Origin of the sequence: Muribaculum gordoncarteri (assembly GCF_004803695.1) — a bacterium.
Lineage (GTDB): Bacteria > Bacteroidota > Bacteroidia > Bacteroidales > Muribaculaceae > Muribaculum > Muribaculum gordoncarteri.
In genome coordinates, this window is record NZ_CP039393.1 from 173,015 (window position 1) to 288,357 (window position 115,343).

Annotated in this window: 100 protein-coding genes and 2 pseudogenes (1 of these 102 cut by a window edge); 48 read left to right on the forward strand and 54 right to left on the reverse strand. The window is 50.6% G+C overall.

Features of this window, described 5'->3' with window-relative positions:
• Together E7746_RS00775 and E7746_RS00780 are read left to right on the forward strand one after the other, a co-directional pair.
• Positions 1–1,028 carry the 3' portion of a sodium:solute symporter gene (locus E7746_RS00775; RefSeq protein ID WP_136409524.1) on the forward strand. Its footprint begins 463 nt before the window's first position, so the window shows 1,028 of its 1,491 coding nt (coding positions 464–1,491); its start codon lies beyond the left edge, outside the window; the stop codon is at positions 1,026–1,028.
• Between the two features lie 48 nt (positions 1,029–1,076).
• Entirely contained in the window at positions 1,077–1,967 is an 891-nt protein-coding gene (locus E7746_RS00780) for a helix-turn-helix transcriptional regulator (protein ID WP_136409525.1), read from the forward strand.
• A gap of 4 nt (positions 1,968–1,971) precedes the next feature.
• Here the strand turns inward: E7746_RS00780 and polA are convergent, their stop codons facing one another.
• Complete coding sequence (polA, locus tag E7746_RS00785; RefSeq protein WP_136409526.1) at positions 1,972–4,749, reverse strand: DNA polymerase I; 2,778 nt, start codon at positions 4,747–4,749, stop codon at positions 1,972–1,974.
• Between the two features lie 97 nt (positions 4,750–4,846).
• Here polA and E7746_RS00790 point away from each other — a divergent pair, with 97 nt between their 5' ends.
• Positions 4,847–5,821 (forward strand): polyprenyl synthetase family protein, encoded by a 975-nt coding sequence (locus E7746_RS00790; protein WP_136409527.1) that lies wholly within the window; start codon positions 4,847–4,849, stop codon positions 5,819–5,821.
• Positions 5,822–5,900: 79 nt separating this feature from the next.
• On the opposite strand, the gene E7746_RS00795 is transcribed toward E7746_RS00790, so the two are convergent.
• The 6 genes from E7746_RS00795 to E7746_RS00820 form a co-directional block, all read right to left on the reverse strand.
• Positions 5,901–6,233 (reverse strand): hypothetical protein, encoded by a 333-nt coding sequence (locus E7746_RS00795; RefSeq protein WP_136409528.1) that lies wholly within the window; start codon positions 6,231–6,233, stop codon positions 5,901–5,903.
• A gap of 73 nt (positions 6,234–6,306) precedes the next feature.
• Positions 6,307–7,059 (reverse strand): HesA/MoeB/ThiF family protein, encoded by a 753-nt coding sequence (locus E7746_RS00800; protein ID WP_136409529.1) that lies wholly within the window; start codon positions 7,057–7,059, stop codon positions 6,307–6,309.
• A gap of 100 nt (positions 7,060–7,159) precedes the next feature.
• On the reverse strand, positions 7,160–8,530 hold the full coding sequence (locus tag E7746_RS00805) for a portal protein (RefSeq protein ID WP_136409530.1): 1,371 nt from the start codon (positions 8,528–8,530) through the stop codon (positions 7,160–7,162).
• Between the two features lie 18 nt (positions 8,531–8,548).
• Positions 8,549–9,079: a hypothetical protein gene (locus E7746_RS00810; RefSeq protein WP_136409531.1), complete on the reverse strand. Its 531-nt coding sequence runs from the start codon at positions 9,077–9,079 to the stop codon at positions 8,549–8,551.
• A gap of 14 nt (positions 9,080–9,093) precedes the next feature.
• Positions 9,094–10,314, reverse strand: a complete 1,221-nt coding sequence (locus E7746_RS00815) for an SU10 major capsid protein (RefSeq protein WP_136409532.1) — start codon at positions 10,312–10,314, stop codon at positions 9,094–9,096.
• A gap of 8 nt (positions 10,315–10,322) precedes the next feature.
• Complete coding sequence (locus E7746_RS00820; protein WP_136409533.1) at positions 10,323–10,739, reverse strand: hypothetical protein; 417 nt, start codon at positions 10,737–10,739, stop codon at positions 10,323–10,325.
• Between the two features lie 142 nt (positions 10,740–10,881).
• Here E7746_RS00820 and E7746_RS00825 point away from each other — a divergent pair, with 142 nt between their 5' ends.
• The 6 genes from E7746_RS00825 to E7746_RS00850 all read left to right on the forward strand — a co-directional run bounded on the left by E7746_RS00825 (position 10,882) and on the right by E7746_RS00850 (position 17,822).
• On the forward strand, positions 10,882–12,078 hold the full coding sequence (locus E7746_RS00825) for a glycosyltransferase (RefSeq protein WP_136409534.1): 1,197 nt from the start codon (positions 10,882–10,884) through the stop codon (positions 12,076–12,078).
• On the forward strand, positions 12,075–13,157 hold the full coding sequence (locus E7746_RS00830) for a glycosyltransferase family 4 protein (RefSeq protein ID WP_136409535.1): 1,083 nt from the start codon (positions 12,075–12,077) through the stop codon (positions 13,155–13,157). Before E7746_RS00825 ends, E7746_RS00830 begins: the two co-directional genes overlap by 4 nt.
• A gap of 110 nt (positions 13,158–13,267) precedes the next feature.
• Positions 13,268–13,645 (forward strand): hypothetical protein, encoded by a 378-nt coding sequence (locus E7746_RS00835; protein ID WP_136409536.1) that lies wholly within the window; start codon positions 13,268–13,270, stop codon positions 13,643–13,645.
• A gap of 33 nt (positions 13,646–13,678) precedes the next feature.
• On the forward strand, positions 13,679–14,140 hold the full coding sequence (locus tag E7746_RS00840; protein ID WP_136409537.1) for a hypothetical protein: 462 nt from the start codon (positions 13,679–13,681) through the stop codon (positions 14,138–14,140).
• Between the two features lie 5 nt (positions 14,141–14,145).
• Entirely contained in the window at positions 14,146–14,499 is a 354-nt protein-coding gene (locus E7746_RS00845; RefSeq protein ID WP_136409538.1) for a translation initiation factor, read from the forward strand.
• Positions 14,500–14,516: 17 nt separating this feature from the next.
• Positions 14,517–17,822 carry a UvrD-helicase domain-containing protein gene (locus tag E7746_RS00850; RefSeq protein WP_136409539.1) on the forward strand — a complete coding sequence of 1,102 codons (3,306 nt, stop codon included), beginning with the start codon at positions 14,517–14,519 and terminating at the stop codon, positions 17,820–17,822.
• On the opposite strand, the gene E7746_RS00855 is transcribed toward E7746_RS00850, so the two are convergent.
• The 13 genes and pseudogenes from E7746_RS00855 to E7746_RS00915 all read right to left on the reverse strand — a co-directional run bounded on the left by E7746_RS00855 (position 17,796) and on the right by E7746_RS00915 (position 33,334).
• The gene (locus E7746_RS00855; RefSeq protein ID WP_136409540.1) at positions 17,796–19,028 is read right to left on the reverse strand and encodes a sensor histidine kinase; all 1,233 of its coding nucleotides are present in this window, start codon (positions 19,026–19,028) and stop codon (positions 17,796–17,798) included. The genes E7746_RS00850 and E7746_RS00855 overlap by 27 nt on opposite strands.
• 30 nt (positions 19,029–19,058) lie before the next feature.
• A complete protein-coding gene (locus E7746_RS00860) occupies positions 19,059–19,901 on the reverse strand; it encodes an HAD-IIB family hydrolase (RefSeq protein ID WP_136409541.1) in 843 nt (280 codons plus the stop codon).
• A 1-nt stretch (position 19,902) separates the two neighbouring features.
• Entirely contained in the window at positions 19,903–20,376 is a 474-nt protein-coding gene (locus E7746_RS00865) for an acyl-CoA thioesterase (protein WP_135946486.1), read from the reverse strand.
• An 85-nt stretch (positions 20,377–20,461) separates the two neighbouring features.
• The gene (locus E7746_RS00870; RefSeq protein WP_238337277.1) at positions 20,462–23,395 is read right to left on the reverse strand and encodes a glycoside hydrolase family 3 C-terminal domain-containing protein; all 2,934 of its coding nucleotides are present in this window, start codon (positions 23,393–23,395) and stop codon (positions 20,462–20,464) included.
• An 80-nt stretch (positions 23,396–23,475) separates the two neighbouring features.
• Positions 23,476–23,871, reverse strand: coding sequence for a DUF488 domain-containing protein (locus E7746_RS00875; RefSeq protein WP_136409542.1), 396 nt, complete (start codon positions 23,869–23,871; stop codon positions 23,476–23,478).
• A gap of 158 nt (positions 23,872–24,029) precedes the next feature.
• Entirely contained in the window at positions 24,030–24,842 is an 813-nt protein-coding gene (locus E7746_RS00880) for a hypothetical protein (protein ID WP_136409543.1), read from the reverse strand.
• A gap of 13 nt (positions 24,843–24,855) precedes the next feature.
• Positions 24,856–26,376, reverse strand: a complete 1,521-nt coding sequence (locus tag E7746_RS00885) for a WG repeat-containing protein (protein WP_136409544.1) — start codon at positions 26,374–26,376, stop codon at positions 24,856–24,858.
• Positions 26,373–28,037: an FHA domain-containing protein gene (locus tag E7746_RS00890; protein WP_136409545.1), complete on the reverse strand. Its 1,665-nt coding sequence runs from the start codon at positions 28,035–28,037 to the stop codon at positions 26,373–26,375. The genes E7746_RS00885 and E7746_RS00890 overlap by 4 nt, the downstream gene beginning before the upstream one ends.
• Positions 28,038–28,076: 39 nt before the next feature.
• Positions 28,077–28,754, reverse strand: coding sequence for an FHA domain-containing protein (locus tag E7746_RS00895; protein WP_136409546.1), 678 nt, complete (start codon positions 28,752–28,754; stop codon positions 28,077–28,079).
• A 15-nt stretch (positions 28,755–28,769) separates the two neighbouring features.
• Positions 28,770–30,137, reverse strand: a complete 1,368-nt coding sequence (locus E7746_RS00900; protein WP_136409547.1) for a PP2C family protein-serine/threonine phosphatase — start codon at positions 30,135–30,137, stop codon at positions 28,770–28,772.
• A gap of 36 nt (positions 30,138–30,173) precedes the next feature.
• Entirely contained in the window at positions 30,174–31,055 is an 882-nt protein-coding gene (locus E7746_RS00905; RefSeq protein ID WP_136409548.1) for a serine/threonine-protein kinase, read from the reverse strand.
• A 15-nt stretch (positions 31,056–31,070) separates the two neighbouring features.
• Positions 31,071–32,642 (reverse strand): annotated as a pseudogene (locus E7746_RS00910) (protein kinase domain-containing protein).
• A gap of 98 nt (positions 32,643–32,740) precedes the next feature.
• Complete coding sequence (locus tag E7746_RS00915) at positions 32,741–33,334, reverse strand: FHA domain-containing protein (protein WP_123395419.1); 594 nt, start codon at positions 33,332–33,334, stop codon at positions 32,741–32,743.
• 350 nt (positions 33,335–33,684) lie between these two features.
• Between E7746_RS00915 and crcB the strand changes: the two genes are divergently transcribed.
• On the forward strand, positions 33,685–34,056 hold the full coding sequence (crcB, locus tag E7746_RS00920; RefSeq protein ID WP_135946491.1) for a fluoride efflux transporter CrcB: 372 nt from the start codon (positions 33,685–33,687) through the stop codon (positions 34,054–34,056).
• Between the two features lie 65 nt (positions 34,057–34,121).
• On the opposite strand, the gene E7746_RS00925 is transcribed toward crcB, so the two are convergent.
• Positions 34,122–34,451 carry a hypothetical protein gene (locus tag E7746_RS00925; protein WP_136409550.1) on the reverse strand — a complete coding sequence of 110 codons (330 nt, stop codon included), beginning with the start codon at positions 34,449–34,451 and terminating at the stop codon, positions 34,122–34,124.
• Positions 34,452–34,666: 215 nt separating this feature from the next.
• Between E7746_RS00925 and E7746_RS00930 the strand changes: the two genes are divergently transcribed.
• From E7746_RS00930 to E7746_RS00980, 13 genes are all read left to right on the forward strand, one after another.
• Complete coding sequence (locus E7746_RS00930) at positions 34,667–35,725, forward strand: glycoside hydrolase family 43 protein (protein ID WP_123395192.1); 1,059 nt, start codon at positions 34,667–34,669, stop codon at positions 35,723–35,725.
• A 300-nt stretch (positions 35,726–36,025) separates the two neighbouring features.
• Positions 36,026–36,199, forward strand: a complete 174-nt coding sequence (locus tag E7746_RS15050) for a hypothetical protein (RefSeq protein ID WP_168184269.1) — start codon at positions 36,026–36,028, stop codon at positions 36,197–36,199.
• Positions 36,168–36,968, forward strand: coding sequence for a threonine/serine exporter family protein (locus tag E7746_RS00935; RefSeq protein ID WP_238337278.1), 801 nt, complete (start codon positions 36,168–36,170; stop codon positions 36,966–36,968). Before E7746_RS15050 ends, E7746_RS00935 begins: the two co-directional genes overlap by 32 nt.
• Positions 36,969–36,972: 4 nt before the next feature.
• Positions 36,973–37,455 (forward strand): threonine/serine exporter family protein, encoded by a 483-nt coding sequence (locus E7746_RS00940; RefSeq protein ID WP_123395194.1) that lies wholly within the window; start codon positions 36,973–36,975, stop codon positions 37,453–37,455.
• Between the two features lie 29 nt (positions 37,456–37,484).
• A complete protein-coding gene (locus E7746_RS00945) occupies positions 37,485–38,393 on the forward strand; it encodes a LysR family transcriptional regulator (RefSeq protein WP_136409551.1) in 909 nt (302 codons plus the stop codon).
• A 202-nt stretch (positions 38,394–38,595) separates the two neighbouring features.
• Positions 38,596–39,615, forward strand: a complete 1,020-nt coding sequence (locus E7746_RS00950) for a porin (protein WP_136409552.1) — start codon at positions 38,596–38,598, stop codon at positions 39,613–39,615.
• A gap of 64 nt (positions 39,616–39,679) precedes the next feature.
• On the forward strand, positions 39,680–40,363 hold the full coding sequence (locus E7746_RS00955; RefSeq protein WP_123395197.1) for a 5'-methylthioadenosine/adenosylhomocysteine nucleosidase: 684 nt from the start codon (positions 39,680–39,682) through the stop codon (positions 40,361–40,363).
• Between the two features lie 15 nt (positions 40,364–40,378).
• The gene (locus E7746_RS00960; RefSeq protein WP_136409553.1) at positions 40,379–40,861 is read left to right on the forward strand and encodes an S-ribosylhomocysteine lyase; all 483 of its coding nucleotides are present in this window, start codon (positions 40,379–40,381) and stop codon (positions 40,859–40,861) included.
• A gap of 16 nt (positions 40,862–40,877) precedes the next feature.
• Positions 40,878–41,534 (forward strand): AlbA family DNA-binding domain-containing protein, encoded by a 657-nt coding sequence (locus E7746_RS00965; protein ID WP_123395199.1) that lies wholly within the window; start codon positions 40,878–40,880, stop codon positions 41,532–41,534.
• A 324-nt stretch (positions 41,535–41,858) separates the two neighbouring features.
• Positions 41,859–42,152, forward strand: a complete 294-nt coding sequence (locus tag E7746_RS00970; protein ID WP_238337279.1) for a thioredoxin family protein — start codon at positions 41,859–41,861, stop codon at positions 42,150–42,152.
• Between the two features lie 11 nt (positions 42,153–42,163).
• Positions 42,164–43,204, forward strand: coding sequence for a vitamin K epoxide reductase family protein (locus E7746_RS00975; protein WP_136409554.1), 1,041 nt, complete (start codon positions 42,164–42,166; stop codon positions 43,202–43,204).
• A complete protein-coding gene (locus tag E7746_RS15055; RefSeq protein WP_168184270.1) occupies positions 43,182–43,343 on the forward strand; it encodes a hypothetical protein in 162 nt (53 codons plus the stop codon). The genes E7746_RS00975 and E7746_RS15055 overlap by 23 nt, the downstream gene beginning before the upstream one ends.
• Positions 43,344–43,402: 59 nt before the next feature.
• Positions 43,403–44,428, forward strand: coding sequence for a threonine aldolase family protein (locus tag E7746_RS00980; protein ID WP_136409555.1), 1,026 nt, complete (start codon positions 43,403–43,405; stop codon positions 44,426–44,428).
• 87 nt (positions 44,429–44,515) lie between these two features.
• On the opposite strand, the gene E7746_RS00985 is transcribed toward E7746_RS00980, so the two are convergent.
• Positions 44,516–47,734 carry a S41 family peptidase gene (locus tag E7746_RS00985; RefSeq protein WP_136409556.1) on the reverse strand — a complete coding sequence of 1,073 codons (3,219 nt, stop codon included), beginning with the start codon at positions 47,732–47,734 and terminating at the stop codon, positions 44,516–44,518.
• Positions 47,735–47,900: 166 nt separating this feature from the next.
• Between E7746_RS00985 and E7746_RS00990 the strand changes: the two genes are divergently transcribed.
• Entirely contained in the window at positions 47,901–48,788 is an 888-nt protein-coding gene (locus E7746_RS00990) for a PfkB family carbohydrate kinase (protein WP_136409557.1), read from the forward strand.
• Here E7746_RS00990 and E7746_RS00995 read toward each other — a convergent pair.
• Complete coding sequence (locus E7746_RS00995) at positions 48,766–49,986, reverse strand: sugar MFS transporter (RefSeq protein ID WP_123395205.1); 1,221 nt, start codon at positions 49,984–49,986, stop codon at positions 48,766–48,768. The two genes, E7746_RS00990 and E7746_RS00995, sit on opposite strands and share 23 nt — an antisense overlap.
• A 123-nt stretch (positions 49,987–50,109) precedes the next feature.
• Between E7746_RS00995 and E7746_RS01000 the strand changes: the two genes are divergently transcribed.
• Positions 50,110–51,033, forward strand: a complete 924-nt coding sequence (locus tag E7746_RS01000) for a DMT family transporter (RefSeq protein WP_123395206.1) — start codon at positions 50,110–50,112, stop codon at positions 51,031–51,033.
• Positions 51,034–51,102: 69 nt separating this feature from the next.
• Here E7746_RS01000 and E7746_RS01005 read toward each other — a convergent pair whose 3' ends face one another.
• From E7746_RS01005 to E7746_RS01040, 8 genes are all read right to left on the reverse strand, one after another.
• Complete coding sequence (locus E7746_RS01005) at positions 51,103–52,779, reverse strand: fimbrillin family protein (RefSeq protein WP_238337280.1); 1,677 nt, start codon at positions 52,777–52,779, stop codon at positions 51,103–51,105.
• Between the two features lie 76 nt (positions 52,780–52,855).
• On the reverse strand, positions 52,856–53,974 hold the full coding sequence (locus tag E7746_RS01010) for a fimbrillin family protein (protein WP_168184271.1): 1,119 nt from the start codon (positions 53,972–53,974) through the stop codon (positions 52,856–52,858).
• Positions 53,975–54,012: 38 nt separating this feature from the next.
• The gene (locus tag E7746_RS01015) at positions 54,013–55,020 is read right to left on the reverse strand and encodes a DUF5119 domain-containing protein (protein WP_136409560.1); all 1,008 of its coding nucleotides are present in this window, start codon (positions 55,018–55,020) and stop codon (positions 54,013–54,015) included.
• Between the two features lie 471 nt (positions 55,021–55,491).
• A complete protein-coding gene (locus E7746_RS01020; RefSeq protein ID WP_136409561.1) occupies positions 55,492–56,427 on the reverse strand; it encodes an RluA family pseudouridine synthase in 936 nt (311 codons plus the stop codon).
• A gap of 21 nt (positions 56,428–56,448) precedes the next feature.
• Positions 56,449–58,779 (reverse strand): type I DNA topoisomerase, encoded by a 2,331-nt coding sequence (topA, locus tag E7746_RS01025; RefSeq protein ID WP_136409562.1) that lies wholly within the window; start codon positions 58,777–58,779, stop codon positions 56,449–56,451.
• A gap of 163 nt (positions 58,780–58,942) precedes the next feature.
• Positions 58,943–60,727, reverse strand: a complete 1,785-nt coding sequence (locus tag E7746_RS01030; protein ID WP_136409563.1) for a DNA polymerase III subunit gamma/tau — start codon at positions 60,725–60,727, stop codon at positions 58,943–58,945.
• Positions 60,728–60,856: 129 nt separating this feature from the next.
• Positions 60,857–61,888, reverse strand: a complete 1,032-nt coding sequence (locus E7746_RS01035) for a fimbrillin family protein (protein ID WP_136409564.1) — start codon at positions 61,886–61,888, stop codon at positions 60,857–60,859.
• Positions 61,889–61,923: 35 nt separating this feature from the next.
• On the reverse strand, positions 61,924–62,841 hold the full coding sequence (locus tag E7746_RS01040) for a DUF5119 domain-containing protein (protein WP_168184272.1): 918 nt from the start codon (positions 62,839–62,841) through the stop codon (positions 61,924–61,926).
• Between the two features lie 257 nt (positions 62,842–63,098).
• Here E7746_RS01040 and E7746_RS01045 point away from each other — a divergent pair, with 257 nt between their 5' ends.
• Positions 63,099–63,575: a GNAT family N-acetyltransferase gene (locus tag E7746_RS01045; protein WP_123395215.1), complete on the forward strand. Its 477-nt coding sequence runs from the start codon at positions 63,099–63,101 to the stop codon at positions 63,573–63,575.
• 87 nt (positions 63,576–63,662) lie between these two features.
• Here the strand turns inward: E7746_RS01045 and E7746_RS01050 are convergent.
• The 7 genes and pseudogenes from E7746_RS01050 to E7746_RS01080 form a co-directional block, all read right to left on the reverse strand.
• A pseudogene (locus tag E7746_RS01050) lies at positions 63,663–65,632 on the reverse strand (glycoside hydrolase family 97 catalytic domain-containing protein).
• A 381-nt stretch (positions 65,633–66,013) separates the two neighbouring features.
• Entirely contained in the window at positions 66,014–67,330 is a 1,317-nt protein-coding gene (locus E7746_RS01055; RefSeq protein ID WP_136409566.1) for an MATE family efflux transporter, read from the reverse strand.
• A gap of 15 nt (positions 67,331–67,345) precedes the next feature.
• Positions 67,346–69,352, reverse strand: a complete 2,007-nt coding sequence (locus E7746_RS01060) for an OPT family oligopeptide transporter (RefSeq protein ID WP_136409567.1) — start codon at positions 69,350–69,352, stop codon at positions 67,346–67,348.
• Between the two features lie 134 nt (positions 69,353–69,486).
• The gene (locus E7746_RS01065; protein WP_136409568.1) at positions 69,487–70,185 is read right to left on the reverse strand and encodes an LrgB family protein; all 699 of its coding nucleotides are present in this window, start codon (positions 70,183–70,185) and stop codon (positions 69,487–69,489) included.
• Positions 70,169–70,531 (reverse strand): CidA/LrgA family protein, encoded by a 363-nt coding sequence (locus E7746_RS01070; protein ID WP_136409569.1) that lies wholly within the window; start codon positions 70,529–70,531, stop codon positions 70,169–70,171. The genes E7746_RS01065 and E7746_RS01070 overlap by 17 nt, the downstream gene beginning before the upstream one ends.
• 1,231 nt (positions 70,532–71,762) lie before the next feature.
• Positions 71,763–73,082, reverse strand: a complete 1,320-nt coding sequence (locus tag E7746_RS01075) for a transposase (RefSeq protein ID WP_136409415.1) — start codon at positions 73,080–73,082, stop codon at positions 71,763–71,765.
• Between the two features lie 337 nt (positions 73,083–73,419).
• The gene (locus E7746_RS01080; protein WP_136409570.1) at positions 73,420–73,692 is read right to left on the reverse strand and encodes a helix-turn-helix domain-containing protein; all 273 of its coding nucleotides are present in this window, start codon (positions 73,690–73,692) and stop codon (positions 73,420–73,422) included.
• Between the two features lie 183 nt (positions 73,693–73,875).
• Between E7746_RS01080 and E7746_RS01085 the strand changes: the two genes are divergently transcribed.
• The 12 genes from E7746_RS01085 to mobV all read left to right on the forward strand — a co-directional run bounded on the left by E7746_RS01085 (position 73,876) and on the right by mobV (position 89,020).
• A complete protein-coding gene (locus tag E7746_RS01085) occupies positions 73,876–77,073 on the forward strand; it encodes a hypothetical protein (protein ID WP_136409571.1) in 3,198 nt (1,065 codons plus the stop codon).
• An 85-nt stretch (positions 77,074–77,158) separates the two neighbouring features.
• Positions 77,159–77,692, forward strand: a complete 534-nt coding sequence (locus tag E7746_RS01090) for a hypothetical protein (protein ID WP_136409572.1) — start codon at positions 77,159–77,161, stop codon at positions 77,690–77,692.
• A gap of 440 nt (positions 77,693–78,132) precedes the next feature.
• Positions 78,133–78,813: a DUF3575 domain-containing protein gene (locus tag E7746_RS01095; RefSeq protein ID WP_136409573.1), complete on the forward strand. Its 681-nt coding sequence runs from the start codon at positions 78,133–78,135 to the stop codon at positions 78,811–78,813.
• A gap of 21 nt (positions 78,814–78,834) precedes the next feature.
• The gene (locus E7746_RS15190) at positions 78,835–79,038 is read left to right on the forward strand and encodes a hypothetical protein (protein WP_238337281.1); all 204 of its coding nucleotides are present in this window, start codon (positions 78,835–78,837) and stop codon (positions 79,036–79,038) included.
• A 3-nt stretch (positions 79,039–79,041) separates the two neighbouring features.
• Entirely contained in the window at positions 79,042–79,863 is an 822-nt protein-coding gene (locus tag E7746_RS01100) for a DUF5119 domain-containing protein (protein WP_262709699.1), read from the forward strand.
• 60 nt (positions 79,864–79,923) lie between these two features.
• Positions 79,924–80,997, forward strand: coding sequence for a fimbrillin family protein (locus tag E7746_RS01105; RefSeq protein WP_136409574.1), 1,074 nt, complete (start codon positions 79,924–79,926; stop codon positions 80,995–80,997).
• A 201-nt stretch (positions 80,998–81,198) separates the two neighbouring features.
• Positions 81,199–82,242: a fimbrillin family protein gene (locus tag E7746_RS01110; protein WP_136409575.1), complete on the forward strand. Its 1,044-nt coding sequence runs from the start codon at positions 81,199–81,201 to the stop codon at positions 82,240–82,242.
• Between the two features lie 16 nt (positions 82,243–82,258).
• Positions 82,259–83,446, forward strand: coding sequence for a fimbrillin family protein (locus tag E7746_RS01115; RefSeq protein ID WP_136409576.1), 1,188 nt, complete (start codon positions 82,259–82,261; stop codon positions 83,444–83,446).
• A 9-nt stretch (positions 83,447–83,455) separates the two neighbouring features.
• A complete protein-coding gene (locus E7746_RS01120; protein WP_136409577.1) occupies positions 83,456–85,246 on the forward strand; it encodes a fimbrial protein in 1,791 nt (596 codons plus the stop codon).
• 255 nt (positions 85,247–85,501) lie between these two features.
• Positions 85,502–86,734: a site-specific integrase gene (locus E7746_RS01125; RefSeq protein WP_057098033.1), complete on the forward strand. Its 1,233-nt coding sequence runs from the start codon at positions 85,502–85,504 to the stop codon at positions 86,732–86,734.
• 17 nt (positions 86,735–86,751) lie between these two features.
• Entirely contained in the window at positions 86,752–87,144 is a 393-nt protein-coding gene (locus E7746_RS01130) for a hypothetical protein (protein WP_057098034.1), read from the forward strand.
• Between the two features lie 520 nt (positions 87,145–87,664).
• Positions 87,665–89,020: a MobV family relaxase gene (gene mobV / locus E7746_RS01140; RefSeq protein WP_061412985.1), complete on the forward strand. Its 1,356-nt coding sequence runs from the start codon at positions 87,665–87,667 to the stop codon at positions 89,018–89,020.
• A 70-nt stretch (positions 89,021–89,090) separates the two neighbouring features.
• On the opposite strand, the gene E7746_RS01145 is transcribed toward mobV, so the two are convergent.
• The 5 genes from E7746_RS01145 to E7746_RS01170 all read right to left on the reverse strand — a co-directional run bounded on the left by E7746_RS01145 (position 89,091) and on the right by E7746_RS01170 (position 93,690).
• Positions 89,091–90,014, reverse strand: coding sequence for a tyrosine-type recombinase/integrase (locus E7746_RS01145; protein ID WP_016272402.1), 924 nt, complete (start codon positions 90,012–90,014; stop codon positions 89,091–89,093).
• A gap of 46 nt (positions 90,015–90,060) precedes the next feature.
• Positions 90,061–91,233, reverse strand: coding sequence for an HNH endonuclease family protein (locus tag E7746_RS01150; protein WP_057098036.1), 1,173 nt, complete (start codon positions 91,231–91,233; stop codon positions 90,061–90,063).
• A gap of 22 nt (positions 91,234–91,255) precedes the next feature.
• Positions 91,256–92,107, reverse strand: a complete 852-nt coding sequence (locus tag E7746_RS01155; RefSeq protein ID WP_005834447.1) for a BRO-N domain-containing protein — start codon at positions 92,105–92,107, stop codon at positions 91,256–91,258.
• A gap of 244 nt (positions 92,108–92,351) precedes the next feature.
• On the reverse strand, positions 92,352–93,485 hold the full coding sequence (locus tag E7746_RS01165) for an adenine-specific methyltransferase EcoRI family protein (RefSeq protein ID WP_005834451.1): 1,134 nt from the start codon (positions 93,483–93,485) through the stop codon (positions 92,352–92,354).
• Between the two features lie 4 nt (positions 93,486–93,489).
• Positions 93,490–93,690: a helix-turn-helix domain-containing protein gene (locus E7746_RS01170; protein ID WP_005834452.1), complete on the reverse strand. Its 201-nt coding sequence runs from the start codon at positions 93,688–93,690 to the stop codon at positions 93,490–93,492.
• Positions 93,691–94,053: 363 nt separating this feature from the next.
• Between E7746_RS01170 and E7746_RS01180 the strand changes: the two genes are divergently transcribed.
• The 8 genes from E7746_RS01180 (at position 94,054) to E7746_RS01215 (ending at position 101,273) form a co-directional block, all read left to right on the forward strand.
• Positions 94,054–94,818, forward strand: coding sequence for a hypothetical protein (locus E7746_RS01180; RefSeq protein ID WP_168184273.1), 765 nt, complete (start codon positions 94,054–94,056; stop codon positions 94,816–94,818).
• A gap of 175 nt (positions 94,819–94,993) precedes the next feature.
• Positions 94,994–95,359, forward strand: coding sequence for a dihydroneopterin aldolase (gene folB, locus E7746_RS01185; protein WP_136409579.1), 366 nt, complete (start codon positions 94,994–94,996; stop codon positions 95,357–95,359).
• Positions 95,352–96,200: an SDR family NAD(P)-dependent oxidoreductase gene (locus E7746_RS01190; protein ID WP_136409580.1), complete on the forward strand. Its 849-nt coding sequence runs from the start codon at positions 95,352–95,354 to the stop codon at positions 96,198–96,200. Before folB ends, E7746_RS01190 begins: the two co-directional genes overlap by 8 nt.
• An 80-nt stretch (positions 96,201–96,280) precedes the next feature.
• The gene (locus tag E7746_RS01195; RefSeq protein WP_238337283.1) at positions 96,281–97,405 is read left to right on the forward strand and encodes an OmpA family protein; all 1,125 of its coding nucleotides are present in this window, start codon (positions 96,281–96,283) and stop codon (positions 97,403–97,405) included.
• A 202-nt stretch (positions 97,406–97,607) separates the two neighbouring features.
• Positions 97,608–97,844, forward strand: a complete 237-nt coding sequence (locus E7746_RS01200) for a DUF4492 domain-containing protein (protein WP_136409581.1) — start codon at positions 97,608–97,610, stop codon at positions 97,842–97,844.
• Positions 97,845–97,892: 48 nt separating this feature from the next.
• The gene (locus tag E7746_RS01205; RefSeq protein WP_136409582.1) at positions 97,893–99,464 is read left to right on the forward strand and encodes a cytochrome ubiquinol oxidase subunit I; all 1,572 of its coding nucleotides are present in this window, start codon (positions 97,893–97,895) and stop codon (positions 99,462–99,464) included.
• A gap of 5 nt (positions 99,465–99,469) precedes the next feature.
• Positions 99,470–100,609, forward strand: a complete 1,140-nt coding sequence (locus E7746_RS01210; protein ID WP_136409583.1) for a cytochrome d ubiquinol oxidase subunit II — start codon at positions 99,470–99,472, stop codon at positions 100,607–100,609.
• Positions 100,610–100,667: 58 nt separating this feature from the next.
• The gene (locus tag E7746_RS01215) at positions 100,668–101,273 is read left to right on the forward strand and encodes an IMPACT family protein (protein ID WP_123395235.1); all 606 of its coding nucleotides are present in this window, start codon (positions 100,668–100,670) and stop codon (positions 101,271–101,273) included.
• A gap of 7 nt (positions 101,274–101,280) precedes the next feature.
• Here the strand turns inward: E7746_RS01215 and queA are convergent, their stop codons facing one another.
• The 6 genes from queA to E7746_RS01245 all read right to left on the reverse strand — a co-directional run bounded on the left by queA (position 101,281) and on the right by E7746_RS01245 (position 106,836).
• Complete coding sequence (gene queA / locus E7746_RS01220; protein ID WP_136409584.1) at positions 101,281–102,330, reverse strand: tRNA preQ1(34) S-adenosylmethionine ribosyltransferase-isomerase QueA; 1,050 nt, start codon at positions 102,328–102,330, stop codon at positions 101,281–101,283.
• 45 nt (positions 102,331–102,375) lie between these two features.
• Complete coding sequence (gene truB / locus E7746_RS01225; RefSeq protein ID WP_136409585.1) at positions 102,376–103,098, reverse strand: tRNA pseudouridine(55) synthase TruB; 723 nt, start codon at positions 103,096–103,098, stop codon at positions 102,376–102,378.
• 4 nt (positions 103,099–103,102) lie between these two features.
• Entirely contained in the window at positions 103,103–103,933 is an 831-nt protein-coding gene (locus E7746_RS01230; protein WP_136409586.1) for an undecaprenyl-diphosphate phosphatase, read from the reverse strand.
• A gap of 39 nt (positions 103,934–103,972) precedes the next feature.
• Positions 103,973–104,293 carry a DUF3098 domain-containing protein gene (locus E7746_RS01235; RefSeq protein ID WP_136409587.1) on the reverse strand — a complete coding sequence of 107 codons (321 nt, stop codon included), beginning with the start codon at positions 104,291–104,293 and terminating at the stop codon, positions 103,973–103,975.
• A gap of 28 nt (positions 104,294–104,321) precedes the next feature.
• Positions 104,322–105,194, reverse strand: a complete 873-nt coding sequence (locus tag E7746_RS01240; protein ID WP_136409588.1) for a cell division protein FtsX — start codon at positions 105,192–105,194, stop codon at positions 104,322–104,324.
• A 148-nt stretch (positions 105,195–105,342) separates the two neighbouring features.
• Positions 105,343–106,836 (reverse strand): succinate CoA transferase, encoded by a 1,494-nt coding sequence (locus E7746_RS01245; protein WP_136409589.1) that lies wholly within the window; start codon positions 106,834–106,836, stop codon positions 105,343–105,345.
• A 187-nt stretch (positions 106,837–107,023) separates the two neighbouring features.
• Between E7746_RS01245 and miaB the strand changes: the two genes are divergently transcribed.
• The gene (gene miaB / locus E7746_RS01250; RefSeq protein ID WP_238337284.1) at positions 107,024–108,397 is read left to right on the forward strand and encodes a tRNA (N6-isopentenyl adenosine(37)-C2)-methylthiotransferase MiaB; all 1,374 of its coding nucleotides are present in this window, start codon (positions 107,024–107,026) and stop codon (positions 108,395–108,397) included.
• A gap of 19 nt (positions 108,398–108,416) precedes the next feature.
• Here the strand turns inward: miaB and E7746_RS01255 are convergent, their stop codons facing one another.
• Both E7746_RS01255 and E7746_RS01260 read right to left on the reverse strand, forming a co-directional pair.
• On the reverse strand, positions 108,417–109,103 hold the full coding sequence (locus E7746_RS01255; protein WP_123395242.1) for a Crp/Fnr family transcriptional regulator: 687 nt from the start codon (positions 109,101–109,103) through the stop codon (positions 108,417–108,419).
• A gap of 57 nt (positions 109,104–109,160) precedes the next feature.
• Entirely contained in the window at positions 109,161–110,075 is a 915-nt protein-coding gene (locus tag E7746_RS01260) for a transporter (protein ID WP_238337285.1), read from the reverse strand.
• A 624-nt stretch (positions 110,076–110,699) separates the two neighbouring features.
• Between E7746_RS01260 and E7746_RS01265 the strand changes: the two genes are divergently transcribed.
• On the forward strand, positions 110,700–112,283 hold the full coding sequence (locus E7746_RS01265) for a DUF6377 domain-containing protein (RefSeq protein WP_136409591.1): 1,584 nt from the start codon (positions 110,700–110,702) through the stop codon (positions 112,281–112,283).
• Between the two features lie 751 nt (positions 112,284–113,034).
• Here E7746_RS01265 and E7746_RS01270 read toward each other — a convergent pair.
• Genes E7746_RS01270 through E7746_RS01280 form a run of 3 tightly spaced genes read right to left on the reverse strand, consistent with a single transcriptional unit; the run spans position 113,035 to position 115,319 of the window.
• Positions 113,035–113,886 carry a hypothetical protein gene (locus E7746_RS01270; RefSeq protein ID WP_136409592.1) on the reverse strand — a complete coding sequence of 284 codons (852 nt, stop codon included), beginning with the start codon at positions 113,884–113,886 and terminating at the stop codon, positions 113,035–113,037.
• Entirely contained in the window at positions 113,876–114,733 is an 858-nt protein-coding gene (locus tag E7746_RS01275) for an NAD-dependent epimerase/dehydratase family protein (RefSeq protein ID WP_136409593.1), read from the reverse strand. Before E7746_RS01275 ends, E7746_RS01270 begins: the two co-directional genes overlap by 11 nt.
• Positions 114,717–115,319, reverse strand: coding sequence for a glycosyltransferase family 4 protein (locus E7746_RS01280; RefSeq protein WP_136409594.1), 603 nt, complete (start codon positions 115,317–115,319; stop codon positions 114,717–114,719). Before E7746_RS01280 ends, E7746_RS01275 begins: the two co-directional genes overlap by 17 nt.
• Positions 115,320–115,343 lie beyond the last annotated feature (24 nt).

The window sequence follows — 115,343 nt, forward strand, 5'->3', positions numbered from 1 at the left end:
TGGTCAATGTCGCCGTAACCATAGCCATTGTGTGGCTCTACACTTTCCGCGGAGGTGTCAAGACCCTGATATGGACCGATACCCTCAAGAGTTTCTGCCTTATAATGTCGGTGGTGCTGTGTATATGGTTCATAGCGCAGAACCTCGACCTGTCGTGGGCCGGTGTCGTCGATTCGATTGGTCGGCACGGCTCGTCACGCATCTTCTACTTCGACGATCCGTCACGCGGCGTCTACTTCTGGAAGCAGTTTCTTGCCGGAGTGTTCATGGCCATCGCCATAAACGGCCTTGACCAGGACATGATGCAGCGCAACCTTGCGTGCCGTGACTCGCGTCAGTCGCAGAAGAACATGATTGTGAGCGGTGTCATGCAGTTTTTTGTCATAGCCCTGTTTCTGGTGCTCGGAACTCTGCTTGTGATATATGTCGAGAGCACACCGTCGTTGTCGATGCCCGAGAAGAGCGATGAGCTCTTTGGCCTTGTTGCTGCGCACGAGTCACTGCCCGTGGCTGTGGGCGTGCTCTTCATCCTCGGACTTGTGTCGGCTGCCTACTCGGCTGCCGGTTCGGCACTCACATCGCTCACCACATCGTTTACGGTCGACATTCTCGATGCATCGGGCATGGAGGAGAGTCGCCTTGCACGTGTGCGCAAATGGGTGCACATCGCGATGTCGGCCACGATGGGCCTTGTAATAGTCGTGTTTTACATGATCAGCGAGGAGGACGCCATAAGCGCCGTCTACACCCTCGCATCCTATACCTACGGCCCCATATTGGGCCTCTTTGTGTTCGGCATGTTCACCAAGCGACCTGTCAATGATCGGCTGGTGCCTGTAGTGTGCATTGCCGCGCCATGTCTTTGTTGGCTGGTGAAGTACTTCTTGAATGAATCGTTTGGCTATGAGATGAGTTTTGAATTGTTGATATTCAACGCTCTGCTCACGGCTGTCGGTCTGTCCCTATTGCCGGGAAAAGCGTCGGTGTCTGACATCGAGGCCGCCCGGGAATCCGTTTCTGCCGAATAGCGGAAATTTAATGAATATCTATTTGTCTGTTTCAATTTTAAATTATTTATGGCACGAGATTTATTTAGCAGGTATATATGGCTTATCGACACCATACGCCGATATGGGTCGTTGACTCGTGATGAAATCAATCGGCTGTGGATAAAGTCGCCTTACTCCAACGGCGAGCCTCTTCCACGGCGCACATTCTACACCTATCGCAATGCAATCGAGGAACTTTTTAAGATAAACATCGAGTGTAACCCGTCGACATTCGAGTACTATATCGAGCAGAGCAACGATCACTACGAGAGTGTCATGAACTGGTTGCTCAACTCGGCCTCCATCGGCAATCTGTTGAATGACGCACATGACATTGCCGATTCCATTTTCCTTGAAAACGTTCCGTCGGCGCGTGAATTCCTGTCGATTACCGTCGATTCACTGAAGGAGCGTCGTCCTATGAAGTTCAACTACCACCCCTATACACGCCTCAATCCTACGCGTGACATAGTGCTCGAACCCTACTTCCTGAAGATATTCAAGCAGCGATGGTATGTGACGGGCCGAAACGTGAAGGAGGATGTCATAAAGACCTACGCGCTCGACCGCATGAGCGAGGCCACGCTGTTGCCGTCGGTATATGAGATACCCGAGGACTTCGATGCCGAGGCCTACTTCCGCGACAGCTACGGAATCATATTTGACGAGGGCGAGGTAAAGCACGTGGCTGTGCGTACCGATTCACGGCAGGCCAAGTATTTCCGTTCGGTGCCGTTGCATGCGTCACAGCAGGAAGTGCTGCACGACTCCTATTCGATATTTTATTTCAAGATCAAGATCACTCCCGATTTTGTCCAGGAGCTGCTCTCCTACGGTCCCAAGGTGACGGTGTTGAGTCCCCCCGAGCTACGCGCCATAATGATCAACAACCTGCGCGAGGCGTTGGCGCAATATTAAGTCCTTAGTGGGCTTCAAGCCAGTTGCTTCCCACACCCGACGACACGATGAGCGGCACCCTGCCGTGGTAGGCGTTCATCATGTCGGAGGTCACGATAGCCTGTACGCGTTCAAGTTCTTCCGGCACAACGTTGAATATCAATTCATCGTGGACCTGCATTATCATGCGTGACTTCAATCCCTCCTGCTCGAAGTTGCGGGCTATGTTCACCATGGCGAGCTTTATAATGTCGGCGGCCGAACCCTGGATGGGGGCGTTCACGGCATTTCGCTCGGCATATCCGCGCACAACGGCGTTTCTTGAATTTATTTCGGGGAGCATTCGCTTGCGACCCATTATAGTTGTGACATATCCGTCGCTGCGAGCCTTCTCGATAGCTTCGGCGATGTACTCCTTGATGTGAGGATAGGTGGCGAAGTATCCGTCAATCAGCATCTTGGCTTCAGCTCGCGGAATGCGTAACCTCTCCGAGAGGCCAAATGCCGATATGCCGTAGATTATTCCGAAGTTGGCGGTTTTGGCGCGTCGGCGCTGCTCGTCGCTCACATCCTCTATGCGCTCCTTGTATATCTTTGCCGCTGTGGCCTGATGGATGTCGGCACCCGAAAGAAACGCCTCGATCATATCGTTGTCGCCGCTTATGTCGGCAATCAGTCGCAGTTCAATCTGCGAGTAGTCGGCACTCATGAACAGGTCGCCCCGGTCGGCTATGAAGGCGCGTCGTATTTCGCGGCCGTCGTCGGTGCGTATGGGGATGTTCTGCAGGTTGGGGTTTGTCGATGAAATTCGTCCTGTGGCGGTTACGGTCTGGTTGTAGGTGGTGTGTATCTTTCCGGTCGACTGATTTATCAGCTGAGGCAGCGCATCGATGTAGGTTGTCAGCAGCTTGCGTATGCCTCGTATTTCAAGAATGGTGTCGACAATGGGATGCACGTTGCGGTATTTTTCAAGCACCTCCTCGGTGGTGGAGTAGGCGCCACGCTTTGTGCGCTTGGCTTTGGCGTCGATCTTCAGCCTTTCAAAGAGCACTTCGCCCACCTGCATTGGCGAGCCTATGTTGAACTCTCCGCCCGCAAGCCTGTAGGCCTCCTGCTCCATTTCGCGCAGCTGCGATGTGTACTTGCGCGACAGCTCGGCCAACGCTTCGACATCGATGCGCACTCCCGTCCACTCCATCTCGGCAAGCACCTTTATGAGTGGCAGCTCGATGTCGTCCATCAGATTTTTCACGCCGTTGCTCTCTATAAGCGGATTCAGCTTGTTGTAAAGTCGCAGCGTCATGTCGGCTACTTCACAGAGGCGCAGCATCTCCTCACCTGCAGGAAGCGGCTCGCCTTTCTTGCGGGTGCGCGATGTGTCATCGTAGTCGAGAGTGTGATAGTCGAGATAGGCGGCCACCACGCGCGGGAAAGAGTGATTCATCTCAGGCTCGATGAGGTAGTGGGCCACCGATGTGTCGTAGTAGGGAGCTGTAAATGCAATGCCTTCGCGCTTCAGCAGCAGATAGTCGCGCTTTACATCGTGGCTTACAATGGTGACGAAGGGCGATGTAAACAGTTTGGCCAGGATTTTCAGCATTTCGTCACGTGCGGCTCCCTGCGGAGGCATGGCGATGTAGACGGCTTTTCCCTCGGATGTCGAGATTGCCGTACCCATCCAGCGCGATGTCATGTCGTCGGAACCGATGGCATAGAGCGTCACTCCCACGCGTCCCGCCTTGACAGCCTCGTTGATTGTCGCCTCAAGGGTCGCGAGGTCGGTATTGGCTATGTAGTCATGCTCCGAGTCGGCCATGGCCGATGTGTCGGCTTGCTGAACAGGCTCGTCGATGATGTCGAAGAGCGAGGGCATTTCGTTGGCTGCCGCAGGCTTGGCCTCAGGTGTGGGATCAGACGGCTGATTGTCGCCGTGACGGTCGTGCAGACGCTTGATGAACGTGCGGAACTCCAGCTCGGTGTATATTCCGGTCAGGGTGTTCACATCAATATCACCTCGGCGCAGATTGTCGATGGGGATGTCGACAGGCACATCGGTCTTTATTGTCGCGAGAAACTTTGAAAATCTTATCTGCTCGGCGTTGTCGACGATTTTGCGCTGCAAGGCACCCTTCAGTGAGTCGGTGTTGCCAAGCAGGTTCTCGACGGTGCCCCATTCCGATATAAGCTTCATGGCCGTCTTTTCGCCCACTCCGGGACATCCCGGAATGTTGTCGACCGCATCGCCCTCAAGGGCGAGTATGTCTACCACCTGTTGCGGCGACTTTATGCCGTAACGCCCGCAGATTTCCTCGGGGCCGCGTATCTCCATCTCGGAACCTCGGAGCGAGGGCTTGAACATGAGCACGCGGTCGGTCACCAGCTGTCCGTAGTCCTTGTCGGGTGTCATCATGTAGGTGATGTAGCCCTCCTTCTCGGCGATGTGCGACAGTGTGCCTATCACATCGTCGGCTTCATATCCCGGAATTTCGATAGCGGGGATTCCGTAAGCCTTTATGATGTCCTTTATATAGGGAATTGACAGGGTTATGTCCTCGGGCTGCTTGTCGCGCTGCGCCTTGTACTCGGGATAGGCTTCGTGGCGGAATGTGGGGCCGCTCGGGTCGAAGCACACAGCGATGTGGGAGGGCTGCTGCTTGTTGAGCACCTCCTCAAGGGTGTTTACAAATCCGAATATCGCCGAGGTGTTGAAACCCCGTGAAGTCATGCGCGGAGCGCGTATAAGTGCGTAGTAGGCACGGTATATTAGTGCATAGGCATCGAGCAGAAATAGTTTCTTATCCATTATATCGGCTGTTTTTTGTTAGTGTAAACAAGAAATTCACGATAAATATAGGCATAAAATTATAACTTTTACTAATTTTGCATCACAAAATGCCGATATGACCGTATTAGAAGACATTCAACATACAATAGCCTCGGAACTTAGTCAACTCAATGAGTGCATGACCGAGGCTCTTTCGACATCCAACGAGTTGATGAATGAAATCGTCGGCAACTATCTGAAGACCAAAGGTAAGCAGATACGACCCATCCTCGTGTTGCTTAGCGCCAAGCTGTTTGGCGGCATCACTGATGCCACAATCGACGCTGCCGCTTCAATCGAGATGCTTCATAACGCCTCGCTGATTCATGACGATGTGGTGGACGATACTCTTACCCGCCGCAGCCGTCCGACCGTCAACGCCATTTGGGACAACCACATAGCAGTGCTTGTGGGCGACTTTTTCGTGTCGTCGTCGCTGCATAATGCTGTCGCCACGGGCGACCTGCGCATAATCGACACCATTTCGCATCTCGGACGCATTCTTTCGCTTGGCGAAATCGACCAGATAAACAAGGCCCGCTACCACGACATAACCGAGGAGTCGTATCTCGAAATCATAGGCAGCAAGACAGCTTCGCTTTTTGTTGCGTGCATAAAGATGGGCGGATATTCGGTCAACGCATCCGATGAGGATATAGAGCGCATGTGCCGCTTTGCCCAGCTATTCGGGCTGTGCTTCCAGATTCGCGATGACATATTTGACTATTTCGAGGACTCGCGCGTAGGCAAGCCTACCGGCAACGACCTTCGCGAAGGCAAGATAACGCTTCCGCTGCTACATGTACTGTCGATCGACACCCTTCCATACCACAAGGAGATGAACGAGCTTGTGCGCAATGACGAGCTGTCGAGCGAGCAGATAGCCACTCTTATAGCCTATGCACGTGAGTTCGGAGGCATCGACTACGCCTACGATTGCATGTCGCGGTTCCGCGATGAGGCAGTAGAGATAATAAACCACTTCCCCGACACGGAGATACGCCGCTCGTTCATTTCACTCTTTGACTTTATCATAGCCCGTCACAATTAGGCAAAATAAATCCCCACAACTTTGCAGCGGCGGGGAAAATTGGGTTTAAGAGCCGTTAATATTTATTGTCGAACCGGCTCTAAGATTCGGGAATGTATCTCATAAAGTAGGTGTCGGCCGCTTTATAGTGGGTGGTGTCGAAGTCGATAAAGAGGCGGTAGGACCATATCTCCTGCCAAAGTGCTCGGCTCACCCTCAAAGTGTCGGCGCGGTCAAGTTCCATCCATTCGTAGTCGGTGTCACTGTCCTTTATGATTTTTCCTTCGTCGTTGGCTATCATGAGCAGATGGTCGCAGATGTCGCGAAATCCCACTCCGTCGGTGTTGGAATCTATATAGTTCAACACCCTGTCCTTCAATTCATCATCGGTGTACTCCACTCTCAGGGGAGTTGTGCCTAACTTAACTTTCATAGTGCGTAAATGTTTTATTGTCAGTAGAAGTATAACGCTTGCGCCGATGTTAAAGTTAGGGCGTGGGTGTGATTTATTTCAGCGGCCGCCTGCATCGGCACCTGTTGTCGGCCGGCAGGGTGAAGGTGTCGAACTCCATTGTGAGCGCATCGAAACGAAGCAGTCGACCGGTGAGCAGTCGACCTATTCCGGTGATATATTTTATGACTTCGGCGGCCTGGATGCATCCAAGTATGCCCGCTACGGCACCAAACGGACCGGCCACGGCCTCATTCCTCGGCTGCACAGGCTCCTCTCCGGCAAAGAGGCACCGATAGCAGGGTGAGCCGGGAACATAGGTCATCGCCTGGCCCATGTAACGATACATTCCTCCATGCACAAAAGGCTTGCCGAGTGCCACACAGGTGTCGTTGATCAGCAGCTTGGTCGCAAGGCTGTCGGTGGCATCCACTATTATGTCGTAGTCGGCCATGAGCGACGCCGCGTTGTCGGCTGTAAGGAGCCCTGAAATGGCCTCGACCTTTACGCCGGGGTTCAAGGCTGTCATGGATTGCGATGCCGATTCAACCTTGGCGCGGCCCACATCGGCCGTGGAGTGTATTATCTGGCGTTGCAGGTTGGATAGGTCAACCACATCCCCGTCGATAATGCATATATTGCCCACTCCGGCCGCGGCAAGATAGAGAGCGACAGGCGAGCCCAGTCCTCCGGCTCCTACGATAAGCACTTTTGCGTCACGCAGTTTCGATTGTCCGTCAATGCCTATTTCGGGCAGTGACAGATGCCGGCTGTAGCGTTTCAGTTCATCATCATTAAATAGCGACATAGAGTTATCAGTTTTAGGCAAAGATAGGCAAGTTTGGCGTTACGGGCAAATCCGATATGTGAATTTGCCCGCACAGTCACGATTTATTGTCGAACCGGCTCTAAAGCATCAGGTTGCGGGCCTCGATGAATGTCGAGAACGCTCCGAAAATGTCGCTTAGCGAACTCACTGCGTGTTGGTGCTGGCTGTCGTAAAGCGATGCCGACATGCCTGCCGAGGCTGCTTGTCCTTTCAGGGCGCCGTTCACTCCCGACACATCCTCGATGAGCCTCAGCTGCAGGTCGAGCATCCTGTTGACTCCGAGATCGCCCGGCGACGACACCACCTGTTGCGGTCCCGGCATTCCGGGCTGCGCACGGTATAGCACCACTCCGTCGGGAGCGGCCCAGTTGGCTGCAGCCTCCTCGATTGACATGTCGCTGGCATATTGGTTTTCGGGAAAGAGCAGTACGCCCTTTGCGGCAGTCGAGAGGATGCGGTCGTTCAAGGTGAGCAGCCGGTTGACATTGCGCTGCTGCTGAATCACATCCTCCACAAAAGAGTGTATCTCGCCGTCAATCAGCGGATAGAACCGGAACACGTAGGGGTGAGTGTCGGAGTACTCCTCATGCAGCAGGCTTCCGTCGGGCGACATGAAGCGGCAGTGCCACAGGGTCGATATGTCCCATCGGAACTCAATCAACGGCTTCCCGTCGTTGCTTCGCGACTTGTTTTCATTCTCAAGTTCATTAGCGGCATCGCCGTTGCGGTAGAATATGTCGCCTGACATCGGGTCGTGACACAGATATTGCTCAACCGTTTCCAGTTCCCATGACTCAATTATGCGGCACATTCCTTTGGGCGCGTCGAGAAATGAGATGTAGTCGTTGACCGATGCTCCGGTAGCGGTGGAGCGGCCGTTGCCGGCAGCCTCTAATTTCGCGAAATGGCTGCGCAGGGCATCGGCGCGTCGGCGGTCGCCCATTGAGAAACGCATTACAACCTCGTTGGGCGACATGTCGCGAATCTGTCCGAGAATCTCCACATCATCGCCGCGCAGGTCGGTGACGGAGTTTATAAAGAATCGGGCGGGACTTACAATGTCGACCCATCGGGCGAGTCCGCCACGGCGGCGCTCATAGGTGACGCGCTGTATGGCACATCCCGAAATGAGGAACTCCTCAAGTGTGCGGGCGTCGATTTCGGGCAGATTGTTCACATCGTCGCTAAGGCGATTTGCCGCGATGGAGGAGCGGTAGTGGCCTATGATGCTTTTCAGGAGGCGGCGTATGAGATTGTTGGTGGCGGGGTTGTAGCCCATTATACGCATTGCCGTGTGCTCGTCACACACCCGTCCGTCCGACATTTCCACCTTGTCGCTCCACTGTTTGCCGAATGTGTAGCGCTTGTGGCGAAGCCGTTGAGCCCTGAGTTGGGCTCCGGCCAGCCATGTTTCCAACGCTTTGTCAAGATGATTTTTAGTGTCGTTCATTGTTGTGCTGATTTAGATTTAAAAATCGGGTGAAGGAATCGTCGAGAGCGCCTTTTCGTCAAACCGATAGATGCCCGGCGTGTCGACTATCGCGAGCAGCTTTTCAACCTTTGCCGCGGAACCCGGCTTAACGGAGTAGAGGCGCACCTCGCGGTTGTCGATCACCGCTACGGGGTGATGCGTGTCGCCGCGGGTGTAGGGCGATAGCTGAAGCTGCGCCGTGCGACTCGACAGGTCGGAAGTTATTGCGGCATCGCGTGTACAGCCTTCGGCTCTTACCGCTATCAGCCTACGACACTCGTCGGGCAATTTAAACACCAGGCATCCCTCGTCGTCGACAATCTGATTGGTGATTCGGTCGTGAATCTCCATGGGAGCGAGTATCGACAGCGGGGCGTTGTCAAGCAGGTCGAGGTACCAGTCGCGCATTTTTCCGGCTAAAAGCCTGTCGATGTCAATGCCGTCGTGCCGCGTGTAAGGGCAGTCGTCGTTCACCGGTTCATGGAGGTAGCGCAACCGCCACTCCTGTAGCAGTTGCGCGTGGGTCATTTCGATTACCATCGTCACTTGGTTACGATGCGCAGATGAGCATCGGGATAGCGTAACACTATGCAGGAAGCCTCGGTGAGCACTATAGCCTCGCAGTTGCGTTGACCGCTTGAACGCAGGTCTATGGGCATTGCCTTGAAGGGGATGTGGGAATACTTCTGGATGTATTCGGGATCGAGCACCATTGCTTCATCGGCATGTCCGCAAGCATCAAAGACTTCGCTGAGCACCACGTAGAGGCGTCCGAATTTGGTTGTGATTTCGGTGAAGTCGATTCCCCAGCGTGTCACGGTTTCGGCAGGCCCGGCTGTCTTCACATGGGGCAGCATGCTGAGCTGCTCGATGAATCCCGAACCGCCTATGAGCACTTTTCGTGACGACCCGGCATTGCCAGTGAATGCCGCACGCGATAGTCTTACGAGCTCCTCTTCATTGAATTTGTCCTTAATGTAGGAGAACTCCTTGCCCGCCTGGGTCCAGATGCCTTCGGTGGTAAATACCTCGCCGTGGGTGTTGTCCTTCTCAAAGCGGGTTCGGGCACCAAACAGGAAGTTCTTCTCCATGCTCAGGCGCATGTCGATGAGTGCCGTTTCCTCCTGATCGGTCAGGCTCCATCCCACCTCTTTGGCCGAAAGTCGCTGAAGGATAGATTGTTCGACTTGGCATTTGAATATTTGACAAAAATTACGACGCTTTATGGGAAGAGCCTCGGATTGCGATGTCTGCACATCGAGTTCGGCAGCCGCACGCCCCATTCTTATCATGGGTTGCTCAAAGTTCAACGCCGGGAAGGTGTTCTCGGCCGGCGGATTTATCGCCTTTACGCGCAGCTTGTCGCCGGTGCTGATGACATAGAGCATTAAGCAGCTGCCCGGAGCCTTGCCCTTCACACCCGGAAGCAAAATGGTGTCGGAGGGGCTGAACATCGCGATGTTGTCGACCGACAGTTCGGCGATGTCGGATGTCTGGCTTGATTCAACGCCTTCAAACAGCTTGCATACCGAGGGCGGTGTGTCGACCGAATAGTAGTCGACTATCATGCTTGAGCTAAGGCGCGCATCGGCGAGGCGTGAAATCTGGTCGATGGGAGTCGACATGGGGCGAATCTTGACGATGCGCTCGTCGATTTCGTTACGGAGCAATTCTTCCGAAACTTCACGGGTGATTGTGGTTGTAAGCGGAGCGCCTTTTACGTGTGACGCGCCTGCAAATCCTTCTACGATTTGTGTTTCCATAAATTAATTTAAAAGTGTGTTGATAAAAGAGTGAGTTGATTAATCCCAAACGCTGCGGCGCGGCGGCTGGAGCATGAATTTGGGTTCATGTGAGGAGCGGGCAGGGTGCTGTCGGGGGAATGCGGTTGCTGGTACATCCCGGGACTTTTCATGATTTCCGCGGCACTTTCGTTGCGTCCGCGCAGATAGCCTCGATTCTCGGCTTCGAGAATAAGCGATTCATCGGGAGGCGGCGGAGGCGTGGAGAAGTGCCTTGAAGCAGCTTCTCCGGCCTCTACACCGGCGAGCAAATCGACGATGAAGTGAGCTGCGCGCGGATCGCGGGCTACGATTTCCGACAGGTCGACTGTCGAAGATGCGTTGTCGATCGATGGAACGGGAGTGTCATTGACTTCCGGATCCTGAATGTCTGGTGTCGTTTCCATGGTATTAGTGATATTGTTGTCGGTTGATGTTCACATTGCAAAGTTATGATGTGGAAAAGCCGGATTTCACCCCATAATGTCGCGAAGCGATTTTCTTTGATGAAAATTTTGGGAGAATGAATTATTAGTTAAATTTGCGTACATGAAGTCAAATGTGCTATTGGTAAGCAAATTCTACTATCGTCGAGGAGGCGCATGTGTCTATGTTCTTAATCTTGAACGACTTTTGCTTGACCGCGGCCATGAGGTGGCGGTGTTTGCCATGGACTACGGGCTGAACGAACCTTCGCGATGGAGCGGCTTCTTTGCTCCCGAGGTGAAATTCTTCGGCCGTGATGCACACTTGCTTCCGGCGGCGCGGCGCGTACTGGGCTTTGGCGATGTGAGGGACCGTTTTTCGGCCATCATCGACCGCGTGAGGCCCGATGTGGTTCACCTCAACAACATTCACTCCTACCTGTCGCCCGTTGTAGCGACTATGGCCCATGAACGGGGCATAAAGGTGGTGTGGACGCTCCATGACTATAAGCTTGTGTGTCCCGCCTACAGTTGTCGCCGCAACGGTGTTGATTGCACCGACTGCTTCGGCAACCGCCAGCACAATGTGCTGTTGCACAGGTGTATGAAGCATAGCATTAAAGCCTCGGCGCTTGCCTTTGCCGAGGCTTGGCGTTGGCGGCGCACGGTGCTTGAACGCTGTGTGGATACTTTCATCTGTCCGAGCCGTTTTATGGCCGATGTCATGATACGCGCCGGATATGACGCACGAAAAATCCACGTAGTGTGCAACTTCGTGGACGAGTCGCCCGAGGGTCGTGACGATGCAGCACCGCGGCGGGGTGATTATTGCTGCTATGTGGGGCGGCTTTCGGAGGAGAAGGGTGTCGACAGGCTGATGAAGGCGGCAACAATGTCGTCGCTGCCGTTGAAAGTGGCCGGCGATGGCCCGTTGTCCGATGAACTGAAGAGCCGGTACGGCGATTGCCGGAATGTAGAGTTTTTAGGTAAACTTGACCGTGAGGGAGTCATGGAACTGATACGCGGAGCGCGCTTTTCGGTCGTTCCCTCGGAGTGCTGGGAAAACAATCCGCTCTCGGCAATCGAGTCGTTGTCGTGCGGCACTCCTGTGGTGGGAGCCGCAACAGGCGGTATTCCCGAACTAATTGACTGCAGCAACGGGCGGTTGTTCATGTCGGGCGATGTCGACGACCTTGCACGAGCCATGAAAGAGGAGTGGCGCTCACTTCGCGACAACGAGGCGATAGCTCGTGACGCACGAGCGCGATTCAGCGCGTCACGGCATTACGATTCATTGATGAGGATATATAGCGGGTCATGAAGATATACGTATTAGGCACACGAGGCATTCCCTATGTGGCGGGAGGGGTGGAAACCCACTGCGAGCGGCTTTATCCACGGCTTGCGGCCATGGGAATGGATGTGACGGTCGTGAGAAGGCGTTGCTATGTTGCGCCGCGCAACGAGTATCGGGGGGTGCGTCTTATTGATGTATATGCCCCGAGGATAAAGAGTCTTGAGGCTATATGTCACACCCTGCTCGGAGTTGTCAAGGCAGGCATCGACCGTGCCGATGTAGTGCATCTGCATGCGGTGGGGCCTTCGCTGCTTGTACCGCTTGCCCGACTGTTGGGAATGAAAGTGGTGGTCACCAATCACGGTCACGACTATGAACGTGAGAAGTGGGGAAGAGCGGCCAGGGCCGTTTTGCGCATGGGTGAGCGGGTCGGCGTGCGTTTTGCCAATGAGGTGATTGCCATATCGCAGCCTATTGCCGATGTGCTTGAGTCGAAATACGGGCGAGGCGATGTCACGGTGATTCCCAACGGAGTCGAGCCGGCATGCGTGACCGAGGGCGACGACTATCTTAAATCAATAGGTGTGGAGCGTGGCCGTTATGTGTTGGCGGTGGGCCGGCTGGTAAAGGAGAAGGGTTTCCATGACTTGATAAAGGCGTTCGGAAAAATCAGGACAAAGGGATTCCGACTGGTTATAGCCGGAGATGCCGACCATCGCGACGATTACAGCGACGAGCTGAAGGATATGGCCGTCGAAGCCGGAGTGGTAATGCCGGGATACGTTTCGGGAGAGCCTCTGCAACAGCTGCTGTCACATTCGGCCTTATTCGTGCTGCCGTCCTATCATGAAGGCTTGCCCATTGCACTGCTTGAGGCGATGAGCTATGGCCTTGATGTGGCGGTGAGCGACATCAGAGCCAACCGGCTGAGTGAGCTCGACGGCTCCGACTTTTTCAAGCGAGGCGACTGTGACGATCTTGCCCGGCTTATCGACACCAAGCTCGGTGTGGCTCCGCGGCGACGCTGTTACGACATGTCACGTTACGACTGGGATGCGATAGCCGCACGCACTGCCGAGGTTTACGGACATTTGTCGCGATGAGGATGGAAAAATTACTGCCGATAAATAATTGTGTAAACGGAAAATTTCTTAAATTTGCGATAGATAACAAAATATTCAGGTCATTAATGAAATATTCGTGTTCAGCTTTCATGTCAGCATTACTGCTGTCGTCGTGTAGTGGCTTGTCGCCTGAAGCGCGTGAAATAGTGGGTGTTTACTATAATAACGAGCTGTCGGATGACACTCCCGTGCTTGAATTGAACGACGACGGGACATCGGTGATGCGAGCCATAAAGCCCGATGTGTTGACTATAGAGGTACCTGGTACATGGAATGTCGTGAACGATTCGCTTGTAATCGACAATGATGTTACGAAAATCGTGACCGAGGGCGACACTTCGGTTCTCGGTGATGTCACGCCTAAATATTCACGACTTATAACGCGACATGACGAGTTGAGCCTTACACTTGCCAAGGACGGCATCGAATATCTCTACCATCGCAAGGTGACTCCCGATAAAGATTGACAACAATAACCGAAATTTATGAATATACACTCTATGAAACTTCACATTGTGCTATTTAGCCTGCTCGTGGTGATGCTTGCCGGATGTACCGCCGCAACTACCACCGAGAATCTTGCCGGTGCACGGCTGTTGATTGAGAACAATGACTTTGCTTCGGCGCAGAGCATGTGTGACGAGGTGCGCAATGCGGTCGAGAGTGACGACTCCAATGTAGAAGTAGAGGATTTGTGTGAACTTGCCATACTTTACATGCAGCTTGCCGACCACACCGACCGTGACGACAATGTGGAGTATGCCCGTCAGGCCTATATGCACTCCCTTGAATGTGACTCGGCGGGAGCGATAGATTATTACAGCCGACTCGGTGTCGACGAGATGGCACAAGTAGTGTTGCTGTCGTCGATAGTGCGCAGCACCACCGCAGTGCCTGAAATTGACGAGCAGGGCGACACGTTGTTGGTAGTGCCCGACGATGACTCATACATGATACCTTAAAAGCCATGAACATTGATTTGCAATCGGTCTTGCAGGATTTCCTCGACCGTAATCCCGACCTGCCTGAAGGTGACGACAATGATGTGTCGGCCGAAAATGCCGATACACGCCCGGCTGCCGTCAGTGCCGACAGGCTCGACATCATATTGGAGAAGAAGGGACGCGGAGGAAAGAAGGCGACCATAATAACTGGATTTACGGGGAGTGACAGCGAGTTGGCCGAATTGGCTTCGGCTTTGAAACGCAAGCTTGCCACAGGCGGCTCGGCACGCGGCGGAGAGATACTCATCCAGGGCGACCGTCGCAACGATGTGCTTGCCGCGCTTAATTCATTGGGCTACAAAGGCCGAATCATATAACCCGTCATTACATATAAATGCTCAATATCCACAAGGCATCGGCCGGTTCGGGCAAAACCTATACGCTCACCTATAATTATATAAAGCTACTGCTCGGCGTCGGCGACGAACAGGGAAATTATCGACTTGCATCGGACAGGAAGCGTCATCGCGCGATACTTGCCATAACGTTTACCAACAAGGCCACCGACGAGATGAAGCGGCGCATCGTGCAGCAACTCGCTATGCTTGCGCATGTCGATGCCGTGAAGGGAGGCCGGAGCGACTATGAGGCGCGGTTGTGTGATGAGCTCGGGTGTGACTCGACGCAGCTTGCCAATGCAGCCCGCGATGCACTCTTTTCACTCCTCGGCGACTACAGCTTTTTCAATGTGAGCACCATCGATGCTTTTTTTCAGACGGTGTTGCGTACATTTGCCCGCGAAGCCGAACTTACCGGCAACTACGAGGTGGAACTTAATGAAAAGAACGCCATAGCCATAGGCGTGAGCGAAATGTTGTCGTCGATAAACCGCGCCACCCCCGAGGAGTCGCGACGAAGCGGCGACATGCGCATGCTCATCGCCTGGCTCGAACAGTACATGCTGTCGAAGATAGAGGCCGGGGAAACCTATAACATATTCAACCGCGGATCGAGATTTAACGGCGAGCTCGTGGATTTTGTGAATAGTGCCTTGTCGGAAGTGTATAAGCTGAACGCCAAGGAGATTCAGGATTATCTTGCCGACAAAAACAAGATATCGGAGTTTGCCAAGAAACTTAACAGCGAAATCACGGAGATTCCGAAGGTTATTTCATCCGAGGCGACCCGAGTGTGTGAGGCAATCGAGCGTGAGGGCCTCGCGGGCAGTGTCAACTATCATTTGATGAACCGACTGAGAGAGTGGAGCATCGGTGGAGTGAGGGATCTCAACATGACGGTGATTAAGGCGGCTGCCAATCCCGATGCCCGTTACAAGGTAAGACAGGCACAGCTTTTCTCGGCCGACCTTGACGATGCCATAGGGAGATTGCTGAATGACTGCATAGCGTTGACAAAGCGTTACAACACCTATAAGCTGATGCGCGCCAATGTCTATAATCTCGGACTCATAGGCGATATAGTGCATCATGCGCTGGAGGTGCAGAAGGAGAACAACTCGATAGTGCTCAGCGACACCAACGATATATTGCGACGAATCATAAATCAGGAGGAGGCACCGTTCATCTATGAGCGAATGGGAGTGAGGCTGCGTCACTTCCTTATCGACGAGTTTCAGGACACATCGCGCCTTCAATGGATCAACCTTGGCGCACTTGTGAGAGAGAGCCTTTCGACAGGCAATGACAATCTGATAATAGGTGATGAAAAGCAGTCGATATACAGGTTCCGCAATTCTGACCCGAAGTTGCTGAGCTATGATGTTCCCAAGGAGTTTGAGCGTGACAGTCGTCTGTTTGGCGACAGTGTCGAGGAGAACACCAATTGGCGTAGTGCGCGTGAGATAGTGCAATTCAACAACACCCTGTTCACGGCTCTGATGTCACGCATTGAGCTGAAGGAGGTCGTTGACCATTATGCGGGAGTGGTGCAGAACATCGCCAAAAAGGAGATGAAGGGTTATGTCAAGGCTATCCCGTGTGGGGACGATGCTCTCGACGACATGGTGGAGGAGATAAAGCGTCAGCTGAAACAGGGTTACCGTCAGGGCGATATAGCAGTGCTGGTACACAAGTGGACTCAGGGAAGCGCAGTCATTGAACGGCTGCTTGAAGCTAAGCTTGAGGATGAAGAACTCCGCAATCTGAGGGTGCTGAGCGACGATTCACTGGCGATAAGTGCAGCTCCGTCGGTGCGAAAGATTGTCAGCGTGTTGCGCTTCATCGATGCCCGACAGCCCCTTGACGGCGAAACACCGACGCCGCAACAGCTCATAGCGCGGTTGGTCAACCGATACGAATATTTTTCGTCGGAAGGCGACGACGCAGCCTGTGCGCTTGAGCGGGCATTTGTCGACGACACACCCGATGAACTTGCCATGGAGGCTGCCGACATGACATGCATCAATCTTCCGTCGCTTGTGGAGAGAATTATAGGCCGTTATGTCGATGCTGATACATTGAGCCGTGAGAATGTATATGTGTGCGCGTTTCAGGACATGGTGATAGACTTCTGTTCACATGCCGATGCCGATATACATTCATTCATAAAGTGGTGGGATGCTACAGGATGCTCAAGCAAGCTGTCGACTCCGGCTTCGCTCGATGCCATAAAGGTGATGACGATACACAAGTCCAAGGGACTGGAATTCCCGTGTGTGCACATACCGTTTTGCGGATTGCCTCACAACCGTCAGTCGGATATAGCGTGGTTTGGAACACGTAACGCCGAGGGTAGTCTTATTGACGACTTTGTGCGTGACGGATTTGACAAGGATTGCGTGCCTCCGTTTGTGCCGTTGTCGGTCGGCAAGGCTCTTGAGGGCACCATGTTTGATTCGCGCTATAAGGAGATTGTTTCGGAAAAATATGTCGACAGGCTTAACCTGCTCTATGTGGCATGCACGCGTGCGGTAAACGAACTGATGTTCTACTACACGCCGGTGAAGAAGATTAAGAGCGAGCAGCTCGACGGTACATCGTTGCCTACGACCGATTTTCTGCTCGCCAACGCTTTTTCAGTGGCCGATGCTGCATTTTGCAGCAACAATGAACCGTTGCCCGGATTGCTTGCCCCGTTGAAGAATCATGTTGACTCCTGTGACCTCTTTGAATTTGGCGAGGCGGTAGATCATAAAGCGGAAGAGCGGAAAGAACCGATGGTGGAGATGCCGGCCTACTATTCCTACGACAACGAGGGAATATGGGAGATGAGCCGAATAGAGGATCTTGAGGATATGGAGCGTCCGCGCCGACGAGGCATCGTGCTACATTCGATAATGAGCGGAGTGCGTAACCGCAGTGATGTGGAGCGCGCCGTGCGCCGTCGTGCCGCACGCGGCTTTATCGATGACGACGAGATTGACGGATATATTGCCGAGCTGTCGGAAGCACTTTCCGACGAACGGGTTGATGAGTGGTTTGAGGGTTATCGCCGACTGTTGCGCGAGAGCACCATTGCCGTGCCAACGGGTGACGGTGTGCGAAATTACCGTCCCGACAGGGTGGTGTGGACCTCGCAAGGCACGATCGATGTCATCGACTATAAATTTGGCGAGGAAGAGCCTTCAGGATATATAAGGCAGGTGAAAGGGTATATGAGGTTGATTTCAAAAATCTATCCCGATGTGGAGGTGAGAGGCTTCCTGTGGTATCCGCTACAGAAGCGCATCACCCGGGTGTGACACGGGAAGCTCGATGTTGAACGTGGTGCCTTTGCCCGGATCCGACGACGCTACATATATGTGTCCGTGATGGTATTGCTCGACGATGCGCTTTGCGAGCGTAAGGCCGAGTCCCCAACCGCGTTTCTTGGTGGTGTAGCCGGGATTGAATATTTTCTTGAAATGATTGTGAGGAATGCCTTTGCCTGTGTCGCTGACGCTGATCAGCGCATATCGGGGAGTGCGTGATGTGGTCACGGTGATTACTCCGTCGGCTTTCATGGCGTCTACGGCATTTTTTATGAGATTTTCCATGACCCACTCAAGCAGCGGTGCGCTCATTGAAACAATGAGAGGATGCTGACACAGATTCACTTTCAAGGCGATGCGGCTTGATATGCGGGCGGCCATGTATCGGGTGGCATTGGATACCGCTGTGTTTACATCGACCGGGGTCATGGCGGGGCGTGAGCCGATTTTGCCGAATCGTGACGCTATGGTCGACAGTCGGTTTACATCCTTGTCCATCTCCTCGGTGACGGTCGGGTCTATGTCACGGCTTTTCAGCAGCTCGATCCATGCCATAAGTGACGATATGGGTGTGCCGAGCTGATGGGCTGTTTCCTTGGAGAGTCCCACCCACACCCGGTTTTGTTCGGCCTTTTTGGTTGATGTCACGGCATAGTAGACGACAGTGATGAATAGCAGCATTACAACCAGCATGATGTAGGGGAAGTAGTTGAGCATTCTCAGCAGCCGGCTGTCCTCGTAGTATAGCATCTGCTCGTTGTCGGGGGAGATGGTGATGTGTATGATGTTGTTGGTTTTCTTCATCGAAGCAAGTTTGTCGTTGAGGTACTTGCTGTTTCTTTCGGAAATAGAGTAGGGCTGAAGAGTGTCGACCGGTTCCGGCAGATTGAAGTTGCGGTAGAGGAGGATGTTGTCGTCGCTGTCGGTGAGCAATACGGGGATGTTGCGGTTGCCCTCGATTATGCGTAACAGGAAATCGATGTCGGCCGAGCCGGGGAGGGCTATGTCGCTGTTGTCGGTTTCGGGGGCGACAATTGCTTTCGTGGCGTCGGCCCATATCTCCATGCGCTCGCGCTCCTGGGCGGCAAGTTCGCGTACGATTCGGTTGGAGATGTAGAGGAATATTGCGACAAGAGCTATTGCAACGGCAAGGAATGCCATTGTGCCGTAGCGTCGCTTGTCGTAAATGTCGGCCATGATGTAATAACAACGGCTGAGCCGTGAGTATTATTGCATTCGCTCGAAGTCTTCGGCTATGAATCGGGCTACCGAGTGGGAGGTGTTTGGTCCGATGACTGTCGATGCGGCATTTTTCACTTCGGGCAATGCGTTATCCACGGCAACCGACAGGTCGGCTATCCGCATCATGGGGAGGTCGTTGAGATTGTCGCCGAACACAACTACGCGGTCGGCATTGATGTCACGGGCAAGACGCTTCACGGCATTGGCCTTGCTCACTTCGGGTGCGAATATCTCGATGATGCCCACATCCTTGCCGAAGATGTCGACATAGTTGCTGACCGAGCAGTCGATTGACCGGCGAATGTCGTCGGCAAGAGCATTTATGCGTTCGCAGGGTCCCATGGCGAAGAAGAGCACGGTGTTGGGGATTGACTGATTCATTCCCGCCGGTTCATCGATGTGGAAGCGTTTAAGGGGTAACTTCATGCGCTCGTTGATGAACTTGTCGTCGTGGATGCTTCGCTCGCCGTTATGGTAGACTGTGAGCATGCCTTTGTCGTCGAATGTGTATATGAACGGATTTACACCGTGACGGTCGGCGGCAGCGCGTATGAGTCGTGATGTTTCGGGCGATATGAACCGGGTGTCGATGTAACGCATCGAGTTGCGGTCCCACAAGGTGGCTCCGGTCATGACTATTGCCGGAAGCGATGTCACGGTGTGGGCAAGCAGCGGACTTACCGTGGCCGGAGTGCGGGCTGTGGCAACGGTTATCAAGGCGCCACGTCGTGTAAGGTCGGTTATTATTTCGGCCGATTCGGGGCTTACCCTGCTGGTGTCGTCGAGCAGGGTGCCGTCCATGTCGGTTACGTAGAGAGTTCGGTTCATTCTAAAGTTTTCGTCCTTCGTAACGTTCAATTGCGTCAATCCATTTCTGTTCGATAGGTGCCGAATGTCCCGTGGCGATGTCAAATCCCACCATGACTGTTCGCCCTACGCACTTTACTTCGCCGCTTTTGGTGTTGACGATGCGCTGTTCCATGACGAAACTTTTTTCGCCCATTTCGGTAACGGTTGTCACGACACCTATTTCCTCATATATATAGGTGGGTGCATGGAAGTCGCAGTTTATGTTGGCTACTACAATGTTGATGTGCTTCCAGTCGACGCCATCGGGCATTATGTCGAGGAAGTAACGGCTCTTGCCAAGATCGAAAAAAGCTATATACACTCCGTTGTTCAGGTGACCGAGCATGTCGATGTCGTTGAACCGCATTTGTAGCGGCACCAGATGACGGAATGGGAATCGGGGTTCCGGCACACGTGGATTTTGTGAAGCCGGCAATTTTATCACTTCTGCCATGATGCAAAGTTACGAAAAAATCCCGTATCGACCTCCGTGATGTCAGGTGTCGATACGGGACTGTGTTGTTATAAAAAGTGAATTGTTACTTCACTACAAAGTCGATAGACTGTAGATCTTCGTCACGTGACGAGCATCCGTAGAGAATCTGATAGCGTCCCGGGCGGGTCGACAGTTCGTCGATAGAGGGATCGTAGTATTCAAATGCCTCGCCGTCGAGAGTTATAGAAGCCTTGGCTGTTTCGCCGGGTGCCAAAGAGAGTTTCTGGAATCCGCGAAGCGACTTGATGGGAGCTTCAGGATAGTCCAGAGCCTTGACATAGACCTGTACGATTTCGTCACCCTTGCGGTCGCCGGTATTTGTCACGGGCACTGTGAGCGTAACTTTGCCGTCGGACTTCATCGATGACTTTGACAGACGACCCTTTCCATAATCGAAGCTGGTGTAGGAGAGTCCGTGACCGAACGGATATTGAGCCTTGCCGCGGAAATAACGGTAGGTGCGGTTGTCCATGCTGTAGTCGAGGAAGTCGGGCAGGTCGTCGTTGGAGCGATAGAACGTAACGGGAAGCTTTCCGCTGGGGTTATAGTCGCCGAGGAGCACTTCGGCCAAAGCCTGCGAACCACCCTGTCCGGGATACCATGCCTGAAGCAGAGCGTCATATTGTCCTTCCACGCTGCCGAAAGCGATTGCCGATCCCGAGCAGTTAACCATTACGACGGGCTTTCCTGTAGCGTGCATTGCGCGCAACAGTCGCTGCTGAACCTTGGGAAGCTCAATGTCGGCCTTGTCGCCGCCTTCACCTTCCATGCGTGCCGAGATACCGCCTATGACAATGATTGCCTCGGCATCCTTTACAGCGTCGGCTACATCGTCAAATTCAACCAACTGACGCTGGCAGATGTCGCCGCGCAACATTGCGAAGTTGGATTTGCCATGCTTGTATTCGATGACTACATCGTAGGTTTCACCCTCTTTTACGGGGAATGACTTATAGTCGACGGCACCGCGTCCAAATCCGAATCCGCGTCGTGATGATCCTGCGGCTGCGCTGTCGACAACCTCACCGTTGATTTTGAGTACGTATCCGTTGTCGGTTGCGAGAGTGTATTGCATATCGCCGGTAAATGGAGCCTTGTAGCTGCCCGATATTCTTACCGATAAGGTGTCCTTGCTTACGCCCTGGGCAAATCCCCATGCTCCGAATGTAGAGAAGTCAATCTTGTCGTAGTAGTCGGTCTTGGCGGGTTCTCCGCTAAGGTTGTCATTGTTGTAGAACTCTACGAATACGCCTTTGCCGTCGTTGAACTCCTGAAGGTGGGGAATTGTAGAGTATTCGTCGGCCAGCTCGCAAGCTTTTTTGTAGATGACCTTGGTGTTGGGCAATGCAGCGCGTATGCCTTCGAGCAACGAGCGGGTGTGAGCTTCGGTGGGTGTACCGCCATAGTTACCGTTGAGCATTGAAGTGTCGTCGGCGTTCGGGCCTACAACGGCGATTGTCTTGATACTCTTGGAGAGCGGAAGCACACCGTTGTTTTCGAGCAGCACCATTGATTCGCGTGCGGCCTGAACGGCAAGTTCATGATTGCTTTCGCTGCTGATTACCTCGGGACCGAGGTTGCTCCACGGAATCATGTCGGCGGGGTCAAACATACCGAGTTCAAAGCGTCCCATGAGTGTTTTGCGCAGATGGTTGTCGAGAACACTCTCGTCCAACATTCCCTTATCCAGGGCTTCGGTGAGAACCATGAACACCTTTCCACACTCCAGGTCGGTGCCGTTGAGCACTGCGTCGACCGATGCCGACAGTGGATCGGGATGAGTTTCGTGCTGACCCTTGTTGTAGAAGTTGTTGATGGCGTCGCAGTCGGTCAATACGATTGCGTCATATCCCCACTTGCGGCGCAGGATGTCGACGAGCAATCGGTCGCTTGTGCAACAAGGCTTTCCTTCGTAACGGTTGTAGGCACACATTACTTCGCGCACGTTACCTTTCTGAACCAGTGCCTTGAAGGCGGGGAGATAGGTTTCCCACAGGTCACGCATCGATACCGAGGCATTGTAGGTGTGACGCAACGGTTCGGGACCGCTGTGTACGGCATAGTGCTTTGCGCAAGCATGAGTCTTGAAGTAGCGGTCGTCGTTGCCCTGCATTCCAAGCACGGTCTGCACACCCAACACTGCATTCAGGTAGGGGTCCTCACCGCAGGTTTCCTGTCCTCGTCCCCAACGCGGGTCGCGGAAGATGTTGACATTGGGACACCAGAATGTAAGTTCGGGATTGCCGGGGTAGTAGATTACGCCCATGGGCACGTTGAAGATGTCGTGGTCGGAACGGTTCCAATTGGCTCTTGCCTCATCGGAAACGGTTGAGAATACGTTATAGACCAACTCGGGGCTGAAAGCCGAGGCCATGCCGATCGGCTGCGGATATACGGTGTAGCCGTCCTGACGCACTCCGTGGCAGGCTTCGCTCCACCAATTATAGGAGGGGATGCCGAGGCGGTCGACTGATATCGACTTGTTCATCATCAATCCCACTTTCTCTTCGGGGGTGAGCAGTGAGATGAGGTTTTCAACACGCTCCGCATTGGATAATTTCGGATTGCGGAACGGATAGTAGGTGGCGGGTGTAGCCCCTTCGTTCACTACAGCCTCTACCGACAGCGCACCAAGTGTCTTGCCCTTGTCGTCGAGAAGCTCCACGCTGCGGAAGCTTTTACCGATGGATTTGGCGGGAGTGAACACAACCATCACCTCGGCGGTGCTTCCCGGAGCAATCGGGGTGGTGGGGTATTGTGCCGATATGCATTCGCAGCTGGGTATGGCCTTGCTGATGCTTACCGGTTCCTTTGATTTGTTTTTTAACGTAAAAGTGTGGCATACAGCCCCTTCGGTTGCATTGACTTTGCCAAAGTTCCATTCATAGGAGTCGAATGAAACTGCGCTTTTTTTCTGTGCCTCCATGGGAAATGCAAGCAGCATGGCACAGGCACATGACAAAATTATTTTCTTCATTGTCGCGGTATTTATAATGATGGTTTAAAGTTAAAAGGCTCACAGGAGCGGAATATACAAATTTAGTTATTATAACTCAATCAAACAATATTTTCATTAATTTTGTTAATTGGCGTTATGTCGAGTGCCACAATGCACTCATCGCGCAGAATTACTGCGTTGTTATGGAGCTCGTCATGTGCCCCGTATACAAAAGTTACAACCGGATATTGCGATATCTCATTTACAAACGGAACGAAGTCGGGCGATGCCTTCAATTCATCGCGATAACGCGTCATGAATTCATTCCAGCGATGGTCGGGGTCCTCGTGAAACCATTCGCGCAGGTCGTTTGACGGCGCGATGTTCTTGGCCCATTGTTTACAGTCAAGTCTTTCGTGGCTGACTCCACGGGGCCACAATCGGTCAACAAGTATTCTGTAGCCGTCGGCAGGAGCGGCTTCTTCGTAAGCTCTTTTGATTTTAATATCAGTCATGGCGTTTGTGTTTAAAAATTGTCCTATAGAAAAAACACACTACGACATATTTATGTTGGAATGGGGGCAATTAAAAAAAGAGCGCAACCGCTCGTGATGCAGCTGCGCCCTTCTCTCTCTCTGATATTGAATTTAGATCTCTTTATAATCAATGGCAATCAATACACCGCTTTGCGCTTGGTGGTTTTGCGTTTAGGAGTGTATAGGTTTTCGTTGGGCCTGTTGGTTATGTTGGTGATTCTTGCCGAATTGCGCTGAACCGAGCCATCGGTTGTTTCGATGGTTATAAGTCCGGTTTCGTAGTCTTGCTCCACGATAAGTCCCTCAAGGGGTTTCAATCCGGCAAATGTGTAGGTCGAAATGAGGGGGCTTTGACTCAAAATGGACTTTTCGGGGTCGAGCGGACGACGGCTGTAGATGACGATGTCATCCCATTTCAACATGTGGACTTTGTTGTCGAGTGTCTTGAATCGGATGCCGCTTACGGGGTTGTTGCGGATGATGTAACCTACATACTCGGTATTGTCGCCAAGCACTATTACATCGAGTATGCCGCCCAGCGAGGTGTTGCGCTCGATATAGCTTACATCGTCCCAATTCAATCGGATTTCCGACGGATTATCAACCGCCTCGACAACTTCCACTGAATCGACCAATGAGAAATCGACAGGCTCGACAACGACGACCTCGGCCACGCTGTCGCACTCAACCACAGTTGAATCGGCTACCGCCATGTCAAGCGGCACCACCTCTACAACTGCCGTGTCGGCGATACACGTATCGGCTTCGACATACTGCTCCACAGGCTTGAACGTGAAGAACTCCGAGTTATTCTGACTAACAATGTAGCCCGACACTTTATCGCCGCTTTTCAATGTGATGGTTTCATAGTTGAGCGCATCGTCAAAGTCGGCGGCAAAAGCAACCGAGGTGGCCAATGCCAGTGTTATTACGGATAATATTGTCTTCATGTTTTGAATAAGTTTAAAAATCTACAAAAAATGGAGTGACGGGATTCACCTTGAAGTACGATGTCTTTCCCTCGATGCTCACGGCCACTGTTTTGGATGAAGCCTCAGTGACATTGTTGAAGGCGGTGTGTATCGAACGCGATGATTTTTCGGGGATGGTCAAAGTCTTGGTGACAGGGGTGAGTTTTTCACCGGTGACCTTCACTTCAATCGTCACTTCCTCGTCGGTGGGATTGCTGATGCGCACGGTTATGGGAGCGCGGTCGTTTTTGTCGGCCTTTGAACTCTTTGAAACCGAAATGCGCATCATGTCGGCTGTTTCCATCTTGGTCTGCACATCCTCATTGGCCGACCACAGAATCAGGTTGGACGACATGAGGTAGAGCTTGTAGTCAGATTCCGGAGTCTTTATCTTGAATTGTCGTGTGGCTCCTGATTCCGAAGTTTCCTCACTCTTCTGTCCGTCGGCATCTATTACCATCGACAACGGTGTGTCGGCATATCCGGCGGGAACGGTGACATTGTATTCAACCACTTCGTCGACATTTTTGCGGCGTTTTACAACGATGCGTTTTGTGACATCAAATTTACCGTCGCTCAAAGCCAGGATACCCCAGAAGGCACCGCTCTTTACAATGGCGTGACCGTTCTCAAACGGATAGGCGTAATTGAACTGGGGAACAACGACTACGCCGCCTTTAGCCGAGCGATAACCGTACTTACGGTTGTCCAGGAACGGCTGGGGACCCGAAGTCTTTACGGGCTGTGGCGTTTCGTCATCGCTTACTACCGAATACCGGTCGTCGAAGGTGAGATCCTCACTGCCAAGACGCTTTATCATTCGGCCCTGGGTGTTGATGACGAAGAAGTTGCCCTTGGTGTCCTCTACGACGCTTTCGCCGTTGAGAAACGTACTGCCCATGGTGATGTTGCCTATGTCCTTCTGGAGCTTAAGCTCTTTACCGTGCATGTCGATGAAGTAGACACGTGTCTTTCGTTTTGCAATGTTGTTGGCAAGGTCGCTGACCTTGTTCTTTACTGAACCGAACACGCCTGTCGATATCTTGCTTACCGAAGCAAGACCTTCGGAAAACGGATGTATGTTTCGGTACTTGAAGTCAATTGCAAGCCGTCCTTCATCGTCGATGTAGCCATAGTAACCCTTTTTGTTGTAGACGGGGAGCATGCCTTCGGAGAAGAAGGGATAGTCGCCTACAAAGTATTCGCCATCGACATTGACTATGCGCTGATTTTCAAATATGATGCTACGCAGACGGAAGTCACTGCCGTCGCGGGTGAGCAGGAGCGACTTGCCGTCGACCATGGGGGTGATGGAGTCGAGTGTCATGGGTATGACCTCCTTGCCGCTTGCATCGATTATTGCCGAGCGCGCACCTTTCTCGACGATAAACAGGTCATCGCTAAGACGGGTGATGCCGTTGTACTCGGGCAATACTGACCATACAGCAGTTTCGGCGCTGACCGAAACTGCTGCAGTTATTAGAATAGTAAAAAGAAACAGACGCTTTATCATATATTACCTACTTCTTCGTCATACAATCGCTTAAGATACTTGGCCTGGCAGGCAAGACCGTAAGTGGCACCGGTAGTGTATCCACCCCACAGTACACCTACGAGCTGGAATGTTTCGGCATTGAAGATGGGTGAGCCGCTGGCTCCTCCAAGTGATTCGCCCTGGAACTCAAACGAGTATTTGCTCGGAACCTTTGAGCAAACTGTGTTGCGTATCTGGGGCTCGATTGAGTGGGTTATCTGGTCGCGAGCCATCATGTTGCCGCGAGGATAGCCGATCCACATGAGCTTGTCCTTCTGGGGTTCGAGAGTGCCGGTAAAGAAGTTCTCGGGTGAGAATACAAACTTGACAATGTCGGGAGTGCGCTTCTTGTTGAGCTGCAGGATGGCTATGTCCATATCGTCGGAAGGCGACACGGCGACAACATCGCAACGGTCGTATTCATCCTCATGAGTATAGTTGATGCCTGCATATCCTACCGATATCGAGAGCATATTGCCGGTAATCGAACGCTTGCAGTTCTTAAGCTGACGAATAAGGGAGTCGATGTAGCCGTAAAAATCGGAAATCTTGCCTTGTGCGTAGAGATTCTGGGCCTGGGTATAGATCATGCCCCAAAGCATGAATTTGGTCGGGCTCATCTGATAGGCCGCATTGTAGGTGTCGACAAGGTCACGTCCCACCTGGTTGATTTCAAGCGGCAGTTGCTCATTGACCATTTTCTCCATTTCGGTTCTAATCTCAGCTCTTTCGCTTGCCGGGAGATATTCAAGCTCCCACGGCGATGCTACGTGGCGGTTGGTTGCCATGCGACCTTCGCGGTCGAGGAAGAACGCTGTTGCGCTGTAGCTTTGAATTTGTACGGGAAGTTCGCCGGTATCACAGTTGCCGATGTTGGGATAATGAGCCCTTATGACGGCATTCCATATTTCAGGATGTATCGGGCAGTCCTCAAAACGGGTATTAAGCTGGAATGATGCAGTCACGTATACTACCGAGGTGCGAACATCGGCGATGGTAGGTTTGGCACCGCCAATGCCGCCGCCGACTCCGTCAATAGCCCTGTATCCGAAATATCCTCCTACCAGTACAGCCGCTGCGACAACCACGGCTGCCACAATCTTAAGCCATGGGAACGGAACGGGAATCACTCCCTTGATTTGGTCGGTGATGTCGATGTTGCCAAGGTTTACAGTGTCTTTGCGCTTTAGGGGCACCCATTGATTGGCGGGTATCTTTATTCCGTTAAGCAGCACTCCGTTCTTGCTCTTGAGGTCCTTGATGTAGGGCTTGCCATTCTTGTCGATTTTCAGGATGGCGTGATAGCGGCTTACATAGGGATCGGTAATCTGAAGCTCGTTACGGAAGTTGGAGCCGATGTTGAGAACCTTTTTGCAATCAGTGAATTTTTCATGCTGGGGGATGGCGTTCCAGTTCAAAGGCGTGTCGCCAAATACGATTTTGTCGCCTCTTACTACGGTTATTTCCTTAGCGCCTTCGATTTTTTTACCGTTTACGGTTGTTCCGTTGGTGCTGTTTTTGTCCTCCAGGATGAAGTTGCCTTCAGGTAGAGAAGTGAGTTCGGCATGAAGTCCGCTTACATAGGGCGAATTAAGCACTATGTCACACTTTGAGTTGCTGCCGATTTTAAAAAGTTTCATAGCTTTTTTATGTTATTGGTTTATTTTGTTTTTTCATTGTTACATTGTGCCGCGACGGCGGGGTGCCTCTTTCTTGGCTTTTGCAGCTTCGGCCTCTTTCTTGGCCTTTGCTTCAGCTTCCTGCTTGCGCTTGGCCTCCTCCTCTTTTTTCTTCTTCTCGCGTTCAATCTGTTCGCGCTTCTTGCGGTCGACTTCATTGAGAATGCGGGAGTCGGGAGCCAGTTTTATGTCGCTTGACGATGCTTCTTCCTGATTAGGTTTTTCAGGTTGGGCGGTTGTGCCGTCGGGCTTGGCGGTAGCATTGCCGTTGCCCTGAGCGGGTTGCTCGGTATTTTCATAGACCTCGATGTCCTGCGATGCACCGGAATCGGATTTACTTGCCGGCAGATGCGACACCACGATTCCTGCAATAGTGACGAGCACCGAGGCAATGAACACAATGAGGATGATCATGCGAGGCTTACGTGACGGGTCGGGAATCTGGCTCCAGTCAAGGGTCTTGGCATGGGCGAATGACACTGCGTCCTTGCGATGTATCTTTAACGGGGTGTTGCTGACAATTCGGGTTCCGTTGATAAACGTTCCGTTGCTGCTATAGTCGATAATCTCGATTTTTCCGGTGCCGTGGAGGCGCAGCACTGCGTGTCGGCGGCTTATGAGGTTGTCATCGAGCACGATATTGCATTCGGGGTCGCGTCCTATGGTAATTACTTTCATGATTGGATGTTGTGATTAATGAGTGCGAATGGCGCTTTGTATCTGACGCATGCGCTTGGTTATTAATGTATATTGGCCCTTAACGCCTTTTTCCGACGGATTGCGGGTGCATATTTCCTTTCCCAGTTCGGTGACTACATAATTGATGTCGGCCTGAGGCACTTTCAATGCTTCGAGCTGTGGGGTGAGTTCCTTCACTTGGTTGATGGTTTTGTTTATTTCAGCCTTTTTGTCCTTGCCCGCTTTCATTTCCATGAGCTTGTTGAGCTGGGCGATAAGCTGATCGAGTTTTTCGAGCACCTTGAGGTTTTCAAGAGAGTTGCCTATTGACTTGGTGGCTTCCTCAACTTTCTTGTCCTTAAGCATCTTGTCGATTTGGTCGAGCTGCTCACGATTCTTGGCTTCAAGCTCGCGCATTCTCACCTCTATTATTGAGTCGATTGTTGCCTGCTCGATTTGTGCCGGGGCAGTTACCGTCACCGGCGTTTCCTGCTTCTCCTTATCCTTGCCTGAGCCTCGGGTAAGCAGTACGATGTTAAGTATTACGCTGACGGCCGCAATGGCGGCAAGTGCTATCAACAGCTTTTTCACAGTTGGTGACATGGGAATTTTCAATATAGAGTTAGAAGTTGTATTTACTATGGCTATTGTGAGGTTGTCATGGTGACCGCCTTCGCTTGCTCCGATGTCGTCGATTTTTACGACTGCTTCTTCAACGGCTCCGGCGGGATTGCTCACACCTCCTATTATCTTTATAAGCTCTTTTTCGGGCATGGCTCCCCATATACCGTCGGTGCACAGCACAAAACGGTCGCCTTTAAGGTAGGGAAGCTCCTCGATGTCGGGGACGGGGCTTTCGCCGTGTCCGAGTGCACGAGTGATGACATTGGACTGCGGATGCACTCGCGCCTGCTCTTCGTTGATGCGCTTGAGCTTCACCATGTCCATTACCATTGAGTGATCGGTTGTGCGAAATACGCGGTGTCCGTTGCGGAATTGGTATATTCGGCTGTCGCCTACGTGGGCCACCATCGCCGACTGCTCGTTGAGGAGCAGCAGCGTAACGGTTGTGCCCATCCCTTTTAGCTGTGGATTGGCCTCTACTGCATCGAAAAGAGCTTTATGCGCGGCTTTGACGGCCTTGAGGATCATCAGCTCGCGGTCGTCGTCGGGCTTCGTGGCGAGGAGAGTGTCGGAAATGGTCTTGGCGGCGAGCATCGACGCTGTCTTTCCGCCGGGACCTCCGCCCATTCCGTCGCACACAAGAACCAGAAGTCCCAGCGGAGTGTCGACATAGGCACAGGTGTCCTGGTTCTCGCTGCGTCCGCCGATTCGTGACTCGGCGTAGCCTTCAGCCGGATATTTTGTGTTGAATTGTACCATTATTTACGATTGTGTATGATAATGAGTTCTATAGGATTAACTTTGAAACAGGCGAACATACCATGGCCTGGCGGGTGCGAGAGCATTGCGTAACGCTGCAATCATGGCGTCGGCCGAGGGGTATCGGTCGTCGCGCGATTTGCGCAAAGCCTTGTAGAGCACTTGCATTATGGGCTTGGGGACACCGGGAATTGCCGGAGGATTGTCGTCGCCCTGACGGTTGGTCAGTGATTTGTCGCCTCCCAACAGCTCGTAATAGGTCACGGCGAGCTCGTAAAGGTCGGTGCGCGGGTCGATGTCGAGCGGCTCACCGGGTTTTACGTACTGCTCGGGCGCGGCATATCCCGGCGTGCCGAGAATGCCTGCCGATGTTATCTCGGTGGCGCTGCGCACGTTGCAAATGCCGAGGTCCATCAGTCGAATGTTGCAGTTGCCTGTTTCCACCATGATGTTTGACGGCTTTATGTCAAGATGCACGATGTTTTTCTTGTGCAGATAGGACAGGGCCTCAAGCACGGGAAAGGCCGTGGCTATTATCTTGTTTATCCTGTCGGGCAGGTGATTGAGGTTGTCCACCACATGGTCGTCGAGCGTTATGCCTCTTATGTATTTGCTTACGATGAAGAGCGGGCCTTCGACCGGATGGTTCTCGCAGTAGCCGAGCATCTCGATGAGGTGGTTGTGGCCGTATTGCAGACTTCCCTCCTGTCGGGCCCGTCGGCGCACGGTGGGGATGGATGCGTATTCCGACTTGACCAGCTTTATCGCCACAAGGTCATGGTTGTTGTTGAGGTTTCGGCCGAGGAATACCGTGCCCATGGCTCCGCTTCCGAGCGGGCGCGAGGTTATGTCATACCAGTAGATGTCACGCCCTACCGTAAGATATATCCGATTGCCTTGTTGGACTATTGGGGTCATGGTGTCAAATCGCTTTTATTTTATCTGCTCAAGGCGTATTGTGGCTTTGTTGATAAACTCCATGTCGCCGTTTTTGCGGGCCTGATCGATGCACTTGTTGTAGAAGTAGGCGGCCTTGTCGAGGTCGCGCACAACCATGCCTCCGGTGCGGCTTTCGCCGGCGTGGTAGGCTTGTCCCATCTCAAACAGTGCACGCACATTGGTGCTGTCGAGCTGAAGGGCGAGGCTGTTCATCTCAAATGCCTTTTGCGGAGAGGCCGGGTCGGAGTAGGATTTTCCGGGGAGAGCCTTGTCGTCGGCTGCATAGAGTCGACCTGAAATCCATGCGGCTTCCGATGCCGTGGGGCCGCCGAGGGCTATGACCTGCTGCAGGGCGTTGTTGGCCTGGTCAAATCCGATGGTTTCATCGCTCATGATCTTTTCCACAGCCTCCTGTGCGTTGTCCTTGGTCACGGGGTCGTTGATGGAGTAGGGCTTGGCGGGCGTTGCCGGCTCGATGGCTGCAATCTCTTCAATTGGGGCTGCGTTTTCGGCCTGTTCATCGGAGGAGTCGCCTCCCGCCATGATTGAAACGCCGATGATGAGCGCAACCACTGCTGCCGCCGCTGAGCCTATGAGTGCAAAATTCAGCTTAGGCTTTTGGTCGGGATTGCGAGCTATGTTCTCAAGCGCCACGCGGAACTCGGCGGCCGACTGATAGCGGTCGCTCTGTTTCTTGGCTGTCGCTTTCTGGATTATCTTGCGCAGCTCCTTGTTCTGGATATCCTTCAACGGGATGCTCTTGTGCAGCTGCATGTCGAGGACTTCATGTGTGGCTCCCTCAAACGGGGTGCGCCCCGTGAGCAGCTGGAACAGCATTATGCCTATGGCGTAAATGTCGGTCGTAGCGTTCTGGTGCACGACATCGCCCACTACGAGTTCGGGAGCGGCGTAGGCGGCTTTCCCCATGAACTGTCCGGCGGTTGTCAGCTGACGGTCCTGGGTGCCGAGTGTATTTATTTGCTTTGCTATTCCGAAGTCGATTATCTTTATCTTTCCATCGGAAGTCACGAATATGTTGCTTGGGTCGATGTCGCGATGTATTTATCCCTTGTCGTGCAGTGCCATGATTCCCGACAGTACATTTATGGAAATGTCGAGGGCAAATTTAGTGCGGTCGTTTTGTGCCAGTTCATAAAGCTGACTTGCATAGGGCACCTCTTGTCCTTGCTTGTCGACGATGTTGCCTTCAAGCAGGTCCTGGAGCATCACGCCGTTCAGGAGTTCGCTCACTACGTGGTAGCGCTTGCACACTCCGCCGTTGCCTACAGGCTCCTCGACGGTGATGAAGCCGAACATCTCGATGAGGTTCTCATTGCTTATTCGTATAGATGCTTCGCGTTGGGCGCGTTCGATTGCTCCTGCCGACAGGTCGTCAAAGAGGAATTTGATAGCTACATCGCGAGCCACTCCCGTGCGGGAGTCTATGCGCGTTCCCTTAAACACCTGGCCCATACCACCTACGCCAAGAGGTTGCTGGTTGGTGTCGACTTCGTAGTGTATCCCGTTTAGCTTGTCTTCGGAGCTTTGAATGATTATTTTTGCCATGATCGGTAATTGGGATGATGTTGGTCAATGAAATGATATGACACGTGAAGCCACATCCCGGTGGCTCATGTGCCCGCTAATGTCGTTGTGGGTTTCAGTTAGAGGAATTGGGTGCCTCCTGCGTTGAATCCTGATGTTCCGTCGTCCATGCCCACGGTGCCGCCGGTGTTGCGGTTGGTGTGGTCGTAGAAGCCTCCTGTTTTGTCGCTGTTGTCGCCGGGAATCGGGGGAATCGGTCCTGATGTTTCGGTCGGGATAAACTCTTCGGCCACCGACAGCCCGTGTTCCTTGGCGTTTATAAGGATAAGCAGCAGCGAGTAGTTTTTGCCTATGCGCAGGATGTTGCCGCTTTCGCACTGGAAGTAGTCAAATCGTAGCTCGTTGTTGTCGACCCATACTCCGTTGGCCGAGCCTGCGTCCTTGATTTGCGCGAGAATCTCACCGGTCGATTCCATCTGCTTGATTTGCAACAATGCGTGTTCGCCTGATACGGTGGCTTCTTTCAGCACGATGTCACATCCTTCGTTGCGGCCTATTGTGTTGGTGCCGGGGTGCAGAGGCCAGTATTCGCCCACTCCCTTACGCGATATTGAGTATAGGAATCCTACTACCGGCCTTTCATATTGAGTGTTGGCCGGTCCAATGGGACGCATCGGGTCGTTTGGATTGCTTCCGGCATTCTTATTGTGCATTTCGGGCACGATAGTGCCGTTTTGAGGGGAATTAGAGCGGCTATAAAAATTGCCGTTCCTGTTATTTGCTTTGTGGTCAAACATTTATGTGGAAATATTAATGATTAGTTTAAGTTTATGAAAACCTCCAATAGTGTATTTAGCAAAGATAATCTAAAATATTGCAATATCATAATAATAATCATTAAAAAAATAGACTAAAAATATTTATAGTCAGACACAAATGTTAAATTTTTGGTGACATGTTAATATTTTCAGTTAGTTTTGAACTATAGTATGCCGAAGTTCGTTGAAAATATTGAATTTATTTTAATGACAATTTAATTTATAACTTATAAATACTATCGATTATGATTAAGGCGATGTTAATTGCAGGAGCAGGTGGATTTGTTGGCACCTGTGGCCGTTATCTTATAGGTAAATGGTGTTCGGGAATGTTTCATGGCGCTTTCCCGCTGGGAACATTCATGGTGAATATCATAGGCTGTTTTATCATCGGATTGTTTTTCGGTCTTCTTGAAAAAGCTCATGTCATGACTCCGGGCGAAAATGTGCTGTTGATTACCGGATTCTGCGGCGGTTTCACTACATTCTCTTCATTTGCCGATGACATGTGGGTTCTTGGCAGCAAGGGTGAGTGGTCGACATGCGTGCTTTACCTTGCAGCGAGCGTAGTACTCGGTGTACTCCTCGTTTGGGCCGGCCGTGCTCTCATACGTTGATTTTGATTTGTACCGCTTATATATGCCGGACCGCTTTAGGGTGGTTCGGCTTTTTTGTGCAATGACTACTGTTTGCGCCATTGGGCGAAGTGACGGCGATGACTCAGGTAGTCGAGATCGTTGCTGTGACGGTAGGCTTCGCGTTCAAATGCGATGTTGTAGTAGGCTCTTCGGGTGTTGCCTCCGTAACGCACAATATTTATAAGCCATTCGACGACATAGATGATGTAAAAGGGCAGGAAGAGCAACTCGCGCATCTGCCGGGAATGGATCATCTCATGGTTGATGACTTCGGGAGTCACGGCCATGTTGTGCTTGGCAAACAGAATGCCAAACAGATTGATGGCTCCGTAGCCTTTACCGAATGGGATTATGTTGTTGCGTACTACCTTCATGCTTTTTGCAAAGTTAGCGAAATAAAATGGAACTGCTCTTAACAAACGTTTGTGGAATGAGGTCTTACTTTGTCGGCCGGTGCCTGCTGATGGGTTAAGGATTTATTTTTTAACATAAAAAGTGAAGATAAGTCAATTTGCATGAATAAAATCATTACATTTGCATATTCAACCAAAATCGTTTAACCTAATAAATTAACTAAAACGTAAGAAACATGAAATCACTACACAGTCTTGCATTGGCACTCTTGTGCCTCCTGGCATTCGGAGCCAAGGCCGCCGACCGTCATGTGCCGACGGAGGATGAAATGAGCGCCTATCTGTTTGTTTTCTTCAGCGACCCCACTCATGGCCTTTTCATGGCAACGAGCGATGACGGCTACACATTCACTGCGCTTAACGACGGTAAGCCCATAATTGCCGGTGACACAATCGCCGAGCAGAAGGGTGTGCGCGACCCGCACATCTCGCGTGGCCCCGATGGCGCATTCTATCTAGCCATGACCGACCTGCACATATTTGCAAAGCAGCGCGGATTGCGTGAAACTCAGTGGGACCGTCCTGCCGAGGATTACGGCTGGGGTAACAACCAGGCTCTTGTAATGATGAAGTCCTACGACTTGATCAACTGGACACGCAGCAACATGCGCATCGACAAGACTTATCCCGAGAAGTTTGGCAATGCCGGCTGTATATGGGCTCCCGAAACTATATATGACCCGGTCGAGGGTAAGATGATGATTTACTTTACATCGAGAATGGGCAACGGAGGCTCGAAGCTCTACTATGCCTATACCGATGATGACTTCACTACTCTTGTTACCGAGCCGAAGCTTCTGATGGAGTATCCCGATGAAAACATCGAGGTGCTTGATGCCGACATCTCGCGTATGCCCGACGGACGCTGGTGCATGGCTTACGTTGCACAGGAGAAACCCGGTGGAATTAAAATCGCCTATTCCGACAATGTGAACGGCCCCTGGGAATATCTTCCCGATCAGGTTGACTTTGAGGACGGTGCCTGCGAGGCTCCCAATGTGTGGAAGCGCATAGGCGAGGACAAGTGGGTGCTGATGTATGACATTTTCAGCATTCGTCCCAATAACTTCGGATTTGCTGAAACTACCGACTTCAAGACATTCAAGAATCTCGGACATTTCAATGAAGGCGTGATGAAAATCACCAACTTCACATCGCCCAAGCACGGATCGATCATCCCCATTACCGCTGAGGAGAAGGCTCGTCTTGAGAAGCACTGGAGTGCCGCCAAGTAATGGCATACCTATATAAAAAGAGCCACCTCCCCCGTAATTGGGGAAGGGGGCGGAGAAGGCTATCTTCATTTTGGGATTTGGCTTTTTAATAAAGCCAGAAAAATGCCTTCTCTACATCTAATAACCTTTCTGCGATAAAATAGTTCACCGCCACCGCCGTAATCATCAATTATGGCGGTGGTATTTTTTAGAACCCTTATCGAAATTGTCAATCACGGCTATCGAAACAAAGCGTAATCGGCACATAACTTTGTCCGGGAGAATATTGTTATTTTGTGCGATTAAAAAAATTGACAGTTTATGATGACGACTAAGATTCTATGGATTATTATTGTAGGTGCAGTCGTACTGGGATTGATTTTCTATTACCTGTATCACGAAGAGAATTTGGTTTCAGGATTGAAACATCGTTTTATTGAGATTGAGCATAATGACCGTTACTATGATGACGACGACTGTGACGACTATGAATAGCGGTGCCTCTTCACGTGACGACGATTGCCGATTTTTAGGCGACTATGCGTCATATATGCTCGGATGCGGTGCCACGTGTGAGCGAATCACAAGAAATGTGGCCCGCATGGCAAATGCCGTAGGCGCGAAGGCCGACCTGATGATACTGCCCTCGCACATTGTCGTCACCTTGATTGATAACAGTAGCGGAGAGCGGTGTCAATGTTCCACGGCTCGCACGAGTGTGCCGGTGAGCTACAACATAAACACACGTTTGAGCAACCTTAGCTGGCGTGTCGCCGAGGGCCGTTGCTCTATGAGTCATGCCCGGCGACTTTTCGGTCGCATCATCAACATCAAGCCCGTCAATGTGTGGCAGGTGATGTGGCTCGTGGTTATTGCCAACGCATCGTTTTGCCGGCTATTTGGCGGCGATGTGACGGCTATGGGTATAGTGGCGTTGGCAACCATGCTGGGGTATTCGTTGAAAAACATTCTCATGTCGCATCATGTCGACGGCAAGGCGGTGTTTCTCTTCTGCTCATTCGTTTCGGCGGTCACGGCCACAGCAGGCCACGTGTTTTCGCTGTCGTCAACGCCTGATGTTGCGTTGGCCACCAGTGTGTTGTATCTGATTCCCGGAATTCCCTATATAAACAGCGTGAGCGACTTGTTGACAGGGCATTACCTCTGTTCTCTGAGCCGATTCATCGACGCTGCGCTGTTGACGGCGTGCATCGCTCTCGGGTTGACCGGCGCTTTTTTCATAATGAACCTTAAGGTGTTTTGAAGCAATGAGTATCATATTGGACATATTGGAGGACGGGGTGTTTGCGGCACTTGCAGCTATCGGTTTCGCTGCTATAAGCAATCCTCCCCGCATGGCGTTTAAATATTGTGCGCTTATAGCGGCAATGGGGCATGTGAGCCGCTATTGCCTGATGAACCTGCTTGGACTTGGCATTGTGTCGGCAAGTCTTTCAGGGGCCCTTGTCATCGGGCTCATGTCGATAATCATGGCTCCGCGAGTCAAATGCCCTCCTGAAACTTTCTGCTTCCCGGCGCTGCTCCCTATGATTCCGGGAATATATGCCTACCGGTCAGTACAAGCTTTTGTGCTTGCATTGTCGACCTCGTGCGAAAGCGAGTTTTCTCACTATTTTTATCTCTTTGAGTTCAACGGAGTCACGTGTGTGCTTGTTATACTCTCAATGGTAGTGGGCGAAATGTTGCCTATACTCGTTTTCAGGAAAATATCTTTCACCGCTACGCGTTGACATATAAAGTAACGTAACATTGATTTCGTATGGAACTACGACAACTCAGATATTATGTAACGGCGGCACGCACGCTCAATTTCTCACAGGCGGCTCAACAGCTCGCCATTTCGCAAAGTACACTGTCACAGCAGATTCAGCAGCTTGAAGCGGAGCTTGGCGTACAACTTTTCAGGCGAAACAGTCACAGCGTACTGCTTACCGAGGAGGGGCGTGAACTCTTGTCATCGGCTGTCGACGCGCTTAGTGCCGCCCAGGCGTGCAAGGAACGGCTGGCCGACATAAAAGGGCTGTCGGTGGGCACGTTGAACATCGGCGTCACCTATTCGTTCAGCCCCATCCTCACCGAAACCGTGATAACATTCATGAAGAAGTATCCCCGCATAAAGTTGAATGTGTTCTACAAGACAATGGAGGAGCTGATGACGATGCTCGTAGCGCGTGATGTGGACTTTGTATTGGCATTCAAGCCGTTGGCCACACGTGACGGCATCGACTCGCATGTGTTGTTTGACACGCATCTCTCGGCCATAGTAAGGCCGGGGCATCCGCTGGCCGATTGTGACAGCGTGAGTCTTGCCGACCTTCAGCGTTATGAACTTGCTCTGCCATCGTGTGGATTGCAGGCGCGTAACGCATTTGATTCCCTGATTTCAGGCAGGGCGCTTGACTATAAGGTGCGCATTGAGCTGAACGAAGTGAACATTCTGTTGAAACTGGTTAAGAACACCGATATCGTTACGGTGCTGTCGGAGGCTACCGTCTACGGCGACAATCAGGTGAGGGCGTTGCGCATAATGGACCAAGGCAACAACATGACGGGATGTATTCACACGTTGCGAAATTCCTATCGTAAGCGTTCGGCCGTAGAGTTTCTCAAGCTCCTTTCGGAGTCAAATGCCGTGCTTGAGCGTCGAAACAGTTGGATAAACGGATAAGATAAATCACTCTGCTATGGTCACCATCTATAGCGGCTATCGATTTTGGCGATGAATGAATTAGCTGTTGTATAGTCGGATGTGTCGCGACATAATTCTAAAAATTATATAACTGAAGGGATAAATCGTCACATTCCTTCAACTTGTTTTGTGGGAGTCACTACATTTTGGTAACTTCGCAGAGTCTTATAGATAACATTTTATGATACGATTTGCTTTTTTCAGGTTGTTGCCTATTGTGGCTATGTTTATGGCGGGTCTTGATGCGTTTGCCGCTGATGAAGTCGATTACCGGCCCAATGTGCACGGAACTATACGTTCGCGATTTGAGGTGGCCACGGAGTCGGGCGACTATCGTTTTCAGGTGCGTAACGCACGAGTCAGCATCGATGGCATGGTTGCGCCGTCGATAAACTACTACATCAATACCGATTTCTGCGACAGGGGAAAGATAAAGATTCTCGATGTGTGGGCGCGAATGCGCATAATGCAGGGATTGTCGGTTCAGGCCGGACAGTTCAGAATGCCTTTTGGCGTCGACCCGTTCCGTGGCCCCAACAGCTACTATTTTGCCAATCGATCGTTCATAGGCAAGGATGTGTGTAATGTCCGTGCCGTGGGTGCGAAATTGTCCTACGACTTCTCCGAGATACCGCTTGTGGTAGAGTTCGGAGCCTTCAACCCCACTACCATAGGCGATCATTCGGGATGGAACAAGTCGCTTGCTTTTGCCGGCAAGGCTACCTATACACTGGGCAATGTCAAACTCTCGACAGGCGTTCAGTCGGTAATTCCCGATTCGATACGTGCCAATCTGATTGACGGCTGCGTAAGCTGGAGTGCCAATCGCTGGATGGTGGAGGGCGAATACATGTATAAGCACTACACCAACAGCAGTCACAAGCCATGTCACGCCTATAACTTCTTTGCAAGTTACTATATGCCCATAGAGGCCGGTGTCTTCAACCGATTGTCGTTTCAGGGCCGCTTTGACGGCATGACCGCTCACAGCAATGGCAAGCGCAACGACGACGGAGTGCTCATAACCGATAATCCTCCACGTAATCGCGTTACGGTGGGTGCCACTATAAGTTACTATCGATCCAAGAATCTCTTTGTCGACCTTCGTGCCAATTATGAGTGTTATTTCTATCATCATGATGCGGTGACGACACCCGACAGCGGTGACAAGGCGGTGGTCGAACTCGTATTGCGATTCTGATTTGTCACGGATTTTTAGTAACTTCGCGTAATAAACAATACTCCATCTTAAACACAGCCGAGTTATGAAAATAGGTATAATCGTGGCCATGAGCAAGGAGCTCAACCTTCTGCTGCCGCTACTCAGCGATAAAAGTGAATTGACGGTCAATGACATCGTGTTTCATTGCGGAACCCTCCACGACAAGGATGTGGTGGTGATGCAGTGCGGCATCGGAAAGGTCAACGCCGCGATAGGCGCATTGACGATGATTGACAATTTCGGGCCTGATCTCATCATCAACAGCGGAGTCGCCGGCGGTACCGGTTCCGAGGCAAAGATACTCGATGTAGTCGTGGGCGAGCGTGTGGCCTACCATGATGTGTGGTGTGGGCCATGTGCCGAGCGGGGCCAAATTCAGGGCATGCCCAAGTTCTTCACCGCTCCCGCCGAGATAATCGAGCTTCCGTGTCTTGAACGTGACGAGCACATAAAGCGAGGCCTTATAGCATCGGGCGATATGTTTGTCGACAATCCCGAGGAGGTGTCACGCATCAAGAGCCTCTATCCCGATGTGCTTGCCGTTGACATGGAGTCGGCTGCCATTGCCCAGGTGTGTCACATCAAGCAGGTGCCCTTTGTGAGTCTTCGCGTAATCAGCGATACTCCCGGAGAGAGCGACGACAATACCGCACAGTATGAAAACTTCTGGGAAACGGCTCCGTTGCACACATTCAACATTCTCAACACTTTGCTGTTTAATCTTTAAAGACAGCTTATCTTTATGGAAAAAATTGCAAGTTTCAAGGTTAATCACCTCACGTTGCTTCGCGGTGTGTATGTGTCGCGAAAGGATACCACGCCTTCGGGCGATGTCATTACAACATTTGATATACGCATGACCGAGCCTAATCGTCAGGCACCTCTGTCGGGAAAGGCTCTCCATGCCATTGAGCATCTTGCCGCAACTTATCTGCGCAATCATCCTCAGTGGCGTGACAAGGTGATATATTGGGGCCCGATGGGATGCCGCACCGGCAAATATCTGCTGCTTAGCGGCGATTATGAGAGTGCCGACATTGTTCCGTTGATGAGGGAAACATTCCGTTTCATTGCCGATTTCGAGGGTGACATTCCCGGCGCATCACCGCGTGACTGCGGCAATTACACCTACATGGATCTTCCCGAAGCCAAGAAGGAGGCGCTTAAGTATCTTGAGGAAATTCTCGACAACATAACTCCCCAGCAGCTCAACTATCCTGACTGATCTCGATTGGTGTGCGATGAAGGACATAAAGGCTATTAAGGGTAAATATTACATTCACAGCCTCATCAGTGAGGGCGAACATGAGCATCAGGACTTTAAGTTTGCCATAACCGATGCGGCCAAAATCGCACATTCCATATCGGCGTTTGCCAACAACGACGGCGGGCGGCTCCTTATAGGTGTAAAGGACAACGGTAACATTGCCGGAGTGCGCAACGAGGAGGACATCTACGTGATCGAGCAGGCGGCTCAGATGTATTGTCACCCTCCGCAGGATGTGAAGATGACCGCCTTTTCGGTCGAGGGCGGGGCAATGGTGTTGCGTGCCGAGATTATGCGTGCCGAGCGTCGGCCGGTTTTTGCACGTGACATCGACGGAAAGTTTCGTGCTTACTATCGTGTAAAGGATGAAAACATCGTGGCTCCGGCGATTATGGTTCGCGCATGGCAGCGTAAGCAGGCCGATGACGGATGCATATTCTCGCTGTCGGATGCCGAAACTGCTTTGTTGCGTTATCTTGACGAGTGGGGTATGACTACGGTTGACGACTATATGCACGGCGCTCACATAAGCCGTGAAACAGCCGAGGAAATTATCGTGCGGTTGTGTGCCATGGATGTGCTGGAGTTTGTATATACCGGCTCGGAATTCAAGGTTGTGAGAGCCGAGTAATCGGAATTGATTAGATATAGTGATGAAAACGGAGTAAAATTACTTGTTTTTAGGTATGGTGAAGGTTGTATATATGGAGTAACTTTGCATCCGGATAATTATACGAATTTATACCTCGTACCCCAGTGTTAACAAATATTGGGCGACAGAGTTTTGGCGCGGGCTTCATTTTCATTCATGGGAATAAGGTCCGCGTTCTTGATTTTATGATAATGTTTTAACCTCAGTATGTTAGGGCAGGGGGTAAATTTTGTTAATGATAAAACCAATCGATGGGTAAATCCATTTTTTAATTATAAGTTTAATTTTAAATGATTGGATTTTATGGATTACAATGAAGTTATCAATAGCGAGCCCGTAGTACTTGTTGAGTTTTATGCATCGTGGTGCCCTCACTGCCAGCGCATGATGCCGGTAGTTGAGCAGGTGAAGGAGCTGCTTCAGGGACGCGTCAAGGTGTATCAGTTTGACATTGACGAGAATAAATCGAAAGCAGGCGAAGCCGAAGTGGAATCGGTGCCTACATTCATCATCTATCGCAACGGCAAGGAGATGTGGCGTAACAGCGGAGAGATGGAGGGCGAAGTTCTGCTGAGCAAGATTGAATCGGTTCTCTGATAGCAACGGCCATGTCACACAAGTCGGGCACTACATTATTCTCCGATTTCCTTGAAGAGTTGGGCGTAAGGCACACTGTTGAATATTCTGACCGACAATTCAACAGCATGCCTTTCAAGTCGTTGTTCGGCTTGTCGAAGCTGTTGCAGCAGTATGGTGTCGACAGCGAGGGTGTTCAGCTTGGCGACAAGAGGGAGATCATGAAGTTGTCGGCTCCGTTTCTGGCCCGCACAAAGGGCGGATTTGTAATCGTGACCCGAGTCACGCCCGTTGCCGTGAATTACGTGACGCAGGGTGTGAGCGAGTCCATGTCGCTGGGCGAATTCATGAAGGTGTGGTCGGGAATGGTATTCCTTGCATTTCCCGGCGACAAGGCCGTTGAGCCCGATTATGCCGCGCACCACCGTGACGAGCTGCTGGCAAAGGCCAAAGGATGGTTGATGTGGGGCGGTGTCATAGCACTGTTCTTATATCTCGTTATAAACAACGGCATATATCGTCACATCTCTACCGTGTTATTGACTATCCTTGACATCGGTGGACTGTATCTGACCTATCTGCTGCTTCAGAAGTCGCTTAAGATCAAGAATCCCACAGCCGACCGAGTGTGCGGTGTGCTTCAGGAGGGAGGATGTGACAGTGTCCTTGAAATGAAGGCATCCAAGTTCTTCGGCATCTTCAGTTGGAGCGAAGTCGGGTTTGCATATTTTTCGGTAAGCCTGCTCGCTCTGCTCATGTTTCCTCAGTGGATACGCTATCTTGCGTTATGTAATGTGTGCTGCCTCCCGTTTACATTCTGGAGTATATTGTATCAGCGATTCCGCGCCCACAAGTGGTGTACGCTGTGTGTCAGCGTGCAGGCAACGTTGTGGCTGCTGTTTTTCTGCTATCTTTCGGGCGGATGGCTCAAGGGCGTTTTCCCGTTGAGGATCGAATTCTTTGTGCTTGGCGTCACCTACCTTACGGTGCTGTTGCTGCTGAACAAGATTATGCCCCAATTTGACAATACGGTTGTAAACTATGAAAGCAATGAAACGAATAGTCAAGCCTGAGCTTCCCGATGCCAAGGTGCTGTCGCCGCTTGAATTGAATAAGTATCGATTCTCCGACAAGCACACCGTGCTTACTCCCGATCAGCTTGAAAAACTTGCAGCGTCGGATGCTGATGTTGAGGAGAGTAAGCCGCAATAAATGCGTTACATTGCAAAAAATTGATTACTTTTGTCACTGCATAACATTATTTATTGGAAATGATATATTTTGACAGTGACTACATGACGGGGGCACATCCCCTGGTTATTAAGCGTCTTAATGAAACCAACAGCCTGCACACCGTGGGCTACGGGCGTGACGAGTTTACAGCCGAGGCAAGGCGCATGATTCTTGATGCTTGCGGAATTGATGACGGCGAGGTCTATTTCCTGGAGGGCGGCACTCAGACCAATGCCGTGGTTATCGATCGCCTGCTTGACCATAACGACGGCGTGATTGCAACCGATACCGCTCACATAAACGTGCATGAGGCTGGTGCGATTGAGGCTACGGGTCACAAGGTGTTGGCGTTACCTAATCATGATGGAAAATTGAGAGCCTGTGACATCCGCGATTACATTGCCGATTTCTATCGTGACGACACGCATCACTACATGGTGCGTCCCGCCATGGTCTATATATCCTATCCCACCGAGCTTGGCACCATATACTCGCGTGACGAGCTTGAGGCCATTTCAAGTGTGTGCCGCGAAGCCGATGTGCCGTTATATATCGATGGCGCGCGTCTTGCCTATGGACTTGCCGCCGAGGGGGCCGACCTGTCACTGAAGGACATTGCATCGTTGTGTGATGTGTTCTATATAGGAGGCACCAAGTGCGGTGCGCTTTTCGGCGAGGCTGTGGTGACGCGCCGTCCCGAACTGTTGCCTCGATTCGTGTCGCTTATAAAGCTTCGTGGAGCCACGCTTGCCAAGGGGCGTTTGCTCGGTGTGCAATTCTCGACGCTGTTTACCGATGATCTGTATTGCTCAATCGGGCGTCATGCAGTGGCACTTGCCATGAAGTTAAAATCGGGATTTGTCAAGAAAGGCTATCGATTGTACATGGATTCACCCACCAATCAGCAATTTTTCGTCATGCCCAATGATAAGATTGACGAGTTGAGGGAAGTTGCGTCATTTGAACTGTGGGGTCCCAAGGGCGATGTGGAAACACCGGTGCGATTTGTTACCGACTGGGCCACTACCGAGCGTGACATCGATGAGCTGATTGCTGCGCTTTAATTTAGCGATAACATAATACCGGCCGACGGGTTAGTGACATTCACTCCGTCGGCCGGTATATTTTTTATTCAACAGTGAGTTGAGTTACTATTCCACGCCAAGGTCCTTGAATGTGCGTGGTGCGGGAACGGGAGGCAGGGGTTTGCGGCTCTTAAGCTCTTCAAGTATCACTTCGATTGCCTTGTCGAGTTGCTGGTCGATACCCATTTGCTCCTTTATGGGGTCGTTGTCGATGAGAATGTCGGGGTCGACACCGTGATTCTCCACAATCCACTGGCCGGTCTTGGCATCGTAATTGGTGAAGAATGGGACTCTTACATCGGTGCCGTCCATGTAGGGGAGCGAACCGCTGATGCCGATTATGCCTCCCCATGTGCGGGTACCTACCACTTTACCAAGACCTGTGGCCTTGAAGCTCCACGGGAAGAGGTCGCCGTCAGATGCCGAATACTTGTTGATAAGCAGAACCTTCGGTCCCACAAGTGTTGCATCGGGTATTGTCCCCACTTTGGACGATGTGCGGCTCATGGTCATGCGGTAGGGTTCGCGCAGAAGTCGCTCGATGAGCATAGGCGACACGTTGCCGCCACCGTTGGCACGGTCGTCGATAATGAGTGCCTCTTTGTCGAGCTGGGGATAGAAGTAACGCGCAAACTCGTTAAGACCCTCGGGACCCATGTCGGGAACATAGATGTAACCTACGCGTCCGTTGGTGGCTTTCTCCACTTTCTTGATGTTGTTCTGCACCCAGTTGTAGTGATAGAGCGGCTCTTCGTCGGCTATCGGCTCCACTACGATTTTGTGGGCGCCCTTCTCCGACGGTGTCGAGTTTACGGTGAGCTCGGTGAGCACGTTGGCTTTGCCTATGAGCAGGGTGTAGATGTTGTCGGTTTCGGTGGTGGGCACGCCGTCGATAGCCACGATGTAGTCGCCTTCGGCCACCTCTACTCCGGGTTCGGCAAGTGGTGAGCGTAACGAGCGGCTGTAGACAGCTCCGGGTATTATCTTGTCGATGCGGTAGTAGCCGCTCTTGTCACGGCTGAGCTCGGCGCCGAGAAGTCCCATGGGAATGCGCGTGATAGTCTTTATCTGGCCGGGGTTTACGTATGCGTGACCGCATGCGAGTTCGGCGATCATCTCGCCTATGATGTAGTTGAGGTCGTAGCGGGTCTTGGCGTAGGGGAGCAGTGCCGCATATTTCTTCTTTATTGCGTTCCAGTCGACTCCGTGCATGTTCTCAAGATAGAAGCCGTCGCGGAATGCACGCCATGTTTCATCGAATATCTGAGGCCATTCCTGGGCATAGTCTACCGGAGCTATCATGTTGCTCAAGTCGACGCTCTTGCCGAGCTTGACATTTGACATCGGAAGATCGGTGATGTAGAGGTTGCCGCGGGAGTAGAATGTCGCCTTCCTGCCGTCGGGTGACACTGACATCGAAGCGCCGTCGGCAATATTGGTGTTTTCGCCTTTCTCGAGGTCAAACATGTTCACGCTTCCACCGTTGCGGTACCACACTTTCTTTCCGTTGGAGTATATGGGGCTGTAGTTGCCCGATGCGAGAGGAAGCTTTACAAGTCGTGACGGTAGTCCGTCGGTGTCGATGTTCACTGTCGATGAAGCCTTGGCAGGTTCGTCGGCTTTTGCTTCGGGTGCTTTGACCGGATCCTTGTCATCTGATGGAAGCAACGGTGACGGGGTTGACTTGTCAAGCAATGCGATGTACACACCTCCCATGCGGTTGTAGACATGGTTCCACTCAGTCTGTCCGTAGGTGGGATTGAAGTCACGTTCCGATGTGAATATGATGTAACGGCCGTCGGAACTGAAAATGGGTGACGATGAGTCATACCACTTTTCAGTGACGGGATATTCCTTGCCTGAAGTGAGGTCGTAGACATAGATGACGTTCATGTTGTTGGCTCCCGATTTGGTGTAGGTTATCCATCGGCTGTCGGGTGAGTAATTTACCTGATAGAATTCGCCTTCGGGATTCTGCATGATTGTGCGCTTGCTGCCCGAAGCGGCGTCGATCTCCACGATGCGGTTCTTGCGGTCGGTGTAAAGAATCTTCTTGCTGTCGGGGCTCCAGTTGATTGAGCGGATGTAGGTGTCGTTGTCCTTGGTGAGCTGACGCGGCTTGCCGCCTTCGACATCCTGCAGCCACACTTCGGTTTCACCCGTGCGGTCGCTTATGTAGGCGATGTGCTTTCCGTCGGGACTCCATGATGCGTCACGCTCGTTGGCTCCCGGAGTGCGCGTTATGTTGCGTGTCACGCCTTTTGATGCCGGCACATCGAAAACTTCGCCACGAGCCGTTACAGCCAGGCGGTGAGCGTCGGGCGATACCGAATATCCGCTTATGAAATCCTCAACGGGCATCATCTCCTTTCGGGCGATGGTGTTGTCGGAGGCAAGTGTTATGTTGATTTTCTGGGGTTGTGCGCCTGAGCGCGGGTCATACTTGTAGATGTAGCCTCCGTTCTCGTATACGATTATGTTGCCGTTGCTGCTCGGGAACTTGATGTCATATTCGGTGTAGTCGGTCACCTTGCGGGTTTGTCCCGACTTTGTGTTGTAGGCAAACAGATTCATCGTGCGGTCACGGTCGGAGATGAAGTATATCTCATCGCCGATCCACATCGGGATTATGTCCTGTGCCACATTGTCGGTGATGTTTTTTACGGTCTTGGCTGCCGGGTCGTAGATCCAGATATCGTCGGCCATTCCTCCTCGGTAATATTTCCAGTTGCGGAACTCTCTCATCACGCGGTTGTAGGCAAGCTTCTTTCCGTCGGGTGAATAGGAGCAGAATCCGCCTTCGGGCAGGGGTATGGCGGTCGGCATTCCACCGTCGGGCGACACTGTCCACAGTTTGCCCTCAAAGCCGCTGCCGATGCGGTTGCGGTACACGATGCCCTTGCCGTCGGGCTGCCATGTCATGACGATGTTGTTGGGTCCCATGCGGTCGCCGAGGTCGTCACGTGAGTTGGTCGATGTGTAGGTGAGCCTTTCGGGTTCGCCTCCGTTGGCGGGAATCAGATATACTTCGGTGTTTCCGTCATATTGTCCCGTGAAGGCTATTGATTTCCCGTCGGGCGAGAAACGGGGAAATATCTCATATCCCTCATGTGATGTGAGTCGACGGGCTTCGCCTCCGTTCAATGGCACGGAGTATAGGTCGCCGGCGTAACTGAACACGACATCGTTGCCGTTGGTTGCCGGGAAGCGCAACAAGCGAGCTTCATCGGCTGCGTTCAGCGAAATTGATGCTGAAAACGCGATTGCAAGTAGGAGTGATTTCATTGCAGTTGGTCTTTTGGGTAAAAATTTCCGGGTATTGGTGTTAAAATATTTTCAAATATACTAATAATATTTTTAAGAATGGTTTTGCAGGGCTATTTATGGATGTATGTAGGGACATATATCGAAAAAATTGGCTAAGTTTGCACACTTAAATTGAAAATAAGGAATGAATAAGTATGATATTTGTTGTGTAGGACACATAACGCTTGATAAGATTGTAACGCCAAGACATACAGTGCACATGCCCGGAGGAACATCGTTTTATTTCGCTCACGGTATAAGCGCTCTTGACCCGTCGAAGTTTGTACTGGTGACATCACTTGCTGAAAGTGAAATGGGCGCTGTTGACGACATTCGCAAAAAGGGAGTTGAGGTAAAGGTTCTTCCGAGTCGCAATTCGGTATATTTTGAAAATATCTATGGAGAAAATCAGAATAATCGCACGCAACGTGTTCTGGCCAAGGCCGACCCCTTCACAGTGGAGGGACTGAAGGATGTAGATGCACGCATCTATCATCTCGGCAGTCTGCTTGCCGATGATTTTCCGCTTGAATTGGTTAAGTATTTGTCGACAAAGGGTGTGTTGTCGGTCGACGCTCAAGGTTATCTGCGCGAGGTACGTGGCGACAAGGTGTTTCCTATTGACTGGGTTGATAAGCGCAAGGCTCTTAAATACATAACGGTGCTTAAGGTCAACGAGCATGAATCGGAGGTGCTGACCGGTGAGAAAAATCCGTATGCCGCCGCTCGAATACTTGCCGATTGGGGTGTCAAGGAGGTGTTGCTTACGCTCGGCAGCAACGGCTCGCTGATATATGCAGGCGGTAATTTTTATGAGATTCCGGCTTTTGAACCCGAAGAGGTGGTCGATGCAACCGGATGCGGCGATACATATATGACCGGATACTTGTATATGCGCAACAAGGGTGCGTCATATATGGAAGCGGGAACCTTTGCTGCAGCAATGTGTACAATCAAGCTTGGCGCCTCGGGCCCGTTCAGCGGCACCGAGCGTGATGTGCTCGATATTGTCAATGTAGCTTCCTTGGCATGACGGTCAAGGAGTACAAGAGGACGAATATATAGCCTGCGCAGGGTACCAGGAATGCTGTAGACATTGATGTGACATCGGCCATTAAGCCCATGAGAAGCGTGCCTACGGCTCCGCCAAGTGGCGACATCATGAGAAATGACGATGCAATCTTGGTCGACGATCCCGCAAGACCGCGTATGGATATTGCAAATATGGTGGGGAACATTATCGCTTCGAAGGCATAGCAGGCAAATAGGCTGATGCGTGACATCAATCCTATGTCGAGTGTCACGATCAGAGATGCGATAACAGTCATTATTGCGCAAAAGCATAGTACTTTTTCTGCTGCTATGCGGCTCATTATCCAGCTTCCTGTTACTCGGGCTGCCATAAACAGGCCAAGACCGCCGAATGACAGCACCACGGCTGCCGTTTTGGAGGTCATCCAACCGCCGTCGGTGACATAGTTGATGAAGAAGCTGTTGATGGATATTTCAGAAATCTCATAACAGAATAGTGCCGAAACACCGAAAACAAACCGCTTGTTGTGGAGCAACTTGGATATGACAGTGCCGGTTGATTGTGCATCATAATCGCCTGCTGAGGATCCATCGGTTATTTCAGGCAACTTTACACGACTGAAAATCAATGCTACTATCAGCACTACAACGCCCATAACCGAGTAGGGAAGCGCTACGTTGATGCCCTCGTCGCCGGTAAACAGTATTTGTCCCATTATCAACGGTGCGAGAATACAACCGAGGCCGTTGAACGACTGCGCGAGATTCAGGCGGCTTGCCGCTGTGGATCGGTCGCCCAGTTCGGTCACGTAAGGATTTGCGGCTGTTTCGAGCACGACGAGTCCGCATCCGATTATAAATAGCGACACGAGAAAGAAGTTAAAAGAAACAGTCAATTCGCTTGGAATGAACAATAGCGAGCCGAAGGCAAAAAACATTAGCCCTAACACAACACCACGTCTATATCCGAATCGGTTAATGAATAATCCGGCAGGAAGAGCCATTATAAAGTATCCAAGGTAGGTAGTGGCCTGAATCATAGCCGAGCGTGTTATGGTTATGTCCATCGTTGTCTGGAAATGCTTGTTGAGGACATCGAGTATGGCTCGTGCAAATCCCCACATGAAGAATAGCGATGTCACAAGTATGAACGGTATGACATATTGTCGGGCAACCAATGATTTTGTAGAATTTCTCATTTATATGATTAGTTTCAGAAGTTTGATAGCTCCAAATGATGCTGCAAAAGTAGCTATTTTATATAAAAAAGAGTATCTTTACAGTCTGATTTGTGATAGTTGAATTTCTTAATTGGAATAATTATGGACTCTCGTAAAGCGAAAGGCTATATACTTGGATTTGTTGCAGCAGCTACCTATGGTTTGAATCCGTTGTTTGCGTTACCTTTGATGGCCGATGGTATGGATGCGTCATCCATACTTCTGTTCCGTTATTTGCTCGCTATCCCGATTGTTGCGTTGATGATGGCTGTGCGCGGCCGATCATTTGCCGTCACATTGCGTCAGTTGGGCCTGCTTGTGGTGTTTGGCCTTTTGCTTGGCGTTTCATCGATTTCGTTGTTTGAGAGTTACCGTTACATGGATGCCGGCATTGCGTCGACATTGCTGTTTGTCTATCCGTTGATGGTGGCTGTGATAATGTCGGCCTTTTTCCATGAACGCATGTCACGCCTCACGATTGTGTGCCTTACTGCGGCATTGGCCGGTATCGGGCTATTGTATAAGGGCGAAGGAGGCGGTACGTTAAGTCCTTTAGGTACGGCTATCGTTATGTTGTCGGCACTTACTTATGCCATCTACATAGTTGGTATAAACAAGACGGAGCTTTCCAAAGTGCCTACTCTTACCGTGACATTCTATGTGCTTATATTTGGCATGATAGTATTTGCCGTTAATTTGCTTATGAAGGGTCATGTCGATGTGCCTTCGGGTATTAGTCAATGGCTCGGTGTGGGAGCGTTGGCGTTGCTGCCTACTGCTGTGTCGTTCCTGTGTACGACTATGGCTATAATCTATGTGGGTTCGACTCCTACAGCCATACTTGGCGCAATGGAGCCGTTGACGGCGGTTATCATAGGCATAACGGTGTTTGGCGAGCGTCTTACCGTGCGTGATGTACTGGGGCTCTCATTGATTGTGATAGCCGTGACGCTGGTTGTGGTAGGGGGTAGCGTAAGCAAGCACTTGACCAATATAAAACGGTTGTTCCCTCGTGTAAAAAGATGAAATAAGCGGTCGCAATAGTCATGAATGACAGTCGCGACCGCTTGGCTAATCAAGGATTAGATATTATAATCAGTTGACTTTCTTGAGCAATCGCACGCAATTGCCGTAGTTGCGCGCCCATTCACTGATACTGAAGTCAGATGATCCCAAATTTTCATTTGCAATACGTACACAGTATCCGTTGGCAACTTTATTGGAGCCGGCTGCGCGATAACTGCCGGAAGATGCCCAATAATAGACTGTAAGGCCACTGTTTTTTTCGCCATTCAGAGAAGGACTTGAATATCCGGCGAGTGGAAGAAACACCGAGTTCATTGCAGTCAATTGATTGTTGGAGTCAAGGACTATTTTGGTGTAGTCGAGAGCGTCTGTCTGACCGAGTTTTATCGAAGAGATGTCATCCTGACTTATTCCGACTGTTGACAATATCTCCTTTGCCTTGGTTGCGTCACTGTTGTCGCAGGGCAATATCAGCAGCCCCTTTATGCCGTTGACCGTGCCGGGATGAATGAAGAAGGTGCTTAGTATCGTATTCCACTCATCTTTGGTAGGAGTCACATAGGTGCCGTCATGGACATCGACTGATAATTGTCGGCCGTAGGCGGTTCCCCAATCATATTGTGTCGCTTTGATTTCGTTTATGTCCTGATTTTCGGTTTCCTGTATTGACGGATAGAGCGTTTTGTCAGCGTCCCAGTATTGGGGTTGGCGTGCATTGTCGATTCCTGTTGCGCCCCATCCAAACAGGTCGATTATCTCGGGAGTGTCTTCGTTCCAGCCCCTTTTTGTGACATATTCGGTCTGACTCCCAAATACACCCCATTGACGGGTTTTGGTGTTGAAGAACAGGTTGCCTCCTGTGAATCGGTATTTATTGTCGCCGAGGGTTATCTCGGGGCCTATAAGCGTCGCTTCGGTGGATGATGTGTTATCATTTTCCTTAACGGCATTCATCGTCACCTCGACTCCCTCGCCTTGTGCCTTGCGGAAAAAGCGGTTGGCGTTGTAGGTGCGTGACGGCAGGGTGCCCGAGTAGCTGTTGCCGTCGACGGTCACCGTGAATGTCAGTGCCATGTCACGCTCGGGAATTATTGTGAGGTATATGTCGCCGTCGCTATTCTCGACGGTTATGTCACCTGATGTTTTATCGGCAATCGAGCCGTCGAGATTGAACGTACATCGGTTGTAAAGGTTGGTCCCTGAAACTGTGACGCGGTTGCCCGACAGCGTTGTGCCATCGGTGAAGTTCAGCTTATAGTGAGCAAACCCCGTGCTGCGCGTGACGGTGAAGCTGATTGTGGCCTCGCTGCCTGTCACGTTGGCTGAAGTTGAGGCAAACATCATGTCGGTGTTACGTAACGAGGTCAGCTTGCCCTCCTGCGATGAGATGTCGAGCGACAGCAACGATGACGCATCGGCAACAGAAGCGGGCAGTGCGTCACTTGTGCCGAAGTGGTAGATGTTTATGTCGTTTCGGCCTTCATTAAGCCCGGTGAGAGTTCCTGAGAAAGTGCCCGATTGGGCGTTGTCGATGTCAAGGATGCCTAATGCCGTTCCAGACTCGTCGGTGACCAGTAGGCGGTCGTCGCTGCTCCATGCAAAGGCGATTGACCCGTTTTTCTCCGACAGGGCGGAGCGTGAATCATCGCCGTGATCCACCGATGCCTTGGCCGTCACCTTCACGATTTTGCCTGACGGCGGGGTGTCGAGTGCATCGTTGTTGCACGATGTTAACGCCGATAACATTGCGGCGGCAGCAAGAAAGTTTTTTATCAAGCAGTGATTCATGACTGATGGATTTATGAGTTATCGTGTTTCGTGCTTATGATTCGGGTCCTTCGCCTACGGCATCGGTGCCTGAGCCACTAATGCTACCTTGTGGTTCGCCGGACTGCGGGCCATTGATGTCGGTCGTTATCTCTTCGCCGGCAATGAAGTCCTCGGTGGATATGTCGTAGGCTATGCTTGACAATATGGATATGGGGTTGGACGGGTCGGGTGTGTAGCCGCCGTTGCTCCCTTTGGAGAACCTGAAGGTGTAAACGTAATGCACTCCCGGCCTCCAGTCGATGGCTACGGGCACAGCGATGTAGTCGTTATAGGCCAAGGCGTTGCCGCTGTCGGTCATTTTCACTTTCACGAGGAAATAGGAGCCGATGTAGTTATCCGATTTGTTTTCGGGATTCCATGCCGTCACTTTCTGAGGAATCAGCAGCAATGAGCCGTCACCACCTCCCGATACATTCACCCCCGTGAGTTCGGTCTTCTCCGATGTCACGCTTTTGGAGTTGAATGTTACCGAGTAAACGGCGGTAGCCGATGATTCAATTCCCGACCATGTGCCCGTGACATCAGTGCCGTCGGTGTCCTGTGAGGGAAAGGAGAATGTGGCTTGCTGATGTATATTGCCTATCTTAACCTCCGAAATTTCGATGGCGTATTCGGAGTTGTTGACGGCACTGAATGTCACTTGGGCAAGTGCGTGACGGAAGTTTAGTCTTACGGTTGTGCGCGATAGATTGGTCTTTACGGCATACATCAGGTCGAGTTGATGTGACGCTTCGGCCGCGGGCTTGAAATCCTTGAAGCGGGGAGTGCCTTCGCTGTATTCATAGAATCCGCTGCCGTTGACATGGGCATGGAAGTCAAGCGGATAGGCCGGCCAGTAGCGGGTTGCCGCCGATTCCCATGTGACGGGGCTGTTGCCCGTCTTGTTCACCACATCGCCGTTGATGTAGAGCTCCGATGTGCCGTTTTTGACGGCATAGACGGTGAATGATGACGGCGGGTTACTGCTGCTGTAGGATGCCTGTGAACGGGCGGTGTTGGAAGTCGTTGCCTCAAAGGTGATGAGATTGGTGCCGTCGTGCATGTCGTCCTGTGTACAGGCGGTCATGACTACGGCAAGCATTGCAATCGTGATGAATGGACTGTGTTTCATTACATTTTCAATTAGAGGAGTCATTTATATGGTATTATTTATATGTCGATGTCGGTGTCTATTATCGACCAGTCGTCAATGTCGTGGGTGTAGCCGGTGCCTTCGGGGTCGTCGGATTGTGGAATCTCAAGTCCGCTGACAGTCAATGTGACGCTGCCTGATTCGCCCGATTGATGCAGCTTTTCAGTCATGTCAAATCGGGTGTCGGAGCCGCCCAGGCAATGCAGCTTTCCGTCGTCGGTCCACACGTAGAGCATCAAATGATGTGACGCATTGCAGCCATTGTCATGCCTGAATGTTACAAACTCGCCGGTGATGCGTGACATGCCGTCGCTGACGGATTCGCCTACAAGCGTCGCACACTCCGAACCGGGATTTCCGTCACATAGGAGCAATGACGAGGTCATGCCTGAAATGGACGCAAACACCGATGTCACGCGGCCTATGTTGGTAACATCGGTTATTTCGTAACGGTAGGTGTCGGTCAATCGGCGTGGCTGCAATGCGAGCGTTACATCGTTGCTTTTGAGTGACACGTTGCTTATCGAAGTGCCCGTCATGGGGTCGGGACAGATGAGGAGCTGTTCATCCTCGGCTCCGGGTGCCACGGGGAGGTTATTGCCGTCGGGCGATTGGATGACGGTGCTTGGGCGTGTGTAGGCTTCATGGGTGTCATAACGGCCGGTGTTGCGGAAGTCGACCCCGTGAGTGTCGTTGTTGTAGCATATTACACTGTATCGGCCCGGCTTGATGTCGATTTTGCCGCCCGTTACGCCTTTGAAGTCAAAGCGTCGCGCTTCAAGGCTTTCATCAATGGGGTAGAGGAACAGACTCATCCCTGCCGGAGGCGGATTGCCGACATAACGCATGTCGAATGTCACGTTGACGGAAACCGTGTAATCCATCACATCATCGCCCGCAGCGTCACTCTTGCTGCATCCGATAGCCGACAGGATGGCGAGCAATGCGGCAATGATGGTCGCGCGACACGTAACGGCGCTTGGTATTGCCGTTACATGGATTGGTTTGAGTCCTTGACTTGCCATTGAAATGTTAATGAGCAATCGGGAAGATGAAAAACAATGGTGGTGTAACCTCGTGCAAATAGTGTCGACGAGATGACTTGCTGATATTTTCCATGGCGGTAAAACGACGGAAATCGGAAGGATATTGCCGTCCTGCCTATAGGGCGGGTCGATAATATGGTCGCTGCTACATGGCTAAAATAGTCGGTTAATTAAGGCAGGCTAATTACTTTTATGCTACGCTGATTTTCGAGAGAGCTACTTAATGATACTTGTATTTCAGCTATATAACTTATTCATTGTGAGCAGGTAGATGTAGTGCCGCAAATATTAAGGTTTACAAGCGGAGCAGATGCAAGATTGCATTTATCTACATAACTCACATTGCCAAAGATAGGATAAGTTTTGAAAATGAACAAATGTTTTGTGGAAAATTTGTGAAAATATTTTCAAAATCCCGCAAAATGTAGTGTGAACCGTTGCGGCTGAAGGTTATTTACCGCCTACAAGCTTGTAGAAAGAACCGGGAATGGGGGTGGTAAAGTTCATGTCACGACGCGTTGAAGGATGTGCAAACCTTAGTGTCTGGGCATGCAGTGCAAGGCGATGTATCATTGAAGCCTTTGCTCCGTATTTGCGGTCGCCTGATATGGGGTGTCCGAGTTCCTTCATGTGTACTCTTATCTGATTTTTGCGGCCTGTGTCGAGCTCGACTTCAAGCATTGTGTGACCGAGTCCGCGCTTCAGCACCTTATAACGTGTCACGGCAAGTTCTCCCTCTTCGGGATTCTGGGTCGAGTAGACTTCATACTGTGACGTTTCGGCAAGATAGCTTCGTATCTCACCCTCGTCCTTCTCGACTTCGCCTTCGACCACTGCTATATACTTGCGACTCAGCACCATGTTGTTCCAATTATGCTGCATGGCTTCTTTGGCTTCTTCGGTTTTGGCGAGCATCATCAGTCCCGAAGTGTCACGGTCAAGACGATGGACTATAAACAACTTGTTGCGCGGATTGGCCCACTTAACGTAGTCACGCATTATAGAGTAGGCGGTACCGTCCTTTACGCGGTCGGTTCCCATCGAAAGCAGTCCGTAGCCTTTTTCGATGACGATGATGTCGTCATCCTCATATACAAGCTTTACGCGGCGATTGGAAAATACCCTGAATTCACGCGTGAGGTTCACCTCGACTTTGTCGCCTTCATGCAACTCACGGTTGAATTGTGTTACCGGCATTCCGTTTACCGCAACCTGATTGTGCTTCAGCAGCTCCTTGACTGTGGTGCGCTTGCGTTGAGGCATCGAGTCAAAGAGGAATTGAAGTAACTGCGAGTCACCTTTTACGGGATATCTTTCGATTACATCGGGACGAAACGGCGCGTTATGCGCTCCCGGCTTGCTTGTATAGCGATTCTGTCGAGGCATGGCTTGATGGTTGGAATATGTTTATTTCTTGCGGGCCGATGTACGGCGTGCAGGTTTCTTGGGCTTGGCTTCGTCACGGTCGATTATCTCACGGCATTGCTCAAGAGTGAGAGTTTCGGGATTCTTTACGGTGCGCGGTATCTTATAGTTGGATTTCTTGTAGGAGATGTAGATTCCGTATCGGCCGTTAAGAATCATCAGGTCGGGGTCTTCGTCAAATGTCTTGACCACTTTCTTGCTCTCGGCGTCACGCTTGGCCGTGATGAGCTCTTCGGCTTCGGTCAATGTAATTGCTGCCGGAGCGATGTCCTTGGGAATGGATACGAATTTGCCGTTATGCTTTATATAAGGGCCGAAACGACCTATTGCAACAGTGACTTCAGAGCCTTCAAATTCACCAAGCGTGCGAGGGAACTCAAACAGCTTCAAGGCTTCGTCAAGAGTTATTGTGCCAACCGACTGGCCTTTGAGCAGTGATGCAAACTGGGGCTTCTCGTCGCTATCGCCGTCACCTATTTGCACAAGAGGGCCGTAACGGCCTATCTTCACGCTTACTGGCTTGCCTGTGGCGGGATCGGTTCCGAGAACTCGCTCGCCCACTTTGTGCTCGAGCCTGACATTTAACGCATGGTCGACATCGGGATGGAACAGAGCGTAGAATGTGCCTATCTCCTTGTCCCATTCGAGCTTTCCCTCGGCTATGTCGTCAAACTTTTCCTCCATTTTGGCGGTAAAGTCGTAGTCGAGAATCGAGGGGAAGTATCGAGTGAGGAAGTCGTTGACCACGATGCCTATGTCGGTGGGGATGAGCTTACCTTTTTCCGATCCGGTAATTTCGGTCTTTACCGTTTCTTTTATCTTGCCGTTTTTGAGCTGCAGCACCTTGTAGTTGCGCGGTTCGCCCTCTTTTTCGCCTTTTTCCACATATTCGCGAGCCTGGATGGTGGATATTGTGGGGGCATAGGTAGAGGGTCGGCCGATGCCGAGCTCCTCCATCTTCTTTACCAGCGAAGCCTCGGTGTAGCGAGGCGGCTGCTGAGTGAATCGCTCGGTGGCGGTGATTGAGGCGAGCGACAGCGACTGTCCTTCGCTCATTGCGGGAAGCAGTGATGAATCCTGCTCGTCGGCATCGTCGTCGTTGCTTTCGATGTAGACATTGAGAAATCCGTCAAACTTTATTACCTCTCCGGTGGCGGTGAAGTGTTCGCTTCGTGTCGAGGGATGTATCTCGACAGTCGTTTTTTCTATTTCGGCATCGGCCATCTGGGATGCTATCGTGCGCTTCCATATCAGTCCGTACAGTTTTTTCTCCTGTGCCGTGCCGTCGATAGTGTGCTTGTCGATGGATGTGGGACGGATTGCCTCGTGAGCTTCCTGGGCACCCTTGGAGTGGGTGTGATATTTTCGTATTTTCAGATACTCCTTGCCAAGCTTATCGGTGATTTCGCCGGCAATTGCATTTACGGCGAGTTCCGACAGATTGAGCGAGTCGGTACGCATGTAAGTTATGTGTCCCTCCTCATATAGGCGCTGAGCCACCATCATGGTTTGCGACACTGTGAATCCGAGCTTGCGTGACGCTTCCTGCTGCAGTGTGGAGGTGGTGAATGGTGGTGCCGGTGACTTGTGTACGGGTTTTACCGTCACATTGCCCACGGTGAATGTGGCGTCGGTGCAATCGGAGAGGAACTGCATGGCGGCCTGTGTGTCGGGAATCCTTCGGCTGAGCTCGGCGCGCAATTTTGAATTGTCATCGGTAGTGAAGTCGGCGTTGATGCGGTAGTAGTTTTCGGTTCTGAAGTCCTTGATTTCCTGCTCGCGCTCAACTATGAGCCTTACGGCCACCGATTGTACTCGTCCTGCCGAGAGGGCGGGCTTTATCTTCTTCCAAAGCACGGGCGACAGCTCGAAGCCTACTATGCGGTCGAGCACGCGGCGTGCCTGCTGGGCGTCGACACGGTTCAGGTCGATTGCCCGCGGATGCTTGATTGCATCCATTATTGCGTTTTTAGTGATTTCGTGGAATACGATGCGCTTTGTGTTCTCAGGATCGAGTCCGAGCACTTCGCAAAGATGCCATGCTATTGCTTCACCCTCGCGGTCCTCATCGGATGCGAGCCACACCGTCTGTGAGTCCTTGACCGCCTTTTTCAGGTCGGCAACAAGCGCCTTCTTGTCATCGGGAATTTCGTACACCGGAGCAAAACCATGATCGATGTCGATGCTGAATTTCTTCTTGTTAAGGTCGCGTATATGACCGTAGCTTGACATGACTTTATAGTCCTTTCCAAGGAATTTTTCAATGGTTTTGGCTTTTGCCGGTGACTCTACAATGACTAAATTTTTCAGCATGATTTCGATGTTAATTCAAAATTATCGGCAAAATTAGGAAAAAGTTGCATATATTAATGTAGAAAATTTACATTTTCTCGACTTTTTGCTCTCCTAATTTCCCAATATAACAAATCTACACCCTAAAAGGTCACTGGCGGTGTGTGTTAAATCAAATGCAGCCTCACAGCATGGTGAGATGCAGGTCGTCGATGACATTGTTTAGGTAGGGATACTTGCGACGCATAAGCGAATACACTTCTCCGTCGGTAAGTGAAGTGGCGGTGGCCTGTCCTTTGTTTAAGGCTATGTCGAGTGTCACGAAGTCGTTTTCGAGGCGGTTGTGCAACTCCTCAAGCAGCATAGGCATCGATTGGACGATGCTGTCGCGTATGGCTTCGCTCTCGACGGTTACTCCGTAACGCGCACCCTCGATGCGTTGCGGACGAGCCACGCGCATTGCGTTTATGAGCAGGTGCTCCTTGGGGTGCGAGTCGATTACGCTTTGCCATGTCGCAGCAAACTGTTCGTCAGTGAAGTCGGTGGAACGGCGGGGTGTTTCACGCACGTATTCGGCGGCTTGTTCGTTGGCTTGTGTCACAGTGCTCTTAAGCGACAATCCGGGAGTGCGCAGTCCTTGATGGCGTCGAGGAACGGCCGGTTGGGGATGTGCGGGTTGAGGTGCCGCTGCAGGTTGCGGGGTGACAGGGGCTTTCAGCGGTTGATTACTGACAGGCTGCTGTGCCACCTGATTGGCTGGTTGCGGTGCCGGGGCGGCCTTGGGCGATGTAGCAGTGGTTTTCAGCAACTGATTACTCGCTGAGGCCGGTTGTGAGGCGGTGACGGCCGACAGCTTATTGCCCGAATCACCCTCGGGCCTGATTTGTTGGCACAGCTTGATCAGTGTAAGCTCGACGAGGAATTGCTTGTTGGATGCTACGCGGTAGTTAAGGTCGGCATCATTGCACAGATCCATGGCCTTATACAGGAATTGGGGCGTGCATTGCTGCGCTACCTTTGCCATTGCCTGTCGAGATTCTTCATCGGCTTCGAGCAGTGAGATTGTCGACGGGTCGCGAGCCACCATCAGGTCGCGGAAGTGCGAAGCCAGTCCGGTGATGAAAAATTGTGAGTCAAATCCTTTTTCGCGTATGTCCTTGTATATGAGCAATGCCTGTGGCACATTGCCTGTCAGCATTGCCTCGACAAGACGGTCGTAGTATTCGTGATCGAGTATGTTCAGGTTTTCGACGGTCGACTTATAGGTCACGTTTCCCATCGATGATGCGGCGACCTGGTCAAATATTGAAAGCGCATCGCGCATCGCTCCGTCGGCTTTTCGTGCAATTACATTGAGAGCCGCCGGCTCGGCTGTTATGCCTTCTTGAGTTGCCACATAGGCGAGATGCTCCACCATGTCGTTGATCGTGATGCGGTTGAAATCGTAGATTTGGCATCGTGACAGAATGGTGGGTATGATTTTGTGCTTCTCGGTTGTCGCAAGGATGAAAATCACATAGCTCGGCGGCTCTTCAAGTGTCTTTAGGAAAGCGTTGAATGCTCCCGACGAAAGCATGTGTACCTCGTCGATGATGAATACACGGTAACGAGCGTGTACCGGAGGCACCTGCACCTGGTCGATGAGGTTGCGCATATCGTCAATGCCGTTGTTGGATGCGGCATCAAGTTCGATGATGTTGAGCGAGCGTCCTTCGTTGAACTCTCGGCATGAGGCACATTCGTTACATGCCTCTCCGTCGGGAGTGCGATGCTCACAGTTGATTGTCTTGGCAAATATTCGGGCGCATGAAGTTTTGCCCACTCCGCGTGATCCTGTGAAAAGGTAGGCGTGAGCCAGTCGCTCCTTGCTGATGGAGTTGCGTAGTGTGGCTGTCAAAGCCTTCTGTCCCACGACGCTTGCAAAGGTCGACGGACGGTATTTGCGTGCTGATACAATGTAATTTTCCATGTTCCTACAAAGATACGATAATTTATCGTGCGACAAAGCAATGTGACGATATAAAATCACTCCCGACAACCATTCCTTAGAGGACGGTTGCCGGGAGCGTTATTATTTACGGCAAGTGGTTATGCGCCGTCAGGGATTGATTTCGGCGTATTCGTCGACTGTCGGCTCAAATTCTATTGCATCGAGTACGGCAGGATTGTTGATGGCGATGTTGTAAACGTAGGAATATCCCATTTTCCAATCCTCGACATTGGTCGTCATCAACGGGAATATGAGCCGTCCGAGATCGGTGTGAGGTACGAGCATGTAGGACGGTGTGTCGGACTTTGGCCACAACTTTGCCCCGCTTGAGGTGTCGTAAATCTCACAGTCGACCTGAATGAAATTGCCTATATAGTCGTTGCCTGCAAGCTCGACTTTAGTAAGCTCTTGCGGTAGAAAGAACTGAGTGTCCAGTGTGCCTTCAGTGAGGTTGACCGGATTAGAGGTCAGCGTTACTTGCGACTCATTGTCAATTGCATAGAATGTCAGAATTTTTTGGTTGGCACTTAAGTCGGTCCAAGATCCCATAGCTTCGGGATTCTCGGGCGAAGTTGTTGCTTGTGGAAACCGGAATGTGCCTTTGGTGTAAATGTTGCATAACGACACATGACTTACTTTGACCTGAATGTCGACATTGCTGCTCGACATCATTACATCTACTTTGGCAAATGCATGCCTGAAGTTGATTGCTACCGGAGCCGGCTTTTCATACTCCCCGATGTTCACGGCATAGAGCAAATCGATGTTGCTGTTATTTATGAAATCGGGAATTGAGTTGGAGCCTATACCTGTGATTTGTGAAGAATTGGATATGTCGGGGCTGAATGCATAGAAATTAACCGGAGTTTCGGGCCAGTAGGCCGTAGGAGAATAAGTCCACAATCCACCGTCTCGCGACACGGTTACACCTTCCATAAGGGGCTTGGAGCCGGTGAATGCATATACGACGAAGCTTTTTAGCGACGCTGTGGTGGTTGCGGCCGAACGCGGTTGCTTTGACGCAAGCGCGTTGAACGATATTGCATGCTGACCGGTAGTGCCAGCAGGTGCTTCATTGTCGGAGCAGGCATTTGCCGCAAACAACAATGCTGTTAAGCTTAGTAATGCAAAAGCTTTCATAATCAATGAGTTTTTGTTAGTTTAATAACGGTGATTTATACTACAAAGTTCACAACGACATGAGTCCATCCGTCTACCGAAGGGTCGAATGTCCCTACTGATTCATCGGGAATAGACTCCGGTAACGACAGTGAATCCACCACTACGTGTACGTTAAGATGGTCGGAAGCTTTGACGACTTGCTCAGTCACATCAAACTCGTAAACGTATCGGCGTCCGTCGGTGAGCCATACGAAGAGATACAATAAGTTAGGAGCTCGGGTTGCACGAGGCAGGCCGAATGTGAAAAACTTCCCTGATATTGAGCTGTCACCGCTTTTTACAGCCTTTACAGGGAGCGTTACGGGCTGAGAGGAGGGCAGTCCGTTGTTGACGCATAATGACGCTGCGAGTCCGCTCATCGCAGCGCACATTCGTTTGACTCCGCTGAGATTTTTGACATTTATAATGTCGTAAGAATAAGTTGCAACGATTTGTCTTGGCTTGGTAACCAACTGCATGGGGTTGCTTTCGGACAAACGCGAAGTGTAGGTGGCGGTGGAGTCGGAGTAGGTGAGTTGGTCGTAGGTGACTGTTACATCGGAGTAGGAGCCCGACCACATCATGTCGGGGCATATCAATACCTTTTCACGAGTATAGGTTATGGTGTCGTTTGAATTCCATCCCGGAAGACCTTCGAGAATGTACCCGGGTCGGCTTGTGGCAACCATGGTGCCGTCGTCGCCCGATTCAAATCTAACACCCGAGGTGTCGTCGTTGTACATTATGAATCGGTAGTGTCCGGTGGGAAGTATCACTTTTCCGGCCTCTCGCCCCGGGAAGTCAAATCGCCAATGATCCTTCACTCCGTCGATATAGAATGTATAGGCTATGCCTTCGGGATCGGCATCGGGAGCCAATGCCCAATCGTTGACAATTGTAATGTCCACGTCGTCTTCGAAGCAAGGCTTCATGTCTTCGTATATGCAACCGTTTATTGTCAGGACAGTTGTGGCAGCCATCAATATATGGAAGTATTTTTTCAGTTGCGAATACATTATTAAATAGTAATTGTTGCTAAAGGTTAACACTTTTGCATCATGAATGGTTGAATTGTGGTGAAATATAGTTAAAACAGCGGATTAGGTTAACTTTTTTTGACCTTGGCAGTCGGCTTAAAGGCGGAAAATTTGTTATATCAGAAATGTTTATCGCAAGTGTATTGAAAGTTATGCAGAATATAATTATAAAGAAGGCAGGTGTGGAGCAGTTAAATCTGCTGCTTGAATGGCGCATGATGGTGCTTAGAGAGGTGTTTTCATTGCCTGAAAGTTGTGATACGGGCCGATTGCGTGAATCATGCAGGGCCTATTATGAGAAGGAGTTGGCAGCCGGAGGTCATGTGGCGTGCTTTGCATGGGTCGACGGGCTGATTGCGGGATGCGGAGGCATGTGCCTCTATGATGAAATACCCTCGCCCGAGAATCCGTCGGGCAAGTGTGCCTATCTGATGAACATATACACGTTGCCCGAGTTGCGTCGTCATGAGATAGGGCGGTGCATCGTCGACTGGCTTGTGGCACGTGCCCGTGAACGCGGCATAGTGAAGATATACCTTGAGTCGACACGTGCCGGTCACAGGCTTTATCATGATGTGGGATTCCGAAACATGTCGGATATGCTGAAACTTCCCGGTCTTCTCGCTTGACATTTTAGACAATCGTATATAGAAGGCGGAAGCATCCCTTAATGTGGGGACGCTTCCGCCGTTATGTTATCGCTTCGTTTATGCGTGTTATTTGGCAACGATGACAAATCCGCTTGAGGGGAGTATTGTCAAGGGAACTTCAGCGGGTTTCTTCACCTTAAGGTCGCGTTTCTCAATCACGCCGGGAGTCATCGATTTAAGCTTGGCCGGGTCGGCATATATCTCGACCACCTGATCCTTGGCGAGCATGGGCAGGTCGAGTTTCAGCTTGAGAGGCTCCTGCTCGGCGCTCACGCCTGCTATATACCATGTGTCGCCATGACGGCGCGCAAGCACTACGTAACGGCCGGGGTATCCGTCGATGTAGAGTGTTTCATCCCAAGTCGTGGGCACGGCTTTCATGAATTCTATCGCTTCGGCCGGAGCGTCGGTTAAATTGGTAGGCGACAGTGCGAAGTTCTGCACGGCGTTCTGGTAGAGAATCGATGTGGCAAGCTGGAATGCGTCGCTTGTGCGGCGTGTGGTGCCGCCGTCGTTGCCACGGTTGAGGCGCTTGTTGAGCACCGTACCGCCATATTCCATACATCCGGCTGCGTTACGTATGAAGGGATGCAGGGTGGCGTTGTAGGCTTCCTGATCGCAGAATCCCTGGCTGAACACGAGGTTTTCCGATGCAAGCACCGCCTCGCTGCCTGCGTAGTTGGGGTAGAGGCGTTCCCATCCGCGCGGCATTGTGCAGCCGTGGAATATGACATTGATGCCGTAGTCGTTTGCGTCGCTGAGGATGTCTTCATAGAGGCGCATGGTTTCCTGCTTGTCGCCGCCGAAGAAGTCGACCTTTATACCTTTTATTCCGAGGTCATGTAGCCACTTCATCTCCTTTTTGCGGGGAATTGGACGTGACATGAGGCTTGTGGGGCCTTGCACGATGTCGTTCCACCATCCGCTTGACGAATACCACATGAGCAGGTTCACACCCTTGCTGTGGGCGTATTTAACGAGTTTCTCGATGCCTTCGCGGCCAATGTTGGTGTCCCACCAGTTGTCGACAAGCACGTTCTCGTAGCCCATTTCAGCGGCGAGGTCGATGAATTTCACCTGGTCGTCATAGTTGATACTGTTGTCCTGCCACAGAATCCAGCTCCATGTTCCGCGACCGGGCTTGAAAGGCTCGGTCGCCTCATACAGAGGTTCGACAACGCTCCAGGGAATTGTTGTCTCGACGATCGGGGCGAGGTCGGAGCCTACTGTTATTGTGCGCCAAGGTGTAGTTCCTGGAAGTGCGATGCCGGGCGATGCCGAGCCGTTGCCGTTGTTCTCTTCGGGCATCGGATAGGCTATGGTGTACATGCCGTCGTTGTAGTCGCTCAGTCGTGAGCCGCAGTAGCTTCCGTCGACACCGGTTTCGGTAAGCAACACCCATCCGTCGTCGCCTACGTGGAAGAGGGCGGGGAAGGTATAGCCGTGTCCGTACATCGACTTTTCGGTCATGGGTGCATCGGGCTTATAGGGCTCCTCGTAGCTTGGCTTGGTGCGCTTCCATCCTATCATTGCGTGGCTCTGGGGGTGATGAACGTAGTAGTGTAGGAGGGGAACTTGAATCCGGTAGCCTCTTTCTCCATTACGAGGCTTCCTGTTTCGCCGCCTTTCTGGCGAGGGATTATATATCGGAAGGCAACATCGTTGTCGCTAACCTGCCATTCGACGCTCATTTCTTGTCCTGCTTCGTTCTTGAAGGTGGTGACGAGGGTGTTGGCGTTATAGTCGACATGGCTCTTCTTGATGCGGTCCTGGTTGTAGCTCTTTGAAACGTTACCGGTCTTGGAGTCGGTCATGGTCATTCCGCGCGAGAAGTCGCCGATGTTGGTGACGAATCCGAGCGGCGATTGCTCGATGAGCTGCTTGCCGTCGTAGGTGACGCTATACTGGGGAACTCCGGCTGCAACATCGGTCGTTACAACGAGTTTTCCGTCGGGGCCTGTGACATTGACCGCGGCTTCGGCTGAAAATGCAGCTGCCACTGCGATGACTGTCAGTAGTAATGATTTGTTTGTCATGCGATTAAAAGTTATGTGATTCGATTAGTTTCGTCCCTTTGACTTGGCTGAGATACCGGTAAGCCTATACGCTGTCATGTTATGCGAGGCTATGGTATTCTTGAAGTATTCAAAGATACGAAAAATTTTTGCAAGGGTCACCCTTATTGTCGCAGTAATTGAAATAGGGGCTCGAATTAGTCACAATCCAAGCCCTCATAACTTTTAACTTGTTTTTGTTTTATAAATTCTATAAAACGGGTGTGCTTTCCTGTGCCATGAAGTCAAAACTCCACGGCATTTTTACATGTTTTCAACAAATGTATGGAAAAATCGCTCTCTCAATTATTTAACATATATTATGATGCAAGGGCTACTTTGAGGCCGAGGTGACGGGGCTGCTCAATAGCGGCGGTAACGGCGTCCGATGACCGACAGAATGATGCCGCGGGTGAGCAGATAGCAGATGAATGCGAGCCAAAGCCCGTGATTGCCAAGCGAGGGAAACGCCAGAGCGTAGGTGATGAAGAATACGGCTGTGGCCGCGGCCATCGACAGGAGCATGGAGCGTGTGGCGGTGGCGCCGATGAACACGCCGTCCCATGTGAAGGCAAGGAATCCGGCGACGGGTATAGTGATTATCCAGTAGATGTACTCGTGAGCATGAACGATGACATTCTTTTCGGAGCTCAGGAAATTGAGAAGCAAGTCACCGCCCACGGCGTAGATGACGGTGAAGGCCACGGCGAGTCCGGCTCCCCATCGGCACAGCGCGTCGATGCTTCGGCGCAGTAGGGTGCGCTCGCCTGCTCCGATGTATTTGCCGCAGATGGCTTCGCCGGCAAATGCGAATCCGTCCATGAAGAAGGAGAAGAGGGTGAAAAACTGCATGAGCAGCGCATTGACGGCAAGCATCTCGGTGCCTTGGCGTGACCCCGTGCGGGTAAACCACAACGTGACGGCAACGAGGCATAGCGTGCGCAGGAATATGTCGACATTTATGCGGAAAAAGTGCTTCAGCCCCTTTATCTCGACAATCTCCTTGAATGTCGACAGCACGATGTCGTACCTGATGAGGCATATCGAGCAGGCAAGCATGAATCCGCCCCATTGGGCCACAAGGGAGCCTACGGCCACACCGGGTATGTCGTAATTGAAGCAGTATACGAGCACCAGGCTCACCGCGATGTTGCACAGGTTGATGAATATAGATACCCACATGGGCGCGCGGGAGTTCTGCATGCCGAGAAACCAACCCGACATAACGTAGGTGCCGAGTACGGCGGGAGCGCCCCATACGAGAATTTCAAAGTAGGTGCGTGCGAGTACGGCGGTGTCGGCCTCGACATCCATGAACCATAGTACGGCTTCGCACACCTGATGTCGCAGGACTATCATTGCTATTCCGGCAAGCATGGCCACGAGCAGAGCCTGCTGCAGGATGCGTGACTGCGCAAGGCGGTCCTTGGCTCCGAAAGCCTGTGCCGTCATGCCGCTTGAACCCATGCGCAGGAATCCAAACAGCCAGTAGAGCATGTTGAACATTGAGCCGCCTATGGCTATCGCGCCGATGTAGGCGGCCGAGTCCATGTGTCCCACGATAGCCACATCCACCAGCCCCAGCAGGGGAGTGGTGATATTGGTGACTATCGAGGGCAGGGACAGTGATAGGATTTCGCGGTTTACCGATAGGTTGTGTCGTTGTTTATTCGTCGTCATTATCGGCATTTGCGATTATAGCTTCTTGGCTCGCATGCAGTCAACTATCAGATAGATGATGAGGAGCAGATACATAACGCATCCGAGTGCCTGCGAGGTTGTCATCGATAACGGATTGGTGTACTCAAATCCCATGTAGTTGGTAAGCGCGGCAAATACGCCAAACAGTGCGCCGCCGGCGATGAGGCCCGAAGCGATGAGGGTTCCTCGGTCGCGGCGAGCGTCGTTGACAGCCGAGTCGGTCGAGCGGCTTGAAACGAACCATGAGATGGCACCACCGATGAGCATGGGGGTGTTGAGTTGCAAGGGGATAAACATTCCGAGGCAGAATGCGAGTGCCGGAACACCGAGCCAGTTGAGGATGAGTGCGAGGATGGCACCTACCATGTAGAGAATCCACGGAGTGTCGCCACCCATCATCAGGGGCTCGATCACCTTGGCCATGGCGTTGGCCTGCGGAGCCACGAGAGCGTCGGGGCCCGAGAATCCGTAGACATCGTTGAGCACGAGAATTACACCACCCACTGTGGCGGCTGAAACGAGTGTGCCGAGGAACTTCCAGCTCTCCTGCTTGCGGGGAGTGGAGCCCAGCCAGTAGCCTATCTTGAGGTCGGTCACGAAACCGCCGGCCATTGAGAGCGCGGTACACACAACGCCGCCTATCACCATTGCGGCAACGATGCCCGATGTGCCCTTAAGACCTATTGCCACGAAGATTGCCGATGCGATAATCAGCGTCATCAGCGTCATGCCCGACACGGGGTTGGAGCCCACGATGGCGATTGCGTTGGCGGCAACGGTGGTAAAGAGGAATGCTATCACCACTACCACGAGCCAGGCCACGAGTGCCTGCCAGAATGTGTGGATGACTCCGAAGTAGAAGAAGGCGAGCACTGCTATAAGGGCTATGGCGATGAGGTAGACGATGTGCTTCATCGATATGTCGAGCTGCCAGCGCACCTCCTTTATGTCGCTGCTCTTGCCCTTGAGCTCACGTGCGGCGAGGCCTATTGCCTGAGCTATTATCGACCATGACTTCACGATGCCTATGACTCCGGCCATGGCTATACCGCCGATACCGATGAGGCGGGCGTAGTCGCTGAAGATGGCTCCGGGCTCCATCGAGGCTATTTCGGGTGCGCCGTAGGTTCCCATGAGGGGAATAATGATCCACCACACGAAGATTGAGCCGGCAAAGATGACGAATGCGTACTTCAGGCCCACGATGTAACCGAGTCCGAGCAGGGCGGCACCGGTGTTGACGCTGAACACGAGCTTAGTCTTGGCGGCAAGCGCCGTTCCCCATTCCGAAGCGATTGAGGTGACATTCTCGGCCCACCACTTGAACGTGGCAAGCACGTAGTCGTAGATACCTCCTATAAGTGACGCTATGATGAGTGTCTTGGCCTGTGATCCGCTCTTTTCGCCCTTGCCTTCGCCGCTCACGAGCACCTGGGTGGTGGCTGTAGCTTCGGGGAAGGGGTATTTGCCGTGCATGTCCTTAACGAAATATTTGCGGAAGGGGATGAAGAAGAGTATTCCCAATATGCCTCCGAAGAGCGAACTGAGGAATATCTCGAAGAAGTTGACCGCAATGTCGGGATACTTGGCCTGAAGGATGTAGAGCGCGGGCAGGGTGAATATGGCACCGGCCACAATCACTCCCGAGCAGGCGCCTATTGACTGGATGATTACATTCTGTCCAAGGGCGTCCTTCTTGCCGAGTGCGCTTGAAAGTCCCACGGCGATGATGGCGATAGGTATTGCGGCCTCAAACACCTGGCCTACGCGCAATCCGAGATAGGCGGCCGCCGCACTGAATATGACGGCGAGGAGCAGTCCCATGCCCACGGAGTAGGGAGTCACCTCGCGGTAGTCGCGTGCAGGGTGCATTACGGGATGATACTGCTCGTCGGCGGCGAGCTCTCTAAACGCGTTTTCGGGTAGTCCGGCCACGCCGTTGTCGTTGGTCGCCGGGTCGATGCCGTTGGCGGCATCGTCTAAGTTTCGGTTGTCAGACATGTTGTAGTTTAATGTGATGGTGATAAAAGTAACGTTTTGCGAAGTTAACAATTATTATCATCAACTGCAAGATTGCCGTGTTAAAACGCACGTGACGGCGACGGCACCCCTGCGTGACGCCGCGTGACATGGCGTCACAGAGTGTAGCCGAGCAGCTCCAGGATGAAGGGGGTGAGCAGGGCGGTGAAGAGTCCGTTGATGGTGAGCCCGAGCGACGAGAATGCGCCGTAGCGATAGCCCGTTTCCATGGCCACCGATGTGCCCACGGCATGGGCGGCCGTACCCATGGAAAGTCCCTGGGCTATGGGGCTCTTGACGCGCGACAGCTTCATCATCCTGAATCCTGTCATGCCGCCGAAGATGCCGGTACACACCACGACGGCGGCCGTGAGTGCAGGAATGCCGCCTATGGCTTGCGTCACCTCGATGGCGATAGGGGTGGTGACCGACTTTGAGGCGAGTGACATTACCACCTCACGTGACGCTCCGAGCATCTGCGCCACGATGACAACCGACGCTATGCCCACGATGCATCCCGCGACTTCGGCAAGGAGAATGGGCAGAAACTGCTTCTTGATCGACTCGAGCTGACGGTAGAGGGGTACGCCAAGCGCCACTACGGCGGGTTTGAGCCAGAAGTCGATGAACTCGCCGCCCTTGGAGTAGGTGTCGTAGTCGATGTCACACACGAGCAGAAACACGATTATCGCCACGGTCGACAGCAGGATGGGGTTGAGCATCGATATGCCGGTGCGACGCTGTAGCAGCTGTGAGGCCACATAAATAATAAATGTAAGGGCCAGCAGGAAGTATTGGTTATCGAGAAAGCTCATGATGCGGTGCTGAAAGACGGCGCACAAGCTGGTGGACCCAACCGGTGACGGCGATGATTAGGAAAGTGCTTACTATCGATGCCCCGATGATGGGGAGCCACTGGGCTTTGATGAGCCCGAGGCAGTTGATGAGGCCCACGCCTGCGGGAACAAAGAAGAATCCGAGGTTCTTCACAAGAAAGTCTGACACGCGGTCGACCCACATCAGGCGCACGATGCGCAGCTTAAGGGCGGCCGTGAGGAGCAGCATCCCGATGATGCTTGATGGTACAGGCACCCCTGTGGCCCATACGACAAACTCGCCGATTGCCAGGAACGCAAACAAGACGGCACATTGTAGAATCATAGTTCTGTAAGAAAAAAATTAAATATAGATTGTAAATCGGGCGCAAAATTAAGTCTATTTCTCAAACTGCCAATGCTTCTGTGCCGATTTAACGTTGGAAATGGCTAAATTATCCGTTTGAGGCTATATCGGGTGGTAATTCGTGGTGAATAAATATGCATTTATGCGGCTTTTGAACAGTTTTTAACTCTTTTAATGCCTAAAATTATATTGTTGAAAATGAATGAGATAACAAATTTTTTATGTTAAAAAACATAGTTTTATTGCATTTTTCTTGAAGTTGACCTAACTTTGCAGCGTTTTCAAGTGTATATAATAGCAAAGGTCCTGAAGAGTCAGGCCAATAAAAAATTGTTTTAGGTAATTAAAAAGTTAGTATTATGAACAAGATGATTCAGTTGTTTAAGAGTGGTATCAATGCTTACGTTAAGGTTGTCAGCGACAATCAGGTGATTCGCCTCTCGGCCAATCATTCGGCTTTCAACCCCGAGAAGCAGTAAGCCACGTTGCAAACCCCGGGATTCATATTCCATGAACCCCATTTTAAAGAGATATTAAGGCCGAAGAGTCGGATGTTGAATATTGTATAATTAAAATTTTTACAGTTATGAACAAGATGATTAAGTTTTTCAAGGAGAGTGTCAACTCATACGTTGAAAATGTGGGCCGTCATCAATATTTCCGTGTGACCGGTGATTGCTCACCTGTGTTTGACGACAAGAACTGATAATGCGGATCTCTCTCTCTTGATAATGAAAGAAAAGTAAAGTGGACGATTATAAAATAGAAGTGTTATGAAAAAGTTTTTGAAGAAGGTACTTACGTGGTACTTTGAAGCATCTGCAGAGATGTACCGATAAATGTAGAGTGTATATGATTTTTTTCCATTCCGCAGGGAATGGGTGATAAGAGTAGATTAATTTTTTAGGAATCGTGAAAATAATTCACGATTTTTTTTGTGCCCGGGCGAGTGCAACCCCGAGGGCTACGTAGTTGCCCAATAAGTGCCATCCATGGTGTAGCGTTTCTATTGGGCAGCTAACGCAGCCCTCTTCTTATATATAATGCTTTCCTATACCCGTGCAGCGGACGCATATCAGCGTCCTTGCGCGGGCCTAACCTTGTTAAGCAGCTAACGCAGCTTTTGCGCTAACGCGGGGATTTGCTGGTGACGGGTTTGCGCCCTGCGCTGACGCGGGGCGAGTGTATGGGTGTGCAACCCGCAAGGGTTCTAGTGGTCGGAAGAGGTTTGTAACGATAGTATTTTGATTTTTAGATTATTGACCTCTGATTTCATTGATTTTACTTGAGCCTCAAGTCTTTTTATCGTTTCTGTCTGATATCTAATCAATTCTGTCATGATGGCCTGTTTGGCTATGCGTGGCCCCATATTATGGGCAATGGAATATATTTTAACCAGCAGGGCGACAATCAGGGTCATATACAGCATTACCTGTATTCCGTGTACATTTGTTGATATAAAATGTGAAAAGCTCAGATCCTGTTTGAGAAATTTAAAGAATACCTCAATATCCCAGCGCCTTCGGTAATATTGGACAATTTCGATGGCATCTTTCTCAAAGTTATTGGTAATCAAGACCATCTCGTCATCATAGTGTCGGGCGTGGCGTCTGGTGTTTCGTGGAGATTCCGGACGCGGTGTCTTGAATCTAACCCGTATAATCCTGTAAAGGCATGAGGTATCCCATTTGTCGGATTGTTTGGCTCTGAGATAACCCTTGTCATCCGCGGTCACTACCACTTCATTGTCTGCCAGCACAGAGTCTTCGGGCAACATCGTTTCTACGGGTTGTGTGCAGCGGTTTAGGTTGAGCCTCCCGACGAAGAAGGCCCGGTTCTGTTTTGTCAGTTTCGCGATACATTTGAAATCATCCACATCCTTCAAGCCTCTGTCAAAGACATATCCATTCGACATCCCCGCCCTTTTACGCAGACATTGTGCCACAGTCTTGCTTATCGGGGCATTGTCGGCAGAATATGTCCTTTCTGTAAAGACATTGGCCGCCACAACGTTGAGTCCGTTATAAGCCATGGTGTACTTGAGTTGTCTCCGGTCTGAAGATGTATTTTTTGTCATGCCGGTAGAGAAACCCTCCACAAGTTTGTTTGAGGTCTCGGCGACCATGGTGCTGTCAACGCGTATTATTTGCATGTCATCCAGTACAGCATCGGGTACATACTTAAGATATTTGGAGCATATCAGTGCATATGCCTCTTTGAAAAAATCTATATTTATCCTGGTCAGCCGCTCGCTGAAAGATGAATGAACCACCACTGTGCGCTTGCTGTCAGAGGTGCCATTTGTGTCCGTCATCAGCGGGATGCCATTTTTTATCGATATAATCCTTTGACTGACCTGAGATGAAGACAGCATTGCAAATATGCAGTCGACCATCATGTCTACTCCACGTAATTTTTTTGCTTTGTAATCGACCTTTGTTTTGGCCGCTATCTCTGAGATTTTATCGTATGGGAGGTTTTTTATCACCCCGATGGCTGTTACATTATCTTTTGGGTGCTGTGTAGTCATATCTGTTTTTTTGATATAACAACCAGGCTCGACTTTTTGCTGTGTCTTCCGACCACTAGAACCGCAAGGGGTTGTGGCTCGCGGATAGCGGTCCGCTCCACGGGTAGGGCTGTTGCCCACCCTTTCCACGGGTAGGCCTCCGGCCAACCCGCGGTTAAGTATGATATGCCTGGCGGCATATATCTGCCCGGGGTTTCCTGCGTATGCGCGCGTATGTGTATATGTCACGCGGAGGTGTCGGCGGGCTCGGCCGCCGAAGGGGGGCTGCAAGGGGCGGTGAGGGCGGCGTTTTCGCGGATGAGCTGCTCGATGCGCTTGTCCTTCTCGCGAATGAGAGTTAAAAGCGCTTCAATCGAGGGTGATTCTTCACCCCCCCCATCGTTAACATATTTTTACAAATCATGTCGCCTTCGCCGGTTATCAGCCAATGGGCATCGAGCCAATCAAATGTTTGGACTATCTTCATGATGAAGTCAAAGCCCGGCTTGTTACGGCGCATGGCTACCACGCCTCTAACTGTTTGGTCGCCAATCCCTATTTTACGGGCGAATGAGGCGATGTTTAGGTTCTCGTGCTTTATGATTTCGTTTATTCGGTCGCAAATGTCCATAAATACGTTAAGAAATTCAATTATTTATTTGGTAGATTCAAATAAATGTTTGATATTTGTACCCAAAATAGCTTTGTGCTTTTACAAATGTAGTAATTTTTGCCGATATTTTAAGGCTATTTAAAACACTTTTGAAGCGTATAAGCTTAATAATATATTATTAATTTAACAGTTTACTTAATTATGAGAAAAACTTTTTTGAAAGTTTCGCTATTCTCATTTCTTGCACTGGGAATGTCAACTGCTTTTGTTGGCTGTAAGGACTACGATGACGACATCGACCAGTTGAGAACTGAAATAGCAGCAAACAAGACTGCGATTGAGGCTATCAATCAGAAGATCTCGCAGGGAGCTATCCTTAATTCGGTTGTACCTACTGAGGACGGCAAGGGTATCGTTATCTCCGTTACTAAGGACGGTAACACTCAGACCTACACCATTAAGAACGGACAGGACGGAACTACCGCTCAGGTTTGGGACATCCGCGAAGTTGACGGAAAGGCTTACTGGTTCAAGAATGGTGAAAACACCGGTATCGAAGCTCAGGGCAAGGACGGTGTTGGAACCCCCGGCGCAACAGGCGCACCCGGTAACTACTGGGCTCCTAACGAAGAGGGCACAAAGCTTGAAGAATATGCTTGGAATGCAGAAGCTAAGAAGTATGAAAAGACCGGTAAGTCAGTTGATATCGCAATCACTGTAGAGGGTGACAAGACTCCCGGCATTACTGCTGTTGCTGACGCTAACTACGTTTACTTGACCGGCGTTCAGACCGGTACCGACGAAGCCGGCAAGCCCATCTATGGCACTGTAGCTATTTCTCGTAACGGTCTTCTCCGCGGCCTCGTTTTCATACCCGACTTGTATGAAGCAGGTGTTGAAGCATCACGTTACGTTTATGCTCCTGTTAAGTTTATGGATCCTCAGGCTGCAGGCAAGACAATTGCTGCTGATGCAAACAATGAGGAACTTAAGGTTGAGAACACACTTCCGAAGGATTGGAAGTATAGCATTCCCGCTGCTGCAAAGGAAACTTACATCTATCCTATCCAGCACGTTAATTACGAACTTAACCCTGCTAACGCTAACATCGAGAAGCTCGCTTACAATATTATCGTTGACGACAAGGAATTCCTTCAGGGAAGCCGTGCTGCCGATGAGCCTACTATGGTATTCGAGGTAGTTAACAACGACCTCGTTAAGCCCGTAAGCAAGAACGGTAACCTCAATGTTCCCTACAAGGCTACTAAGGGTGCAGAACTCGTTAAGTATCTTGAGGCAGGTAAGGATGGTGAGCTTACAGTAATGGCTCTTGAGGCTACTGTTAAGGAAGACGATAAGGTGACTTCAAACTACTCAGCTATCGTTCCCGCAGTTCGCAAGCTTCAGGCTATTTCATTCACTACCGCTTCTACTTACACTACTAAGGAAGCTCACAACCTCGAACTCTACAGCGATGGTGAAAAGGCAGTTTCTAACGTAGCTTCTATCATGTGGAAGTATAACGGCGGTAATCTTGACCTCGCTTCTAAGCTGCAGGTATGCTATACTCAGGCTGATTTCAAGGCACCTGCTGCTAATGCTGAGCACAAGTTCATGACTCTTGCCGAACTTGCTGACTATGGTTTGACAGTTAAATATTCACTCCTTGCCTACAAGGTAGGAAACAGCGAAACTGTAGAATCACAGTATGCAACAATCAACGAAAATGGTGTTCTTACTCCTATGCACATTGGCGATAACGGAACTCCCGTTGCCAACGGTACAGGCGACAACGCTGCCGGTATCTCTTCAGTTAACCGTCGTCCGGTAGTTGTTGTTACTATCGTTAACGCTGAGGGTAAGGTTGTTCTTGCCGGTTATGCTAAGATTCAGTACACCAACACTGTTGATCCCGTTGTTAAGGGCTTCGTTCTCAACCCCGGAGCTGCTGCACTTCCTTACCTCTGCTCAACCGAAGTAGAGAGCACTTGGGAACAGTGGAGCGGTAAGCTTCTCGAGGCTATGGACATCAAGCTTGACCACAGCAACTTCAGCGAAAACTACACTTGGGCAGAAGATGGCAAGACTTATGTAGCCGTTACAGCCGATGGTAAGACTACTTACAAAGATGTTGCTACAATTACTCCTGCTGTTTCTTACGGTACTATCGTATTTGACGATGATGAATTTGCCGCAAGCGCCAACGGTGTATTGACTTGGACTGCAACTGCTGCTCAGCAGAAGGCTATCTTCGATGCTAACGCTGAACACAAGATCACTCTTTACACTAAGTTCAACTCAGTTAAGGGTACAGGCGACCTCTATGTAGGTCTTGAAATGACTGTCCTTCCTGCTCCTACTGCTACTTACGGTGTTAAATACACTAACCAGTGGTATGCTAACAGCAAGGGTGTTGCTGAATCACGTGTAAACGTAAACGTTCCCTATCCCAGCACAAGTGCAACCAATGTATTGAGCTATAAAAAGGAACTTAACGAATACTTCGTTGAAAATACAGTTAAGGTAACTCCTGCCGGTACAGGTTATGACTGGGCTACCGCTCTTAAGGATCTTCCTTTGGCTTACTCTTACAGGCTTTCAGCTGTTCAGCCTAAGATTGTAAAGGGTGACAAGGAATATCAGTTGGTTGCCGATGGAAACAACCTCAAGGTTGGTACCGTAACTATCGCAACTCTTAATGCTGCTGGTGAGCTCGTTTATGCTCCCGGTGCTACTGCAGCTGCCGACAACAATACACTTGCTAAGGAAATCCTCAACCTCTTCGGTCACAACGAGGCTTATCCTAACTGGACTTACGCTAACGTAGAAATCGCTTCTACTTATGGCGATTGCAAGCTTCCCTTCGATGGCATTCTGTCATTTGAATCTCGCTTCCTCCGTCCTATCGACGTTAACAATGGTCAGGGCGTAGAATTTGAGGACGCTGTTGCCGACGGTGACGCTGAGCCTTTGGCTAAGTTCTTCACTTTGAGCGACTGGCGTGACAAGGCACTCTTCACTGTAAATGCAGCCGGTGTTGCCACTGCAGCTACTGAGAACGGTGTTAACCTCTACAACTACTATCAGATTGCTACTGTTGCATTCGATAAGAACAAGGTTCAGGTTCAGGATGGTTTTAACTGGTACACTATGGACAAGCTCCCCGGTCTTGACCTTAAGCTTGTAGGTAAGGATGGTGCTACTGTTACTACTACTGCCGGTGTATCAACCGCTTCTATCGCAACTGTTGCTGATCTTAACAAGCTTGACCTTGTATGGTACAACAACTCAGGTACAACTAAGGAGTTCAACATCAAGGTTCCTGTAACCATCACTTACAGCTGGGGTACTATCACAGCTGAGGTTACCGGTAAGGTTAAGAAGACTATCAACAACTAATTTGATACGATTGTTTAATCCCTGATAACGATAAGAGCACTGATTGTTACAATCAGTGCTCTTTGTTACATAAAATCCTGTCGATATGAAAAAAATATTTGTATTCATTGCCGCATCGCTTGTCCTGTGGTCGTGCTCCAAGTCGAGCAAGGAGTCAACTGACTATGTGACCTACGAGGATGCCGAGGCCGAGTTTGCCGCCACCCTTTCGGCGAGCGACACCACCGAGGTGCTTTCGGCCGGCAACGCGTTGATGGACAGCCTGCGTGCGGGCAACATCGACTATGCCCTGTCGCAGCTCCGTTCGGCCGACACCGCCGGAAATGTCACCGAGATGAGCGACGAGCTTCGCGAGCGTATGCGCGCCCGCTTCGAGCGCTTCCCCGTAGTGGAGTGGGAGATCGACTACTACGACTTCTCGCTGCCCGGACTTAACGACCTGAAATACCGCACCTACATGCGCGCCCGCGACGGCAAGAGCGGTGTTCCCGCCATGTCGCTGATGCTCAACCCGGTGAAGAAGGACGGCAAGTGGTACCTGTGTGTAAAGGATGCCGAGCTGCCCGCCAAGGACGCCGCCAACGCCATCAATCCCAAGCAGATTATAGGCGAGCGATAGCGGTTCGGGCCACGCGCCCGGTAATCGCAATACATTATATTTTATAGATTCACGGCTCCATGTCGCATTTCCCCGCCGATGGGTGATGTCACATGGAGCCTTTCTTTTATGGCTGCACCATGGGGGCGAGGCGGCTTGTGGGGCTGCGCTCGGGTGTCGACAGGGGGTTGTCAAGGCTGCGTTAACCTAAAAGAGTTAAATCGCCGGTTGGTCGAGCAAATGTTTGAAATAATAGGCTGTAATTAACAATTATTAACTTAGTAGGGGCAGTTTAATACAGTGTTTTTACATAAATTTGTACTGCAAAAGAACATTAAACGTGAAAGACTATAATATTGGTAGATAGAATATTCTACTTATGGCATAATTTTAATGGAAATTCGCCTCACTCACATTCGTCGTTTGCATTTATTTACATTTTTGACCAATCATTTGCGTGTATGAACCCACTATATGTAATACTATCCGTGATGTTGGCTTTGGCCGCCAATATAGGCGCGTCAGCTGCACCTGTCGAGCATGAGGCAGCCTCGCTGTCAGCCGCCCAGGGCGCGTCGCAGCATGAAGCCGCAAGCGTCACCCCCGCAGCCTCCGAAGAGGCCAAGACACAGAACTTCGCACTGAAGACCAATCTCATCTACGATGCCCTGCTCATGCCCAACGTGGAGCTTGAATGGCGAATCAACAACCGCTGGTCGCTCGCCGCTGAGGCCGATGTGGCATGGTGGAAAAACGACGGTCGTCACAAGTACTATCAGATAATGAACTTCGCAGCCGAGGGTCGCTACTGGTTTCACTCCTACAAGCCGTGGCACGGCCACTACGTGGGTCTGTCGGCCGGCGGGGGAAAGTTTGACCTCGAAGGCGGTCGCACAGGCTACAAGGGCGAGGGTTTCCTCACCGGGCTCTCCTACGGATTTATGTTCCCCGTGTCGAGCTGCCTGTCGTTTGACGCCGAGGTGGGCTTCGGCTACCTCTACGCCCAGTACAAGGTCTACAAGCCCCAGGACGACCACTATCTTTTTCAGCACAAAAGCCGCACCAACTACTTCGGCCCCGTCAAGGTAAAGTTCAGCCTCGTGTGGCGGTTTAACGCTTTCGACTCGAAAGCCGGTAAATAATCCCCTCTTATCTTGATATAGATGAAACTTAACATTCACAATACACTCCTCGCCGCATCGGCGCTCATTGTGGTCGCCTCCACATCATCGTGTCGCAAGGATTTGTGCTACAATCACTTTCCCGAGGCCGGCGTGACGCTATCCTACGAAAACGAGTGGTATCGTGACTACGGCATGGGATGGCTGTCAAACTGGGATGCCGACCTCTACGGCTCGGCCTACTAGAATCTGCGTCCCGGCAACCCCGAAGGTGTCACCATGGTGGCCTATCACCCCGACGGCATCTCGGAGTTCTACATGAGCACCGCCGGTGGCAACGTGTCGTTTGGCGCAAGCGTTCACTCGCTGCTCTTTTACAACAACGACACCCAGTACATCATTCTCAACGACATGGCTTCGCTGCCCTCGGCACGCGCCACATCGACATCACGCTCACGCGCCACTCTCGGCGAGCTTCATGCCGGAGAGCGCACCATCAATCCGCCCGATGTGCTCTATGCCGCCTATTCGCCCGAAGTGCCCGAGCTGAAGATGCACGAAAATGTGCCCCTGCCGGTGCGCCTGCAGCCGCTCGTCTACACTTATGTGATCCGTTATGAGTTTGACTACGGACAGCAGCACGTTGCGCTTGCTCGCGGTGCCGTGGCCGGAATGGCCGAGTCGGTCTACATGCGCGACGGCGTGACATCTGACGAGGCCGCCACAATCCTTTACGACTGCACGCTCACCCCCTACGGAGCGCGCGCCGAGGTGGCTTCATTCGGTGTTCCCGGATTCCCCGACGAATACTACGGCCGTGACGAGTCGACGCGTCGCGACACCCCGCGCCCCTATACGCTCAATCTTGAGGTGAAGCTTACCAACGGCACCCTGAAGAACGTTACATTTGACATCACCGACCAGATGCAGCATCAGCCACGTGGCGGTGTGATAGTGGTGAAGGACATCCGCATCGAGGACGATGAAAACCTGAGCGACTCGGGATTTGATGTCAACCTCGAGGACTGGGGATTGCTTGAAGACATAATAATACCGGTGCATCCGGTGTAATAAACGGTTGAAATTCAATCAATTTAATTAATATTATTCATTAACAAAATTTTTCTGACAATGAAAAAAGTTTTATTATTCTCTGCCGCTATGTTGGCATTGAGTTCATGTTCCAATACCGATGTGTTGGAAGAAGGTAACATCCAGCAGACCAACGCTATCGGTTTCCAGACATTGGTAAACAAGGAGTCACGTGCAATTACGGTTGATAATTTTGATCAATTCTTAGTTTACGGAAGCTATAAAGTGGCTGGTTCTGAGGTTTCAATGCAGCTGTTCAATGGAATACCCGTTACAAAATCGGGTAGTAGTTGGACATATACCGATACTCGTTATTGGATTGAAGGTAGTACTTACACATTCTCAGCTTACGCTGTAGACGATGACGCTCTTCCATCAGGTGCGAATGCTAACTTTAGAGATTCTAAATATCTCAACATTACTAATTTTAGATGTGATGAGAGCGTTCAAAAGGATCTCGTTTATGCAAGAATAGCATCTTATGGTCCGGCTCTTGCGACTGGAAATCCTGTACAATCGTTGAATTTCAAGCACGTTCTTGCTCGCATACAGTTTAAGTTTGAAAATCAATTCCCTGCTGATTATAATGTTAAAGTTGCTGATCTTGAAGTGATAAATGTACGCAATTACGGTAACTTTTACGGCTCACAGTTTCCTTCAGAAACTGTCAACTGCTGGGTTAAGCCTGATGGACAGGGAATTACCGATGAGTATACTGTTCCAACTCGCTATCCTAACGATCAAGCGAAGCCTACTGTAAAGCCTGCTTTATTAGATGCAAATGCAACTATCGCAAGTGGTTCGTCGGCAACAACTGATTTTGCATACGTTATACCTTACAAGTATTCAGACGCAAATGTTAAGATTTCATTCCATATATTTGTAACTCGTACAGTAGGGACAGAAACCGTTAATGTTTTTGATAAGGTACTTACTGCTTCTATTTGTCCGGAATGGAAAATGAGTCACTCTTATTGCTATACTATAGGTTTGTCGGGTAATTCATCCGGTCTTGATCCTATTGTGTTCTCTGGTTCAGTTGAAGATTGGAATCCTGTAGACGAAGACGAAAAAGTTAATATTGATGCCGGTCGTCTTCCTGCTCAAGACTGATTTTGAATCAAAACTTGCAATCAAACTATAAACAATCAACTTAACTCACGGTAGCCGATCGTTTCGGTCGGCTACCTTTCCTCACTATCTCGCCTCACAATCTATAACAAGCATCTCCCCTCAATCGACATCGGCCTTTAGCCGGCAACAGCTCGATGAAGCCGATGTGACAAAAACAAAACACCCCAACCAATCCAAGCTATGTGGAAACAATCTAAATTACGACACATCCTAAGCCCAAGGCTTAACATATATACAGCCGCATGCATTGCCGCGGCTGCCCTCGCGCTGCAGTCGTGCTCGTCGACATCGAGCGACGACGATGTAGCCGCCGGAGTCGAGTTGCGCTTCAGTGCCTCAGCTGCCGACGGCTCGCGTGCTACGACGACACTCACCACCTCGGCCACGCTCAACGACTTTAAGGTGTGGGGTACCTACCGCACTAAGGTAGGCGGCTCATGGAGCGCTCAGCCCGTCAATGTGTTTGACGGCGTTACGGTCAACAAGGGCGATGACGGCAACTGGAGCTATAGCGCATCCACCCCGCTGCAGTACTGGTTTCCCGGCTGCTACTACACCTTCCGCGCCATCCACCCAGTCACGGTCAATGCCGCGTTCACGCCGGGTAGCGATGCAGCGTCCGACCGCCTTAGCGTCACCTCATTCGATGCCACTCAGGGTGTCGACCTCGTGGCCGCCACCCACACCCGTGAGTCATTATTGCAGGGCAACACCGTTGTGAGCCTCGACTTCCGTCACCTGTTGTCGCGCGTCGACATCACGGCCTCGGTCGACAAGGCTGTCACCGGCACCTTTGTCATTACGGGTATAACGCTCTACGGCTTCGACACCGTGGGCTCGTGGAGCAGCGACGGCATGACCGCCAACACCTACGGCAAGTGGGACAATCTGTCGGGCCGCGACAACGCCTACTCCGTCAGCGGGCTTAACATCACGCTCAGCTCCGAGCCTCAGTCGCTGCTAAGCGGCGGCAACACCGTGCTGATGCTGCCCCAGGCCATCCCCGTGGGCGCAAAGGCCGACATAACCTACACCGAAAACGGAACGGAGAAGACCGTAACCGCCGACATCTACAAGGCATCCTACAGCCTTACAGGCGGTTACCAGCCCTCGCGCACCTACCGCTACTCCTTCACCATCGGCCCCGACCAGTACATCCTGTTCAGCCTTCCCACCATTCAGGACTGGGAAGATGCCGAGGGCGGAAACTATTTGCCTCAATAAGTAAAAAACAAGTAAGATGATGAATAATTATATACGACGAATCACCGTTGCCGGAGTTGTTGCATTGACGGCTGCTGTAGTGTCGGGATGCTCCGATGATTCCGACAACCTGACACCGGTCTACAACCCTGCCGATTATATAACATTCGGCACCCCTTCATTTGTGTTGAATGGCGGCGACGGCTCGGCAGTGTCGCGTTCTACGTTGGTCGATAAGTTTGGCGACGGAGGCGTGACCTCGTTTAATGTGTGGGGCTATTGTGTGCCTCGCACCATCGATGGTAATAGCGATGACTGGAATGCCGCCTACAATGTCAAGTGGCCTCAGAAGTCCTCCTATTCCACTCCTGATGTGTTTAAAAATCAGGAAGTCACTGTCGACGGCTCTATGATGTCCTACACTGAGCCGCAGCCATGGAAGGTAAAAAGCAGCTCCACTGCCGATGTTGAAACATCTTATGGCTACACCTATACCTTTATAGCCTGTGCCAATGGCAAATTTACAATGTCGCCTGCTTCGGGCATGGGTGTGCCTGTCTTGAAGTTTGAGATGCCGTTTAGTGATGGACGCTTGGGTGAAAATCCTACGCCTCTTGACCACACCAGCATAAGCGATGCACTTATTGCGGCGAAGTTTGACCACACCCGCCGCAACGGCAAGGTGGACCTCGCATTCTCCCACATATTGACCGGTATACGATTCCGTTTTCACAACCACACGAGCAATGACCTGGTTATAGAGTCGCTGTCTTTTGAAGGCCGCTTTTATCGCACGGGTGAGTTCGATTTCTCGGGCGCAGATGCAAAACGAAGTGTAAAGAATCTCGATGATGATTCGTTCAGCGGCCGGTTTAACTTGATGACGGAACCGCAGACAATTCCGGGCGAAAGCTCGCAATTGATGGGCTATTCGACCGATAATCCCGATGGAACCACATTGCTGTTGCTGCCCAATCCTGCTGCCAATCCCACCACTAATGTACTTGCTCTTGGTGACAGCAAGACGATTATTGTCAACTATACATTGAATGGAGAGAAGAGGACATGGACGCACGAGAACTTTAAGCTATCCTATGTGCCGGGTGCCAATGTGCGTCACACCGCCAATCTAAACTTCGTGGGCGATGAATTTACGCTCATCTTCCAGGCCGACAATGAATTGAACTGGGAAAATGGATCGGATAACGATATTGACATTAACTAAGCTGAATATATGAAAAACCTTATATTAAAGAACCGATTTTGCTATGCCATTGTCGCCGCACTGTCGATTGTCGCTATGACGGGATGCAGTGATGACAATGAATTGTGGGACGAGCCTGAAGCTTCGGGCCCTGTAACCATCGTGGCTCAGAGTGTCGACATGATTGAGCCGTTTTCGATGCCCGAAGTGTTGTCGAGGGCCAATGACCCTAAAAACGAGGCCGAGAAGAAAATCAACACTCTTCACCTCTTTTTCTTTGACAAGGACGGTCAATTTATTAAATCCAATGCCGATAACTTCAAGCCCTATATTCCCAATGTGAAGAATTTCATGTTTGTGGTCAAGGATGAAGCCTATAAGACGATGACCGATGTCACAATCGTGGCCATTGCCAACATCAACGGCACTGACAACGAAAGCGCTAACTATTTCAATACCGCATATCCTGACGGCACTGTCATAACTGCAGGTGGCGAGATTGAGGATGGTACACGAATCAATCCCGGAGAAACGCGCAATCCCAACCCATGTACAATCACCTCTCTTGCCGACCTTCAAAAGTGGGTATATGCCCCGAAATTGCGAACAGCTGAGGGCACTGACATTACACAGCTGCCCAAGGCCGGTATGCCTATGATTGGAATGTTGAAGGGCGTTGATTTAAGTAAGGCTTCCGGTAATACTATCATCCCTATGAAGGCATTGATGGCCCGTGTTGACATACGCGTTACGCTCGACCCCAATCAGGAGAGTACCGACAGACGCCTCCCGCAGTTGACAATCAAGGAGTATGGTGTGATGAATATGCCCACTACCGTACCTTACACCATGCCCGACACTGTTGCCAAAAAGTCAACCCCCGTACTTGGAAAGGGTGAACTTGAAAAGGAAGTTAAGGTGACGCTTGAAAATCCCATAGTGATTAACAAGAACACCCACGATCAGGATGTGTTCACCTACTATACCTACGAGAATATACAGTATCCTGATAAAGGAGCTCTACGCGCCGATGGCACCCCTGCATATAAGGATGATGTATTGACCTTCCCTGAAGGGGTGACTACCGACAAGGAGAAACAGCGTTGGAAGCCGACTATCGCCTATAAAGACCGCGCATCGGCAATGGTGCTGCGCGGCTCCTATATAACTCATCAGGGTCTTACCTACGAAGCCGAGTTCAAGGTGTTTATGGGCCAGAATACAATTGACGACTTTAAGGTTAAGCGTAATCACAAGTATGTCAACAACATCACCATTCATGGTCTTGACTATGTGCGTAATTCCGACGACAATACCTACACATTTGACGGTCGAGTAAATGTTAAAACCGACAATCCCGTGTACCTCGCCATCGTAAACGAGCGCAAGGTCGATGCTCATGCGTCGGTGCGCCCGATGGATGTGTGGTTTCTCCTGCGCGAAAATGCTGATGGAACCTTGAATGAGGATGTCGATTGGGAGTCGGAGGTTGAGTTAACGATTGAAGATGCAAATACTTCAGCTAAATGGATTCGTATGGAAGTGATTCCTCGTGAGGAAATGCGAATTCTTGAAAACAATAAAGAAAAATTCATTGCAGGTCGAGGAGCTCGTGATTATTTTACTACCGACCTTATCAGTAAATTGGATATGGAAAATGGCATGTCGGACACAAATCATCAATGTGGATGGCATGTTACTATTGATGGAAAACGTGATAAGTCACGGTCGCGTGTCTATTTCTATATTGACGAAAATGTAGCTCCTAATGCACAAGGTGAGATTCTTGATAGAATTGCAAAAGTTAAAATAAACACATAGCGAAAAAGTAAATTTGGGCAAAGCGTAGCGAATTAGCTGATAGAGCGTTCGTTACGCTTTGTTTTTCTATGGGACAGAGCCAACGAAATACCACCTCGAAGCCAAACGGTGCAGAAGTTCAGTTACCACCTCGTTACTCCCGTAACGGGTGCAGATTTCTTGCTAAACAGTTCTGTTTCTGCGTTTTGCGTAGATTTACATAGCTGTCGGTAACTCACTAATAACTAATTTTGTAATCAAAAAAAGGAGTGAGTTATGCGTAGTACATTCAAGGTATTATTTTACGTGAAGAAAGGCAGCGAGAAGCCGAACGGCAACCTGCCTTTAATGTGCCGTATCACGGTGGACGGCGAGATTAAACAGTTCAGTTGCAAGATGGACGTTCCCCCACGGTTGTGGGACGTGAAGAACAGCCGTGCTTCGGGCAAGAGCGTCGAAGCACAGAAAATCAACCTTGCGGTAGATAAAATCCGTGTGGAGGTAAACCGCCGCTATCAAGAGTTAATGCAGACGGACGGTTATGTTACCGCCGCCAAACTCAAAGACGCCTATCTCGGTATCGGCGTCAAGCAGGAAACTTTGCTGAAACTGTTCGAGCAGCACAACGCCGAGTTTGAGAAGAAAGTCGGGCACAGCAGGGCGCAGGGTACATTTACCCGTTATCGGACGGTCTGCAACCATATTCGGGAGTTTTTGCCCCATACCTACAGGCGTGAGGATATTCCGTTAAAGGAACTCAACCTCACGTTCATCAACGATTTCGAGTATTTTCTGCGCACGGAGAAGAAATGCCGCACCAATACCGTGTGGGGCTACATGATTGTGTTGAAACACATCGTTTCCATTGCAAGGAACAACGGGCGTTTGCCGTTCAATCCCTTTGCCGGATATATCAACTCTCCCGAAAGCGTGGATAGGGGCTACCTCACCCAAACGGAGATACAGACGCTCATGGACGCACCGATGAAGAACGCCACCCACGAGCTTGTACGGGACTTGTTCGTCTTTTCTGTTTTCACGGGTTTGGCGTATTCGGACGTGAAGAACCTCACCGTCGACCGCCTGCAAACATTCTTCGACGGCAACCTGTGGATAATCACCCGAAGAAAGAAGACCAACACCGAATCAAACATCCGCCTTTTGGACGTTCCCAAGCGTATCATCGAAAAGTACAAGGGGCTGGCAAGGGACGGTCATGTTTTCCCCGTTCCGAGTAACGGAAGCTGCAACAAGATACTCAAAGATATAGGCAGACAATGCGGCTTCAAGGTACGTTTGACCTACCATGTGGCACGCCACACGAACGCCACGACCGTACTTCTGTCGCACGGCGTACCCATCGAAACGGTGAGCCGCCTTTTGGGACACACGAACATAAAAACCACCCAAATTTACGCCAAAATCACCGCCCAGAAGATAAGCCAAGACATGGAAACCTTGTCGCACAAGTTGGAGGATATGGAGAAGAATATCTGCCGAGCCATCTAATTAAAAACAGAATCCCGATGAAAGAAGAAAGGAACATTATCACGATGGACGGGCAGGGCAATATCTCCCTGCCGAGCGATATAGGTGCAACCGCCATGACCGAGCGGGAAATCTGCGAACTGTTCGGGGTTATCGCCCCGACGGTTCGGGCAGGGATAAAGGCACTCTGCAAAAGCGGAGTTTTGAGCGTATATGACATAAAGCGCATTATCCGCATATCGGACAAATACAGCGCGGAGGTTTACAACCTCGAAACGATAGCCGCCCTCGCTTTCCGTGTTGAATCGTTCGGGGCGGCGAAAGTCCGCAAAGTGTTGTTGGAAAGGATTATACACGGGCGAAAAGAGAAAACGAAGGTATTCGTGTCGGTTGTTTCGGACGGCAAGCCCAACAGCCGTTGGAAAGCATGATGATATATCAACATACCAACATGCAAACATATCACTATGGTGATATATATTGCAGGTTCTATTCCTCTTTTCAGAGGAAAGCGGAGCAATCATTTCCGTTTACAAAGGCAAAGCAAGCACGGGGCTTTATGTCGGCTAAAAGGTCAGGCGGCTGCGCCGTTTCCCGATAAATCTTCCTCTCGCTTCGCTGCGAGCGTATTTATCGGGAAAACCTTGTATCCGACCGCCCCGCCACCCACCGACCGAAAGGGAAAAAATAAGGGTGGGGTTATATGGGTAAGCAGACGGCAGGGATAGCCACCGCAGAAAGGCAGACGGACGGTACGCCGCAGGGTATTTACGGAGAAAATACCGTAGCTTATTAGGGAATTTTCCGAGCCGCAATACTACGTATCGCTGAAAATTCCCCAATAAGGCAAGGGGCAAGCCCCTCTGCACACCCCATCGGGGACGGCATTTGCCGCCCCTGAAGATACAAAAAAATCATTGTTGCACAAGCCAAAAAAGAAAGGAAGAATATATGGGTTTCGTAGTTTTACACATGGAAAAGGCGCACGGTTCCGACAGCGGGACGACCGCCCACATAGAGCGTTTCATCATACCCAAGAACGCTGACCCCACACGCACGCATCTAAACCGAAAACTCATCGAATATCCCGAAGGAGTGAAAGACCGTTCGGCGGCTATCCAAAGGAGGCTGGAAGAAGCGGGACTGACACGCAAAATCGGAAGTAACCAAGTGCGGGCAATCCGCATCAACGTGTCGGCAACACCCGAAGACATGGAACGCATCGAACGGGAGGGACGGCTGGACGAGTGGTGCGCCGACAACCTCAAATATTTTGCCGACACGTTCGGGAAGGAGAACATCGTGGCGGCTCACCTGCACTTGGACGAGAAAACACCGCACATGCACGTCACACTTGTGCCGATAGTCAAGGGGGAACGCAAGCGGAAGAAAAGGGAGGAGCAGGCGAAGAAACGCTACCGCAAGAAGCCGACCGACACCGTGAGGCTGTGCGCCGATGACATCATGAGCCGCTTGAAACTGAAAGCCTATCAAGACAGCTACGCTGTTGCGATGAAAAAATACGGTTTACAACGGGGCGTGGACGGTTCGGAAGCGAGGCACGTTTCCACGCAGCAATATTACCGTGACATAAAGCGACAAACAGAGGAACTGAAAACGGAAGTGGTGGAATTGCAGGAACGGAAAGAAACGGCACGGGAAGAGCTTGAACGGGCGAAAAAAGAGATACAGACCGAACGGCTGAAAGGGGCAGCCACGACCGCAGCCGCCAACATCGCCGAGAGTGTCGGTTCTCTTTTCGGGAGCAACAAGGTCAAGACACTGGAGAGGGAGAACACCGCCCTGCATAGGAAGGTAGCCACACACGAGGAGACCATCGAAGCCCTGCAAGCCGAGATACAGACCATACGGGCAGACCACAGCCGCCAAGTGCTGGAAATGCAGCAACGGCACTTGCTGGAAAAGAACGAGACGGTAACAAAACATCAAACGGAAGTATCAAGGCTTAACGCCTTGTTGATAAAAGCCACAGAATGGTTTCCTTGGTTTCGTGCTATGCTCCGTATTGAGAAATTGTGCCTTGCTGTCGGTTTTACCCATGAACAGACCGCCCATTTAATGACAGGCAAGCCATTGCCGTACAACGGCGAACTCTATTCCGATGAGCATAGGCGTAAGTTCAAGACGAATGATGTTACTGCCAAAGTTGGTACAAACAATGGAAAGCTGATACTTGCCATTGACGGACTGCATATCGGGGAATGGTTCAAGAAACAATTTGAACGATTACAACAGAATGTCGGCTTGAAGCCTATTCAGAAAAAGAATAAAGGCTTCAAGCTATAGTCAATCATGCGCATCACATACATGGAGGACATTTTTTGTCCCCCATGTATATATAGAGTCCAAGACTAACTCATGTTATTCCCAAGAAATTACTCATACGGTCAATACACCGTTTCTTTTGATTGAGATTAGGATGAACGTACAGATTAAGTGTCGTTGCCACATTTGAGTGACCGAGTATGACACTGACAGTTTTATAATCACACTGGCTTTCAATACATCGGGTCGCAAATGTATGCCTAAGTCCATGAAAGACCAAGTGGGGAATATCCAATCGTTTTAGCAACCTGCCAAAATAATCACGATAAGAACGGGGCTCTTTAGATTGTGTGGAAGTGCCTACCACGTATGGGGATTGAGATTGTTTCCTTACCATTTTCAACGCTTGGAGAAGCTGTTTGGATATAGGAATCTCACGATAGGAATTCTTGGTTTTTGGGGAAGAGTGAACCCTTTCTGTAGATTTCAACTCACAGTTATATATTCTGCCTACAGTATGCTTCACGATGACTGTCTTTTGTGCAAAATCCACATCTTCCCATTTCAAAGCACAAACCTCACCGATTCTCATTCCGGTACAGAGAGCCAACAGTACACCTATATTTTGTGGAGTGGGCTGTTCCAGCAAGTGACGCATCAATATACGCTGATGATTTAATGACAATGTGGGCGGCAGTTTGTTTTCTGTTTGGGTAGGATATTCGATTTCCCATTCTTCAAAATGGAAAATCCCGTGCTTATTCCCGTATTTGATAACAGATTTGAGCACTGCCACTATATCCCGGACTGTTTTTCTTGCTAATCCGGAAGTACATTTGTCTATCACAAACTGCTGGACATCCTTCTCTGTTATATTTTCCGCAGCGCCAAATCGTGGCAATAGGTGTGTTTGTAACGTAAGCTGATAAGCACATAGGGTGGAATGCTTCACTATCGGACGCTTTGCATCACACCAAATCTCGGAAACTTCGTGAAATGTTTTTTTATTGTTCATATTTTGAGAGAATTAATTGATTTAACTCTCTCAAAATAACACACTTTCACCGATTTCCCTTTGAACGATTATGGGTTTTACAAAGCATCTCGCAATTTTCCATGCTGGTTGCCCCTCCCTTGCTCCATGCAGTCACATGGTCGGCATCCATTTCCGAAAGTTTGTAAATGCGGGTCTTGTTGGCATTATTCCCCAACGCACAGAGCGGACAATTGGAAATTCCTTGTTTCTCAGCCGCTTCGGTCTGACGCTTGTAAGCAGCCCGCTTGGTTGATTCTTCAAAGATACGGATGTCAAGCAGTTTCTTATCCTCTTCTCCACCCAGTACATATTCGTAAATATTTCGGGGACACCGCACACTTTCATCCGCTTGCAAGGCTTTTACCCGTTCCGCGACATGGACGGTGCTATAAGGGGTGGCATGGTACGTTTCATACAGCCGTCCCCATTCCAAGCCGCACATGTCACGCTCTACCATAGTAAAGGTAGCCGATACCCAGTCAATCACAGAACGGAAATAACTTTCCAATTCTCCCGTGGAAGGCTCGTGACGGTGTATGCTCATATAGGCATCAATGCTCATCCCCTTACTGTCGCAAATCCACCGGAGGGCTTCCGCCAGATAATCCTGCCGTTTCACATCTCCCTTGATATAATGACTCCATTTCTGTATTTCCGCATTTTGGGAATTACTGAACACCCGCTTGGCTGCATTTACGAACTCGCCCGAATAGATGGCATTGAGCAATTCCTGCTCCTTGAGCGGAATGCCTACAATATTGATGGTCTTGAACCACTCCTTTATTTCCTTTTCTTCACCCTCGCATTCATATACCAGCAGAGAGGATTGCATAATCTTTTGTTGCTGCTCTTCGGGCAATCCCGAGAAATACTGTACGTTATCCGCTTCATCCTTGATGGCGAATTTTCCTGTAACGAACCGACCGATAGAAGTGATGCGTTGCTGCCCGTCAAGTACTTCAAATCGTCCGTCCACAGTCCGGTTGAAATAGATTAGTCCGATGGGATAACCTTTCAGCAGGGATTCTATCACCGCTACATCACGTTTCCCATCGTTGTAGATGTAATGGCGTTGATACTCGGGTTGGATAGTGAGCCGCCCGTCCAATCCAAACAGACCTTTACCTTCCAATTCGTTGTAGGTAAATCCTTTACAGATGTCTTCGACAGTCCATTCTGTATGCAATGTTGTCTTCATGATATTGATTCACTTTTTAGGATTATTCTTTTGTGTCTTCTTCTTCCGGAGATGAATTGAGCGCAATGCCTGTCTTGGCGTTCAGCGGACTGATGACTGCCTTACCCGTCTTGGCTTCCAACTCCATACGGGCATTGCGGGCAATCTCACCACCGGCTTCCGCCACATCCATGTGTTCCCGAAATGTTTCCGGATTTTTACTTTCAGATATTTCTTTGGTGGAAAGTTCCGCCAACATATTTAGCACCAATTCCTTATTGGTCATATTGTCACGTAAGTTCTCTTTTTTCAGACCTTTGAACTGCTTATATTCCTTGGCGGTCATGTCACTCCAAGTCTGATAAATAATATCGGTCAGCGTAGCAAACTGCACTCCCTCTTGCAATCCGTGCCGCTTCCATTCATCCGTGAGGTCTTTACGAATCTCTATGGATTTGAGACGCTGATTAATCCAATTATCCGAATACCCCAACCGCTTATAGTCCACCAGTGCTTGATTGATAGAGAGTTCGGGGTCTTGCATTTGGTTAAGACGTTCAGTCGCCACTTGTGCCATCCATTGCTTGAATGGTTCTGCTTTGGGCGATGGAATAGACTGAATCAAACGGAGAAGCTGCTGAGTATCTGCCACATCGGTTAAATACATCTTTCCATCAGCCGATTTCATTTTCAGTTGACTACAATTTGTAGTCAACTCACTCCCTTCTTTTTTTAAACGTGTTTTCAAGACACTCCAATACTTACGAGGATTAGGGCTATCGGTTAGGACAGCCACCACATCCACTATGGAAAAGTACCATTTTTCATCTTTGTCGTCCCAAATAGTACGGACTTTTTTAGCTTCAAAAAGCTTGATGGTATTATGTTGTGTCATAATTTATTGTTTTTGTTTTTAAGTTGAAATCTTAGGGATAACTAAAACTTGGTATGGTAGTGCTTCCAAGGTCTATCCAGAACAGATTCAAGTAGACCGTCATGGCAAAGAGACGAAAGTGACGAAACTCAATGACGGGGCAGTCTTGCTTCATTCCGAAGTTCCTCAGAATGAAACATATTATATGGTTGACGGGAAATATTATACCCAAGTTTATGCAAGAGTTCTTATTAAACATATCAGATCATAATTTGCGTATGAGTAATCGGGCATATGTTGAAACCAAAGAGCCATTGCTCCCAATAGCTCCCCTACGGTTCAAATCCGCAAAGTTAGGTGTGTCGGAAATGGTGTATTCCTTGGTTTTTAATCCCCATTGATTGCCCCTATCGGTTATCCCTAAGATTTCAAATTGCTCCGGACAATACTTAATCAAAAAGGATATAGGAACTCCCATCACTCCATCATAATCTGAAGGAATGGCATCCGTAAAAGGTACTTCAATGGCATCATAATTATCGTAGCGGTCATAGGCAGCTTTGCCTTTCAGTTCCTTATGTTTGGAAAAGCGGAGGTTGTCTGCCATGCTCATCAGTGGCAATGGTTCATGACGACGGCCATGCTCTATGCTGGTAAACCAACATGAATTACCTAATCGGGTATAATTACCGACATATCCCAATCTTGCAGCTTTAGCCTTGTCTTTCTCATCTACTTTAGCTCCGTCAGGAACGCCAAAAACCATATCATTTCCATTTCCTGTAGCACCTAACCAAACTTTGTTATCTTTTATCAAGGGAAAGACCTCTTTATAAGTGATTGCGTTCATGTTACCTATTACAGCAAACTTCTTCCCAGCTTCCACAATCCAAGCCAAGAACTCACGAAAGAGGGAGAACGGCGGATTGGTGATAATAAAATCCGCTTCATTACGAAGTTCGGTAACTTCTTTGCTTCGGAAATCCCCGTCACCATCCATATACTTCCATTCGAGGTCATCAATATTGATACGCCCGTCCCCGCTTTTGTCTCGTTCCAAGATGAATATCTTACCTTTTACCTGTGCCTTGGACGGGTCGAATTGAGGCGCTTCTTGCTCAAACAAAGAGGGCTGATAAGGTGTTTTGTATTTTTTGCTATCCGGAGCATAACTCGTAGAAATCAGTTTTTTCAAGCCTAACTCATCGAACTTGGCAGCAAAGTATCGGGTAAAGTTACTCCATTCGGGGTCATCACAAGGAAGCAATACAGTCTTTCCCCTAAACACGTCCGGGTCATATTCAAGATAGGCATTCATTTCAATCTCTATGTCATGAAATTGCGTATAGAACTCATCATTCTTAGCCGCCTTAGCTTCTTTTAGATTAGTATTTGCCATATGTCTATTTTTTTATTTCGTTAGGTACAAGAAGTGTACGCACATCCACATTCAGTATTTCCGCTATCCTGTATAGTACGGGTATAGGAGGTTGCACTTTGTTCGTGGCGTATAGATTGACCATATTAAAACCTTTGCCAAGTCGTTTAGCCAATTCAGTTTGACTAATCCCCGCCTCAATCAATGCTTCTTTTATCCGATTCATTGCGACATCTTCTTTAACTTGTTACAAAGGTATATAATTTTATTGGGTAAACCACTGTGCTCTTAAAAGAAAGTATTTCGTTAATGGCTTATCCCAAGCTATTTTGGAAAATTCTATTTGTTTTTTCGCCAGTCGATTTTATAAAACTGCCGCCGATAGTTCGTACTTTCGAAAAAAGATGCTATATTTGCAAATGAAAGAGTTATTTGACAGCATAGCAACGCAAAACGCTGAAATTCGCACGGTTGCTAACTCGTTACCGCCACTTTTCAAATAATTCGCTAAAAGTTTATTCCTCAATCGGTTAAGTCTAACCGATGAAAATCTAAAATAGTTTATCGTCGCAAGAAAAATGAAGTTCTCATGGAGCCTGAGCGAGTAAGAACTCTTGAAATCGAGCAACGAGGATTGAAGAAGATAACTTACAACCATCCGAGCGGTGGAACTATTGACGATACCTACATGGAGTACTATGAAGAGTATCTTGAACATTATGACCCATTGGACCAGCACACTATGCCCGGTGAGGTTTATAAAGGTATGCCTTGGGGTATAGAAGGGAAAAATTATCATCAATCAGGATGGTCAAGGCTTATTAATTCAGATGAAGTATACGATGACGGATTGCAGGCAACACAGTTTGTAATATATACAAGAGGTAGAAATCCGGATTCAGAGTATATTCCTATGAGTACGGTAAAGCTATACAATGACAATCCTCCTTCTACGGCTTTTCACTATTGCTATGGTAAAAATAAAAGGAATGCTGATGGGTCGGTTCCATCTCCTAAAAATAATAGTTATCAAAATATTGATAATGGTGGTTGGTATCTTCCAGGTATTCGAGAACTTGAACGTGCGTTAACTGAACATTATTTGATATTCCCTGATTTTAAAGGAAATTTTTATTGGTCGGCATCCGCAGCTAAAAATGTAGTTCTAAATTCTTATGGAGCGAGAAATCGAGCAAGAGCGACCAAAATAATAATAAACGGGACTGATGTTGATTATGCCGAATCCGGATCAGAAAATAGAGATGATGATTATACCGGTCCTGACGGGATTAAAGGCCGAGCTGAAAGAAAAGAATATTTTCGCGTTAGGGCATTCTATAAGTTACCGAGATAAACAAGTCAGGTCAACATTAACATCATAATCATGATTCGTCCCGGTGAGGTCATTTGTACAGAACGACCTCATCGGGGCGAGTTGTATATGCGCATTTCTGTCGGTGCGTTATGTGAGGTGGTACGCAAAAACGAATTTAGATGAAAACTTCAAGATTTTTGTCTAAATTTGTCCTATGACAACAACTATTGAGATCAACCGATTGAGGTTATACGCTTTTCACGGGGTGTTGCCTCGTGAACGTGAGGTGGGCAACGAGTTTGAGGTGACGCTGCACCTGGAGTGTGACATGACCGAGGCCATGACCTGCGACCGCCTCGACGGCACGGTGAGCTATGCCGATGTCATCGAGCTTGTCAAGGCCGAGATGGCTGTGCCGTCGCAGCTGCTGGAGCATGTGGCGTGGCGCATAAAGTCGGCCGTGGAGCGTGACTTACCCAAGGTGACGGGCGGATATATAAAGGTGGCCAAGCTGCGTCCGCCGGTGACCGCCCAGCTTGAATCGGCTGCCGTAACGCTAAAATGGAATAACAATGGCTGACAACTATCTTGAACGCAAAATGGAGGAATACCGCTCGGGAAAGGGCGTGACCTACCGTCATCGCACTACTCCCACCGGGGCGCGACCGGGCACACTTACTGTAAAATTCCCTCCACGGCGGGTGCTTGTCACGGGCGGTGCTCGCGGCATAGGCCGTACCATTGTCAAGGCGTTCTGCGACGCCGGATGCCGCGTGGCGTTCTGCGACATCGACAGCAAGGCGGGAGCGGCTACGGCCCAGGCCACGGGAGCGCAGTTTCATCCCGTCGATGTGCGTGACGCCGCCGCTCTTGAGCGCTGCATGGATCGCCTGCTGGAGGCGTGGGGCGACATCGATGTTATTGTAAATAATGTGGGCGTGAGCGCGTTCAAGCCGCTTGAGGAGAGCAGCCTCGAGGAGTGGGACGACATCATGTCGATCAACGTGCGCCCCGTCTACATCACTTCGCGCAAGCTCGCCATTCATCGCCGCAACATGGGCGGTGAGCCTCATTACGGCCGCATAATCAACATGGCCTCGACCAGGCAGTCCATGAGCGAGGCCGGCACCGAGGCCTACTCGGCATCCAAGGGAGCCGTCAACTCGCTCACCCATGCGTTGATGATGTCGCTCGCTCCGCTCGGCATAACGGTCAACTCCGTGTCGCCCGGATGGATTGAAACCGGCGACTATGACGCACTCGGCGAGGCCGATCACTCCCAGCATCCGTCACGCAGGGTGGGGCGCGTCGACGACATTGCACGAGCCTGTATTTTCATCGCTTTACCCGACAATGACTTCCTAAATGGTGAAAACATTGTGATAGATGGCGGTATGACTCGTAAAATGATATATGTTTGATACGATAATCATGCAAATGTTTGCCAAATTCATTCAAATGTTGTAATTTTGATGCGTAAAACATCAAAATACAAATAGAGTTGAATAGAATAAACCGAATAATAGCTTCAGCGTTGTTGCTTGTCACCGGAATGAGCGCAATGGCCGATGATGTTGCAGACAACAGAGGTCGTATGCTCTCCCCCGAGCGTATTGAGTTTGCGCCTTATTGGTCGTTGCGGCTTCAGGCCGGAGTGGCCGAAACACTCGGCGAAACATCGTTCAGCGACATGCTGTCGCCTGCAGCTGCATTGAGTGCGGGCTATCACTTCGCTCCCGCATGGAGCGTGAGGCTCGGAGTGAGCGGCTGGCAGGCCAAGGGCGCGTGGGTATCGCCCCGCCGTGTCTACAAGTATGACTTCATCCAGGGCAATGCCGACATCGTGATGTCGCTCTCCAACATTATAGGCGGCTTCCGCCCCGACCGTCGTGTCGACTTCTACGCCTTCCTTGGTGTGGGAGTTATCAACGCATTCAACAACGATGAGGCTGCCAACGGACTTGAATATGCCGACCAATTGAAATATCTGTGGACTGGTCACAAATGGTTTGTCGCCGGCCGTGCAGGTGTAGGCGTCGACATAAACCTGAGCCGTTACGTGGCATTCAATGTCGAGGTCAACGCCAACATGATGTCGGATCACTTCAACTCCAAGCGCGGAGGCAGCGTCGATTGGCAGTTTAACGCTCTTGCCGGCTTCACCTTCAAGTTTGGCAAGGGAACCCGCAAGGTTCCTGCCGTCTATGAAGAGCTTCCTCCGGCTCCCGTAGCCGCCGCTCCCGTAAAGGAGGAACCCAAAGTAACACCTAAACCCGTTGAACAACCTAAGCCTGAGGTGAAGGTTGAGAAAATTACCGAAAATATATTCTTCCTCATCAACTCCTCCAAGATCAGAGCATCGCAGGAGAGCAAGGTCGCAGCTGTAGTCGACTACATGAAGCGTAACCCCGGCGCGACAGTTGTAGTTACCGGATATGCCGACAAGGCCACCGGAACATCACGCTACAACAAGACTCTGTCGGAGCGTCGTGCCAAAGCCGTAAGCGATGCATTGCTCAATGCCGGAATTTCGGCCGACCGCATTTCAATGTCGGGCAAGGGCGACAGTGAACAACCGTTTGTACAGAACGATGACAACCGTGTCGTCATAATGATAGCCGAATAATAGCGACAAAATAGACTATACTACATTTTCGAGAAGAGAAAAACAATAATTTACGATTAGGCAAAGTCTGTCCGTGAGGATGGGCTTTGTCGTTTTATATAGTCGGCGATAGGACGCTTTTTTACAATTGGCAAGGTTTTTTTGGAATTTTAAGAACAATTGTCTACATTTGGTTTTATTAATATATACATAACCAAAAACTATGCAGCAACCGATCGAAAAAGTCAATCCCGTAGTGAGAGTGTGGCGTTTTTATCGCGACGGCTTCCGCGCCATGACGGTGGGCCGCTATCTGTGGGCGTTGATATTGATAAAGCTGTTTATCCTCTTCTTTGTGTTTAAGCTCTTCTTTTTTCCCGATCTGCTTAAGCGTGACTACGACAACGACCGTGACCGCGCCCAGGCCGTGAGGACGGCGCTTACCGATGAGAGGCGATAGCCCTGTTGCGTGACTGCAGTTAAGATTAACCTAACAAAATTATATTATATGGATGACTTAATTAGTGTTGTAGACTGGTCGCGATGGCAATTTGCGTTGACGGCCATGTACCATTGGCTATTTGTTCCTCTCACGATAGGACTTGCGTTGATAGTCGCTATCATGGAGAGCGTATATGTGAAGACGCGTTCGGCCAAGTGGTTGGCAATGACCAAGTTCTGGATGCTGCTATTCGGCATCAACTTTGCCGTGGGTGTAGCCACGGGTATTATCCTTGAATTTGAGTTTGGTACTAATTGGTCCAACTACAGCTGGTTTGTAGGCGACATATTCGGAGCCCCGCTTGCGATAGAGGGTATTGTGGCATTCTTCATGGAGTCGACCTTCATCGCAGTGATGTTCTTCGGCTGGAAGAAGGTGAGCCCCCGGTTCCATCTCGCCGCAACATGGCTCACTGCCATAGGCACCGCCCTGTCGGCGTTGTGGATTCTTATCGCCAACGCATGGATGCAGCAGCCCGCGGGCATGGAATTTGACCCGGCGCAGATGCGTAATGTCATGGACGACTTCTGGGCGCTGGTGCTGTCGGATACGGCTGTTGCCAAGTTTACCCACACCGTAGCCAGCGCATGGACTCTTGCCGGCGTGTTTGTGATAGGCGTGAGCTGCTGGTTCCTGCTGCGCAAGCGCAATGTCGAGATGGCCATGTCGTCGATCAAGGTAGCCGGCTGGGTGGGATTTGCAGGTATTCTTACCACGCTTGCCACCGGTGACCTGTCGGCAGTCAATGTAGCCAAGCATCAGCCCATGAAGCTTGCCGCCATGGAGGGACTCTACGACGGAAGCCGCGGACAGGAGCTTGTGGCCATAGGCATTCTCAATCCCGACAAGCGACATGACAATGACGAGGATCCCTACCTGTTCCATATAAGCATACCCAAGGGATTGTCGTTTCTCGCCACTCACGACTTCGACGCTTTCGTTCCGGGTATAAACGACCTTATCGACGGATATGAAATCGACGGGGACGGTGAAACCGTGACATGCGTAGGCTATGCCGATCGCATAGCCATAGGCAAGGAGTCGCATGAGGCTCTACGCGCCTACGACACAGCGATGGCCGACGGCGATGTGGCCGGAATGGAGGTCGCTCTCGATAAGCTGCGCTCGACCTACCAATACTTCGGCTACGGCTACCTTGACAACCCGGCCGAGGCCATTCCTCCGGTTGCTATGACATTCTACACGTTCCGCATCATGGTTATTGCGGGAGGTTATCTGCTGCTATTCTTCATTGTTGCGCTCTTTGCCGTCTACTATCGTGAGCAGTGGCTCCGCAACAAGGTGGTGCAATGGATAGGCATGTTGTCGATAGCCGTAGTGTGGGTGTGCTCGCAAAGCGGATGGATAACCGCCGAAGTGGGCCGTCAGCCCTGGGTGATTCAGGATCTGCTTCCCACCCGCGCCGCAATAAGCGACATCTCGTCGGCTACCGTACAGGTGACATTCTTCATGTTTGCCGCCGTGTTCACGATTCTGCTCATCGCCGAGATAAGCATCATGCTGTCGCAGATAAACAAACATTCCAAAGAAGACATTGAAACAATCTCTAAAGACTAACGACTATGGCACTTGAACATTTACAGATATATTGGTGGCTTATCATCTCAGTGCTGGGTGCGCTGTTGGTATTCCTGCTTTTCGTGCAGGGAGGGCAGTCGATGCTTCTCGACACCCGTAACGCCATGGATCGTACACTCATGGTAAACTCGCTCGGGCGCAAGTGGGAGCTGACATTCACCACGCTTGTGGTGTTTGGCGGCGCATTCTTCGCTTCGTTCCCGCTCTTCTACAGCACCAGCTTCGGCGGTGCCTACTGGTTGTGGATGCTCATCCTGTTCAGCTTCGTGGGACAGGCCGTCAGCTATCAGTACCGTCGCAAGAGCGGTAACATCTACGGCACGCGCTTCTACGACTGGCTGCTGTTTATCAACGGCTGTGTGGGTTGCTTCCTTCTCGGCGTGGCTGTGTCGATGTTCTTCTTCGGCGCAGAGTTTACGGTGCGCATGGGCAACATACTCGATCCCGGTTCGCCCGTCATTTCGCAGTGGGTGCCGTCACATGGCTTTGAGGCCATCTTCAGCTGGCGCAACTGGATTCTCGGACTGGCCGTGCTGTTCCTCGCCCGCACTCAGGCTTCGTTGTACTTCATGAACAACATCGCCGGCGATGATCGATTCTTCAACCTCAACAAGCGTCGCGTGCTTGTGAACGGAGTAATATTTGTGGTATTCTTCCTGGCGTTCACAGTGCTCCTGTGGACCTATGACGGATATAACTTCACCCCCGACGGCTGGGAACGGCTTAAGGGCAAGTATTTCTACAACTACATCGAGATGTGGTGGTGCATAGTGCTGTGGCTCATCGGAGTCGTAATGGTGCTCTACGGAGTGCTTAAATCGGCTTTTGCCAAGCACTACACCAAGGGTATATGGTGGTCGGGCATCGGTACGGTGCTTGTGGTGCTCACTCTTTTCTGGGTGGCCGGATACAACAACTCCGCCTACTATCCTTCGCTCATCGACCCGGCAAGCTCGCTGACAATCAACAACAGCTCGTCGACCGAATTCACCCTCACGGTAATGAGTTTCGTGTCGATACTTGTGCCGTTTGTCCTCGCCTACATCTGGTACGTGTGGTACAAAATGGACCATAAGCCCATCACTCCCTCCGAAATGGAAGGTGACGGCGAGCACGTATATTGATCATTAACATTTGTAACCTACGCCCATAATCCCTAACTTTGTAAAAAAGTCAAGGATTATGGGCGATACTTTTTATACTCTTGAATCTCCGGCCGAAGGGTGGTACAAGGAGAAGATGAGCAAGTTCCTGGCCTTTGCCGTTCCGGTTACGACGGCTGAGGAGGCCAAGGATGTGATTGTGCAGTATCAGAAGAAGTATCACGACGCCCGTCATGTGTGCTGGGCCTACATGATAGGTGCCGCACGCGAGGAGTTTCAGAGCAACGACAACGGAGAGCCGTCGGGGACGGCCGGCAAGCCCATACTCGGTCAGATAAATTCGTTTAACCTCACCAATATCGTAATAGTGGTGGTGCGTTACTTCGGTGGCATAAAGCTCGGCACAAGCGGCCTTATCGTGGCATATCGCGAAGCTGCCCGCGAGGCTATAACGGCAGGCACCATAATCGAGTGCCACGAGCAGCGGGTGATAAACTTTGTGTTTCCCTATCTCGCCATGAACGATGTGATGCGGGTAGTGAAAAATCCCGAGGTCAAGATACTCGAGCAGGCATTTGACAATGCTTGCCGGATGAGCATAAGAATACGCGCCGACCATGCCGGGGCATTGTCAGCGCGTTTACTTGATATCGACGGCGTAACGCTGTCGGATGATGATGCGTGAGTGATTGTCAGATAATCAGCATTGCGTCACCGTAGGCTCCGAAGCGATACTTCTCCTTTACAGCCACTTCATAGGCGTGCATCACGAGGTCGTAACCTCCAAATGCGGTAACCATCATAAGCATGGTCGAGTAGGGCATGTGGAAGTTGCTTACAAGCGATGTGGCTACGGTGAAATCGTAGGGCGGGAAGATGAACTTGTTGGTCCAGCCGGTGAATGTCTTCATGTGGCCGCCCATGCTCACTGCGGTTTCTATTCCGCGAAGCACCGAAGTGCCTACGGCGCACACCTGCTTGTTGTCGTCCTTGGCCTTGTTTACCATATCGACAAGTTCGGGAGTCACTTCCATCTCCTCGGAGTCCATGCGATGCTTTGTGAGGTCCTCGACATCGATCTCGCGATAGTTGCCAAGACCCGAGTGCACGGTGAGGAATCCAGTTTCGATGCCTTTTATCTCCATGCGCTTCATCAGTTCGCGGCTGAAGTGCAATCCTGCGGCAGGAGCCACTACGGCACCCTCCTTGGCTGCGAATATGCACTGATAGCGCTCGGCATCGGCGGGAACGGGTTCGCGCTTGATATAGGGGGGCAGGGGAGTCTGTCCGAGCTTGTACAGGGCATCCTTGAACTCCTCATGGCTTCCGTCGTAGAGGAATCGGAGAGTGCGGCCGCGTGAGGTGGTGTTGTCGATAACCTCGGCCACCATCGACTCGTCGTCGCCGAAGTAGAGCTTATTTCCGATGCGAATCTTGCGTGCAGGCTCTACGAGAACATCCCATAGCTTGTTTTCCTCGTTGAGCTCACGCAAAAGGAATACTTCAATTTTTGCTCCGGTCTTTTCCTTGTTTCCGTACAATCGAGCCGGAAACACCATGGTGTCGTTGAGGATGAACACATCACCGTCGCCGAAATAGTTGATTATTTCCTTGAATGTGTGATGTCCGATTTCACCGGTCTTACGGTTTACAACCATGAGTCGTGACTCGTCGCGCACGGCGCAGGGCTCTGTAGCGATGAGCTCCTCGGGAAGCTTAAATTTGAATTGAGAAAGTTTCATATATACCTTTTTTGGAGAAATTATCGTAGTTAATAGTTGGGGCGGTTATTTCCGCTGTGTGTCGTCGTCTTCGGGCATCTCGATGTCGATTACCTGAAGAATCTCTATCGCCTTGTCAAGCGGCAGGCAATCCTCGACCTTTATGTCGCCCACTCTTGTACGGCGCAGTGCCGTGAGGTGTCCGCCCGAGCCGAGAGCCCTGCCGATGTCGCGTGCAAGTGCCCTGATGTAGGTGCCTTTGCTGCACACGACTCTGACAACGATGCTTTCGGGTGAAAATTCAAGCAGCTCAATCTCGTCGATTACGAGTGTCTTGGGCTTTATGTCGACATCGCCGCCCTTGCGTGCTATATCGTAGGCTCGCTGGCCTGATATCTTGCAAGCCGAGAAGGCCGGCGGTACCTGCTCTATAGCCCCCTTGAACTGCGAGAGAACCGACTCGACGAGCTCGCGCGTGATGTGCTCCACGGGGTAGCGGGCGTCGATCTCGGTTTCGAGGTCAAATGAGGGTGTGGTGGCACCGAGAGCTATAGTGGCAACATACTCCTTGGTGTGGGCCTGGAGGGTGTCTATAAGCTTGGTCGCCTTTCCGGTGCAGATGGCCATGACTCCTGTAGCGAGCGGGTCGAGCGTACCGGCGTGACCCACCTTCAGGCGTTTCATCCTCATGCGTCGCAAAAGGGTGCCGCGCACACGCTTCACGACATCAAACGAGGTCCACTTATAGGGCTTGTCGATATAGAGTACTTCTCCGTCGATAAAATTCATAGGCTTACCAACAGATGCAGATTATACCCATGATGACGCAGTAGACGGCAAACCACACGAGTTTTCCCTTCTTGACGATGTTGAGCATCCACTTGCAGGCAAGGCAGCCTACGACGAATGAGGCGATGAAGCCTATCGTGAGGGGAAGCATCCCGACACTGCCCGATGCCGAGGGCTCGGAAAGCATGTCCTTTATGTTGAGCAATGTTTCGCCAAGGATGGGGATTATGACCATCAGGAACGAGAATGAAGCTACTTTTTCACGCTTGTCGCCGAGGAGTATACCTGTGGCGATGGTGGTGCCTGAGCGGCTGAGGCCGGGAAGAACGGCGATAGACTGCGCTATACCGATGACGAATGCATCGAGCCAGGTGATGTCGCGCGGGCGATATACACGGCCCGTGAGCTTGTTGGTTTCCTCGGGCTTTGTGCGGAAGAAGTAGGCAAATGCCAAAAGTGCTGCCGTTATGCAGAGGCATATTCCCACTGTGGTGAGATTGCCGCCAAAGAAGCTTTCGACAGTGTCCTTGAAAAACAGGCCTACGATGGCTACCGGAATGCATGAGATGAGGATTTTGCACACGTAGTAGAAATTGTCGTCACGCTTGATTGTGAAGAAGCTGCGGCATAACGGGAAAAATTCATTCCATAACACAACGAGTGTCGACAGCACGGTAGCGGCATGCAGCATGACATCAAACTCAAGGATATCCTCATTGGGCAAGTTTATGCCGAGGATTTCACGAAATATCTCAAGATGTCCGCTGGAGCTGATGGGCAGATACTCGGAGAGTCCCTGCACAATGCCTAAAATGAGGGCGTCAAGCCATTCCATATATTATTGATTGTAGATTTACTATGTTAAAGGGGTGAATTATTTGTCGCTTTCGGCGGCGTCGGCAGCGCTATCCTCTTTTTTGCGCGGACGATATACAATGGCTACGCCCATGAATATGAATCCGAGAAAAGCCATGGTGGGGCCGACCACGATGCGACGGGTCGAGAATATGTCGGGATTGAACTCGTCAACGGTTGAGCTGCCGCCGAGCATAAGCAGGAATCCGAGCACGATTATCAGACCGGCAACGGCCATGAGGATGAAGTTGATCTTTACGAGTGGAAATTGCGAGTAGGATTCGCGCTCGATGCCGTTGTCTTCGACGGCCGGCTTGAAATTGTTATTTGGTTTTGCCATATTCTTTATATTTCAGTGTGAGAGTTGTTTATCGGAACATGTCGTCATAGTCAAGACGAAGATACTTGTTGGTTGCGAACAGCGCTGCAACTGCGCATATCACTATTCCTATAACCAGGATTCCGGCGAATACGCATGCAGCTTGGGGCCAGGTAATGGCCGATGCGATGCCTGAGTCTATTCCCTGCAGGTAATAGAGTGTACCCGCGAGGATTGCGCTTGCAATCAATGCCGAAATTATGCCGCTCACCACGTTGGCGTTGATGAACGGCCGGCGGATGAACGACCCTGTGGCTCCTACGAGTTTCATAGTGTGTATGATGAAACGTCGCGAATATACCGTAAGACGCACCGTGTTGTTTATGAGTGCGAATGATATAAAGAGCAGCGCGCAGGTTATTATTATGAGAATCAGTGAAATCGAGTTGATGTTGCGGTTGATGGAGTCGACAAGCTCGGTGTGTACGTTCACCTCCTGAACGTAGGGGAGCGACTTCAACGGGGCGATGATCTTGTTGATGGAGTCGGAACTTGCATAGTCGGCTTTAACCTTGACTTCGAGCTCGCCGCTGAAGGGATTTACGCCGAGAACATCCATGAGATTTTCGCCTGTTTCCTCCTCCCAGTGCATGAGTGCGTCGTCCTTGGAATAGTATCGCACGCTTGCCGTATAGGGCGCTGCGGTCCATCGGCTTTTGAGCTGATTGACTTCGGCATCGGAGGCTGTATCGGTCAATACGATGTCAAACCCGATGTTTTCCTTTATATTCCGGGTTATGGAGTGTGCGGCTATTCCGAGCATGGCTATTATGCCGAGCAACAACAACACAAGGGCCACACTGATTGTGGCTGTAATCTGGGCAGAGAATGTAGATATGCCTTTATTCGGTCTTTTTTCCATAGAGGGTTGTTAACGGGCACATTTTGCCCAAAAGACTTACAAAGTTAATATATAAAACCCCCGTTGTCAAGTGATTGAAGTAAAAAAATATTGGCCGCAAAAACCATTGCAGGTTAATGCGGCCAATAAATATCTGTGAATAAGTTGATTATGCGAATTTAGCCCAGTCGGTCTTTCGCATGTCTCCTTCGCTGGCAAATGTGGTGTGGAATGCGAGTGCGGCGTTGAGCGAGTGGGGTGTCTGACCTCCCTTGCCCATGCGCAGGTAGTCCCAAAGGAGTTCCTTGTAGTCGGGATTTACGCAATTCTCGATGATTGTTTCGGCACGCTGTACGGGATCCTTTCCGCGCAGGTCGGCTACGCCCTGATCGGTGATAAGAACATCGACCGAGTGCTCGCTGTGGTCGAGGTGAGAAACCATGGGGACGATTGTCGAGATAAGACCACCCTTGGCAACTGACGGACAGCTGAATATCGAGATGTAGGCGTTGCGGGTGAAGTCGCCCGAACCACCGATTCCGTTCATCATCTTGGTTCCTACAACGTGGGTTGAGTTGATGTTTCCGAAGATGTCGGCTTCAAGTGCGGTGTTCATAGTGATGACACCGAGTCGGCGTACAATTTCGGGGCTGTTGGATATCTCTCCCGGACGGATGAGAATCTTGTCGCGGAAGAAGTCGATGTTGTTGAACACCTCGGCCATCTTTGCATCGGAGAATGTGAGCGAGCAGGTTGAGGCGAAGCGGCATTTTCCGTGTTCCATGAGGTCGACAACTGCGTCCTGGATAACTTCGGTGTACATGTCGAATGCGGGAACCTCGTTGGATTCACCAAGGCCGAAAAGCACGGCGTTGGCCACATTGCCTACACCGCTCTGCAGGGGCAGGAACGAAGGAGGTATTGCTCCGCGGCGAAGTTCGTGGATGAGGAAGTTGCACACGTTGTTACCTATCATCTGAGTGGTTTCGTCAAGCGGTGAGAAACCGTGAACGCCGTCGGTGAGGTTGGTGCGTACGACTCCGACAATCTTTGCGGGGTCTACCTTCAGCAAAGTAGTACCGATGCGGTCGCTGGGCTTGTAGATGGGTATTTCGCGACGATAGGGAGGATCGAGCGGCATATATATGTCATGAAGGCCTTCGATTGTTTCGGGAATTGCCTCGTTGAGCTCAATGATGATCTTCTTAGCAAGATGGGCTACTGTGGGTGACATTCCCACGCCGGTGCCGAGAAGAATCTCTCCGTTGTCGCTTACGCGGGCGGCTTCAATTATGGCAACATCGATGTCGCCGAATGTTCCGTAACGCACCTTTTGTGCAAGCTCCGACAGGTGAAGGTCGAAGTAGTGGGCGTCATGAGTGTTGATGCGCTTGCGCAAGTCGGGGCAGCTCTGATAGGGTGTGCGAGTGCCAATGGCATTTGCGCGTGCAAGGGCACCATCGACATGGTCGTTGGTTGATGCTCCCGAGAAAATGTTTACCTTGAAGGGACGACCTTCGGCATGCTCTTTTTCGGCCTTGGCTGCAAGCGCCTCGGTGACTACTTTGGGGGTACCGGCGGCAGTGAAGCCTGAGAGTCCAATGTTGTCGCCGTTCTTGATAATGTCGGCGGCTTCCTGAGGGGTGAGAATGGGAAATGCCATAATCTTGTGACGATAATTGATTATATATATGATTTTAAGAAAAATACATGGTAGATTACGCTTATATCGGAAGCCTGCGGCTTGACGGTTTCGGCGGATTTTCGTATTTTTGCACAAAATTAGCTAAAACTCTCCTACTATCAAAATTTTTTCGCATCAGCCGCCGATGTAAGGCAAGGCCGATGCCATGAATATAAAGAAGATGATGAAACAGAATGATAACGGATCGGCGCATTCAGAGAAGCGCCTCTATATAGAAACCTACGGATGCCAGATGAACGTAGCCGACAGCGAAGTAGTGGCCGCGGTGATGGATACCGTGGGATATGTGATGACCGACGACATAGACAAGGCCGACGCGGTGTTGCTCAATACCTGCTCGATACGTGACAATGCCGAGCAGAAGATACACTCACGCCTGCAATATCTTGCGTCACTGAAGCGTAAGCGTCACGGACGCTTGACGGTGGGCGTTATAGGCTGCATGGCCGAGCGCGTTAAGGATGACCTTATTGAAAACCACGGAGTGGATCTTGTGGCGGGCCCGGATTCCTATCTCGACCTGCCTGCGCTGTTTGCATCGGTGGAGTCGGGTGAGAAGGCTATAAATGTAGAACTTTCCACAACCGAAACCTACCGTGACATAATACCGATGAAGATTACCGGCAACCGAGTGTCGGGCTTCATCAGCATCATGCGCGGATGCAACAACTTCTGCTCCTACTGCATAGTGCCCTATACCCGAGGCCGTGAGCGCAGCCGCGAGGCTGAAAGCATATTGCGCGAATTGGCCGATTTGCGTGAACGCGGATTCAAGGAGGTGACGCTGCTTGGCCAGAATGTGAATTCCTACAACTATACAGGCCCTGACGGCGTTACGGTAGACTTTGCCGCATTGCTCGCAATGGTGGCCGAGGCCGCTCCCGATATGCGAGTGCGATTTACAACGAGTCATCCCAAGGATATGAGCGATGAGATAATCGCCACGATGGACCGTTACCCCAATATATGCAAGCACATACATCTGCCTGTACAATCGGGCTCCAATGCCGTGCTGAAGAGCATGAACCGAAAGTACACGCGTGAATGGTATCTTGATCGCATAGCGGCCATTCGTCGTGCTATGCCCGATTGCGGAATATCCACCGACCTGTTCACGGGATTTCATGACGAGAGCGAGGCCGACTTCGAGATGACGCTTGACTTGATGCGTGAGGTGGGATTTGATTCGTCGTTCATGTTCAAGTACTCGGAGCGTCCCGGAACGCTTGCGTCGAAGGTTATGTCCGACAATGTGCCCGAAGATGTGAAAATCGACCGCCTTAACCGCATGATAGCTCTACAGAACGAATTGTCGGCTGCTTCCAACCGCCGTGATGTGGGACGGACTTTTGATGTGCTCGTCGAGGGCGTGTCGAAACGCTCCAAGGAGCAGATGGTGGGCCGCAACCAGCAGAACAAGACTTGTGTGTTCCCTCGTGGCACATTCCGTATCGGCGACACCGTAAAAGTAAAGGTAGTCGACTCATCATCGGCTACCTTGATATGTGAATTGGCCTGACGCTTTTGTCGTCAGGCTTTTATTCGGCTGCTGTGTTCAGTATGTCGAGCAGGCTGTCGCGTGAATTGATGCGGATTTCATTGTTGTTGTATTCGATTATTCCGCGATTGCGCATGCTCTCGAGTGTGGCGAGGAATGATGTGCGCTGTACTCCGAAAAGTGAGTAAAGGTCGCGCTGACGGCATGTCAACGCTATGTCGGTTCCTCCACGCTGTGTTAGCGAAATTATCCAGAATGCAATTCGTTCCTCAAGGCTACCGGTTGTGATGGCCAGAATGCCGTCGACTGCCTTTTGGGCGTTCTTCGACAATATGTTCAGGAAGTTGAACAGGAATATCTCGTCGGTGTTTAGTATCTTTATGTAGTCGCTCTTGGATATCTGAAGTATTCCGGTGGCTTCGATGGCTTCGGCCGTACACGGATAGAATGGAGCGCGGCCAAACAGGAATTCCGGTGCTATTACATTGGGCGCTTCAAGTGTCTGCGATACCTTGAAGCGGTCGTCTGAATTGGCTATAGTGAGTCGGGCTTTTCCTGAAATGATGAACTTTATATGCGTGCATTGGTCCCCCGCATTGAGTATTATCTCATTGGGGAGATATTTTAGAAAGTGAAACTTGGCCATGCCAACTATCTCCGATATTTTTTCATGGCTGACTCCCTTGAATAGCGGGAGCCCCATTAATATCTCGTACATGCTGTCCATAATGGTTGTATATTAGGTACTATTATTAACATTTGCCGGGGCGTAAAAGTTTTATTTTTAACTTATTGTTTCTCTTTTTGTCTTAAAGTATAACTGCATGGAGTTTATTGTATTCTGCCATGCGACATAGGCTGCCGGACCCACCGATGCGATAGGATTCAGGTAGGTGAGAGCCATCCATATAGCGAGCACGGTGTTCTTTTGTCCGAGCCCTTGCGCTCCTGATATTTTGTCGCCGAGTCGCGCACCCACGCGTCGTCCTATCCAGAACTGTGCGCAGCACACCACAAGCGACGCCAGCGCGAGCAACAGCATCTCGGGTATCTTATCGGCCGGTTCCTTCATTATGAAGCTGACGGCATTGCCCACGACGATGATGAGCGCTACGGCCCAGATGTAGAACGATAGCGACTGGCGCGAGGCTATGGCGTCGTGTACTCGCGGCATGAATGCCTGGAAAAGCAGCGCGAGAGCAAGCGGTGCGAGGATGAGGGGAAATACACGAGTGCTTATGGCAAAGAATGACTCGACAAAGGTGAGGTCGGCATCGGTACCTATATATGTAAACAGTAGCGGAGCGAGAATGGCTACCGTGACATTGCTGAACAGCGAGTAGGTGGCGAGTCGGGGTATGGAGCCTCCGAGCATTCCGGTGATAACCGGTGCGGCCGTGGCCGTGGGACAGAATACACAGATGAATGCTCCTTGGGCTATGTCGCTGCTGAATGGCAGAAGTGCGAAGTAGACACACAAAGCTCCGAGAACCTGCACGGCGAGCAGCGCCCAGATGAATTTGGTGACCCTGAATTCATTGGCTGAAACCCGGCAGTAGGTTATCAACAGCATAATGAAGATGATATAGGGCGATAGAAAAGCGATTTTCCCTATTGAGTCGTGAAACAGGACGCCGCATAGCATTGCGATGGGGAGCATCCAAGGTTTAAGCAACTTTTGAATCTGTGAAACTTTCATGGTGCAAAGTTACTGCAAATATTGTAAGTGTTAATTGCCATGAAATATTTTTTTGAAAACACACAAATATTTCATACCTTTGCATTGTGTCGTTCCGAAATTGGTGAAACGGCTACAATCGGAGGGCTCAGAGCTGCCCTCAAAAGGAAATAGTAATAATCAAACAAGTATATGAATACTTGTACAATTCATCTATATTCAAAATGGCATTTTGACTGATTATCAGATATATTTTTCTATATTGACCATGAAATTATTTAGACGCCTACTATATGAGTTGTGCGGAATAATGTATAAATGATAATTTTGCGCTACAAACAACTCAAAACAGTATAGGAAAAATAAATTGGTATTTATATATTATTTTAGGGTTAGTATAGATTGTTAGAATCATTAATGCGACGAATGTAAATAGTGCATAATAGTAAATGTGTTTTATGTTAGGTTTGGAAGTCTTTTTATTAAAAAAGGCAACAAAATAGGCCGCTTCGTGAGAAATGGCCTATTTTGTTGTATGTATGTGGGTGATTTCCTTTCTATATTGGACTAATATACGTATATTTGTTGTGCAATATAAAACTAATCTATAATATCCTTCAGATGCTTATCGGTCGTTTCAGTTTTTTGAACAGGATTGTTGTGTCGTTACTGCTGCCGCTCGTGTTTTGCGCAGTGTGTAGGGCCGACGATTTACCGGCTACGCTTGACGATGCCATCAAGCGCCTTGACAAGGCTTTGCCCTTGCGCTATGAGAAAGTGGCTCGCCGATTTGCCCGGATTGATTCGATGAGGGATGTCGTAGAGAGTGTCGGCGGTGTAAAGAATGCCGATCTTTCCTTTGTTGAAAACATCGGCGTTGAATACAGCTCGTTGAACATCGACTCGGCTTTGTCGGTCTTTGATTCGGGCTATAAGGCGGCGTTGGAGCGCGGCGACTCGGTGGCGGCAGTCAGATTCCGTTTGCGAATGGCTCGTATATACCCGCTTAAGTCCATTGTGAAGGAAACTATAAACATATATGAATCCATTGATGCTCTGGAGCTTGACTCTGCGGAACGGCGATTGTATTACGACAGCGGCCGCTTCTCCTATGTGCTTATGGCTTCGATGTACTCGTCAACCGAGTTTGCCGGTGAATATTTTGAGCGGGCGTGCCTTTTCAATGATTCGTTGATGACGCTGATAGGGGAGAATGACAGTATTTATAAGCTCTATCTCGGTACCGATTACCTTAATAAGAAGCAATATTCGCTGTCGATTGCCGCGTTGAACGACTTGCTGGAAACGTTGGAGATGGATAACATCGTTTTCCCTGAAACGGCCTTGTTACTGTCGGCCAACTATGCTGAGCGAGGACGCACCGAGCAGGCGTTGTATTATACAGCTCTTGTGGCCCTTTCCGACATCGAGTGCGGATATTTGAGCAGCGAGGCGTTGAGGCGGCTTGGAACGGGACTTTACAGCCGAGGCGATAACAAGCATGCCCACAGGTACTTGCTTGCCTCGCAGGAGAATATTGCGAAAACAGGAGCTGTGATGCGAAGCGGCTTGGTGGCCAAGTCGTTGCCTATGATTGTGGGAACGCATCGTGACGAGGAGCGCAGGTTTACGCGCATGCTTATAATCATCATTGTGTGCCTGGTGCTTATTCTGTCGCTGATTTTTGTGATAATGTACAATCATTACCGAAGCTTGAAGCGATTGCGCCGCATGAAGGACAATCTTGAGCAGGCCAATCAGATAAAGGAGGTTTACATAGGCCGGTTCCTGTCGCTTTGCTCTATATGCATGGATTGCATGGATAAGCTCGATGATTTCAACCGCATAGTGGGCCGCAAAATCGTTGCAGGTCAGGTCGATGAGCTTTTGTCGATGGTGAAGTCGGGAAAGATGTCCGATGAGTACAGCCACCAGTTCTATGAAGTGTTTGATGATGCATTTGTCAATATATATCCTACATTTGTCGACGATGTAAATAAGTTGCTTGAACCCGACAAGGCCATATCGTTGTCGGAGGACGGGCATCTGCCGCCTGAATTGCGAATCATTGCATTGATGAGGCTTGGCCTTGACGACAGCGCGCAGATGGCGCGGTTCCTCGGACTGTCGCTTAACACGGTTTACACCTACCGTAACCGAATAAAGAGCAGGGCCCGTAATCGCGACACATTTGACAGCGACATAATGAATATCGGTATTCTGAGCTAAAATATCCCTTATATTGCATTGCTTTATGACGATGCATAATCGGCTGTTAATCAACGGTCGTGCTTTATATCGGTTTTGGAAGTATTTATATCGCAGTGATATTGTGTTGAAATCAATGCCGCTGTTAAGTAATTTTGCACTCGATAATTGAATGTGACAATTTTACGTATGGTTTTGGAAAAACGGTAAAACAATAGGTATAGTTAATGGTAGAAAGACCCAAACGTGTATTTTTGCGGTCATTTAGATTAGTTTTATGTTAGTTAGTAAAGTAGAGGCCCCGATTTAAGGGTCAGGAGATGAGCGGCGTCGAGAGATGTCGCTCTTTGCCTATAGTATGGGGTCGTGATTTGAGCTCCCTTCTCGACACTATAATCGCCGGATTTCATGCCCCTTGGCAGCCTGTAAAATGGGCTTAATTTCAAAATATCCTTAGAAAATGGTTTATATTTTTGCTTGTTGTGTGTGAAAATAATAGTCTGTATATCAGATATGTAATTATTATATCCATCCATTTTATTTTATATCACATCTCAATACTATAGGTTGAGACGTTTCGATGGCGTAACTTTGCAATGTGTAAAATAATTAATCAGTCTTTTGTAATATAGGATATAAAATTAAGGTAGTTTCTTATTTAGGTTTTTAAAGTGTTTTTTGATTAATGATGTTTTAGGTTAATGGCTCGGTTGATCCGAGATATAACAAGAGGGTCGCTCGCGAGAGTGACCCTCTTTGTTTATTCTATCTTCTATCGGTCGATCATCTCCAGTGGGAGTCGCCGAAATGCATCTATAAATGAGTCGGGCGTCGAGTTGTAGACATTGGCACCTATGTGGCGTGCGTAACGCTCGATTGTGTGGTAGGATCGGAATGCCACGACCATGCTTTGCAGTATGCCGTGCAGTGTCAGCCCCATGCTTACCGCCTTAGTGCGGGCGAGTTCGCTGGCGTTGTCCTTGTAGAAGTGAGGTTGTATCGACACCACTTCGTTGTTTTCGTTTACGCTGAGTGTGTGCGTCCAGGAGTGGTCGGCCCCTACGATATACACATTTTTAAATCCGAGGGCAAGGGCTATCATTATCGAGGGGATCAGCACGTTGCGCGGACGCGGCATCCCCCTCATTGCTTTGAATGCCGCATTTTCAAGCCATCGGTAGCCCTCCACTCCCACCGCGTTGTAGGTGCGCAAGTCGATATTGCTGTTCCCGGCTCCCGGGGCTTTGGCCGCATATTGCGCCGGAACGAGCAGTGTCATCGGCCAGTCGACTGCCGACAGGTTGTCGTGAAGTCGCGTTACGTTGTCGTTGCCGGTCGACATGAAGAAGTGGGGATCGGCCAAAACGTAGAATCGAGGCTTTAGCGTGAAAAATTCCGGCGCGTTGGCTGCAAAGTTGACTGCCAGGGTAGGGTGCTTGGTCAGTAAATCGCTGTGCCGGGCTATCGTGTCGGCAAGCGACGGCCCGTTGCCCATCACGATTATCGAATCGGCATTGTCGAACGGTTTCAGTGTCGGGCGACGCGTCTGTAACGCTATCTTGGCTATCGATTTCAGCGAGTCGCCTGTGCGTGACGCAAAATCGGCTATGGTGTCAAATGTCATCTTCGCTGTATTTGTGGGTTTTAAGATATTCGGTCACGCTCATCGGTTCCCATGTCGTGTGCTTCGATATGGCAAACGAATTAAATGTAAGCGTTGTCGTCCTCGCTTTCAACTTCTTCCTGCTCCATGGCAATGCGCCGAGAGTTATGTCGCCGAGCAATGCGAGTGCCTTGGCCGCTTTTAGCCCTGTGGCGAAAATGCGCTTGTTCCCAAGACGATAGGCTATCGCGTCGGCCAATTGCTCTATGGTGGCACCGCTGCGGTCGGTAAGGTTGTAGACGCCCTCGATGCAGTCGTCACCCGCCTTCTCGGCCACGGCCCTTACCGCCTTGGCCACATCTATTGCGTGGACTATACTGCGCTGTGCCTCATTGCCTTTCACGTGCATGTAGCTGCCGTTGTTTACATCGCGTGCCAGCCTGCCTGTGAATCCTTCCATTCCCGTACCCACCACATCGGCCGGACGCAGTATCGTGCACATCGCACCCGTGGCTTTGCAACGCTCCTTGACCCTATCCTCGATTGAGGCGAGGTGACGCGACGCATTATCGGCGGGCCGCACCGGAGCCGTTTCGTCGATGTTTTCGCCCGACGAGAGCCCATACACGGCGGTCGACGACACCACCACTACATGCTTGGGCTTGGTGTCGTCAATCAGTTTCACGGCCTCCTCCTCGGTCATCTCTCCGGAATCCGATATTACCGTCAGCGGGCACAGGGCAGGGGGCTCGTAGTCGTCGCCGTGTCCCAGCTCGCGGGCTATGTACCGCCCCATGAATCCGTTGCAGTGCGATATGTGCGCATCCTTTGTCCGGGGCTTGCTTGCGTCGTTATTTGATGTTGTCATAGAGTGTTATGTATTGTTCCACGGCTTTTGCCGTGTCGTCGGTGCTTATTATATAGGTGGGATGCCCGTCGAGCCCCTCCTCGGCGGCACGTTCGGCGGTGTGTTTGCTGTCACACACGAGGTGAAGCAGGTCCCACGCTCCGAAAGTGCTCTCAATTGTCTTGCGCCGGAACCTGTCGCGCTTTATCAGCGACTTCCGCCCTGTGCCCGGTATGGTGCCCTCGGTCACCGACAGCGCAACCGGCATTTTGCAGCGCATCAACACGTAGGCCATAAACGGAATGTTGATAAATGAGTTATTCAACCCCGCAAGATGCACTACATCGGGATTCAGCGCTATTATGCGGTCGAGAAGCGATGCCGTAACTCGCGTCGAGTGCATCCCGTGGGTGTCGCTGAGCCATGCGAGCGCATTATGCACGGCCCGGTCGACGCTGTTGCCTATCTTCAGGTCGGTCATGCAGCGTGAGCCCTCGTCACCGCCTGTCGCGGTAGCTATAATGGCCTGATGACCAAGCCCTTTTAGCTGCTTTGCGATGGCTGTCATCATCGGGGTGACACTGTAGTTTATGAGCACTATTTTCATACCGACCTCAAAATTAGTCAAATA

What these genes read in the sequence shown, in the direction of transcription:
- E7746_RS00880 (WP_136409543.1), bottom strand. Translation starts at nt 24,842, where the DNA reads ATGAAGACAATATTATCCGTAATAACACTGGCATTGGCCACCTCGGTT.
- E7746_RS00810 (WP_136409531.1), bottom strand. Translation starts at nt 9,079, where the DNA reads ATGACCCACGCGCAACTGCTACAGGAGTGGCGGTTGCGCTACCTCCAT.
- E7746_RS01145 (WP_016272402.1), bottom strand. Translation starts at nt 90,014, where the DNA reads ATGAACAATAAAAAAACATTTCACGAAGTTTCCGAGATTTGGTGTGAT.
- E7746_RS00960 (WP_136409553.1), top strand. Translation starts at nt 40,379, where the DNA reads ATGGAAAAAATTGCAAGTTTCAAGGTTAATCACCTCACGTTGCTTCGC.
- E7746_RS01035 (WP_136409564.1), bottom strand. Translation starts at nt 61,888, where the DNA reads ATGAAAGCTTTTGCATTACTAAGCTTAACAGCATTGTTGTTTGCGGCA.
- E7746_RS01130 (WP_057098034.1), top strand. Translation starts at nt 86,752, where the DNA reads ATGAAAGAAGAAAGGAACATTATCACGATGGACGGGCAGGGCAATATC.
- E7746_RS00780 (WP_136409525.1), top strand. Translation starts at nt 1,077, where the DNA reads ATGGCACGAGATTTATTTAGCAGGTATATATGGCTTATCGACACCATA.
- E7746_RS01075 (WP_136409415.1), bottom strand. Translation starts at nt 73,082, where the DNA reads ATGACTACACAGCACCCAAAAGATAATGTAACAGCCATCGGGGTGATA.
- E7746_RS01205 (WP_136409582.1), top strand. Translation starts at nt 97,893, where the DNA reads ATGGATGACTTAATTAGTGTTGTAGACTGGTCGCGATGGCAATTTGCG.
- E7746_RS00950 (WP_136409552.1), top strand. Translation starts at nt 38,596, where the DNA reads ATGATACGATTTGCTTTTTTCAGGTTGTTGCCTATTGTGGCTATGTTT.
- E7746_RS01095 (WP_136409573.1), top strand. Translation starts at nt 78,133, where the DNA reads ATGAACCCACTATATGTAATACTATCCGTGATGTTGGCTTTGGCCGCC.
- E7746_RS00940 (WP_123395194.1), top strand. Translation starts at nt 36,973, where the DNA reads ATGAGTATCATATTGGACATATTGGAGGACGGGGTGTTTGCGGCACTT.
- E7746_RS00945 (WP_136409551.1), top strand. Translation starts at nt 37,485, where the DNA reads ATGGAACTACGACAACTCAGATATTATGTAACGGCGGCACGCACGCTC.
- E7746_RS00850 (WP_136409539.1), top strand. Translation starts at nt 14,517, where the DNA reads ATGCTCAATATCCACAAGGCATCGGCCGGTTCGGGCAAAACCTATACG.
- E7746_RS00915 (WP_123395419.1), bottom strand. Translation starts at nt 33,334, where the DNA reads ATGCACAATAAGAATGCCGGAAGCAATCCAAACGACCCGATGCGTCCC.
- E7746_RS00855 (WP_136409540.1), bottom strand. Translation starts at nt 19,028, where the DNA reads ATGGCCGACATTTACGACAAGCGACGCTACGGCACAATGGCATTCCTT.
- E7746_RS01110 (WP_136409575.1), top strand. Translation starts at nt 81,199, where the DNA reads ATGTGGAAACAATCTAAATTACGACACATCCTAAGCCCAAGGCTTAAC.
- E7746_RS00840 (WP_136409537.1), top strand. Translation starts at nt 13,679, where the DNA reads ATGAAACTTCACATTGTGCTATTTAGCCTGCTCGTGGTGATGCTTGCC.
- E7746_RS00805 (WP_136409530.1), bottom strand. Translation starts at nt 8,530, where the DNA reads ATGAACGACACTAAAAATCATCTTGACAAAGCGTTGGAAACATGGCTG.
- E7746_RS01020 (WP_136409561.1), bottom strand. Translation starts at nt 56,427, where the DNA reads ATGCCTCGACAGAATCGCTATACAAGCAAGCCGGGAGCGCATAACGCG.
- E7746_RS01150 (WP_057098036.1), bottom strand. Translation starts at nt 91,233, where the DNA reads ATGAAGACAACATTGCATACAGAATGGACTGTCGAAGACATCTGTAAA.
- E7746_RS01010 (WP_168184271.1), bottom strand. Translation starts at nt 53,974, where the DNA reads ATGAAACACAGTCCATTCATCACGATTGCAATGCTTGCCGTAGTCATG.
- E7746_RS00835 (WP_136409536.1), top strand. Translation starts at nt 13,268, where the DNA reads ATGTCAGCATTACTGCTGTCGTCGTGTAGTGGCTTGTCGCCTGAAGCG.
- E7746_RS00965 (WP_123395199.1), top strand. Translation starts at nt 40,878, where the DNA reads ATGAAGGACATAAAGGCTATTAAGGGTAAATATTACATTCACAGCCTC.
- E7746_RS01275 (WP_136409593.1), bottom strand. Translation starts at nt 114,733, where the DNA reads ATGACAACATCAAATAACGACGCAAGCAAGCCCCGGACAAAGGATGCG.
- E7746_RS15055 (WP_168184270.1), top strand. Translation starts at nt 43,182, where the DNA reads ATGAAACGAATAGTCAAGCCTGAGCTTCCCGATGCCAAGGTGCTGTCG.
- crcB (WP_135946491.1), top strand. Translation starts at nt 33,685, where the DNA reads ATGATTAAGGCGATGTTAATTGCAGGAGCAGGTGGATTTGTTGGCACC.
- E7746_RS00790 (WP_136409527.1), top strand. Translation starts at nt 4,847, where the DNA reads ATGACCGTATTAGAAGACATTCAACATACAATAGCCTCGGAACTTAGT.
- E7746_RS00900 (WP_136409547.1), bottom strand. Translation starts at nt 30,137, where the DNA reads ATGGTACAATTCAACACAAAATATCCGGCTGAAGGCTACGCCGAGTCA.
- mobV (WP_061412985.1), top strand. Translation starts at nt 87,665, where the DNA reads ATGGGTTTCGTAGTTTTACACATGGAAAAGGCGCACGGTTCCGACAGC.
- E7746_RS01230 (WP_136409586.1), bottom strand. Translation starts at nt 103,933, where the DNA reads ATGGAATGGCTTGACGCCCTCATTTTAGGCATTGTGCAGGGACTCTCC.
- E7746_RS00970 (WP_238337279.1), top strand. Translation starts at nt 41,859, where the DNA reads ATGGATTACAATGAAGTTATCAATAGCGAGCCCGTAGTACTTGTTGAG.
- E7746_RS00895 (WP_136409546.1), bottom strand. Translation starts at nt 28,754, where the DNA reads ATGAAAGTAATTACCATAGGACGCGACCCCGAATGCAATATCGTGCTC.
- E7746_RS01260 (WP_238337285.1), bottom strand. Translation starts at nt 110,075, where the DNA reads ATGAAAGTTTCACAGATTCAAAAGTTGCTTAAACCTTGGATGCTCCCC.
- E7746_RS01200 (WP_136409581.1), top strand. Translation starts at nt 97,608, where the DNA reads ATGCAGCAACCGATCGAAAAAGTCAATCCCGTAGTGAGAGTGTGGCGT.
- E7746_RS01115 (WP_136409576.1), top strand. Translation starts at nt 82,259, where the DNA reads ATGATGAATAATTATATACGACGAATCACCGTTGCCGGAGTTGTTGCA.
- E7746_RS01070 (WP_136409569.1), bottom strand. Translation starts at nt 70,531, where the DNA reads ATGATTCTACAATGTGCCGTCTTGTTTGCGTTCCTGGCAATCGGCGAG.
- E7746_RS01165 (WP_005834451.1), bottom strand. Translation starts at nt 93,485, where the DNA reads ATGGCAAATACTAATCTAAAAGAAGCTAAGGCGGCTAAGAATGATGAG.
- E7746_RS00875 (WP_136409542.1), bottom strand. Translation starts at nt 23,871, where the DNA reads ATGACTGATATTAAAATCAAAAGAGCTTACGAAGAAGCCGCTCCTGCC.
- E7746_RS00925 (WP_136409550.1), bottom strand. Translation starts at nt 34,451, where the DNA reads ATGAAGGTAGTACGCAACAACATAATCCCATTCGGTAAAGGCTACGGA.
- E7746_RS00975 (WP_136409554.1), top strand. Translation starts at nt 42,164, where the DNA reads ATGTCACACAAGTCGGGCACTACATTATTCTCCGATTTCCTTGAAGAG.
- E7746_RS00930 (WP_123395192.1), top strand. Translation starts at nt 34,667, where the DNA reads ATGAAATCACTACACAGTCTTGCATTGGCACTCTTGTGCCTCCTGGCA.
- E7746_RS01045 (WP_123395215.1), top strand. Translation starts at nt 63,099, where the DNA reads ATGCAGAATATAATTATAAAGAAGGCAGGTGTGGAGCAGTTAAATCTG.
- queA (WP_136409584.1), bottom strand. Translation starts at nt 102,330, where the DNA reads ATGAAACTTTCTCAATTCAAATTTAAGCTTCCCGAGGAGCTCATCGCT.
- E7746_RS00985 (WP_136409556.1), bottom strand. Translation starts at nt 47,734, where the DNA reads ATGAAATCACTCCTACTTGCAATCGCGTTTTCAGCATCAATTTCGCTG.
- E7746_RS00825 (WP_136409534.1), top strand. Translation starts at nt 10,882, where the DNA reads ATGAAGTCAAATGTGCTATTGGTAAGCAAATTCTACTATCGTCGAGGA.
- E7746_RS01080 (WP_136409570.1), bottom strand. Translation starts at nt 73,692, where the DNA reads ATGGACATTTGCGACCGAATAAACGAAATCATAAAGCACGAGAACCTA.
- E7746_RS01000 (WP_123395206.1), top strand. Translation starts at nt 50,110, where the DNA reads ATGGACTCTCGTAAAGCGAAAGGCTATATACTTGGATTTGTTGCAGCA.
- E7746_RS01065 (WP_136409568.1), bottom strand. Translation starts at nt 70,185, where the DNA reads ATGAGCTTTCTCGATAACCAATACTTCCTGCTGGCCCTTACATTTATT.
- E7746_RS01005 (WP_238337280.1), bottom strand. Translation starts at nt 52,779, where the DNA reads ATGTTATCGGCGTTAACATCGTGCAACAACGATGCACTCGACACCCCG.
- E7746_RS00905 (WP_136409548.1), bottom strand. Translation starts at nt 31,055, where the DNA reads ATGACCCCAATAGTCCAACAAGGCAATCGGATATATCTTACGGTAGGG.
- E7746_RS00800 (WP_136409529.1), bottom strand. Translation starts at nt 7,059, where the DNA reads ATGTCGCTATTTAATGATGATGAACTGAAACGCTACAGCCGGCATCTG.
- E7746_RS01030 (WP_136409563.1), bottom strand. Translation starts at nt 60,727, where the DNA reads ATGGAAAATTACATTGTATCAGCACGCAAATACCGTCCGTCGACCTTT.
- topA (WP_136409562.1), bottom strand. Translation starts at nt 58,779, where the DNA reads ATGCTGAAAAATTTAGTCATTGTAGAGTCACCGGCAAAAGCCAAAACC.
- E7746_RS00990 (WP_136409557.1), top strand. Translation starts at nt 47,901, where the DNA reads ATGAATAAGTATGATATTTGTTGTGTAGGACACATAACGCTTGATAAG.
- E7746_RS01255 (WP_123395242.1), bottom strand. Translation starts at nt 109,103, where the DNA reads ATGGACAGCATGTACGAGATATTAATGGGGCTCCCGCTATTCAAGGGA.
- E7746_RS15190 (WP_238337281.1), top strand. Translation starts at nt 78,835, where the DNA reads ATGAAACTTAACATTCACAATACACTCCTCGCCGCATCGGCGCTCATT.
- E7746_RS01240 (WP_136409588.1), bottom strand. Translation starts at nt 105,194, where the DNA reads ATGGAAAAAAGACCGAATAAAGGCATATCTACATTCTCTGCCCAGATT.
- E7746_RS01125 (WP_057098033.1), top strand. Translation starts at nt 85,502, where the DNA reads ATGCGTAGTACATTCAAGGTATTATTTTACGTGAAGAAAGGCAGCGAG.
- E7746_RS01055 (WP_136409566.1), bottom strand. Translation starts at nt 67,330, where the DNA reads ATGACGACGAATAAACAACGACACAACCTATCGGTAAACCGCGAAATC.
- E7746_RS01090 (WP_136409572.1), top strand. Translation starts at nt 77,159, where the DNA reads ATGAAAAAAATATTTGTATTCATTGCCGCATCGCTTGTCCTGTGGTCG.
- E7746_RS01120 (WP_136409577.1), top strand. Translation starts at nt 83,456, where the DNA reads ATGAAAAACCTTATATTAAAGAACCGATTTTGCTATGCCATTGTCGCC.
- E7746_RS00795 (WP_136409528.1), bottom strand. Translation starts at nt 6,233, where the DNA reads ATGAAAGTTAAGTTAGGCACAACTCCCCTGAGAGTGGAGTACACCGAT.
- E7746_RS00860 (WP_136409541.1), bottom strand. Translation starts at nt 19,901, where the DNA reads ATGAACCGAACTCTCTACGTAACCGACATGGACGGCACCCTGCTCGAC.
- E7746_RS00980 (WP_136409555.1), top strand. Translation starts at nt 43,403, where the DNA reads ATGATATATTTTGACAGTGACTACATGACGGGGGCACATCCCCTGGTT.
- polA (WP_136409526.1), bottom strand. Translation starts at nt 4,749, where the DNA reads ATGGATAAGAAACTATTTCTGCTCGATGCCTATGCACTAATATACCGT.
- E7746_RS00935 (WP_238337278.1), top strand. Translation starts at nt 36,168, where the DNA reads ATGATGACGACGACTGTGACGACTATGAATAGCGGTGCCTCTTCACGT.
- E7746_RS00890 (WP_136409545.1), bottom strand. Translation starts at nt 28,037, where the DNA reads ATGAAACTTTTTAAAATCGGCAGCAACTCAAAGTGTGACATAGTGCTT.
- E7746_RS00820 (WP_136409533.1), bottom strand. Translation starts at nt 10,739, where the DNA reads ATGGAAACGACACCAGACATTCAGGATCCGGAAGTCAATGACACTCCC.
- E7746_RS01245 (WP_136409589.1), bottom strand. Translation starts at nt 106,836, where the DNA reads ATGGCATTTCCCATTCTCACCCCTCAGGAAGCCGCCGACATTATCAAG.
- folB (WP_136409579.1), top strand. Translation starts at nt 94,994, where the DNA reads ATGACAACAACTATTGAGATCAACCGATTGAGGTTATACGCTTTTCAC.
- miaB (WP_238337284.1), top strand. Translation starts at nt 107,024, where the DNA reads ATGAATATAAAGAAGATGATGAAACAGAATGATAACGGATCGGCGCAT.
- E7746_RS01085 (WP_136409571.1), top strand. Translation starts at nt 73,876, where the DNA reads ATGAGAAAAACTTTTTTGAAAGTTTCGCTATTCTCATTTCTTGCACTG.
- E7746_RS00815 (WP_136409532.1), bottom strand. Translation starts at nt 10,314, where the DNA reads ATGGAAACACAAATCGTAGAAGGATTTGCAGGCGCGTCACACGTAAAA.
- E7746_RS01235 (WP_136409587.1), bottom strand. Translation starts at nt 104,293, where the DNA reads ATGGCAAAACCAAATAACAATTTCAAGCCGGCCGTCGAAGACAACGGC.
- E7746_RS01015 (WP_136409560.1), bottom strand. Translation starts at nt 55,020, where the DNA reads ATGGCAAGTCAAGGACTCAAACCAATCCATGTAACGGCAATACCAAGC.
- E7746_RS01170 (WP_005834452.1), bottom strand. Translation starts at nt 93,690, where the DNA reads ATGAATCGGATAAAAGAAGCATTGATTGAGGCGGGGATTAGTCAAACT.
- E7746_RS01215 (WP_123395235.1), top strand. Translation starts at nt 100,668, where the DNA reads ATGGGCGATACTTTTTATACTCTTGAATCTCCGGCCGAAGGGTGGTAC.
- E7746_RS01190 (WP_136409580.1), top strand. Translation starts at nt 95,352, where the DNA reads ATGGCTGACAACTATCTTGAACGCAAAATGGAGGAATACCGCTCGGGA.
- E7746_RS15050 (WP_168184269.1), top strand. Translation starts at nt 36,026, where the DNA reads ATGATGACGACTAAGATTCTATGGATTATTATTGTAGGTGCAGTCGTA.
- E7746_RS01280 (WP_136409594.1), bottom strand. Translation starts at nt 115,319, where the DNA reads ATGAAAATAGTGCTCATAAACTACAGTGTCACCCCGATGATGACAGCC.
- E7746_RS00955 (WP_123395197.1), top strand. Translation starts at nt 39,680, where the DNA reads ATGAAAATAGGTATAATCGTGGCCATGAGCAAGGAGCTCAACCTTCTG.
- E7746_RS01270 (WP_136409592.1), bottom strand. Translation starts at nt 113,886, where the DNA reads ATGACATTTGACACCATAGCCGATTTTGCGTCACGCACAGGCGACTCG.
- E7746_RS01105 (WP_136409574.1), top strand. Translation starts at nt 79,924, where the DNA reads ATGAAAAAAGTTTTATTATTCTCTGCCGCTATGTTGGCATTGAGTTCA.
- E7746_RS00885 (WP_136409544.1), bottom strand. Translation starts at nt 26,376, where the DNA reads ATGATAAAGCGTCTGTTTCTTTTTACTATTCTAATAACTGCAGCAGTT.
- E7746_RS01210 (WP_136409583.1), top strand. Translation starts at nt 99,470, where the DNA reads ATGGCACTTGAACATTTACAGATATATTGGTGGCTTATCATCTCAGTG.
- E7746_RS00830 (WP_136409535.1), top strand. Translation starts at nt 12,075, where the DNA reads ATGAAGATATACGTATTAGGCACACGAGGCATTCCCTATGTGGCGGGA.
- E7746_RS00870 (WP_238337277.1), bottom strand. Translation starts at nt 23,395, where the DNA reads ATGAAGAAAATAATTTTGTCATGTGCCTGTGCCATGCTGCTTGCATTT.
- E7746_RS01180 (WP_168184273.1), top strand. Translation starts at nt 94,054, where the DNA reads ATGGAGCCTGAGCGAGTAAGAACTCTTGAAATCGAGCAACGAGGATTG.
- E7746_RS00845 (WP_136409538.1), top strand. Translation starts at nt 14,146, where the DNA reads ATGAACATTGATTTGCAATCGGTCTTGCAGGATTTCCTCGACCGTAAT.
- E7746_RS01040 (WP_168184272.1), bottom strand. Translation starts at nt 62,841, where the DNA reads ATGAAGCCTTGCTTCGAAGACGACGTGGACATTACAATTGTCAACGAT.
- E7746_RS00865 (WP_135946486.1), bottom strand. Translation starts at nt 20,376, where the DNA reads ATGGCAGAAGTGATAAAATTGCCGGCTTCACAAAATCCACGTGTGCCG.
- truB (WP_136409585.1), bottom strand. Translation starts at nt 103,098, where the DNA reads ATGAATTTTATCGACGGAGAAGTACTCTATATCGACAAGCCCTATAAG.
- E7746_RS01060 (WP_136409567.1), bottom strand. Translation starts at nt 69,352, where the DNA reads ATGTCTGACAACCGAAACTTAGACGATGCCGCCAACGGCATCGACCCG.
- E7746_RS00995 (WP_123395205.1), bottom strand. Translation starts at nt 49,986, where the DNA reads ATGAGAAATTCTACAAAATCATTGGTTGCCCGACAATATGTCATACCG.
- E7746_RS01155 (WP_005834447.1), bottom strand. Translation starts at nt 92,107, where the DNA reads ATGACACAACATAATACCATCAAGCTTTTTGAAGCTAAAAAAGTCCGT.